This is a genomic window from Reinekea marinisedimentorum (assembly GCF_004341165.1).
GTDB lineage: Bacteria > Pseudomonadota > Gammaproteobacteria > Pseudomonadales > Natronospirillaceae > Reinekea > Reinekea marinisedimentorum.
Window position 1 is genome coordinate 399693 of the sequence record NZ_SLZR01000001.1, and the last position, 82037, is coordinate 481729.

General features: G+C 50.6%; 75 protein-coding genes (1 of these 75 only partly in view). 50 read left to right on the forward strand and 25 right to left on the reverse strand.

What is annotated here, in order from left to right; genetic code table 11:
* Positions 1–261: the 3' portion of a thymidylate synthase gene (locus tag BCF53_RS01940; RefSeq protein ID WP_132699315.1), read on the forward strand. 591 nt of this gene lie to the left of the window's left edge; only the last 261 of its 852 coding nucleotides appear in the window; its start codon lies off the left edge, out of view; its stop codon occupies positions 259–261.
* A gap of 12 nt (positions 262–273) precedes the next feature.
* Here BCF53_RS01940 and BCF53_RS01945 read toward each other — a convergent pair whose 3' ends face one another.
* Complete coding sequence (locus BCF53_RS01945) at positions 274–2343, reverse strand: HD domain-containing phosphohydrolase (protein ID WP_132699317.1); 2070 nt, start codon at positions 2341–2343, stop codon at positions 274–276.
* Positions 2344–2507: 164 nt separating this feature from the next.
* On the opposite strand from BCF53_RS01945, the gene BCF53_RS01950 reads away from it, so the two are divergent.
* The 17 genes from BCF53_RS01950 to fbp all read left to right on the forward strand — a co-directional run bounded on the left by BCF53_RS01950 (position 2508) and on the right by fbp (position 19679).
* The gene (locus BCF53_RS01950; protein ID WP_207902617.1) at positions 2508–3437 is read left to right on the forward strand and encodes a DMT family transporter; all 930 of its coding nucleotides are present in this window, start codon (positions 2508–2510) and stop codon (positions 3435–3437) included.
* A gap of 68 nt (positions 3438–3505) precedes the next feature.
* Entirely contained in the window at positions 3506–5896 is a 2391-nt protein-coding gene (locus BCF53_RS01955; RefSeq protein WP_132699319.1) for a Lon protease family protein, read from the forward strand.
* A complete protein-coding gene (locus tag BCF53_RS01960) occupies positions 5896–6432 on the forward strand; it encodes a prepilin-type N-terminal cleavage/methylation domain-containing protein (RefSeq protein ID WP_132699321.1) in 537 nt (178 codons plus the stop codon). Before BCF53_RS01955 ends, BCF53_RS01960 begins: the two co-directional genes overlap by 1 nt.
* A 162-nt stretch (positions 6433–6594) precedes the next feature.
* The gene (mnmG, locus tag BCF53_RS01965; RefSeq protein ID WP_132699323.1) at positions 6595–8481 is read left to right on the forward strand and encodes a tRNA uridine-5-carboxymethylaminomethyl(34) synthesis enzyme MnmG; all 1887 of its coding nucleotides are present in this window, start codon (positions 6595–6597) and stop codon (positions 8479–8481) included.
* On the forward strand, positions 8481–9110 hold the full coding sequence (gene rsmG, locus BCF53_RS01970) for a 16S rRNA (guanine(527)-N(7))-methyltransferase RsmG (RefSeq protein WP_132699325.1): 630 nt from the start codon (positions 8481–8483) through the stop codon (positions 9108–9110). Before mnmG ends, rsmG begins: the two co-directional genes overlap by 1 nt.
* A 32-nt stretch (positions 9111–9142) precedes the next feature.
* Positions 9143–9964: a ParA family protein gene (locus BCF53_RS01975; protein WP_132699327.1), complete on the forward strand. Its 822-nt coding sequence runs from the start codon at positions 9143–9145 to the stop codon at positions 9962–9964.
* Between the two features lie 20 nt (positions 9965–9984).
* On the forward strand, positions 9985–10869 hold the full coding sequence (locus BCF53_RS01980) for a ParB/RepB/Spo0J family partition protein (RefSeq protein ID WP_132699329.1): 885 nt from the start codon (positions 9985–9987) through the stop codon (positions 10867–10869).
* A 352-nt stretch (positions 10870–11221) separates the two neighbouring features.
* Positions 11222–11623 carry an ATP synthase subunit I gene (locus BCF53_RS01985; RefSeq protein ID WP_132699331.1) on the forward strand — a complete coding sequence of 134 codons (402 nt, stop codon included), beginning with the start codon at positions 11222–11224 and terminating at the stop codon, positions 11621–11623.
* 34 nt (positions 11624–11657) lie between these two features.
* A complete protein-coding gene (gene atpB, locus BCF53_RS01990) occupies positions 11658–12542 on the forward strand; it encodes a F0F1 ATP synthase subunit A (RefSeq protein ID WP_132699333.1) in 885 nt (294 codons plus the stop codon).
* Positions 12543–12644: 102 nt separating this feature from the next.
* A complete protein-coding gene (gene atpE, locus BCF53_RS01995) occupies positions 12645–12878 on the forward strand; it encodes a F0F1 ATP synthase subunit C (protein WP_132699335.1) in 234 nt (77 codons plus the stop codon).
* Between the two features lie 49 nt (positions 12879–12927).
* Complete coding sequence (locus BCF53_RS02000; protein WP_132699337.1) at positions 12928–13398, forward strand: F0F1 ATP synthase subunit B; 471 nt, start codon at positions 12928–12930, stop codon at positions 13396–13398.
* Between the two features lie 9 nt (positions 13399–13407).
* Positions 13408–13944 carry a F0F1 ATP synthase subunit delta gene (locus BCF53_RS02005; RefSeq protein WP_132699339.1) on the forward strand — a complete coding sequence of 179 codons (537 nt, stop codon included), beginning with the start codon at positions 13408–13410 and terminating at the stop codon, positions 13942–13944.
* Positions 13945–13957: 13 nt separating this feature from the next.
* The gene (atpA, locus tag BCF53_RS02010; RefSeq protein WP_132699341.1) at positions 13958–15502 is read left to right on the forward strand and encodes a F0F1 ATP synthase subunit alpha; all 1545 of its coding nucleotides are present in this window, start codon (positions 13958–13960) and stop codon (positions 15500–15502) included.
* A 44-nt stretch (positions 15503–15546) separates the two neighbouring features.
* A complete protein-coding gene (atpG, locus tag BCF53_RS02015; protein WP_132699343.1) occupies positions 15547–16413 on the forward strand; it encodes a F0F1 ATP synthase subunit gamma in 867 nt (288 codons plus the stop codon).
* Positions 16414–16434: 21 nt separating this feature from the next.
* A complete protein-coding gene (atpD, locus tag BCF53_RS02020; protein ID WP_132699345.1) occupies positions 16435–17835 on the forward strand; it encodes a F0F1 ATP synthase subunit beta in 1401 nt (466 codons plus the stop codon).
* A 22-nt stretch (positions 17836–17857) separates the two neighbouring features.
* The gene (locus tag BCF53_RS02025; protein ID WP_132699347.1) at positions 17858–18283 is read left to right on the forward strand and encodes a F0F1 ATP synthase subunit epsilon; all 426 of its coding nucleotides are present in this window, start codon (positions 17858–17860) and stop codon (positions 18281–18283) included.
* 385 nt (positions 18284–18668) lie between these two features.
* Positions 18669–19679: a class 1 fructose-bisphosphatase gene (fbp, locus tag BCF53_RS02030; RefSeq protein ID WP_132699349.1), complete on the forward strand. Its 1011-nt coding sequence runs from the start codon at positions 18669–18671 to the stop codon at positions 19677–19679.
* 202 nt (positions 19680–19881) lie between these two features.
* Here fbp and BCF53_RS02035 read toward each other — a convergent pair whose 3' ends face one another.
* Together BCF53_RS02035 and BCF53_RS02040 are read right to left on the reverse strand one after the other, a co-directional pair.
* On the reverse strand, positions 19882–21684 hold the full coding sequence (locus BCF53_RS02035; RefSeq protein ID WP_132699351.1) for a monovalent cation:proton antiporter-2 (CPA2) family protein: 1803 nt from the start codon (positions 21682–21684) through the stop codon (positions 19882–19884).
* A complete protein-coding gene (locus BCF53_RS02040; RefSeq protein ID WP_132699353.1) occupies positions 21684–22217 on the reverse strand; it encodes an NAD(P)H-dependent oxidoreductase in 534 nt (177 codons plus the stop codon). Before BCF53_RS02040 ends, BCF53_RS02035 begins: the two co-directional genes overlap by 1 nt.
* A 211-nt stretch (positions 22218–22428) precedes the next feature.
* On the opposite strand from BCF53_RS02040, the gene BCF53_RS02045 reads away from it, so the two are divergent.
* The gene (locus tag BCF53_RS02045) at positions 22429–22740 is read left to right on the forward strand and encodes a PilZ domain-containing protein (protein WP_132699355.1); all 312 of its coding nucleotides are present in this window, start codon (positions 22429–22431) and stop codon (positions 22738–22740) included.
* Here BCF53_RS02045 and BCF53_RS02050 read toward each other — a convergent pair.
* Positions 22720–23712 (reverse strand): ROK family protein, encoded by a 993-nt coding sequence (locus BCF53_RS02050; protein WP_132699357.1) that lies wholly within the window; start codon positions 23710–23712, stop codon positions 22720–22722. The two genes, BCF53_RS02045 and BCF53_RS02050, sit on opposite strands and share 21 nt — an antisense overlap.
* A 56-nt stretch (positions 23713–23768) precedes the next feature.
* Between BCF53_RS02050 and BCF53_RS02055 the strand changes: the two genes are divergently transcribed.
* The 4 genes from BCF53_RS02055 (at position 23769) to BCF53_RS02070 (ending at position 27515) form a co-directional block, all read left to right on the forward strand.
* A complete protein-coding gene (locus tag BCF53_RS02055; protein ID WP_165901777.1) occupies positions 23769–24176 on the forward strand; it encodes an SRPBCC domain-containing protein in 408 nt (135 codons plus the stop codon).
* A gap of 7 nt (positions 24177–24183) precedes the next feature.
* On the forward strand, positions 24184–24828 hold the full coding sequence (locus tag BCF53_RS02060; RefSeq protein ID WP_132699361.1) for a pseudouridine synthase: 645 nt from the start codon (positions 24184–24186) through the stop codon (positions 24826–24828).
* Between the two features lie 23 nt (positions 24829–24851).
* Positions 24852–26336, forward strand: coding sequence for a DNA recombination protein RmuC (locus BCF53_RS02065; RefSeq protein WP_165901778.1), 1485 nt, complete (start codon positions 24852–24854; stop codon positions 26334–26336).
* 96 nt (positions 26337–26432) lie between these two features.
* Positions 26433–27515, forward strand: a complete 1083-nt coding sequence (locus tag BCF53_RS02070; RefSeq protein WP_132699365.1) for a GGDEF domain-containing protein — start codon at positions 26433–26435, stop codon at positions 27513–27515.
* Here the strand turns inward: BCF53_RS02070 and BCF53_RS02075 are convergent.
* Entirely contained in the window at positions 27512–27766 is a 255-nt protein-coding gene (locus BCF53_RS02075; RefSeq protein WP_132699367.1) for a DUF4404 family protein, read from the reverse strand. The two genes, BCF53_RS02070 and BCF53_RS02075, sit on opposite strands and share 4 nt — an antisense overlap.
* 146 nt (positions 27767–27912) lie before the next feature.
* Here BCF53_RS02075 and BCF53_RS02080 point away from each other — a divergent pair, with 146 nt between their 5' ends.
* On the forward strand, positions 27913–30126 hold the full coding sequence (locus tag BCF53_RS02080; RefSeq protein ID WP_132699369.1) for an ATP-dependent helicase: 2214 nt from the start codon (positions 27913–27915) through the stop codon (positions 30124–30126).
* A 51-nt stretch (positions 30127–30177) separates the two neighbouring features.
* Here the strand turns inward: BCF53_RS02080 and BCF53_RS19515 are convergent, their stop codons facing one another.
* Both BCF53_RS19515 and aguB read right to left on the reverse strand, forming a co-directional pair.
* The gene (locus tag BCF53_RS19515) at positions 30178–30306 is read right to left on the reverse strand and encodes a hypothetical protein (protein ID WP_279389122.1); all 129 of its coding nucleotides are present in this window, start codon (positions 30304–30306) and stop codon (positions 30178–30180) included.
* 308 nt (positions 30307–30614) lie between these two features.
* Positions 30615–31487 (reverse strand): N-carbamoylputrescine amidase, encoded by an 873-nt coding sequence (aguB, locus tag BCF53_RS02085; RefSeq protein WP_132699371.1) that lies wholly within the window; start codon positions 31485–31487, stop codon positions 30615–30617.
* Positions 31488–31679: 192 nt separating this feature from the next.
* Between aguB and BCF53_RS02090 the strand changes: the two genes are divergently transcribed.
* The 5 genes from BCF53_RS02090 to ppk1 all read left to right on the forward strand — a co-directional run bounded on the left by BCF53_RS02090 (position 31680) and on the right by ppk1 (position 36668).
* Complete coding sequence (locus BCF53_RS02090; protein WP_132699373.1) at positions 31680–32096, forward strand: c-type cytochrome; 417 nt, start codon at positions 31680–31682, stop codon at positions 32094–32096.
* Positions 32097–32285: 189 nt separating this feature from the next.
* On the forward strand, positions 32286–33515 hold the full coding sequence (gene serA / locus BCF53_RS02095; RefSeq protein ID WP_132699375.1) for a phosphoglycerate dehydrogenase: 1230 nt from the start codon (positions 32286–32288) through the stop codon (positions 33513–33515).
* A gap of 26 nt (positions 33516–33541) precedes the next feature.
* Positions 33542–33997 (forward strand): hypothetical protein, encoded by a 456-nt coding sequence (locus BCF53_RS02100; protein ID WP_132699377.1) that lies wholly within the window; start codon positions 33542–33544, stop codon positions 33995–33997.
* A 212-nt stretch (positions 33998–34209) separates the two neighbouring features.
* A complete protein-coding gene (locus tag BCF53_RS19180) occupies positions 34210–34386 on the forward strand; it encodes a hypothetical protein (protein WP_165901779.1) in 177 nt (58 codons plus the stop codon).
* Between the two features lie 173 nt (positions 34387–34559).
* Positions 34560–36668: a polyphosphate kinase 1 gene (ppk1, locus tag BCF53_RS02105; protein WP_132699379.1), complete on the forward strand. Its 2109-nt coding sequence runs from the start codon at positions 34560–34562 to the stop codon at positions 36666–36668.
* Positions 36669–36900: 232 nt separating this feature from the next.
* On the opposite strand, the gene ppx is transcribed toward ppk1, so the two are convergent.
* Positions 36901–38427 carry an exopolyphosphatase gene (gene ppx, locus BCF53_RS02110; RefSeq protein ID WP_165901780.1) on the reverse strand — a complete coding sequence of 509 codons (1527 nt, stop codon included), beginning with the start codon at positions 38425–38427 and terminating at the stop codon, positions 36901–36903.
* 66 nt (positions 38428–38493) lie between these two features.
* Here ppx and BCF53_RS02115 point away from each other — a divergent pair, with 66 nt between their 5' ends.
* On the forward strand, positions 38494–39039 hold the full coding sequence (locus tag BCF53_RS02115; protein ID WP_132699383.1) for a gamma carbonic anhydrase family protein: 546 nt from the start codon (positions 38494–38496) through the stop codon (positions 39037–39039).
* A 178-nt stretch (positions 39040–39217) separates the two neighbouring features.
* Positions 39218–40129: a TRAP transporter substrate-binding protein DctP gene (dctP, locus tag BCF53_RS02120; RefSeq protein ID WP_132699385.1), complete on the forward strand. Its 912-nt coding sequence runs from the start codon at positions 39218–39220 to the stop codon at positions 40127–40129.
* 115 nt (positions 40130–40244) lie between these two features.
* On the opposite strand, the gene BCF53_RS02125 is transcribed toward dctP, so the two are convergent.
* Both BCF53_RS02125 and BCF53_RS02130 read right to left on the reverse strand, forming a co-directional pair.
* Positions 40245–40439, reverse strand: a complete 195-nt coding sequence (locus tag BCF53_RS02125; RefSeq protein ID WP_132699387.1) for a PA3496 family putative envelope integrity protein — start codon at positions 40437–40439, stop codon at positions 40245–40247.
* Between the two features lie 233 nt (positions 40440–40672).
* Positions 40673–43417 (reverse strand): putative bifunctional diguanylate cyclase/phosphodiesterase, encoded by a 2745-nt coding sequence (locus tag BCF53_RS02130; RefSeq protein ID WP_132699389.1) that lies wholly within the window; start codon positions 43415–43417, stop codon positions 40673–40675.
* A 294-nt stretch (positions 43418–43711) separates the two neighbouring features.
* On the opposite strand from BCF53_RS02130, the gene uvrD reads away from it, so the two are divergent.
* Complete coding sequence (gene uvrD / locus BCF53_RS02135) at positions 43712–45874, forward strand: DNA helicase II (RefSeq protein ID WP_132699391.1); 2163 nt, start codon at positions 43712–43714, stop codon at positions 45872–45874.
* 15 nt (positions 45875–45889) lie between these two features.
* Positions 45890–46396: a DNA-deoxyinosine glycosylase gene (locus tag BCF53_RS02140; protein WP_132699393.1), complete on the forward strand. Its 507-nt coding sequence runs from the start codon at positions 45890–45892 to the stop codon at positions 46394–46396.
* Here BCF53_RS02140 and BCF53_RS02145 read toward each other — a convergent pair.
* From BCF53_RS02145 to BCF53_RS02175, 7 genes are all read right to left on the reverse strand, one after another.
* A complete protein-coding gene (locus BCF53_RS02145) occupies positions 46393–46752 on the reverse strand; it encodes a Na+/H+ antiporter subunit G (RefSeq protein WP_132699395.1) in 360 nt (119 codons plus the stop codon). The genes BCF53_RS02140 and BCF53_RS02145 overlap by 4 nt on opposite strands.
* Positions 46753–46779: 27 nt before the next feature.
* Positions 46780–47049: a K+/H+ antiporter subunit F gene (locus BCF53_RS02150; RefSeq protein WP_132699397.1), complete on the reverse strand. Its 270-nt coding sequence runs from the start codon at positions 47047–47049 to the stop codon at positions 46780–46782.
* On the reverse strand, positions 47043–47546 hold the full coding sequence (locus BCF53_RS02155; protein WP_132699399.1) for a Na+/H+ antiporter subunit E: 504 nt from the start codon (positions 47544–47546) through the stop codon (positions 47043–47045). The genes BCF53_RS02150 and BCF53_RS02155 overlap by 7 nt, the downstream gene beginning before the upstream one ends.
* Positions 47533–49056, reverse strand: a complete 1524-nt coding sequence (locus BCF53_RS02160; protein ID WP_132699401.1) for a monovalent cation/H+ antiporter subunit D — start codon at positions 49054–49056, stop codon at positions 47533–47535. Before BCF53_RS02160 ends, BCF53_RS02155 begins: the two co-directional genes overlap by 14 nt.
* Positions 49053–49415: a Na+/H+ antiporter subunit C gene (locus BCF53_RS02165; RefSeq protein WP_132699403.1), complete on the reverse strand. Its 363-nt coding sequence runs from the start codon at positions 49413–49415 to the stop codon at positions 49053–49055. Before BCF53_RS02165 ends, BCF53_RS02160 begins: the two co-directional genes overlap by 4 nt.
* Complete coding sequence (locus BCF53_RS02170) at positions 49415–52216, reverse strand: monovalent cation/H+ antiporter subunit A (RefSeq protein ID WP_132699405.1); 2802 nt, start codon at positions 52214–52216, stop codon at positions 49415–49417. Before BCF53_RS02170 ends, BCF53_RS02165 begins: the two co-directional genes overlap by 1 nt.
* Positions 52217–52334: 118 nt before the next feature.
* On the reverse strand, positions 52335–52619 hold the full coding sequence (locus BCF53_RS02175; protein ID WP_132699407.1) for a hypothetical protein: 285 nt from the start codon (positions 52617–52619) through the stop codon (positions 52335–52337).
* A 269-nt stretch (positions 52620–52888) separates the two neighbouring features.
* Between BCF53_RS02175 and BCF53_RS02180 the strand changes: the two genes are divergently transcribed.
* Together BCF53_RS02180 and BCF53_RS02185 are read left to right on the forward strand one after the other, a co-directional pair.
* Positions 52889–53266, forward strand: a complete 378-nt coding sequence (locus tag BCF53_RS02180) for a DUF3461 family protein (RefSeq protein WP_132699409.1) — start codon at positions 52889–52891, stop codon at positions 53264–53266.
* Between the two features lie 148 nt (positions 53267–53414).
* Entirely contained in the window at positions 53415–54365 is a 951-nt protein-coding gene (locus BCF53_RS02185; RefSeq protein ID WP_132699411.1) for an AEC family transporter, read from the forward strand.
* Between the two features lie 72 nt (positions 54366–54437).
* On the opposite strand, the gene BCF53_RS19270 is transcribed toward BCF53_RS02185, so the two are convergent.
* From BCF53_RS19270 to BCF53_RS02205, 4 genes are all read right to left on the reverse strand, one after another.
* Entirely contained in the window at positions 54438–55214 is a 777-nt protein-coding gene (locus tag BCF53_RS19270) for a PEP-CTERM sorting domain-containing protein (protein WP_207902618.1), read from the reverse strand.
* 262 nt (positions 55215–55476) lie between these two features.
* Entirely contained in the window at positions 55477–56493 is a 1017-nt protein-coding gene (locus BCF53_RS02195) for an ExeA family protein (protein WP_132699413.1), read from the reverse strand.
* A gap of 27 nt (positions 56494–56520) precedes the next feature.
* Positions 56521–57813 (reverse strand): nucleotide sugar dehydrogenase, encoded by a 1293-nt coding sequence (locus BCF53_RS02200; RefSeq protein WP_132699488.1) that lies wholly within the window; start codon positions 57811–57813, stop codon positions 56521–56523.
* Positions 57814–57842: 29 nt separating this feature from the next.
* A complete protein-coding gene (locus tag BCF53_RS02205) occupies positions 57843–58760 on the reverse strand; it encodes an XrtA system polysaccharide deacetylase (protein ID WP_243645750.1) in 918 nt (305 codons plus the stop codon).
* Positions 58761–58981: 221 nt separating this feature from the next.
* Here BCF53_RS02205 and BCF53_RS02210 point away from each other — a divergent pair, with 221 nt between their 5' ends.
* The 6 genes from BCF53_RS02210 to BCF53_RS02235 are packed head-to-tail and all read left to right on the forward strand — an operon-like array spanning position 58982 to position 65774.
* Positions 58982–60388 carry a TIGR03013 family XrtA/PEP-CTERM system glycosyltransferase gene (locus tag BCF53_RS02210; RefSeq protein WP_132699415.1) on the forward strand — a complete coding sequence of 469 codons (1407 nt, stop codon included), beginning with the start codon at positions 58982–58984 and terminating at the stop codon, positions 60386–60388.
* Positions 60389–60390: 2 nt separating this feature from the next.
* The gene (locus tag BCF53_RS02215) at positions 60391–61023 is read left to right on the forward strand and encodes an XrtA/PEP-CTERM system exopolysaccharide export protein (RefSeq protein ID WP_207902619.1); all 633 of its coding nucleotides are present in this window, start codon (positions 60391–60393) and stop codon (positions 61021–61023) included.
* Positions 61023–62537, forward strand: a complete 1515-nt coding sequence (locus tag BCF53_RS02220; protein ID WP_132699417.1) for a chain length-determining protein — start codon at positions 61023–61025, stop codon at positions 62535–62537. The genes BCF53_RS02215 and BCF53_RS02220 overlap by 1 nt, the downstream gene beginning before the upstream one ends.
* 17 nt (positions 62538–62554) lie before the next feature.
* Entirely contained in the window at positions 62555–63418 is an 864-nt protein-coding gene (locus tag BCF53_RS02225; protein WP_132699419.1) for a P-loop NTPase family protein, read from the forward strand.
* Positions 63390–64610, forward strand: a complete 1221-nt coding sequence (locus BCF53_RS02230; protein ID WP_132699421.1) for a hypothetical protein — start codon at positions 63390–63392, stop codon at positions 64608–64610. The genes BCF53_RS02225 and BCF53_RS02230 overlap by 29 nt, the downstream gene beginning before the upstream one ends.
* A 30-nt stretch (positions 64611–64640) precedes the next feature.
* On the forward strand, positions 64641–65774 hold the full coding sequence (locus BCF53_RS02235) for a GNAT family N-acetyltransferase (RefSeq protein ID WP_132699422.1): 1134 nt from the start codon (positions 64641–64643) through the stop codon (positions 65772–65774).
* A 22-nt stretch (positions 65775–65796) separates the two neighbouring features.
* Here the strand turns inward: BCF53_RS02235 and BCF53_RS02240 are convergent, their stop codons facing one another.
* Entirely contained in the window at positions 65797–66897 is a 1101-nt protein-coding gene (locus BCF53_RS02240) for a GNAT family N-acetyltransferase (RefSeq protein WP_132699424.1), read from the reverse strand.
* 100 nt (positions 66898–66997) lie between these two features.
* A complete protein-coding gene (locus BCF53_RS02245; protein ID WP_132699426.1) occupies positions 66998–68398 on the reverse strand; it encodes a FemAB family XrtA/PEP-CTERM system-associated protein in 1401 nt (466 codons plus the stop codon).
* Positions 68399–68557: 159 nt separating this feature from the next.
* On the opposite strand from BCF53_RS02245, the gene xrt reads away from it, so the two are divergent.
* Positions 68558–70036 (forward strand): exosortase, encoded by a 1479-nt coding sequence (gene xrt / locus BCF53_RS02250; protein WP_132699428.1) that lies wholly within the window; start codon positions 68558–68560, stop codon positions 70034–70036.
* Positions 70037–70040: 4 nt separating this feature from the next.
* On the opposite strand, the gene BCF53_RS02255 is transcribed toward xrt, so the two are convergent.
* Entirely contained in the window at positions 70041–71033 is a 993-nt protein-coding gene (locus BCF53_RS02255) for a polysaccharide deacetylase family protein (RefSeq protein WP_132699430.1), read from the reverse strand.
* A gap of 4 nt (positions 71034–71037) precedes the next feature.
* Positions 71038–72192: a carboxylate--amine ligase gene (locus BCF53_RS02260; RefSeq protein WP_243645751.1), complete on the reverse strand. Its 1155-nt coding sequence runs from the start codon at positions 72190–72192 to the stop codon at positions 71038–71040.
* A 273-nt stretch (positions 72193–72465) separates the two neighbouring features.
* On the opposite strand from BCF53_RS02260, the gene BCF53_RS02265 reads away from it, so the two are divergent.
* The 8 genes from BCF53_RS02265 to BCF53_RS02300 all read left to right on the forward strand — a co-directional run bounded on the left by BCF53_RS02265 (position 72466) and on the right by BCF53_RS02300 (position 81862).
* Complete coding sequence (locus BCF53_RS02265) at positions 72466–73458, forward strand: acyltransferase family protein (RefSeq protein WP_132699434.1); 993 nt, start codon at positions 72466–72468, stop codon at positions 73456–73458.
* A 42-nt stretch (positions 73459–73500) separates the two neighbouring features.
* Complete coding sequence (locus BCF53_RS02270) at positions 73501–74616, forward strand: glycosyltransferase (RefSeq protein ID WP_132699436.1); 1116 nt, start codon at positions 73501–73503, stop codon at positions 74614–74616.
* Positions 74617–74618: 2 nt separating this feature from the next.
* Entirely contained in the window at positions 74619–75173 is a 555-nt protein-coding gene (locus tag BCF53_RS02275) for an arsenate-mycothiol transferase ArsC (protein WP_132699438.1), read from the forward strand.
* Entirely contained in the window at positions 75166–76482 is a 1317-nt protein-coding gene (locus BCF53_RS02280) for an O-antigen ligase family protein (RefSeq protein WP_132699440.1), read from the forward strand. The genes BCF53_RS02275 and BCF53_RS02280 overlap by 8 nt, the downstream gene beginning before the upstream one ends.
* Positions 76479–77723, forward strand: a complete 1245-nt coding sequence (locus BCF53_RS02285) for a glycosyltransferase family 4 protein (protein ID WP_132699442.1) — start codon at positions 76479–76481, stop codon at positions 77721–77723. Before BCF53_RS02280 ends, BCF53_RS02285 begins: the two co-directional genes overlap by 4 nt.
* A gap of 21 nt (positions 77724–77744) precedes the next feature.
* The gene (locus BCF53_RS02290; RefSeq protein WP_132699444.1) at positions 77745–78719 is read left to right on the forward strand and encodes a glycosyltransferase family 2 protein; all 975 of its coding nucleotides are present in this window, start codon (positions 77745–77747) and stop codon (positions 78717–78719) included.
* A 12-nt stretch (positions 78720–78731) separates the two neighbouring features.
* Positions 78732–80051, forward strand: a complete 1320-nt coding sequence (locus BCF53_RS02295) for a phenylacetate--CoA ligase family protein (protein WP_132699446.1) — start codon at positions 78732–78734, stop codon at positions 80049–80051.
* A 191-nt stretch (positions 80052–80242) separates the two neighbouring features.
* The gene (locus BCF53_RS02300; RefSeq protein ID WP_132699448.1) at positions 80243–81862 is read left to right on the forward strand and encodes an Ig domain-containing protein; all 1620 of its coding nucleotides are present in this window, start codon (positions 80243–80245) and stop codon (positions 81860–81862) included.
* Positions 81863–82037 lie beyond the last annotated feature (175 nt).

Here is an 82037-nt window from a genome sequence, read left to right on the forward strand (position 1 = left end):
TTCCTGGCGATTATGGCGCAGATTACCGGCAACAAGCCGGGTAAGGCCTATCACAAGATCGTCAATGCACACATCTATGAAGACCAGCTGCCGCTGATGCGTGATGTGCAGCTCAAGCGCGAGCCGTTCCCGTCACCGAAGCTGATCATTAACCCGGCGATTAAATCGCTGGAAGATCTGGAAACCTGGGTCACCATGGATGACTTTCAGGTGGAAGGCTATCAGCACCACGAGCCGATCGCCTACCCGTTCTCGGTTTAGTGTTCTGCGGCTTCAACTGTCGAGCGATTGATACATGAAGATTTCGATGGCATGGGTAATGTCATCGATGCTCGGATTGTTCAGTGTGCTCAGATTCATATGAAACAGCCTTAACTGCAGTCCGGATTTGGCCAGATTCAATTGCTCAAACAGCTCGTCTTTGCTGGTTTCACAGTGCTCGGCGTGAACCACCAGAAAGTCGCTGCCAAACACCCGGAACAGGGTGCCGTAAGGGAAAATCGTTTTCAGCCGGTGGCTCAGCTCCAGCAGCTTTTTATCGCCGCCATGCCAGCCGTGGCGCTTGTTGAAATCACTGAAGCCGGTGATGTTCAGGAAGTAACAGCAGGTGGCGTTGTTATTTTGCGCCAGCACATGGCCAAGAAAGCTCTGGTTGTACAGGCCGGTCAGTGAATCCTGAAAATAATAGGCCATGCGCACCTTATCCAGGCTGTCCTGCATCTGATCGGTCTGTGTTTCGATTACCCCATGCTGCTTCAGCACCGGCACCGCCGCCTGCACCACCTGGGGTGAAAACTGGGCACCGCTGAGCATAATGAGTTCATTGATGGCGTCTTTCAGGCTCATGTTCTGCTGATACAGCCGTGACGAGGTCATGGCATCGAAGGCATCGACGACGATGAGGATCTGCGACAGCAGCGGTATCTCGTCGCCCGCAAGTCCGGCCGGGTAGCCCTGGCCGTCATGCCGTTCATGGTGGTGGCGGACGATTTCAGCATGCGCTCTAAAGGCTGAGATGCGCTTCAGAAAATCGTAGCTGTACTGCACATGATTCCGGATGATGGTGTATTCATCGTTGTTGAGCCGGCCCGGCTTCAGCAGAATAGTATCGGGTGTAGAGACTTTGCCAATATCGTGCAGGATGGCGGCCTCGTAAAGAACATTCAGCTCAGGTTGCTGCACCTTCATGGCTTTGGCGACCAGAGCCGCATAGGCGGCAACCCTGCGGGTATGGCCGGCGGTGTAGCTGTCGCGCTTTTCAACGATATCCAGCATGGCAAACAATACCTGCCGGTAGTTCTCAACATCTTCCTTCTGGTGCAGCAGCTCAATGGTCTGTTTGTCGCGTTGCAGACTGGCCCTGCTGAGCCGGCTGATCAGCACCGTGACCGCGATGGCCAGCAGCGCGATGAGTACAAACAGGGTGACCAGCACGGCGATGAACTCGTTGTGGATGGTGGCGGTTTCAATGGCGACAAGCTCCTCAACATCATCCACATAGATACCGGAGGCAATGACCCAGTTGTAAGGCTCGAACAGCTTGGCGAAGGAGACCTTCTGACTGAAGGTATCTTCCGAGCGCTTCTTGAAATAGTACTGAATGAAGGTTTCACCGCTTTGGTTGATGCCGTTCAGTTCCTCCAGATAGGGTTTGTTGCCGATGATGTCGGTTAACTCGGTAGAAAGCTTCTGGCCGACGGATTCCGGCAGGTTCTGGTGATAAACACGGATCGCGTAGTCTTCACCGCCGGCAAAGTCTTCGATCTGGTTTATCCACAGGTAAACGTCTTCATTGGCGAAGGCATAGGTATCGAACAGCCTGAAGATGGTCGTCTGCGTGATTGAATCTATGGTTTCAGCCGAATACAGCACCGTCAGTTTGGTTTGTTCATCAATCATGACCTCCCGGCTGATGCTCTGCGGGTTATTCAGGTCGCGCGCCAGGTCGGTCAGCCAGGCGGATTGCTGCTGGCAGAGGATTTGTTCACCCTGCTGCAGCAACAGGGTGAGCCGCAGGTTGCTCCTGCCGTAGGCATTGATCAGCCGGCATTGGCTGGATACCGGCAAGCCTTGCAGCAGCGCAGTCAGGGTTTCTGTATGGTCGGCGATGCGCTCGCTGTAATCGCTGCGGACATGTTCAAAGGTATAGCGGGCGGTTGCGTAGGCGTTGTTGACGATGTCGGCGATGTGCTCGCGCTTTATCGACTCTGCGTTCTGCTGCGAGACGTCGTAATAGCGCTGTTCCAGCACCACCACGGCATAGGCAATGACAGCGATTACAATCGCAGTAAAGGCCAGAATCGTCAGTCTGGTTGTTTTGAGCGTCGAAACCGAGTGTTTCATGGCAGCCTGTTTATCAGTTTGGGCAGTTCTGAAAGGTCAATCGCTTCAGTTAGTGAAATAAAGCGTAGTTGAGTTTTTATCGGCCGATGGTTATTCAAAGCAGAGAATGCGTGGTTAAATAGTCTTGTGTATTGCCGCTGCCTTGCCCGGAGTTTTGCTTTTTTATGACACCTATTAATACGACCATGAACCTTAGAGACTGGCTTTTGCTGCTGATACTGTCATTGCTTTGGGGTGGTTCGTTCTTTTTTATCGAGGTTGCCCTGCAAAGTTTTGCACCCTTTACGCTGGTGGCGGTGCGCGTGGCACTGGCGGCGCTGGCTCTTTGGCTGGTGGTTTCGCTGACCGGCCTGGCCGTGCCGAAATCCGCAGAGGTGTGGCTGGCCTTCCTGATTATGGGGCTTCTGAATAATGCCGTTCCCTTTGGTCTGATTGTTTGGGGGCAGACCCACATTGCCTCCGGCGTTGCCTCTATTCTGAACGCGACCACGCCGCTGTTTGCTGTGGTTGTCGCGGGCTTCTTTCTGCCGGATGAGCAGGCAACGCCATTGAAGTTTGCCGGTGTCTTTATTGGCCTGTTCGGCGTGGCGCTGATGATCGGCTTGTCATCGTTCGGTGGCGATCAGCACTTGCTGGCGCAGCTGGCGATACTGGGCGCCGCCTGCTCTTATGCCGTTGCCGGGGTTTATGGCCGTCGCTTTCGTCGCCTTGGGGTTAGCTCCATCGTCACCGCTGCCGGCCAGGTGACCGGTTCGGCGCTGATTATGCTGCCGCTTGCGCTGTTCATTGATGGGGCCGGGGTTTATGTATCCGCCTCGCTGACTTCCTGGCTGGCGCTGGTCTCACTGGCGTTGGTCTGTACGGCGCTGGCCTATGTTATTTATTTCCGGCTGCTGGCCAGCGCCGGTGCCACCAATCTGTTGTTGGTCACCTTGCTGGTGCCGATCTCGGCCATTCTGCTTGGCTGGCTGTTCCTGAACGAAAGCCTCGGCTGGAATCATGCGCTTGGCATCGGTTGTATCGCTATCGGTTTGAGCTGCATTGATGGCCGGCTGTGGCGAAGGCGCAATGCGGTTGGCTTACAGCCAAGGTAACGGCCGGCGTTTCTTTCTGTTTCCGGCACTGACATACTTTCCATACTTTTCATCAGGGTTATATTTACATGTCTAAATTGGTATCCGAACTGAGCGCAAATGAATTGCGTGCTCATATCGATCTTAGCTATCACAACATTGAATCCACCGAAGATCTGGAAGGCGTTTCCAGCTTCCTCGGGCAACCGCGCGCCAAGAAATCGCTGGAGTTCGGCATTGCCATGCGTGGCGGTGGCTACAACCTGTATGTGATGGGCGATGCCGGTACCGGCCGACAATCGCTGATCTCCAAGTATGTGAAGGAGCTGGCGGAATCGCAGCAGGCACCGAGTGAATGGGCCTACATCAACAACTTCGATAATGCCCGCGAGCCCTATTCGCTGGAACTGCCGGCCACCCGTGGTGAAGAGCTGAAAGCGCAGATCAATCAGTTCATCAGCGATCTGATGGATACCTTTCCGGCGGCCTTCGAAAACCCGACCTACCAGCGCAAGCGCTCGGCGATTGACCGCGACTTTAACCAGTTTTACGACGCAGCCCTGAAGGTTGTTGAACGCTTCGCCAACGAAAAAGAAGTGGCGGTGGTCGCCGATGGCGGCTCAGTGATGCTGCTGCCGGTGGTCGATGGCAAAGCGCTGGACGATACCGAGTTTGCCCAGCTGCCGGAAGAGCTGCGCAGCGAATTCCAGCGCCGCATCAACGAGATTGAAGAGTACCTGAACGAGCAGGTGCTGGAGCTGCCCACCTGGCGCCGTAAGGCTTCGGAAAAGATGCGTCAGCTGAACCTGGAAACCGTGCAACAGGCGATTCGTCCGCTGATGAAGGATCTGGAAGTGAAGAACCAGAGCCTGCTGTCGGTGTTGCGTTATCTGCGCTCCATCAAAAACCAGTTGCCGCAGTTGCTGGTCGATCTGTTCGCAGAGGAATCCCTGTTGGATACCCGCAGCGATCAGGATCGCCGTCAAACCCTGGAAAACTGGCTGCGCCCTAACCTGATGGTTGCGCACGAACTGCACAGCGGTGCGCCGGTGGTGTACGAAATGCTGCCCACTTACCAGAACCTGTTTGGCCGCATTGAATACGCCACTCAACAGGGTGTGCCGACCACCAACTATCAGCTGATTCGCCCCGGCAGCCTGCTCAAGGCCAACGGGGGTTATTTGATTTTGGATGCTGAAAAGCTGCTGCTCGAGCCCTTCGCCTGGGATGCTCTGAAGCTGGCGCTGAAAACCAAAGAGCTGAAGATGGAATCGCCCTTTGTAGAGGCCAGCCTGATGCATACGGTGACGCTGAGCCCGGAATCGATCAAGCTGAACGTGAAGGTTATCCTGCTGGGCTCGCGCGACATCTACTACCAGCTGCAGGAATGGGATCCGGAATTCATGGAGCTGTTCCGTGTGCCGGTTGATTTCGACAGCTTTATCCCACGCTCGCGCGACAACATCGATAACCTCATTCTGCGCATTAAAGATTACGGAGAAGAAAAGGGCTTCAAGCCGCTGACCCGCGGTGCCCTGGAAAAACTGATCGAGTTTTCACTGCGTGAAGCCGAGCACCAGAACCGGCTCTCGGCGCAGGTGGTGAAGGTGTTTAAGGTGTTTGCCGAAGCCGATTTCATCAGCCGTCATCAGGAGTCGCGCTGCATCGATGCTATGCACGTCACTCAGGCGCTGGAGGCGGCTGAATACCGCAATGGCCGCATCGCTGACCAGATGCTGATGGAAATAGAAGAAGGCACCATCCTGATTGACACCGAAGGCGAACGCGTCGGTTGCGTGAATGGCCTGACGGTGATGGAAATTGGTGAAAGCCGTTTCGGTTCGCCGGCGCGTATTACCGCCACGGTGCATGTCGGCGGTAAGGGCGTGGTGGATATTGAGCGTGAAGTCGAGCTGGGCCAGTCCATTCACAGTAAGGGTGTGATGATTCTTTCCGGCTTTTTAGGCCATGAATTCGGCCGCACCTTCCCGCTCACCCTTTCTTCCCATATCGCCATGGAACAGAGTTATGGTTACATCGATGGCGACAGCGCTACCGTGGCTGAGTATTGCTCGCTGATGTCTGCCATTACCCAGCAGCCGATCAATCAGGGCTTCGCCATTACCGGTTCCATGAACCAGCTCGGCGAGGTTCAGGCCATTGGCGGTGTGAATGAAAAGATTGAGGGCTTTTTCAAGCTCTGCCAGCTGCGCGGTTTAACCGGCAAGCAGGGCGTGATCGTGCCGAAAGATAACGTTAAGCATCTGATGCTGCATCAGGATGTGATCGAGGCGGTAAAAGCCGGCAAGTTCCACATCTACGGCGTTAAGCATGTCTATGAGGCGCTGCACCTGCTCACCGGGCTGGAGCCGGGGCAAACCGATGCTAAGGGTGTGTTCCCGGAAGACTCACTGAATGGCAAGGCACAGCTGGCATTGAAAACCCTGTTTGAGCTGTACCAGGAGACGGAGGAAGAGTAATGAAAAGAGCAGTACGCGGATTCACGCTGATCGAGTTAGTGATCGTCTTTGTTGTCATTTCTATCCTCGCGGCGATCGCAATCGCGCGTTTTGCTGACCTTCGCTCCAACGCAAGAACGGCCGTCATCGAGCAGGTTGCCGGTGGCATGCGCAGCCTTTCCGGGCTGGTGCATGCTCAGGCGCTGGTCAATGGCACCGATACCAGTGACAGCTTTGAATACGCGGGTGAAACGATTCACCTGCGTGGCGGCTACATCCGCGGTCACTGGAACAGCGCCTGGCGTTATGCCATGGATGTTGGTCAGGACATCTCTTTCACCGCTGTGAGTGCTGAATGCGTGAAGAACGACCTCTGCGGGGTGGGTAACCAGCGGCCTTCTGCGGTGGGTTTGAGCTCGGTGACCAGCGGCAATGAACAGGCAACCGTGATTATCTGGCTAATGGGCGACACCATTTCGGATGATTGCTTTGCCTACTACTATAACCGTGGAACCGGCATTGAGCCGTCCATTGGCAGTATTACAACGGGCTGCTAGCGCCGCGATAGCCGGTTGATCGCTAAAATTACCTGTGCTTTTCAGAATTGATCGAAATTTGAGCTGTAAAGCGCCGCGCTTTTTCCTATAATCCGCTCCCATTTTTATTTGTGCCCCGAATGGCGTTGCTGTTCGGGCTTTCTGCTTGGTTTGAGGTGTAACGTGGATTTTCCAAAGCAATACGATGTCATTGTGATCGGTGGCGGTCATGCAGGTACCGAGGCTGCGCTCGCCGCAGCGCGCACGGGCAGTGCCACCCTGCTGCTGACGCACAATATCGATACCATCGGCGTTATGTCCTGTAACCCGGCGATTGGCGGTATTGGCAAGAGCCATCTGGTCAAAGAGATTGACGCGTTGGGCGGCGGTATGGCGCGGGCAACCGACAAGGCCGGTATTCAGTGGCGTACGCTGAACAGCCGTAAGGGCCCAGCCGTGCGGGCGACCCGTGCGCAGGCCGACCGGGCGCTGTTCCGTGCGGCGACCCGGCATATTGTTGAGCATCAGCCGAACCTCGAAATCTTCGCACAGGGTGCGGCCGACCTGATCATGCAGGGCGATGCCGTGGTGGGTGCCATTACCGAAACCGGTATCCGCATCCGTGCCAAAGCCATTGTGCTCACCGCCGGTACCTTCCTGAACGGTAAGATCCATGTTGGCACCGAAAACTATGCCGGTGGCCGTATGGGCGATATGCCCAGTATTTCGCTGGCAGACCGTCTGCGCGAATTGCCGATCCGCACCGGGCGTTTAAAGACCGGTACGCCGGCGCGCGTTGATGCCCGCTCGGTGGATTTCTCCAAAATGGTCGAACAGCCCGGCGATACCCCGCTACCGGTTATGTCTTATATGGGCTCGGTTGAGGATCATCCGCGTCAGGTGAGCTGCTATATCACCAATACCACCGAACAGACCCACGATATTATCCGTAACAATATCCACCGCTCTGCGATGTATTCCGGCAACATTGAAGGCACCGGGCCGCGCTACTGCCCGTCTATTGAAGACAAGATCACCCGCTTTGCCGATAAAAGCAGTCACCAGATCTTTGTCGAGCCCGAAGGTTTGACCACCTACGAGCTTTACCCGAACGGCATTTCCACCAGTCTGCCGTTTGATGTGCAGGTTGATTTTATCCGCACCATGGCCGGTTTTGAAAACGCACACCTGACCCGCCCGGGCTATGCCATCGAATACGATTTCTATAACCCGCAGGATCTGAAGCACTCGCTGGAAAGCAAATACGTTGAAAACCTGTTCTTTGCCGGTCAGGTCAACGGCACCACCGGCTACGAAGAAGCCGGAGCCCAGGGCCTGTTGGCCGGTTTGAATGCCGCGCGTAAAGCGAACGATCAGGAAATCTGGTACCCGCGTCGTGATGAGGCCTATATTGGCGTACTGGTCGATGACCTCATTACCATGGGGACCAAAGAGCCGTACCGCATGTTTACCAGCCGTGCCGAATACCGCCTGCTGCTGCGCGAAGACAACGCCGATACCCGTCTGACAGAGAAGGGCCGTGAGCTCGGCCTGATCGATGATGATCGCTGGCGCGCCTTCTGCGAAAAGCAGGAAGGCATTGCCCGTGAGCAGGAGCGCCTGCGCACCAGCTACGTGCAGCCAAATACGGCCGCTGCCAGGGCGCTGGAAGCCAAGCTGCCGCAACCCCTGGCGCGCGAGTTCAGCCTGAAGGATCTGCTCAAGCGTCCGGAGCTGAAGTACGCTGATATCAATGCGGCGATGCCGGCTGAGCAGTCTGTGGCCGTTGACGTGCAGGAACAGGTGGAAATTTCCGCCAAATACGATGGCTACATTCAGCGCCAGCAGGAAGAGATTGAAACCCTGCGCCGGCATGAAAACATGCGCCTGCCGGAAACGCTGGATATCGACGCCATTGGCGGGCTTTCCAACGAGGTGAAACAGAAGCTTAAGGAAGTGCGGCCGGAAACACTGGCGCAGGCGTCGCGCATCTCCGGGGTCACCCCGGCGGCGGTATCGATGCTGATGATTCACATTAAAAAACACAACGCAGCACGGAAGAGCGCCTGATGAACGAATTTGAAAAGCGCCTGCGCTGGGGTATTAACGAGCTGGATTTATCCCTGAGTGATGAGGCTGTGGCACGTGTACTGGCCTATCATGAGCTGCTGGTGAAGTGGAATAAGGCCTATAACCTCACGTCTGTGCGCGATGCCCTGCAGATGGTAGACCGCCACCTGATCGACAGCCTGAGCATCATGCCCTTTATTGGCGAAGGTGATCTGATCGATGTCGGCACCGGGCCGGGCTTGCCGGGCATGATTGCCGCGCTGGTGCGGCCCGACCTCAACGTCTGGCTGCTCGACAGCAACGGTAAGAAGTGCCGCTTCCTGAATCAGGTGAAAATGACCCTGAAAGTCGAAAACTGTACGGTTGTTCACCACCGTCTGGAGAGTTGGCAGCCGGAACGGCAATTTGCCCAGATCACATCTAGGGCCTTTGCGACACTTTCTGATATGGTAGCCTTTTCCCGTCATCTGCTGGCGGAGAATGGACGCTTTATCGCCATGAAGGGTTTATACCCGCACGAAGAGATTGCCGAGTTACCGGCCGATATCGAAGTACAGAAAGTGACGCCGTTAACCGTGCCCGGAACCGATGGCGAACGCCATCTGGTAGAGCTGGGTTTTAAATCCTAAGCTTGGTTCATACAACAATTAAGGAAATCAGCTTGAGTCAGATTTTTGCGATCACCAATCAGAAGGGTGGCGTGGGTAAAACAACCACAGCCGTAAACCTGCCTGCTTCATTGGTTGCCATGAAGCGTAAGGTACTGGTGGTGGATCTGGATCCGCAGGGCAATGCCACCATGGGCAGTGGTATCGATAAAAACGATCTGGCGCTTTCGGCCTATGATGTTCTGACCGGCAAATGCGACTGCGAAGAAGCCATTGTAAAAACCGAACACTCCGGTTACGACCTGTTGCCGGCCAACGGCGACCTGACAGCCGCCGAAGTCGAGTTGCTGGAAATGAAAATGAAAGAGCATCGACTGCAGTATGCTCTGGCAGAGGTAAAGCAGCGTTACGATTATATCTTTATTGACTGCCCGCCTTCGCTCAACATGCTCACGGTTAATGCCCTAACCGCAGCAAACTTTACCTTTATTCCTATGCAGTGCGAATACTACGCACTGGAAGGGCTGGCGGCGCTGCTTGAAACCATCGGTCAGATTCAGAAGGTGGTTAACCCGAATTTAAAGATTGGCGGCTTGTTGCGCACCATGTATGACCCACGCAACACTCTGACCAACGATGTCTCCGATCAGCTGAAAGCACACTTTGGCGATCAGCTCTATTCGGCGGTCATTCCGCGTAATGTCCGCCTGGCGGAAGCGCCCAGTTTTGGTCTGCCGGCGTTGCAGTTCGATAAATCCTCCCGCGGAGCCATGGCTTATCTGGCGCTGGCGGGTGAGTTTATTCGCCGCAACGAAGGCGAACTGGCAGATACCTCGCTGATCAAAGAGCACGAAAAAATTAAAATTATTGGATAATACGCACAGGTTAAAGATTGATGTCGCCTAAAAAGAAAGGATTGGGTCGCAATTTCGGCTCTTTAATAACTACTCAGGCAGAGGTGAAAGAAATTACCGAGCAGCCTGTTGAAAAGGTTAAAGATGCCACGCTCAAAGAGCTGCCCATCGAATGGCTGCAACGCGGGGTGTTTCAGCCGCGACGGGATATGTCGGAAGAGGGGCTTAAAGAGCTGGCCGATTCCATCCGTGCGCAGGGCGTTATGCAGCCGGTGGTTGTTCGGCCTTTGGGGCCACAGTCTTATGAACTAATTGCCGGTGAGCGCCGTTGGCGCGCGGCGCAACTGGCTGGCCTGGAAACCATTCCGGCGGTTATTCGCGATGTGGCGGATGAAGACGCCATTGCCATGGCGCTGATTGAAAACATCCAGCGTGAAAACCTCAATCCCATCGAAGAAGCCATCGCCCTGCAGCGATTGCAGAAAGAATTCGAGCTGACGCAGGCTCAGGTTGCCGAGGCCGTGGGCAAGTCGCGCACGGCAGTCACCAACCTGCTGCGCCTGATTGGGCTGGAGTCGGAAGTGAAAACCATGCTCGAGCACGGCGATCTGGAAATGGGCCATGCCCGGGCGTTACTGGGGCTGAATGGCCGCAACCAGATTGATGCCGCACGACAGGTGGTTGCCAAGGGCATGAACGTTCGCCAGACCGAAGCGCTGGTGCGTTCACTGAGTCAGCCGGATAAGGTCAACCTGCCCAAGAACGACGCCAGCAACGATGTGAATATTCAACGCCTGGAGCAGATGTTGTCTTCGCGCCTTGGTGCGGCAGTGCAAATTAAGCACGGAGCCGGAGGCAAGGGCTCTCTGACCATTAAATACACCAGCCTCGATGAGCTCGATGGCATTCTGGCCCACGTTAAGTAGTGACTTTTCGCACTGAATTCAGGTGTGACTAACCTGTATTTATCTTGATGTGAATCATCCTAATGGCTAACCAAAGAGGCTAGCCATTCTGTTGATGCGCTTGACCATAGCCCCTATACTCTCAGCGCTTTTTGATTGTCCTGGCTATGAGTTTTACCATTCATAGGCATAAAAAAACCATTCGGTTTACGTTCTGAACCGTTTACAAAAAATTCAATTCAGCTTTATGAATCAATAAATTCATAATGAGAATGGCAATCTTGGAAAAGGTATCTAGCATTAATGCTTGGAAAATCATTGGCTTAGAGCGCAGGTTATTTGCAGAACCTGAGTATTTAATCAGGAGCCTTGGGTGAATATTTTTAAACCCTATTCTGTAAAATTATTGAAACGACCTGTCGTTTACAGGGTTTTGGTGGTTCAATTGCTCGCGACTTTTTGTGCGACTTTAGTCGGAGTTCTGCTACAACCGATGATCGGGTTGGCGGTTTTGCTGGGTGGACTGATCTGTATTCTTGCTCAGGCCTTTTACAACTACCGTGCCCTGCGCAGTTTCGGCGACCTGAATACCTCAAACGTCATCGCTGCAACTTACAATGCAATGTGGGGTAAGTGGGCGATCGTACTAACACTCAGCTTATTGATTGTTATTTTATACAAGGAATTAAACGCAGCAGTTCTATATACGAGTTTGTTTTCTATACATACTCTCGGAGCGCTGATGCTACCGGTTTTGGTTAAAAGGGCAGCTTAACGGCTGTCTCAAAAAGAAAAGGGGTGATTGTTTTATGGCAAGTAGTGAAGGCGGGTACCATAATTCCGCTGAGTATATCCAGCACCATTTGACCAATCTGACGTACGGTAAGATTGAAGAAGGTGTGACGCTTTGTGATGGTTCAATTGCAGAGCATGCTCACTGGGGTTTTGCTCACTGCGCATCTGAAGCTGCGGCAATGGGTTTCAACGCAATTCATGTCGACAGTATGCTCTGGTCAATTGGCCTCGGCGCTATCTTCCTGTTGTTCTTCTGGCGAGTCGGTAAAAAAGCCACCAGCGGTGTGCCTTCCGGTGCACAAAACCTGGTCGAAACCCTGGTTGAGTTTGTTGACGGGAACGTCCGCGATATCTTCCATGGCCGTAACCCGCTGATTGCACCACTTGCTTTAACAGTTTTCTGTTGGGTGCTGCTGTCTAACCTGATGGATATTCTGCCGGTAGACCTTGTTCCTTATCTGCTGCAGCTGGCAGGGGTTCACTTCCAGAAAATCGTACCTTCCACGGACCCGAACATCACGCTCGGCACCGCAGTCTTCGTATTTATTCTGATGATCTACTACTCCATTAAGGTGAAAGGCTGGGGCTTCCTGAAAGAGCTGTCGTTCACACCGTTTAACCATTGGGCATTCATCCCGTTCAACCTGTTCATGGAGCTGGTTGGCCTGTTCGCGAAGCCTTTCTCATTGGGCCTGCGATTGTTCGGTAACCTCTACGCGGCAGAAATCATCTTTATTCTGATCGCATTGATGTTCGGTGGCGGTTTCGTCATGGCCATTCTGGGCGGTGTGCTGCAGCTGAGCTGGGCAGCCTTCCACATTCTGGTTATTCCGCTGCAGGCGTTCATCTTTATGGTACTGACCATTGTTTATCTGAGTCAGGCACACGAAGACCACTAATTAACGATTTCGCCCGGCAAGGCATGCGCTCTTGTCGGGTAAACTGGGTTCTAACCCGAACTTTCAACACAACTACTTGGTAATTAACTCTAGGAGATACACATGGAATTTATCTTTCTTGCCGCTGGCTTAATGATGGGTCTGGGTGCGATTGGTGCTGCAATTGGTGTAGGTATTTTGGGCAGCAAGCTGCTTGAATCTACAGCGCGTCAGCCTGAATTAGGCCCTATGCTGCAAACAAAATTCTTTATTGTTGCTGGCTTGATCGACGCACTTCCAATTATCGGTGTTGGTATCGCTATGTACCTGATCTTCGTTGTTGGTGCGGGTGCATAATTCACTTGTTAAGTGAACTAAATCCACTAACTAATAACGAGGTGAAGGCGTGAACTTTAACGCAACATTTATTGGCCAAATCGTCGTCTTCGCTATTTTTGTTTGGCTTTGTGCCAAGTATGTATGGCCGCCAATCCTGGCAGCCATGGAAGAGCGACAGAAAAAGATCGCTGAAGGTCTGGATGCCTCCAACCGTGCTTCAAAGAATTTAGAGGTTGCGCAAAACAAAGCAGCCAAAAAAATGACTGAAGCCAAGGCAGAAGCCGCTGAGCTGATCGAGCAGGCGAATCGTCGTGCCGCCGCCATTATTGATGAAGCAAAAGCGGAGGCGGAAGCCGAAGCTGCGCGTATTGTCAGCGCTGCCGCATCAGATGTGGACAAAGAGCGTAACCTGGCGCGCGAAGAGCTTCGCACTAAGGTTGCAGCGTTAACACTTGCCGGCGCAGAGAAAATTCTGCAGGCAGAAGTTGATGCTAAAAAGCATAGCGAGTTGTTGGATAAGCTGGCAGCAGAGCTGTAAGGAGGCGAAATGGCAGAACTAAGTACGCTGGCCCGTCCTTACGCAAAGGCTGCGTTTTCAGCCGCAGTTGAGTCCGGTGCTATCGCCGGCTGGTCAACCGCGCTCCAAACGCTAGATGCAATTACACAGACCGCCGAGGTTGCCGAGTTAATCGCCAGCCCATCGGTAAGCGCATTGGATAAAGCGAAAACTATTACCGCCATTGCCGGTGATCAATGTATCGAAGGTGCTGCCAATCTGTTGGTAGTGCTGGCCGAAAACGGCCGCTTCGCATTGTTACCGGAAATCAGTTATCAGTTCGAGACTCTTCGTTCTGAGCATGAAAAAACGGCGGACGTAATCGTAACCAGTGCATTCGAACTCAGCGACGCACAGCAGAAGTCACTCACTGAAAAACTGAAGGTCAAATTAGACCGTGACGTTAGCCTTTCAGTGAATGTAGATAAGGCACTCATTGGCGGTGTCATTATTAAGACTGGCGATCTAGTTATCGATGATTCCGTTCGCGGAAAGCTGTCGAAACTCGCTGAAGCAATGAATTCCTAATGAGGGAAAACGCATGCAGCACCTGAATCCTTCAGAAATCAGTGACATTATCAAAGAGCGTATCGCTAAACTCGATACCAGCTCTAAAGCACAGAATGAAGGTACTATCGTTGGTGTATCCGACGGTATTGTACGTATTCATGGTCTTGCCGATGTAATGTACGGCGAGATGATTGAATTTGAAGGTGGCGTCTTTGGTATGGCGCTTAACCTTGAGCAAGACTCTGTTGGTGCCGTTGTACTCGGCGAATACAAAGAGCTGGCCGAAGGTCAGTCCTGTAAATGTACAGGTCGTATTCTTGAAGTACCTATTGGCCCTGAACTACTGGGTCGTGTCGTTGACGCACTGGGTAACCCGATTGACGGCAAAGGCGAAATTAAAGCCAAACTGTCTGATCCAATCGAAAAGGTTGCACCGGGCGTAATTGCACGTCAGTCAGTCGACCAGCCGGTACAGACCGGTTATAAGGCCGTTGACTCCATGGTTCCAATCGGTCGTGGTCAGCGTGAGCTGATCATTGGAGACCGTCAGACCGGTAAAACAGCACTGGCTGTTGACGCCATCCTGGCTCAGAAAGCCGCAGGCATTAAGTGTGTCTACGTGGCGATTGGCCAGAAACGCTCAACCATTGCTAACGTTGTACGTAAGCTGGAAGAGCACGGCGCGATGGAATACACCACCATCGTTGTCGCTTCGGCTTCTGAACCGGCATCTATGCAGTTCATTGCACCTTACTCCGGATGTTCCATGGGTGAATACTTCCGTGACCGTGGTGAAGATGCACTGATCATCTACGATGACCTGTCCAAGCAAGCGGTTGCCTACCGTCAGATCTCCCTGTTGCTTCGCCGTCCACCGGGCCGTGAAGCTTATCCGGGTGACGTTTTCTACCTTCACTCCCGTCTTCTGGAGCGTGCATCGCGTGTTAACGCTGAGTACGTTGAAGAGTTCACCAAGGGTGAAGTCAAAGGCCAGACCGGTTCTTTAACGGCGCTGCCGATTATTGAAACCCAGGGTGGTGACGTTTCTGCATTCGTACCAACCAACGTAATTTCCATTACCGACGGTCAGATCTTCCTGGAGTCTGATTTGTTCAACTCCGGTATTCGCCCTGCGATGAACGCCGGTATTTCGGTATCGCGTGTGGGTGGTTCTGCACAGACGAAGATTATGAAGAAGCTGTCCGGTGGTATTCGTACTGCCCTGGCTCAGTATCGTGAATTGGCGGCGTTCTCTCAGTTCGCTTCCGACCTTGACGATGCAACCAAAGCTCAGTTGGATCACGGTGCCCGTGTAACCGAATTGATGAAGCAGAATCAGTACGCACCTTTGAGTGTTGCTGAAATGGCTGTTTCTGTCTTTGCGGCGAACGAAGGCTACCTGAACAAGCTGGCAGTTTCTCAGGTGCTGACCTATGAAGCAGCAGCCCACAGTTACATGAACTCCGAACACGGCGATCTGATGACTCGTATTAACGAGACAGGCGCGTGGGACGATGAAATCGCCGGCACTTTCAAGAGCGCGTTGGAGAAATTTGACGCTTCTCAGAGCTGGTAAATTGAATTTGGCCGTGAAAGCGGCCTGTAACTGAGGCTAATGCTATGGCAGTCGGAAAAGAGATACGTACGCAGATAAATAGCATTAAAAATACGCAGAAAATTACGTCGGCAATGCAGTTGGTTGCCGCCAGTAAAATGCGTAAAGCTCAGGATCGTATGCTGGTCAGTCAGCCATACGCCCAGAAAGCCCGGGCGGTGATTGGTCATCTGGCGAATGCGAACACTGAGATTAAGCACCCTTATCTGCAGGAACGTGAAATTAAAAAAGTTGGCTATATCGTTGTTTCCACAGACCGTGGTCTTTGTGGTGGATTAAACGCCAACCTGTTTAAAGCCGTTGCAAAAGACGCAGCCGAGTTAGAAGCAAAAGGCATTGAAGTCGCAGTATGTGCCGTGGGCAGTAAAGGCACAGGCTTTTTTAAAGGCCGTGGATTTAATGTCGTTGCATCTATTACAAACGTAGGTGAAAAGCCATCTATTGCAGACCTGATCGGTGGTGTCAAAGTGATGATTGATCACTTTGAGTCCGGTGAAATCGATCAGCTGTACGTTGTTTACAACCAGTTTGTGAACACCATGGTTCAGAAGCCAACGATTGATCAGCTCTTGCCGTTGAAGGCTGAAGATGGCGATACCCACCGTGCTTACGCTTGGGACTATCTGTACGAGCCTGACGCGGAATCTTTGTTGAATGGCTTATTGACTCGTTATATTGAGTCACAGGTGTATCAGAGCGTTGTCGAAAACGGTGCTTGCGAGCAGTCATCGCGCATGATGGCGATGAAGGCAGCAACTGATAACGCAGGCGATATGATCGATAGTTTGAACCTTGAGTACAACAAGGCGCGTCAGGCGGCTATTACTCAGGAAATTTCAGAGATTGTTGGCGGCGCTGCGGCGGTGCAATAACGGTTTGAAGAGGATACAAACATGAGTAGCGGACGTATTACGCAAATCATTGGCGCCGTTGTCGACGTGGAATTCCCACGTGACAGTGTGCCGAAGGTTTACGACGCAATTATTATTGAAGAAGCGAACATTACCCTCGAAGTTCAGCAGCAGCTGGGCGACGGTATTGTTCGTACCATTGCCATGGGCCAGACCGAAGGTCTGAAACGTGGTTTGAGCGTAGTGAATACTGGCAAAGGTATTTCGGTTCCTGTGGGTACCGGCACTCTGGGCCGTATTATGGACGTTCTGGGTAACCCAATTGACGAGCGCGGACCGATCGAAGTTGAAGAAACTTCGGTTATTCACCGTGAAGCACCTTCTTATGCAGATCAGGCGCACTCGCAGGAAATCCTGGAAACAGGCATTAAGGTTATCGACCTTGTTTGTCCGTTTGCCAAGGGTGGTAAAGTGGGTCTGTTCGGTGGTGCCGGTGTAGGTAAAACGGTAAACATGCTTGAGCTGATCAACAACATCGCAACAGAGCACTCCGGTCTTTCTGTATTCGCAGGTGTTGGTGAGCGTACCCGTGAAGGTAACGACTTCTACCACGAAATGTCAGAAGCCGGCGTTATTCAGCTGGATAACATGACTGAGTCTAAAGTGGCGATGGTTTACGGTCAGATGAACGAGCCACCGGGTAACCGTCTGCGTGTTGCACTGACAGGTTTGACCATGGCGGAGAAATTCCGTGATGAAGGCCGTGATGTACTGTTCTTCGTCGATAACATCTACCGTTATACCCTGGCCGGTACGGAAGTATCCGCACTGCTGGGTCGTATGCCTTCTGCGGTAGGTTATCAGCCTACGCTGGCGGAAGAGATGGGTGTACTTCAGGAACGTATTACCTCAACGAAGGAAGGTTCCATTACTTCTGTTCAGGCGGTTTATGTACCTGCGGATGACTTGACTGACCCATCACCGGCAACCACCTTTGCTCACTTGGATGCAACGGTTGTACTTTCGCGTGATATTGCTGCACTGGGTATTTACCCGGCGGTTGACCCACTGGATTCCACGTCACGTCAGTTGGACCCACTGGTAATCGGTAACGAGCACTACGATTGTGCCCGTGGTGTGCAGGGTGTACTTCAGGGCTATAAAGAGCTGAAAGACATCATCGCGATTCTGGGTATGGACGAACTGTCTGATGAAGACAAAATGACCGTTGCCCGTGCGCGTAAGATTGAGAAATTCCTGTCTCAGCCTTTCCACGTAGCGGAAGTTTTCACCGGTTCTCCGGGTAAGTATGTACCACTGAAAGAAACCATTCGTGGATTCAAAGGCATTCTGGATGGCGAGTACGACCACATCGCCGAGCAGGATTTCTACATGAAAGGTTCAATCGAAGAAGTTGTGGAAGCGCATAACGCACGCAGCTAACACAACCGGGAGGTAAGCTATTATGGCAATGACCGTACATTGCGATATCGTCAGCGCAGAAGAGAAGATTTTCTCTGGCCTCGTTGAGCTTCTGGTTTGTACTGGTGAAGTCGGCGAGTTGGGTATTAAGCCCGGTCACGCCCCTTTACTGACTCGTTTGAGCCCCGGCCCGGTTCATCTGGTAAAACAGAATGGCAGCCGTGAGTTCATCTACGTCGATGGTGGCTATCTGGAAGTGCAGCCTCACCTGGTGACTGTACTGGCCGATACCGCAGTTCGCGCTGCCGATATCGACGAAGCGGCAGCCACCAAAGCGAAAGTTGCTGCCGAGAAGCAGATTGCCGATAAGATGGCGAGCAAAGAGTTTGCCGAGGTTGCTGTTCAGCTTTCTAAAGCGATCGGTAAACTTCGTACAATTCGAGAAGCAAGAAAAGCCTTGGGTAAGTAATTTAACCGTTCCCAATGCTTATTGAAGAAGCGACCGCAGGGTCGCTTTTTTATGCCTGCTGTAAATCGCCTGCCAGACATGATCAGTGTTGATCTGTAATGAATAGCCACTGAGGACTGCTGAATATTAAAAAATTTGTTTGAGCACTTTCTGCTTTTTAATTTCTTTTCCGGCCTATCTCATTTATCGTTCGCTCAGGTACCCCATAGCGTCAGTGAATATTCACTATTTAACGCGTTTTGTTCAGTACTCATCTACACTTGTACAGATAATAAAGTGCAGCAGCGATTAAATAGACTGCACATTACAGAATGACCGAGTTCCGTAGCTAACTAAGACTATCAATCCATGATTGTGAATTTATTTCCTGGCAGCTGGAGAGAATATGGAAATTACAAAAACCCTCGGTGAATTTATTATTGAAAAGCAGGCTCAATACCCGGAGGCAACCGGTGAATTGAGTTCAATTTTTGCCTCACTGCGTCTGGCATCAAAAGTTGTTCACCGCGACATCAACAAGGCAGGCCTGGCAGACATTAACGGTGCTATTGGCTCTGAAAACATACAGGGTGAACAGCAGCAAAAGCTGGATGTGTACGCTAATGAAAAGTTTAAGGCAGCACTGGCGGCTCGCGGTGTGGTCTGTGGTCTGGCATCGGAAGAGGAAGATAATTACGTTCGCTTCGATGACCAGCTTAATAAGAAAAGTAAGTATGTGGTGCTGATTGACCCGGTGGATGGTTCATCCAATATCGAGGTGAACGTTTCGGTAGGAACCATCTTCTCGGTGTATAAGCGGGTTTCGCCGGTCGGTACTCCGGTTACCGATGCCGACTTCCTGCAGAAAGGCCGCAAGCAGGTTGCCGCGGGCTACGTTATTTATGGTTCATCAACGATGCTGGTTTACAGCACCGGTTGTGGCGTACATGGCTTCACCTATGACCCTAGCCTGGGTATTTTCTGTTTGTCCCACCCGGATATGAAATTCCCGGAAGATGGCAATATCTACTCCGTGAACGAAGGCCGCTATATTCACTTCCCGACGGGCGTGAAAAAGTACATCAAGTACTGCCAGGAAGAGGATCTCGAAACCAACCGGCCATACACCAGTCGTTATATCGGTTCTCTGGTTTCAGATATTCACCGCAATATCCTCAAGGGCGGTATTTTCCTGTATCCGTCTTCTTCCAGTTACCCGGACGGCAAGTTGCGACTGCTCTATGAAGGCAACCCGATGGCGTTCCTGACGGAACAGGCCGGTGGCCGGGCGATCTCCTATGCCGGTCAGTCGATTCTGGATATGGAACCGACCGAACTGCACCAGCGCACACCGTTCTTTGCCGGTTCAAAGAATATGATCGATAAGCTGGAAGAGTTTTTAGCGAACCACGAGTAACCTGCAGCAGGTTGGTTTGGTCAGCACCCGGAGCTGGCCTAAAGGCCAACCTACAGAGAATCTGAATATGTAGGTCGGGCTTCAGCCCGACAAGGCGCAAAGGAACGTCCGCAACCCCCGTTGGCCTAAAGGCCAACCTACAGAGAATCTGAATATGTAGGTCGGGCTTCAGCCCGAACCTCGCTCGCCTGATTCGCCACGCTCAGGTCCATTCGTTGTCGTTTTCCTCCAGAATACTCTGATCCTGACGATAGATTTCTTCCAGATCGCGTCGTGAACGGTGTGAAAGCTGAATCAGCGTATCTTCATCACCCTCCATTTCAAATTGTGCCGCCAGCAGTTTTTCATCGTAGTGGCGAAACTTCTGCGCCGCGCGCCAGGCATTGTGCTTCGACATACCCAGGAAGTTCAGTGCCGAGCTGCCCAGCTCCAGCGCACTGCTGAAGGTTTCCCGGCTGATGTCATTGGCACCGGCCTTGTACAGGTCTACCGCGTGCTGACGGTTACGGGCGCGCGCCAGAATAACAATGGAAGGCCAGTTCTTGCGGATTAAGCCGGTCAGGTGGGTCACCAGCTGCTGATCATCCATGGTCAGAATGACTGCTCTGGCGTTGCCGATGCCGGCGGCTTCGAGCAGGTCGAGCCGTGTGGCGTCACCAAAAAATACCTTGAAGCCAAACTTACGCACCAGCTCAATCTGGTTGGGGTCGGAATCCAGCAGTGTCGTGGAATGGCCAAGGCCGTGTAGCATACGGCCAATGACCTGACCATAGCGGCCATAACCACAAATCAGAATATGGCCGTTATTCTCTTCAATTTCATCCTGCGGCTGAGGCGTATTCTGATGCTGCTTCACAATGATGTATTCCACCAGATTCACCAGCAGCGGTGTGCATATCATTGAAATAACCACGGCCAATACCAGCAGCGACTGATCGTCCAGGCTGATGATGTTGGTGCTGGTCGCCAGGCTGAAGAGCACAAAGGCAAACTCACCCCCCTGTGCCAGTACCGCGGTAAAGCGCAGCCGGTCGCTGTTGCTCATCTTCAGATACCAGGCCAGCGCATAGAGCACCAGTGCCTTCACGGCAATGAGGATAACGGCCAGCAGCACAACCGGGCCGAGCTGGTTAACCAGCAGGTTGAAATCAATCGACATACCCACCGCCATAAAGAACAGGCCCATCAACAACCCCTTAAACGGCTCGATGTCGATCTCAAGCTCATGCCGGTATTCGGAATCGGCTAAGAGCACGCCGGCCAGGAAGGTGCCGAGCGCCATCGACAGGCCAACATAGTCCATCAGTTGGGCAATCCCGATGACCAGCGCCAGCGAAAAGGCGGTAAACATCTCACGCATGTGCAGGCTGGCAATGCGTTTGAGGATGGGGGTTAGCGCGAAGTGACCACCGAGAATAATCACCGCAATGGCCGCTACGGCTTTCAGCACCTGCAGCCAGGGCGTTGTGGTTGCTTCGGCGTGCGTGGTGGCCAGCAGTGGCAACAGTGCGATCATCGGAATGACGGCAATATCCTGAAACAGCAGAACCGCGAAGCCGTTCTGACCGGCACCGGTGGCCATCAGTTTGCGCTCCTCCAGCGTCTGTAGGGCAATGGCTGTAGAGGACAGCGCCAACCCGAAGGCGGCCACCAGGCTCAGTCGCCAGTCAAAATTAAACAGCAGCGCGATGGCTGCCAGTAGCGCCGCCGAGGCCATCACCTGAGTGCCGCCAAGGCCAAAAATTTGCCGGCGCATGCCCCATAGTCTTCCGGGGTTCAGTTCCAGACCTATCAAAAACAGCAGCAACACCACGCCAAACTCCGAGAAGTGCAGAATGGATTCGCTGTCTTCAATCAGGCCCAGCAGGTAAGGGCCAATGGCAATACCGCCGACCAGATAACCCAGTACAGAACCGAGTCCGGCGCGCTTGGCGACCGGCACAAAAACAACCGCGGCACCGAGAAACACCAGTGCGTCCATGAAATAATTGTGTTCGGTTGTCATTAGCGGGTCTCCAGAAGGTCAGTCAGGGTATTCACCACCTGATCATTGAACGCGTTGAGTTGCTCACCGCGCGCATGCTTGGCACTGAAGTGAATCAGCGGCTCGTGCCATTCACAGCGGCAAAGGCCGGCGGTCGATTCCAGAGGTCTGAGCAGCTCTTCCATGCTGTACTGGTTGTAGCCTTCGCTGCGGTAAGCGTTGGCGTTGCCTCCGGTCGAGATAATGTGTTGCCAGCGCTTGCCAGCCAGGGCAGTGCCTTCTTTGCCGTAGGCATAGCCCGGCGTCAGCACTATTTCGAACCATTGCTTAAGCAACGCCGGCACGCTGTACCAGTACAGCGGGTGCTGGAAAAACAATGCATCCGCCCAGTCGATCAACTCCTTTTCTGCTACTGCGTTGACGCTGAAGCTCGGGTACCTGTCGTACAGATCGATCACCTTCAGCTGCGGATGCAGCGGTAACTTTCTCAGCAGAGAGCGGTTTGCATTCGAGTGGTCCAAATCGGGGTGCACTACATAGTAAAGAATATTCATAGACGTCCTGGTGGGCTGGAAGCGATGGCTAACAGAAAAGGTGGGCAGCGGTTTATTTTGGGCGAGCCGGTTTATGAAAATCAAGCCCTAATCTGCCGCGAAAAGCAGCATTTACCGTTAAAGCCAGGGCTGTATGTGCGGAACAGGTGACTTGCACAGCATGTTCAGTATCATGCCTTGACCATTGAAAATATAAAAACAAGAGACTTTAATGGGAATAGGTTCTTACATGGTTTCTACTGACAGCAGGCCCATGGTTCAGCGCGCACCCCGGTTCGAAAATTTACAGATCCCCCTGACCCTGTTGATGGACAGCGGTGAGTCGTTTCATTGTGCCTGTAAGAATATTTCCAGCTCGGGTGCCTTATTAGCACCGCTGGATAACCCGTTCAGCGTCGAGGAAGGTCAGCTGTTTCGCTGCAAAATGCTGCAGAAGGGTGAGTTGATGGAAATCTGGATGCAGGTTGAACGCATAGGCCCGGAAGGCTTTGGTGTGCGCTTTTTATCCGCTTCGCCCGGGTAGCGGAACATAGGGGCAGGGGGCCGAACCCAGGCCGGTGCCCAGTGTGACCATCATCGCCGGGGTGCGGAACTGAAACGCCAATGCGGCGGCGGTGCTGTCGTGCTCCAGTGCCTTTAACTCGCCAAGGTCGACGGCAGGCAGCCATTCATCGTTGAGCGTGATGGCCAGATTGTCTGAGCAGGCGCCCAGGCGGTGGTAAATACCGCTCTTGTAATCAAACACCACACCGGAATCCATATAGCAGGCCAGGCTGATGGCCACCGGCAGTGCGCAGCCGACCCGCTCGCGAATCTGCACCAGCAGCTCCCTGAAATGATCCGCGTACACCAGCCCCTGATGCAGGTAGGGCGCGACTTCCATCTCAAACAGATGATCAATGCGGTTGCCGTAGTTATGAGCAATGCCGCATTTCACCCCGGTGCCGCCAAAATCCAGCACCAGCAGCAGCTCACGCTGGGCAACCGCCTGTGCCAAGCCAAACAACGCGGTTTGGCCGGCCCAGGGCGATGCCAGTATATCCAGGTTGGTAAAGGCTTCTTCCACCCGTGAAGCCAGGTGAATGCCAAACTGCGCGGAGGTAATGCCGCCGGCAATGACGACCGTTTCACTGGCCTGCCAGAAATCGAGCAGCTTCTTCTGAAAGTGGTTGCCGTGCGCCCATTGTTCACAACTGCGAGCCGTTCGGATGATTAGAATAAAACGCTCGGCGTAACAGTCGAGAACCCTGCGGTCGGCAGGCTCAGCGATATTAAAGTGAGTGAGAAAGGCGCGTAAATCGTCCTGCTGCGGGTGATCTTGCTGGCACAGAATAGCCATCAGAGCCTTGCGCGAAACCAGATCTTTGCCGGCCAGCGCTGCCGAATGCCGCAGCGGGTCGTCACCTGGCAGCTGCAACGGATCCACCGGCATATGATTCAGCGACCCTTCCGGGCGCATTGCAAATGCCGCCTTGTGTGAAACGTTGTTAAGCATCGGTGCTGTCTCTGCTAAAATAGCTGGGCCAATACATGCGCATAGCCGGAATGATTATGACGACTCTTTATCACGAAATAGTAGTACAGGCTGAGCCAGACCGCATCTGGTCCTTGTTGACCACGCGTACCGGTCTGGAGCAGTGGTGGCCGGGGAGCATCTCCACCCACGGGGCAGATAGCTGGCAGTTTCAGGCGCAGCAGCAGGAAGTGTCCATGGTGTTCCGGGTTGTCGAGGAAGAAACCGAAAGCGTACTGGAGTGGCTTTGCACCCAGGGCGAAGACTACTGGCACAACACGCTGGTGCACTGGCGCATTGAAAAAGCCGAAGGCGAAAACCGACTGATTCTGGAGCATCGCGACTTACGCGAAACCCCTTCTGAACTGGCCTCACTGAATACCCGCTGGGGCGTGCTGATGAACCGTATTGCGCTGCAGCTGCAGGAAGAGCGGCGCAAGGGCTGATGATTTAATGCCCGAAATATATCCTGACATCATTGCCGAAACGGACGGCTTCTGGGTTATAAACAAGCCCATTGGCTGGACGGTTCAGCGCGATACCGACGCACCCTCTGTATTGCAGTGGCTGCAGCGTGAGACCGCTATAAAGCCGCTCCCTGTGCACCGGCTCGATAAGCCAACCTCCGGCCTGTTGCTGGTGGCCAAGACCGAGCAGGCCAACCGCGAGTTGAGTTTGGCCTTTGCCGAGCGCACGGTGCGCAAAACCTATCTGGCCGTTTCAGATTGCAAACCGAAAAAGAAGCAGGGTTGGGTCAAGGGCGATATGGCACCGGCGCGGCGCGGTCAGTGGAAGCTGCTGCGCACCACTGAAAACCCGGCGCTGACGCAGTTTTCCAGCTACCTGCTGAGCCCATCGTTACGCGGCTTTGTACTGCAACCGAAAACCGGCAAAACCCATCAGCTACGGGTGGCGATGAAATCGCTGGGCGCGCCGATCTTGGGTGACATCCGTTACGGTGGCTCCGCCGCTGATCGGGTTTTTCTTCATGCCTGGCGTCTCGAATTTAGTTACCATGGCGCGCAATACTCGTATCAGCAAGATCCTAATCCCGGCGATCACACCGCCTGGCCATTCAGCTTGCCAGACATCAGTTAATCTATCTTCTTCAGGGGCCCACTTTGATTCTTTGGATGACCACTCATTACCTTCCCTTAGCCGCCGGTGTTGCAGTCGGCATTGTGCCGCTGGCACTGCTGACTGCCTACCTGTTGCGCAATGCCGATAAGCGGAGGCAGGCGCTGCAGCAGCAACTGGAGCTGGCGACCCAGTCGCTGAACTTTGAAATTGAGCGCACGGCGCTGACCAATCATGAACTGACCGATGTGAAACAGGCCGGGGAAGCATTAAGCGAAAGCCTTTCGGAAGCCAAAGCGAAAATTGCCAGCCTGACCGCGCAACTGGAACAGCTGCCGGTTGTGCATGAACGCCTGCGTGAAAAGGAACGCGAGTGCCATGCGCTGCAGCAGAGCTTTCAGCAGCAGGACACCAAAATGGCCGAACTGGCGGTGCAGATGCAGGCGCAGAGTGAGCATCATGCCGAGCAGGTGAAGATGCTCACCGAAAATAAAGCCCAGCTGAAGCAGGAGTTTTCACACCTGGCGAATGAAATATTCGAGCAGAGCAATCAGAAGTTCCAGCAGCAGTCACGTCAGTCGATGTCGGCACTGCTGGATCCGTTTCAGAAGAATATTGAGCAGTTCCGCCAGCGTGTCGATGATATCCACAGCAAGGAAATTGAAGGCCGCGGCCAGCTGGTGGCGCAGTTGAACATGCTGCGGGAAATGAACAATCAGCTGAATCAGCAGGCCAGCGATCTGACCAAAGCCCTGAAGGGTGATAAAAAGCTGCAGGGTAACTGGGGTGAGCTGCAGATTGAGCGCATTCTGGAATCGTCCGGCCTGCGCAAGGGGCGTGAGTACGAGCGCGAAGCGAACTTTAAAAGTGAAGACGGCAAGAACTACCGCCCCGATTTCGTTATTCATTTGCCGGAAGGCAAGCACATTATCATCGACAGCAAGGTCAGCCTGGTGGCCTACCAGAACGCCTTGATCAGCGAAGACGACACACTGCGGCAGAAGGCGATGCAGGAACACATCGCCGCAACGCGCAACCACATCCGCTCGCTTAGCGAAAAGAATTACCCCAGTCTGAATGGTATGAACGCACCGGATTTTGTATTGATGTTCATGCCCATTGAAAGCGCCTTTATTGCCGCCTTCGAAGCCGATCAGCAGCTGTTTAATGAGGCCTTTGAACGGCACATCGTGGTGGTTACGCCGACCACGCTGCTGGCCACTCTGAAAACCGTTGCCAACCTTTGGGTGTTGGAGCGGCAGAATGAAAATGCCAAAGAGCTATTCAAGCTGGCCGGAAAGATCTACGACAAGCTGGCAATCTTCGGTGAAAAGATGGACAAGCTGGGAGCACAGCTGAAAACCGCCGACTCCACCTTTCACGATGCCATGGGCAGCCTGCGGGACGGGCGCGGCTCAATGGCCAGCTATGTTCAGCGACTGCAGAAACTCGGTGCACCATCGAACAAAAAACTGCCGGCCTCAATGGCGACCTTGTCAGAAGACGACGGCGATCAAGAAGACGCATAGTTTTTTCAGTAATGGCTTATATTGTGAACTGCGTCTAAAAAATATTCTGGTTTTCTTTAAAATGCAGAACGTTCAGATGCAGTTACGGAGCCACGCTTGATCCATTCCGAACTTTCCTCAAGGCGGTTGCAGCTATTGGTTGTATGCTCAATCCTGTTAGCGCTCGCCTTTATGCCCATCGATATGTCGGCGATGCCCACAGAGCTTCATGGCAGCTACATCTTTTCGCGGGTCGCACTGCAATTGCCGGCCGGTTTGTTTTTTCTCTATTACACCACCCGGCCCAATTACCGGGCGCACAAAGATTTGGTGCTGTTTCTGGTGGTCAGCTATGTCAATGGCGTTAACTACTGGGTGATTTATAAATGCTGGGTGGTTGCGCAACACCCGTTTCAGTATGAAGGTACGGTGCTCTATACCCTGGCCGCATTTTTCCTGTTGCGGATGTCCTTTCGCTATGCGGTCTATCTGGTTTTGCTCAGTAACTTCAGCTTTTTATTGATGGTTTCTTTTTTGCCTATTTATGGCTCATTTGGCTTCACCAAGTATGGTTTGATGTCGGCCGCCCAGTTCATCAGCTTGCTGGGCTTGTTCTCGCTGGAGCAAAGCTTTTTGCGTTCAAAAGAATTGTCGGAAAAGCTGCATGATCTCAGCCGTACCGATCAGCTGACCGGGCTGAACAACCGTCGGGCTTATGAGCTGGACGGCCAGGCATTATTAGACCGGGCCTGCGATACGCAACAATTGTTAACCGTGTTTCTGATCGATATCGACCATTTCAAACCCTATAACGACTTTTATGGCCACGTCCAGGGCGACGAAATTATTCGCTTGCAGGCCGATTTGTTGCGACAGGTATTTAATGGCGACGATGAAGTGCTTGGCCGGTATGGCGGTGAAGAGTTTATTGTGATTGCGCTGGGAATGGATGTTACCGAAGCGCATCGCAAAGCCAGCCGGCTGAATGAACTTTGGCACCAGCAGGCGGTAGAGAACCCGCAGGCTCTGCGCAAGTATCTGACCTGTTCGGTGGGTGTTCATAGCCAGGTTCCGGCCCGGGGTCAGACGTTTGCGGCGCTAATTCGCGCGGCAGACCAAGCGTTGTATCGGGCCAAACACCTGGGGCGTGATTGCTATGTGTTTAGCCAGGGTGGGGATGGCAGCGAGCCGCCGGCTTAAATGCCGATGGCCGCCAGCGTTTCCAAAATATTACGGGCAATGGCCGCACTCTTCGGATGATCCGATTCGATATCGGCAATCAGCGATTCCAGCGATTCACGGAAGGTCGGGTCTTCCGGGTCGGGCTGATCAATGTTGTGTACATGGTACTGAATCTGATCGAGCAGTGCCTTCTGTTGCGCACTGGCTTCGCCCTCTGGCAGGTGTTCACGTAAGCGTTGAAACAGGCTTTTAATCTCTTGTTTAGGCATGCGGCTACTCCGTTTGGCTGCTTCGACCGCTACTGAGCCCGGTCGTTGAGAGCTCAGTAACTTTTGTTATTAAGACCACAGTAACTATAGCAAAGTGCGGCTGGTATGATGTCATACTTTCTTTGGCGTTAATCTGAAAATCTTCTGTGCAATATACTTCTGAACAACAGGCTGTGATTCAGCATGCCGGTGGCCATGCCCGCATTATTGCGGTTGCCGGTTCCGGGAAAACCCAAACGCTCACGGCCTATGTGCATAACCGCCTGCAATCCGGTGCCGACCCGCGCCGCATGCTGGTGCTGATGTACAATAAGGCGGCGCAGCTCGATTTTGAACGGCGACTGAAACAGGTTGCCGGGCGCGGCGCGGTGCTGCCGGATGTGCGCACCTTTCATTCGCTGGGCTACCGTATTTGCCAGACGCTGGTGCAGCGCGATTATATGGCGGCGTTCGATAAAGACATCCTGCAGGATTCCGACATCGAGCCGGTGATCTGGCGTATTCTGCGTAACCTGGCCGATGCCGACATCGCCGATGACATTCTCACCCGCAAAAAGAAGTGGGTGGAGCCGGCGGTTGCCTATCTGGAATTGGTGAAGAGCTCCTTGGCGACACCGGAGCAGGTGTTTGAATCCACCGGCCTGCCAGCCAGCTGCAAGCTGTTTATTCAGGCCTTTTATGAGTTTGAGGACTGGCGCAGCCAGCACCATAAGATGACCTTTTCCGATCTGCTCTACGAGCCGGTGCTGCGCTTTAAAAACGAGCCGGATATCGCCGCCCAGTTTGCCGGCCATATGGCGGAATATCTGGTCGATGAGTTTCAGGACATCAACCCCGTGCAAGAGTATTTGCTGAAAACGCTGCACGGCGGCAAGAGTGATATTCTGGTGGTGGGCGACCCGGACCAGACCATCTATGAATTCCGCGGCTCCGACCCGGCGCTGCTGACTACCGGCTTCAGCAACAGCTATCAGGGCACCAGCGATTATCAGCTCAGCCACACCTTCCGCTTTGGTGACACGCTGAGCCTGCTCGCCAATCAGGTGATTGCCGGTAACTATGCCGCTGACAGTCCGCGTATCCAGTGTGTTTCGCACCAGAGTGCAGGTACCACCCGAGTGCAGCGTGAAGCCTGTGGCGACAGTGCTCAGGCCGCACTGACCTGCATACGCAACTGGCAGGCCAGCCGCCCGCTTAAGGACATTGCCGTCATCAACCGGCTGTGGGCCAACAGTGCCCGGCTGGAGCTGCTGTTGCTGGCCAATGCCATCCCTTACCACATGGATAACCAGCAGACGGTGCTGGAGCGCTACGAATTGCGCCCGTTCCGCGTACTGCTGCAAATTGCCGCCGGTGAAACCGCGCAGTGGGATGCCCGAGCCCGCAAACAGGCCTGGCAGGTATTGCTCACTCAACCCTATCTGAAGATTAAGAAATCGATCGTCGACGAGTTGATTAGCCGGCTGGCCGGTGTCAGCCGTGAATGGGGCCAGGCGCTGCGCAATGCCATCCCCAACACGGTGTCCAAGTATCAGTCGGAGCAGCTGTTTGAGCGCGCCCGCTGGATCGAAAAGGCCGAACGGGCGCAGGGTGAGGCCAGTCTGGTGCTGTATGGCTGGCTGCAGGGCACCGATTACCTCGCCTCATTGAAAGACAATGCCTTTTCCGTCGCGCAGGTGGAAGATCAGGTGGCAACCGTCAAAGCCTTTGTCTCCTTTGTACGCCAAAGCCGCTGGCCACTGGCCCAGGGTGCAGCGCAACTGACGGAGCTGATGAACCGGAAGACGCCGGCCAATGCCGATGCGCTGCTGATTACCTCTATTCATAAATCGAAGGGGCGGCAGTGGCCCTGTGTGATTATTCCGGAGCTCAACAGCCAGTTTTTCCCTTACCAGCCAGAGGGTGAAATGATGATTGCCACCAGCGTTGCCAGTGAGCGACGCCTGCTCTATGTAGCCATGACCCGCGCCGCCGAAGAGCTGGTGCTGTTGACGCCGGCCGATGACAGCACGCTGATGCCATCACGCTTTATTCCCGATGCCTATGTTGATGGTCTGGCAGCCTTTGAAGCGGCCCTTGGCAACGGCTCGGCTGCGCCGGAATTACCCGGTGACATGCACCGTCCCAGTGTCGAGTTTTACGCCCGGTTGAAAGGGCTGCCGGTGCCTGCATGGCAGCAGCGCTCGCTGAAAAAGGGGGAGGAACTGGTGAATCAGGTGGTTTCACACCCCAAGCTGGGGGTCGGGCAGATTATCGCCGAATCCAAAAACCGGATTACGATCCAGTTTATGCGTCATGGTGAGCGCGAGTTCGATAAGCAGATTGTGTTGCCGCTGTTGCAGCGGCTCAATGAAGACTGACCGGCCACCTGCATACAGCCGCATTGCAGGTGATGGGTAAAGCAGAAGCGCTCAGTACAGCATGAAGATTGCGGCGGTCAGTACCACCAGTAATGCGGCTACAGAGCCCAGCAGGGCCGTTAGACCGGCCACTTTTCGTCCGGCGCGGCGCTTTTCATTGTCATAGAAGTTATCGCTCATTGTGATTTCCTTATTGTTATTGTCGTTCCCTGGGGCGTTAGCCTGCCCTCCATTTTCAGGCTAGTAGAACAATGTTCTGAAAAATTGGCGGTCGATCACAATTGATACATATTGGAATAGGAAAGCGCAGAAATTGGGACCGGTTACAGGTCGTTCTTTGACTCAGGTCGCAATCTGCAAGAGGGGCCTGTGTGGGCGCTGAAAATCAGCTGGGCAGAGCAGAGCGCTCAGGCATGGACCGCAAACCGGCTCTTGGAAAGGCCAGATGTGTTTGCGCTGTTTGCCTGAGCGATTTTGATGGCGGGGCGTTAGCGGGTAATACCATCTTTGGTCGACAGCGCCTGGTACTGGCTGGGTCGACGGTCGCGGAACAGACCCCATTCCTGACGCTGATAAGCCAGCGCCTGCAAATCAAAGGACTGGCAAACAAAGCCGGTTTCGGTTTTGTTCATTTCGCTCAGCAGTTCGCCGGTGGCGTCGGTAATAAACGATGAGCCATAGAAGGTAATGGATGAATCATCGATCACTTCCTCACCCACCCGGTTGCTGGTAATCACCGGAATGACGTTGGCGGCCGAGTGCCCCTGCTGGGTGCGCTGCCAATGCTTGCTGGAATCGATGCTGGCGTCGTAAGGCTCCGAGCCGATGGCCGTTGGGTAGAACAGAATGTCTGCACCCATCAGCGCCATGGAACGGGCGCATTCGGGGAACCACTGATCCCAGCAGATGCCCACGCCAATAGTGCCGAAGCGGGTTTTCCACACCTTAAAGCCGGTATCGCCGGGGCAGAAATAGAATTTCTCGTTATAGCCCGGGCCATCCGGAATATGGGTTTTACGGTAGATGCCCAGGTTTTCGCCATCGGCATCGATAATCGCAATGGAGTTATAGGCGACAGGCCCGGCCTGCTCAAAAAAGCTGATCGGTAGCACCACGCCAAGCTCTTTGGCGATCGCTTTAAAGTGGTTGATGGCCGGGTTGTCTTCCACGCCGGTGGCGAAGCGGCGATAGTCCTCTTTCTGCTGCTGGCAAAAATAAACCCGTTCGAACAGCTCGGGCAGCAATATAATGTTGGCACCCGCCGCCGCGGCCTGACGCACCAGCTTTTCCGCTGTGGCGATATTTTCTTCTACATTCCAGCTGCAGCTCATTTGCGTTGCAGCAACAGTTACCTGATTCACTTTTGGCGAGCTCCCGGTTAATTGTCTAACATCAAGGGTGGTATGGATGGCAAATTCAGATTGTTTCAGCGTTAGCCGCGCGGTATATCCACCGATAGTCGTAGGTTTGGTGCCTGTTGTTTCACCGACCCGGTATAGCCGCTATAATCGCCGCCTCATAAGAATAACGATGTTAACGGAACGGACTACGATATGAAAAAGTTTCTCGTTTTATTGGTCACTTTTGCTTTTGGCGCTGCGATTGCTGCAACTCAAGGCAGTGAAGAATCGCTGGCAGAGCGCCTGAAACCGGCCGGTAACGTTTGTATTCAGGGGCAGGAGTGCGCAACCGCTAAAGTAGCGGCGAGCAGTGCCGCAGCGGACGGGCCGAGAAGTGGTGAAGATGTTTATTCTGCATCCTGTGCTGCCTGTCATGCGACCGGCCTGTTAAGTTCGCCAAGGTTCGGCAATGCCGACGACTGGGCGCCGCGTGAAGTGCAGGGGCTCGAAACGCTCTATAGCCATGCCTTGAATGGCCTGAACAACATGCCCGCGAAGGGCGGTAATACGGCACTGAGTGACGACGAAGTGAAGGCGGCGGTTGATCACATGCTGGCATCTACCCGCTAACAGATTTGCACTGCTGCAGGGTGCCCTCGGCACTCTGCTTTCAACCTTGCCGGCGGCTCTATCTGACCATTCGGTCTGATTAATCTTTATTCTGTTTTTAAAACAACAGCATTGCGAAAATGGCTAAGGCGCAGGTTTTAAGCTGTGTTATCATCCGCGCGCTTTAACCATTGCCTCAGAGTTTTCAAGATGACCCAGACTTCCCTCGATAAAAGCAAAATCCGAATTCTTCTTTTAGAAGGTGTACACCAGAGCGCATTGGATACGTTCCAGAAAGCCGGTTACACCAATATTGATTACGTAAAAGGCTCGCTGCCGGAAAGCGAACTGCTGGAAAGAATTTCCGAGGCGCATTTCGTGGGTATTCGTTCGCGTACACAGTTGACCGAAGACGTCTTTGCTGCGGCGAAGAAACTGGTTGCGGTTGGCTGTTTCTGCATTGGTACCAACCAGGTGGATTTAACCGCCGCGGCCAAGCGCGGTGTTCCGGTATTTAATGCACCCTACTCCAATACCCGCTCCGTAGCCGAGCTGGTCATTGCTGAAATTATTATGCTGATGCGCGGTATCCCGGAGAAAAACGCAGCCTGTCACCGCGGTGGCTGGCTGAAATCTGCCAACGACAGCTACGAAATTCGTGGTAAGAAGCTGGGTATTGTTGGCTACGGCAACATCGGTACTCAGTTGGGCGTGATGGCCGAAAGCATGGGCATGGAAGTGATGTTCTATGACATCGTCACCAAGCTGCCACTGGGTAATGCCCGTCAGGTTGGCTCTCTGAACGAGCTGCTGAGCACGGCGGATGTGGTTTCTTTGCACGTACCGGAAACGGCTTCCACCAAGATGATGATGGGTGAAGCCCAGTTCAGCCAGATGAAACAAGGCAGCTTCTTCCTCAATGCTGCACGCGGTACCACGGTTGAAATTGACGCACTGGCTGAAGTGATCCGCAGCAAAAAACTGCTCGGTGCGGCGGTCGATGTATTCCCGGTTGAGCCTCGCTCTAACGACGACGAATTTGTTTCGCCGCTGCGTGAGTTCGATAACGTACTGCTGACCCCTCACGTGGGTGGTTCAACGCAGGAAGCGCAATTCAATATCGGCATTGAAGTGGCTGAAAAACTGGCGACTTATTCCGACATCGGTACCTCGCTGTCTGCGGTTAACTTCCCTGAGGTTGCTCTGCCGGCGCATCCGAATGCGCACCGTATTCTGCACATTCACGAAAACATTCCTGGTGTTCTGTCTGAAATTAACCAGGTGTTCTCTGAAAACGACATCAACATCATGGGTCAGTTCCTGCAAACGTCCGATAAGATCGGTTACGTGGTGATTGATGTCGCTCAGGAAGCGTCCGAAAAAGCTCTGGAAAAAGTACTGCAGGTTAAAGGCACACTGCGCGCCCGCGTACTGTTTTAACCGCTGAAATTTCCGGGCCCGAGACCATGCGCAGAACCATTCAAACAACCTCATTGCTTGCTTTGGTTCTGCTGCTGTTTTCCTGCAGCAGCCGTGGTCTGAATACCGAACTCACCAGCTGTGTCTATCCGGACAGCAACCGCACGGCCGCACCCTCCTTTATTTGTGATCAACAACTCGATGGTTATCCCATTACCGCTCTGCGCAGTCTGCCTGAAAATGATCAGTCGGCCAGCGAAGCCTCTGCCACACTGCTGAACGAGCAGATTGCCGAGTGGTCAGCGCTGTGGTCCGGTGACTGGTTTACGGATGCTCTGCAACGACAACAGGCCGTGCTGTTCCTGCACAACTACCTGCACGAGCATGCGCGCGTTATTCGCAGCCGCACCAGCCCAAAGAATACCCTTTGGCTGTTGATCGGTGTTGATGCCAGCCTGGACGAGGTTAGGGCACTGACCGAGGCTGCGCTGTCGGCCGGGTGATTCTTCCCTCCGCATACATCTCATCTCCGTTTTTTTGGCACCGAACCCTAAGCGCGCCAGAGGCGTCTGTTTGCCCGCTGTTTCAGACAGTCAACTTTTTGCCACTCGGTAGAGAATTGTTATAAGCCGGGTGCTTCCGCAATCTGCGGCTATAATTCGGTTATCGAGGATTGCAGTCAGTTGATTGGCAATGCGCCGATAGGAGTAAAAACGTGAAGTATTTGTACATTCCTGTAGTGGTCTTAACCTGCGCGATGCTGGGCGCCAGCCTGGTATTGATGGATTCCGGTGCGACCCAAAATGCCCTCATCTGCGTCACACTGGCGATGGTCGGCTTTGTAACAGCCTACCGCCTGCAAGCCCGTTATTTGTTGTTGGATGAAGTTTAACCTCTGTTCATAGTGTTGATCTGTCAAACCCTGCGTTGCACCGCCCCGGCGGTGTTTTTTTTGCCTGTAACCTATAAGCTGTGGTCACCACAAAATCTCACATGACTTATACTTGTCATAATGGTGTCGCCAGCAGGAATTAAAATTAGCGGCAATGACAAACAGGAGTAGGTATGACCAACGCGAACGGCGCGAATGCCGCCGAAGTTAGTGAAAACACCCCGGTTGAAATCGGGTCGGAGCATTTTTTAAATCGTGAATTATCTCTGCTGGAGTTTCATCAACGGGTCATGCTTCAGGCGGAAGATGCCTCCATCCCGCTGTTGGAGCGACTGCGATTCCTGTGTATTTCCAGCACTAACCTCGATGAGTTCTTTGAGGTTCGTGTCGGTGGCCTGAAAGAACTGCACGAAGCCGGGTCTTCTCTGGCCGGGCCGGACGGTCGTGGCCCGGAAACTCAGCTGTCTACCATTGCCGTGCGCGCGCACGAGCTGGTGAATCGACAATACCAGATCCTCAATGAGCAGATTCTGCCCAAGCTGGCGGAAGAGAATATTGAGCTGATCAAACGTAAAGATTGGACTAAGGCGGAAATTGAATGGCTGAAAAACTACTTCCATCAGGAGGTGCTGCCACTGCTCAGCCCCATCGGTCTCGACCCGGCGCACCCGTTCCCGCGTATTCTCAATAAGTCGCTGAACTTCTTTGTCTTCCTGCACGGCAAAGATGCCTTCGGCCGTAACAGCGGCCGCGCCATTGTGCAGTGTCCGCGTTCACTGCCGAATGTTGTGCGTCTGGACTTGCCGGATCAGAACAACGCCAACCGCTTCGTCTTTATGTCGTCGATCATTCACTATTTTATGGATGAGATCTTTTACGGCATGACGGTCAAAGGCAGCTATCAGTTCCGGGTGACCCGAAACTCCGACCTGTTTGTCGACGAAGAAGAAACCGAAGATTTGCGCCGCGCCATTGAAGGTGAGCTGGTCTATCGCCAGTACGGCGATGAGGTTCGCCTGGAAGTGGCCGAAAACAGCCCGGACGAAATGACTTCATTCCTGATGGGGCAGTTTGAGATCAGCGAGCCCGATGTTTATCAGGTGGATGGCCCGGTCAACCTGAACCGCCTGTCAGACCTGATTGATATGGCCGGACGGCCTGATCTGACGTACACCCCCTTTGAGCCCTGTATGCCCAAGGCGTTGCGCCGCAAGAAGAATGCCTTCGAGGCCATCGCCCGTGCCGATATTCTGTTGCACCACCCGTTTGATTCCTTTGTTCCGGTGGTAGAGCTGATCCGTCAGGCCGCCAAAGACCCGAACGTGGTCACCATCAAGCAGACGCTGTACCGGACGGGTGTTAAGTCCGTCATTGTCGATGCGCTGGTGTCTGCGGCTAAGGCCGGCAAAGAGGTGACGGTGGTGATTGAACTGTTGGCGCGCTTCGATGAAGAGGCCAACGTTGCGCTGGCGATGCGCCTGCAGGAATACGGCATTCACGTGGTGTACGGCGTATTTGGCTATAAGACCCACGCCAAGCTGCTGATGATTGCCCGCAAGGAAGGCAATAAGCTGCGTCACTATGTGCATCTGGGAACCGGTAACTATCACCCGAAAACTGTGAATATCTATACCGACTACGGCTTGCTCACCTGCAATAAACAGATTGGTGACGACGTTAACCGCATCTTCCTGCAGTTGACCAGCCTCGGCCGGGTATCCAAGCTCGATAAGGTGCTGCAGGCGCCCTTTACGCTGCACAAAACCATGATGAAGTATATTGAGCGGGAGATCGAACACGCCAAAGCCGGCCGGCCGGCGCGTATCACTGCGAAGATGAACTCGCTTTCAGAAGAGAACCTGGTGCGCAAGCTTTATGAAGCCAGCCAGGCTGGGGTGAAGATTGATCTGATCGTGCGCGGTATCTGTCAGGTGAAGCCGGGGGTTCCGGGCGTGTCTGAGAACATTCATGTGCGCTCTATCGTTGGCCGCTTCCTGGAGCACACCCGTGTTTTCCGGTTTGAAAACGGAGGTGAGCCAGACTTGATTGCCGCCAGTGCCGACTGGATGACCCGCAACATGTTCCACCGCGTGGAGACCGGCTTCCCGATTCTGGTGAAGCGCATTCGCGACAAGATTACCGCAGACCTTGAGCTGTACCTTGCCGACAACACTCAGGCGTGGGTGTTGAACACCGATGGCAGCTACACCCATCTGCAACCGAAGGAGGGCGAAGCGCCGGTTTCAGCTCAGATGACGCTGTTGCAGGAAGCTATTTCCTGATGCGGGGCGGCCAGTTGCCCGCCCCAGACTGATGACAAAGCTACCACAGCCTTCGAGACGATGAAAAGGTAGCTCCTAAATAGACGTCGAAAACATGGCGGTCCGACGATTCGATGTTTTCGTCGAGCGTATCAGGACGATACTTGCAGCGGTCTATTTAGGAGCTACCTTTTTGTCGGCGGGGTTTATCGACAACCTGAGGCGGGCAATTGCCCGCCCTTGCCTGAGCGGCCTACTCCGCTTCTTCCGGCCGGTTCAGCGAAAGCGGTACCGGGCTCTTCTTCATGTATTTCACTTCCGACTCCAGATCAGCGGCGGCCAGCGTTTGCTCGTTCCACCAGGCTGGCGGCGCACAAAAGCGCAACTGCTTGCCGTTGAAGCTGATTGACCAGCTGATGTCCTGCAGATCACTGCGGGCACGGGTCAGAATGCAGGCCAGACGGAAGATCTGCAACACCACATAAAACTCGTTCAGTTGCTCCGCCGGCAGCTGTTCTATCTTTGCCCAGTCGGGCTTTTTGCGATGGAACTGCACCAGACAGGCGAGGATGCTCTGCTCATCAAAGCCAAAGCCGGCCATGTGGCAGTTTTCAACAATGTAGCCGCCGTGCCGGTGGTAGCCGTCGTGGTTAATATCCAGCCCGACCTCGTGCAGCATGCTCGCCCAGGCCAGGTTGCGCTGCCAGTTGTCATCGAATTTATGCTCATCCTGAATGTTGTCGAACAGTTGCAGCGCTACCCGGCTGGTGCGTTCGGCGTGCAGCACGTCGGCATGGAAGCGCTTGCCCAGCTCGGTAACTGAGCGCTCTTTCATATCGGATATGCTGTCGTGACCGAGCAGGTCGAACAGCAGGCCCTCGCGCAGAGCCCAGGGTGAGGCTTCCAGCGAGGCAATCTTCAGTGCCTTCATGGTGGCATTGAGCACAATCAGGCCACCAATGAATACCGGCATACGGTCGCTGCCGACGCCGGCGATCTTCAGGCTGTCGATCGATTTCGCCTCAATGCACTGGGCGATGAGTTTTTCCATGCCTTCCAGGGTGACCGCCGGGTGACCGTTGAGTTGCTCCAGCGCACCGGAAACCGCCTTGATTGAGCCAGAGCACCCGATCGCCCGTTGCCAGGATTGCTGCCGAAAGCGCTGCTGGAAGGGCTCCAGTTTTTGCCGGCAAAATACATCGGCGCGCTTCACCAGAGCGGGCGTGATATCGCCAGCCTCAAAGAACTTGCGGGTAATGGAAACACAGCCCATGCCCAGCGATTCCATGGACAGCGGGTTATAATCCTGGCCGATAATAATCTCGGTACTGCCGCCGCCGATGTCGATCACCAACCGCTTCTGGTTATCGTCTTCCAGGCCGAAGGCGACGCCGTGATACACCAGGCGAGCCTCCTCGACACCGGAGATGACATGAATCTTGTTGCCCAGTGCCTTTTCGGCCCGCAGCAGAAACTCCTCCGCATTTTTTGCCTGACGCAGCGTGCGGGTACCGACAGCGCGCACGCGGTTGGCGGGAATGTATTGAATGCGCTGCTGGAAGCGGGTCAGGCAATCGAGCGCCCGCTTCTGTGACAGATCGTCAAGGCGACCATCGGTATCTAAACCATAACCCAGCCGAACCGGCTCTCGCAGGCGATCGATAATGCTCAGCTGACCGTTGGAAATCTTGGCTATGATCATATGGAATGAGTTGGAACCAAGGTCGATTGCGGCTATTTCTTCTGTACGGTTCCGCCAGAAACTGGAAAGTTTTAACATGGTGCGGCTCTGCATTGAAAAACACCATGTTACCCTGAGACTCCCACTAAGAAAAAGGACTCCGATTTGGCGATTTATGAATTCAACGGACACCAGCCGCGCCTGGCCGAGCGGGTGCTGGTTAGCAAAGAAAGCTGCGTGATTGGCGATGTCGAAATTGGCAGCGACAGCTCTGTCTGGCCCGGAGCCGTCATCCGCGGTGATATGCACAGTATCCGCATTGGCGAGCGAACCTCGGTGCAGGATGGCTGTGTGCTGCACATCACCCATGCCTCGGCCTATAACCCGGGCGGTTATCCGCTGCTGATCGGAGATGACGTGATCATTGGCCACAAAGTCTGCCTGCATGGCTGTACCATTGGTAACGAGGTGCTGATCGGTATTGGCGCCATCGTGCTGGATGGTGCAACGGTTGAAGATCAGGTGATCATCGCCGCCGGAGCACTGGTGCCGCCGGGCAAACGGTTGCGGTCCGGCTATATGTACAAGGGCAGCCCGGTGGTTGAAGCCCGGCCATTAACGGAAAAAGAAAAAAGTTACTTTAAGTACTCGGCAGGCAACTATGTAAAGTTGAAAGATGAGTACTGCAGTCAGGGCTTCAGTGTCTGCTGATGGCCGGCAGATTGCTTTAAACAACTCTGCAGGCCGGAACTTGTTGCGCCCGGTCATGGTCGAACGGGTGAAGACATCTGTTGGTCATATTCGCTGGGTAAACTCGCGCGTTTATCCGAAGCCGCTGCAATGCGCACGGCGGGCTGACCGCTGATATCCAAATTAAACGAGGTTTGACATGCGAACATTCGCGCTACTTTTGCTCTCACTGCTGGTGTCCGTTGCTGCCAGTGCACGAACGGAAATTAAAATCTCCACGCTCTATCCGCCGGGCTCCGATGCGGCAAAGTCGCTGATTGAGCTGTCGGATAAGCTGAAGGAAAAAACCAATGGCGAGGTGCTGATCAAGCTATACCCCGGCGGCGTCATGGGTGACGACAACACCGTGATGCGCAAGATGCGCATTGGTCAGTTGCAGGGCGCACTGGTCAGCTCCGGAACGCTGGATATCATCAAGGCCGACGTTAAAGGCCTGAGCCGGCCGTTTGCCTTTGACAGCATTGACGAGGTCTATGCCAAGCGCGAAAGCTACGATCAGGTGATTCGTGATGAACTGTTGGAGCTGAACTGGCTTGCCTATGGCCCCTTTGATGGTGGTTTTTCTTACCTGATGTCGAAAAAACCGGTCACCAGCATGGATGAGATCCGCCAGTCCAAACTCTGGCTGCCCAATACCACCGATATTCAACAGGTCAGCGCCGAGCTTAACGTCGATTACCTGGTGATGAATATTGGCGATGTGCTGACCGGGCTGGATACCGGCGCTATCGATACCCTGGTATCGCCACCGTCGGCGGCGCTGGCGCTGAACTGGTACAGCCGCTTCAACTACGTGGTGGATACGCCGGTGTTGTACACCTGGGGTATTTTGATCCTGCCGGAAAAAACACTGGCACGCATGGATGAAAAAACACGCGCCCTGGTCACCAGTGAATTTGAAAGCTGGGCGGCCTCTCTGGAAGCGCGCCTGCGGGTGGGCAATGCCAATGCCAACGATGCCATTCGGCAGTTGCTGAAGCCTATTGCGTTCAGTGCCCGGGATATCGAAATGCTGCGGGCTGCCGAGCAAAGCCATTCCAGCGCATATTGAGCCGGCGATGAGGCAGCCAGCTTAACGCTGTTAGTTGTGCATGCCGTCCACGGACGGCACAAAAAAAGGGCACTCAAGGTGCCCTTTCTGATAACCGCTCGGGTTCGTTAAATTCTTATTGGTACACCTCTAAATCCAGATCCTGGTATTCATTTCTTAACCGCTGCTGTTCCAGATGATCTTCGATCGCTCGCCGTGCCGCCAGTTTACGGTGGTTTTCCGTGCGCTTGGAATCGCTGCCTTCTCCAGGTTTGTGCAGTATTGAGTCTTCCAGGTTGGAAAGTTCCAGTTCATACAGGTTCGTAGACATTTAGCTAATCTCCTTCGAGGTGACTGTTTTTGTTGTTGTTAATTCAGTTCAATTCGCTATTCAAATGTATCGAAAACATTATCAGTTGAACGAGTCTATGGATTTTTCGTTTCATTTCTGTGAAGCCGATCCTATGGCGTCATCAGACAGGAATCTATTCTAGCTCAAGAATTAACCTGTATGTAAAAGCAATTTAAGTGCCTGCTTTTCTCCGTCAATGGTTATAGAGCCGGCTAGTGCACCGACTCGCTGGTTTGAGAGAGCGTTTGCAGGTTGGAATGGCGTATCAGCGGCAGAATTTCCGAGGACGGCAGTGCCCGGCTGATAATAAAGCCCTGAGCGTAATCGCAGCCCAGGCCCTTCAGGTATTCCAGCTGTTCTTTGGTTTCCACACCTTCGGCCACCACGGACAGGCGCAGGCTTTCAGACATGGCCATGATCGCTTCGACAATCGGGCTGGTTTCACCGTCGCGCGCTTCGTTGACGAAGGAGCGGTCGATCTTCAGTGTGTCGATCGGCAGTCGCTTCAGGTAGCTGAGCGATGAATAGCCGGTGCCGAAGTCATCCAGCGCCAGGCGCACGCCCAGAGAACGCAGCTGGTTGAGAAAATCCTGTGCGTGGCTGATGTCTTCCATCAGCATGCTTTCGGTCAGCTCCAGTTCCAGGTATTCCGCCGGCAGTGACGAGGTGATCAGCGCATTTTGAACCACTTCGTAGAGGTCATCGCGGCGGATCTGGTGGCTCGACAGGTTCACCGACACCGAAATGTCGCCGAATCCACGCTCACGCCAGGTGGCTGCTTCCATACAGGCTTTATTCAGCACCTGTTCGCCAATGGCAGAGATCAGGCCGGTCTCTTCGGCCAGCGGAATAAATTCTTCCGGATCGATCACGCCCTTCTGCGGATGCATCCAGCGCACCAGCGCCTCGACCGAATCAATAATGCCAGTGAGCAGGTTCAGCTTGGGCTGATAGTCGACCGAGAATTCATGGTTGACGATGGCCTTGCGCATCGACTTTTCAAGCTGCAGCCGTTCCAGCGGTGAGGTTGCCAGCTTCTGATGGTAAAACTGGTAGTTGTTGCCACCCTTGTAGCGCGCCTGATTCATCGCTGCGATGGCCTGATTGAGCAATTGGCTGAGGTTGCCCTTCTGTACAAAGCAGACCCCGATACTGGCGGTGACGATCAGCTCATGGTCGCCCACCAGGAATGGCCGGCTGATTTCCGCCAGCAGGTTAGACAGCGTGACGTTGAGCCTGTCCTGATCCTTTTCATATTCGATGATCATCGCGAACTCATCACTCGACATACGCGCTACCTGGCGTACCGGGTCGGAGAAGTTGCTCAGCCGGGCAGAAAGGTCTTTCAGCAGCTGATCGCCAACATCGATGCCCAGGCTTTCATTGACTGACTTAAAGCGGTCGAGGTTGAGTACACACACCGCATAGTTATTGACCGACAGCGGCTGATGCTCCTGAAACTGGTTCAGCAGCTGGTGGAAGTAGGAGCGGTTGAACAGGCCGGTTAGCTTGTCGTAGTTGTTCAGGTATTTGATCTCGCGTTCGTTCTGATCCGACTCGGACTGATCGCGGCAAATGCCCAGATAATGCGAGATGCTGTCGTCATCACGGCGAATGGCGGTTAACGTCAGGTGCAGCGGGAAGCGTTCTTCGCCATGGCGGGCAGCGACGATATCGCCGTACCACTTATCGTTGTTGCCAACACTGTGCAGAATGCGGTCGGATTGATCGGTCTGGATCACCTGAAACAGCGACCGGTCGATCAGCTCGCCCTTCTGACGCGCGAAAATCTGGCAAAACGCGCGGTTGCAGGTGCGGAACTGCTGCTTGTCGTCGAGTACAAATACGCCTTCGGAGCTGTTGTTGAACAGGCTGGAAGACAGACTGAGCTCTTCCTGCAGCTGCATATCTTTGGTGATGTCGCGGCGGGTGCCGATCATGCGCAGGGCACGGCCGCTGTCGTCACGCTCGGTGACCTTGCCGCTGTCTTCCAGCCAGCGCATCTTGTCAGAGCCGGGCAGGGTGATGCGGTAGCGAGCCTGATAGAAGGTCGATTTATCTTTCAGGTGGCGCACCAGCAGCCGGCGGATGGCCGGCAGGTCATCTTTGCAGACGCTGTCGAGCAGAGAAAATTCGCCCGACTGCAGAGATTCTTCGCGGCCAAAAAAGCGTTCGGTATCGGAGTGGTAAACCTTGCGGTTGGGCACGTCCCAATCCCAGAAGCCGATGCCGGAAGCGGTCATCGCCAGGTTCAGGTGCTCTTCACTGAGGATCAGCGCCTGATTGACCTCTTTTCGCAGCTCCACCTCTTTAATTAGCCGTTGATTGGCCATTTCCAGCTGGTGGGTGCGTTTTTTGATCTTTTTCTGCAGTTCAGACTGGTTTTGGGTCAGCAGTGAGGTCAGCCGTTCAGATTCCAGCTCGTTGCGCAGCGTACGCACCATCATGCGATGGCCGTGGTAGCTGATAAAGGCGATCAGCAACATCAGCGGCAGGAAGATGTGAAACAGGATCGGGTTGCCATTCAGGTACAGGAACGGCGTCGGTATTAAGGCGGTCAGGGTAATGCTGAGGAAACTCAACCGGTTGTGCGAAGCGAGAAACAGCCCGGCCAGTGCCGCCTGGGCGATGGCCAGGGTCAGATAGATACCATCATTGCGGCCGGCAATACCCCAGAGTACGCCGTTTGCGGCAACCAGGCAGGCAAACCACAGCTCAGGGCTCCACAACGGTACCTTCTTCAGCTGTTTTTGGCTGAAGTGAACGGAGTACAGGCCGATCAGACCAAGAACGGTAATGTAGAGCGCATTGGCCACGCTGTTCAGACTATGACTTAACAGGCTAGTCGAAATGAGGCAAAGCAATGCTAAAACGATTGAGGATAACCAGTAATACTTTGAGTTATCCAGAAGAACCCTGATGCGGCGGTTGCGCAGGGTTTCGCTGTCCGGGTACATATAACTACTTACGATGCTGTTTCCTGCATTATAGGCCGGTGATAGCAATAAAGCGTGATAAAGGTGGCTAAATTTATACCCTAAGACGTGGCAGTGAGCTCTTTTCCGATGTTTAAGGTTCAAGCGTTTGTTGTGTTCCGACACCCTCCACACGAAAAGTGGATACAGCACTGCCTTTGAAGTTGCCAGCCGCGGTTCCTGACCTTGTTCATTACTTAACAGCCCCCGAGTGCATCTGATAAACTGGGCCCTGTTTTTTTATACAGTCTAAGCAACCGGTAATTTGGCGCCCCTATGAACAGTCTTCAGCTTGAAAAACTCAACCCTCAACAGCATACGGCGGTGACCAGTGAGGCACAGCACCTGCTGGTGCTGGCTGGCGCCGGTTCCGGTAAAACCCGGGTGCTGACCCATCGTATTGGTTGGCTGATAGCCGCCGGCCTGGCCTCGCCATACAGCGTACTTGCGGTGACCTTTACCAATAAGGCCGCGCGCGAGATGAAAGGGCGCATCGAAGAGCTGCTGGAGGCACCCTCGCAGGGCTTGTGGATTGGTACCTTTCACGGCCTGGCGCACCGGCTGCTGAAGGCGCACTGGCAGCAGGCCAAGCTGCCGCAGAATTTTCAGGTGATGGACAGCGACGATCAGCTGCGGCTGGTGAAGCGTATCATTGCCGAGATGAACATCACCGACGACCGCATACAGGCCAAGCAGGTGCAGTGGTTTATCGGCGCACAGAAGGATGAAGGCCGCCGCGCCCAGTATGTGGTGGCCTCCGGTGACTGGTATCAGGATACGCTCAAGGCGATTTACACCCGTTATGAAGAGATCTGCCAGCAGAGCGGTTTGGTTGACTTTGGCGAACTGCTGCTGCGCGCGCACGAGCTGTGGCTGAATAACCCGGAATTGCTGGCGCACTATAAACAGCGCTTTACCCATGTGCTGGTGGACGAATTTCAGGACATCAACGACATCCAGTACGCCTGGTTGCGCGTACTGGTGGGCAATGAGCTCAGCCTGACCATCGTGGGTGATGATGACCAGTCCATTTACGGCTGGCGTGGTGCCAAGGTGGAGAACATTCAGGGCTTTGAGCTGGATTTCTCCGGTGCGCAAACGGTGCGTCTGGAGCAGAACTACCGCTCTACGGCGAACATCCTCAACGCCGCCAACGCGGTGATCGCCAACAACAATGGCCGCCTTGGTAAAGACCTGTGGACCGATGACGACGAGGGCGCACCATTGCGCCTGTATGCCGGCTTCAACGAGCAGGATGAGGCGCGCTACATTGCTGATGAAATGAAGCGACTGATCGCTGCCGGCACCAGCCCGACAGAGATAGCGTTGCTGTATCGCTCCAACGCCCAGTCGCGCGTGCTTGAAGAAGCGCTCATTCACTTGCAGGTGCCGTACCGTATTTATGGTGGCGTACGCTTCTATGAACGCATGGAAATCCGCAACGCCGTGGCCTATCTGCGCCTGGTGCTGAACCGCCAGGACGATGCCTCGATGGAGCGCATTATGAACGTGCCACCGCGCGGCATCGGCAATAAAACCTTTGAATCGCTGCGAGTGATGGCGCGTGATCAGGGCTGCTCCCTATGGCAGGCGGCGCAGTTGGCACTGGCTAACAATGCCCTGGCCAAGCGGGCGGCCAATGCACTGCAGGCCTTTGTTGAGCTGATTGAGCAGATGGACAGCAAGGTGATGGGCCTGGATGACCTCGGCGAGATGATCGATTACGTCAACAAGCACTCCGGCATGATCGAATACCACGAAAAGGAAAAGGGCGAAAAGGGCCGTGCCCGTGTGGAAAACCTGAATGAGCTGATCACCGCCGCGCAAAGCTACAACAGCGAGCTGGATTATGACTCCTCCGCCGAGCTGCTGGCGTTGTTTATCAGCGAAGCCTCACTCGATGCCGGTGATGCGCAGGCCGAAGAGCACGAGCCAAGCGTAAACCTGATGACGCTGCACAGCGCCAAGGGTTTGGAGTTTGAATACGTCTTTCTGGCCGGCATGGAAGAGAACCTGTTCCCGCACAAGATGTCGATCGCCGACCCGGGCGGCATTCAGGAAGAGCGCCGGCTGGCCTACGTGGGGATTACCCGAGCCCGCAAAGAGTTAACACTGACTTACGCGGAAAGCCGCCGCCTGTATGGCAGCGAAACCTTTAACAGCCTGTCCCGCTTTGTGCGTGAAATTCCCGATGGCTTGGTCAATGAGGTGCGTCTGCGCTCCACTGTTTCGCGCCCGGCAAACTTTGGTTTGCAGCAGCAGATGGCGGTGGAGGATTCCGGCCTGTCCATTGGTCAGCGCGTTGCCCATGCCATGTTTGGCGAGGGCACCATCACCAATGCCGAGGGCGGCGGAGCGCAAACCCGTGTGCATGTCGCCTTTGATGACGGCACCGAGCGGGTATTGATGCTGCAGTACGCTAACCTGCAACCCGTTTAAGCCAAGGAGCGGGCCTTGAGTGAGATTGAATCCTTCAATATTGCCGCCGGCGAAGCGCCGTCGGTACTGATTCTGGGCTCTATTCCCGGTGTCGCCTCATTGCAGGCGGTGCAGTATTACGCCCACCCGCGTAACGCCTTCTGGCCGATTGTCTGCGATTTCTATCAACTGGATGCAGAGGCACCCTACGAGCAGCGCCTGGCGGGGCTGAACAGTAAGGGGGTTGCGTTGTGGGATGTTCTGCATCGCGCCCGGCGCAAGGGCAGCCTGGATAGCGCGATTGAAAAGGCGAGTATGGAGCCGAATGCCATCGACCGCTGGCTGGCGCAAACCCCGTCTATTTCCAGAATTCTGCTCAACGGCGGTACCGCCGCTAAAGAGTTTGGCCGTTACTTCAAGCCATTGCTGAGCGAGCCGTCACTGCAGGTCATTGCCTGCCCTTCCACCAGTCCGGCCTATGCAGCGATGCGTTTTGAAGAGAAAAAGCGCCTCTGGCATGAGGCGCTGAAGGGTGATGTCTAGTCCTTAGGCTCTGCCTGACGGGTGCGAATCTGTTCGACCTTATCGCGGTTCAGGGTGTGCGGTTCGGTCGGTAAGCGAACGTGCAACGCCGCCTTGGAAAGCATGTGCGCGGTAATGGGCGCGGTCAGGAAGATAAACAGCGTGATGAGCATTTCCTGAATATTGATGCCCTCTTCCTTGAACGAAAAGAAGATGATCGAGGCCACCAGAATGGCGCCAATACCCAGTGTAGAAGCCTTGGTCGGTGCATGCAGACGCATGTAGAAATCGGGCAGGCGAAACAGGCCGACAGAGCCAACCAGCAGAAATACCCCCCCGATAATCAGAAAAATGGAGCTGATCAGTTCAACTATCATGGTGTGTTCCTTTAATCCGTCCGCCGCTTACTCGATGATGTCGCCGCGTAAAATGAATTTACAGACCGCCGAGGTGCTGACAAAACCGAGCATGGCGATCAACAGCGCGCCTTCATAATAGAGCGTGGTTTCCAGAAAGATGCCCAGCAGAATAATGAGCGCGATGGCGTTGATGTACATGGTATCGAGCGCAATGATGCGGTCGAGCATGTGCGGGCCCTTTATAAACCGCCACAGGTTAAGCAGCAGCGAAAAGCCGATCAGTGTACTTACGAAGATGGCGGCGTAACTCAGCATCCAAAAATCTCCTTCAGCGGTGTTTCGTAGCGCTGCTTAATCTGTTGAATCAGGGCTTGTTCATCGGGCACATTAAGCGCGTGAACGTAGAGCGTGCTGTAGTCCTCGGAAACCTCGGTGCTGACTGTGCCCGGTGTCAGCGAGATGGTGCTGGCCAGCAGGGTAATCGGCAGCGGCTCACGCATATCGAGCGGCACGGCAACAAAGCCCGGCCTGAGGTTTTCTTTGGCACCCAGCACCTGCTGGGCTACGATGACGTTAGAAACGATGATGTCCCAGAGTAACATCAGAATGTAGCCAGGGGTTTTCAGCGGCTTGGCCACTCGCAGCGTATTGGAGCGGATATCGCGCACCAGCCAGGGCAGGGCAATGGATAAAAACAGCGCCAGAAGCAGGTTGCCAAGGCCATAGGAATTGGTCAGCAGCAGCCAGACGATAAACAGCAGCAGGAAGGTAAAGGGGCTGGGCACGATGGCGTTTTCTTTAATGCGCTTCATAGTTGACCTCCGGCGGATGGGCAATGATGTCCTGAACAAGGTGCATGCTGTCAGCAATGTCATTGGCGGCCTGCTGGGCAAATTCAGTCACCGGGTGCGCGAAGACGGTAATCACCGGTGTGACCAGCAACAACAGGGCAATGGCGGCGATCTGTGCCGGCTGTGCCTTGGTTTCGCCGGCCTTTTTACCGGAAAGGTGCCAGAACAGCGAGGTACCCGCGCGGCTGAATACCACCAGTGCGATCAGGCTGCTGAGCAAAATACTGCTCCACACCCAGGTACGTTCCAGGGGCTCGCTGATGGAGTTTAGAATCAGTGCCTTGCCGACAAAGCCGGACAGTGGCGGTAGGCCAACGGCGCAGATGGCGGCGGTGAAAAACATCGCCCCGAGCAGCCCAGGTTGTGCCATGGCGCGGGCGATAACAAACCTGTCCTGGGCACTGCCGCGCTGCACCTTGATCAGGTCTGCAATAAGGAACAACGCACCGCCCACCAGCGTGGAGTGCACCAGATAATACAGCCCGGCACTGAGCGATTGGCCATCGGAAACCACAAAGCTGAGCAGCAGGGTGCCCACGGAAACGATAATGACGTTTGCAGCCAGCAGGCGCAGCGATGGCGACGCCAGTACCCCCAGCGAGCCGATCACAATGGTGGCCAGCCCCAGCGGCCAAATCCAGGCATCGGCCATGTTGGCCAGGGCGCCGGCATCGGCGCCGAAAATGCCGCCAAAGACCCGGAAGATAGAATAGAGACCAACTTTGGTCATGATGGCAAACAGTGCCGCCACAGGCGGAGGCGCGGCAGAATAGGTTTTCGCCAGCCAGAAGTGCAGCGGCAGCATGGCCGATTTCAGGCCAAACACCAACAGCAGCAATAAGGCGCCGGCCTTGGTAATGGCCTGCTCTTCCGGTGGCAGAGTGGCTACTTTTGCCGCCATATCGGCCATGTTCAGTGTACCCAGGGTGCCATACAGCGTACCCAGTGCAATTAGGAAGAACGCTGAGCCGAGCAGGTTCAGGGTAATGTAATGGAAGGCGGCGCCGGTCTTCTCTTTGCCACCGCCATGAATCAGCAGGGCATAGGAGGCAATCAGCAGCACCTCGAAGAACACGAACAGGTTGAAGATGTCGCCGGTCAGGAATGCACCGTTAATCCCCATCAGCTGGAACATGAACAGAGGGTAAAAGAAGCGGCCGGTCAGCTCTTCGCCGGCAGAGCCGTACAGGCAGGCGCAGAACGCCAAAAAGGTGGTTAACACCACCAGCATCACCGAGAGATGATCGACCAGCAGCATGATGCCAAACGGCGGCTGCCAGCCACCGAGCACATAGATGGTGGTGCCGTGGCTGACGCTGGCGACCAACTGCCAGCAGACAACCGCCATGATGGCGAATGCCAGCCAGGCGATAGTGCGCTGACGGCTAACGCTCTTAGCCAGCGGTGGCAACAGCATGATAATGGCCGCCAGAGACGGAACTAAAACGGGAAGTATGGGTAGGTGACTCATGAGCGGTTGTCACCTCCGCGCTTGGCTTTGGGGAAATCCGGCGGATCGCCATCGACATGATCGTTACCCAAATCGGCACGTGCGCGCATGGCCAGAATGACAATAAAGGCGGTCATGGCGAAGCCGATCACAATGGCGGTCAGCACCAGTGCCTGCGGCAGCGGGTCGGTAATTTGTTCACCGGTTTTCAGTATGGGGGCGGCATTTACCATCAACCGGCCGCCGGCAAACAGGAACAGGTTAACCGCGTAAGAAAGCAGGGTAAGCCCCAGTACAACGCTGAAGGTTGAACCGCGCAGCGCCAGATAAACGCCGCAGCTGGTCATGGTGCCCACGCAGAAAGCGAACAGCAGCTCCATTATTTCGCCTCCCTGTTTTGAGGTCTTAACCGGTCGGCGGTGGTCAGACCACCGAGGTTTGCAAGTATCATCATTGAAGATCCAATCACTGTCAGATAAACACCGAGATCAAAGCCCATGGCGCTGGCCAGCTCGATTTCACCAATAAACGGGATGTCGACGTAGTCGTGCCAGCTTTTCAGGAACGGCTGTTGCCAAATAAAGCCACCGACGCCGGTAATAAAGGCAATCAATAAACCGCTGCTGAGCAGGGTGAGGTAGTTCAGCTTGATGCGCGGCACCAGCCAGTCGTTACCGTGGGCAATATACTGCTGAATGATCGCCACCGAGGTGATCAGGCCGGCAATAAAGCCGCCGCCGGGCAGGTTATGGCCGCGCAGGAAGATATAGCAGGAAACCATCAGTGCCAGCGGCAGCAGTGCCTGAGAGATTATCTCGAACATAAAGGGATGCTTGTCTTTGGCCCAGGGGATGCCCTCGATATTGGCCGATGGCTGGAACAGGCGCATACGCGCGATCAGCTTGTAGATGCCGATGGCGGCGATGGCCAGTACCGTGATTTCACCAAAGGTATCGAAGCCGCGGAAGTCGACCAGGATCACGTTAACAATATTGGTACCACCGCCCAGCAGCTTGGCGTTGGCGGTGTAGAACTCGGCAATGCTGTCGAGCGGGCGCGTCATCATGGCGTAGGTCAGCGTGCCGACAACACCGCCGATCAGCACCGACACCGACAGATCGCGCACGATCAGCCCCGGTGAGGAGTGGTTGCGCACATACTGGGGCAAAAAGTACAACGCCAGCAGCAGCAGAATAATGGTTACCACCTCGACTGAGAGTTGAGTCAGGGCCAGATCCGGGGCTGAGAACAGCGCGAACGAAATGGACACGATCAGCCCGACGACAGACAGCAGCAGCAGCGACAACAGCCGGTTATTGTGCCAGATGACCGTAGCCACTGAGCACACACACAGCAGCGTGGCACCGGCGATCATCACCGGGTCGAGCGGCAGTTGCGGGCGCAGCCCAGCGGTTGAATTCAGCCCCATCAGCGGTGGCAGTGTGAACGCCAGCGCCAGGAACAGCAGCCAGAACACTGAGCGCTGCGTAGCACCGGTATCGATTCCATCCATCAGCCAGCGGCTGGCATCGCGCAGCTTTTTAACCGCGTTATCAAAGATGACGCTTTCGTTCTTCTCGGCGAAATTAGCCTGAATACGGAACAGAACGTGGCGGTTGAAGTAAATGGCGGCACCGCCGGCCATGGCGAGAATGCTCATCACCAGAGGCAGATTAAAGCCGTGCCATATGTGCAGATGGTAGTAAGGTAAATCGCCACCGAGCACCGCGATCGAAGCCGAAGCCAGCAGCTTGCCAACGGTTGCCTCCGGGAAAATACCGACAATCAGACACAGCGCCACCAGCACTTCGACCGGAACGCGCATGTAGCGGGGCGGCTCGTGCGGGGTTTTCGGCAGATCGCCCGGCGTGCCATTGAAGAAGACATCGTGAATAAAGCGCAGCGAATAGGCGACAGAAAAGGCTGCGCCGATGGTGGCGAACACCGGAATCATCCACGAAATAGAGCCCAGCGTGCTCTGCTGCAGCGTTTCGGTAAAGAACATCTCCTTGGAAAGGAAGCCATTGAGCAGCGGCACACCGGCCATCGCTGCCGAAGCGACCATCGCCAGCGTGGCGGTGATCGGCATGTACTTGAACAGGCCGTTCAGCTTGCGCATATCCCGCGAGCCCGATTCATGGTCGATAATGCCCGCCGCCATGAACAGCGAGGCCTTGAATGTGGCGTGGTTGATGATGTGGAAAACCGCCGCCACTGCCGCCAGATCGGTACCTAAGCCGAGCAACAGGGTGATCAGACCCAGGTGGCTGACCGTGGAATAGGCCAGCAGGCCCTTCAGATCGTGCTTGAACAGCGCCACATAGGCGCCGATCAGCAGGGTCAGCAAGCCAGTGACGCTGACCAGCAGGAACCAGGCTTCGGTACCGGCCAGTACCGGGAACATCCGTGCCATCAGGAAAATACCGGCCTTGACCATCGTCGCCGAGTGCAGGTAAGCACTGACTGGCGTTGGTGCGGCCATGGCATGTGGCAGCCAGAAGAAAAACGGGAACTGCGCCGATTTGGTAAAGGCGCCGATCAGCACCAGGATTAACATGATCAGGTAGCTTTCAGAGCTCTGAATCAGCTCTCTGCTGTTCAGAATGACGTCCAGATCGTATGAACCGACCACTTGACCCATCAGCAGCAGGCCGGCTAACAGTGCGAGGCCGCCGGCACCGGTAATCGCCAGCGCCATGCGTGCACCCTTGCGGGCATCGCTGCGGTGATTCCAGAAACTGATCAGCAGGAAGGAGGTTAGGCTGGTGAGCTCCCAGAAGAACCACATCTGCAGCACATTGTTGGAAAGCACAATGCCCACCATGGCGGTCATGAACAGCAGCAGGTAGGCATAGAACCTGCCCGCGGCTTCATGCGCCGACAGGTAATAGCGGGCATAGAGCATAACCAGCAGGCCAATGGCCAGAATCAGAATGGCAAACAGGAATGAAAGGCCATCGAGCCGGAATGACAGATCGAGCCCCAGAGCGGGGATCCAGCTGGCGGTGAAGCGGATTTGCTCAAGGTCAAACACCTGCTTGGTATGCATCAGGATGATGGCAAGCGCCATCGCCGGGAACAGTGCGCTGATAGCAACGCAGGCACTGCGGCCAAGCCGTTGCGTAAACAGTGCCGCCAGGCTACCAGAGCATGTAAGCAGAGGAACCCAAAAAAGCGCCATGAGGTGTGTTGCTCCTTTAAAATCGGTATTGGTTCGGGTGGATTGAGCGTCGGCAGGTCGCCATTATTACTGAACTCAGCTTAGAACAAAAAAATACAAAGCATTAATTTCTGGCCACTTACAGCCAGGCGACGTTAGAGGCCAGACTCTGGCCGGTGATATTGGCTTCCAGCCAGCTCATCATGTGCTCGCTTTCCTGCTCAACGGCGCGCTTATCGGTGCCGGTGATGACCAGTGAAAAGCAGCCGCGGTCGGCATCTTTAAAAGGTTCAACCGCCAGTGCAATGTTGTGCTGGTTTTTACAGAACCGCTTCAGCGGACCAAGCGCCTTCTGCAGATCTGAACTGGTCGCTACATGTGGCAGGTACATTTCCAGTTGCAATAGTCGTACGTGAACGCTCACGTTTCATCTCCATAAACTTCTTACTAAAAATGGCAGAATGTCTCCCGCTGTTCAAATCATTTTCACATGAACAGTACAGATAAAAATAGGCTAAAGGTATCAGAATTCAGGGGTTTTTATCCCAAAGCACCGGTTAGACAGTGCGCCGGTCTGCAGAGTTTCAAATACAAACAGATTTCTTACAGTGTTGGGACTTGAATCTTTTAAAAGCGCCGGAACTTGGCTAATCTTCAGGCTATACCGCCCTAACCGACTGAGAGAATTTAAAGATGTACCCATACCTCAATGCAATCGGAATAACAGACACAGATCTGATCGAAAAATATACCGTACGAACCGAAGGCAATGCTGACGTGCTTAAGGTTTACTACGCCAAGAATAAGGGTGAACTGTTTGCTCGCAGCGAAAAGTTCAAATACCCGCGTCAGAAGAAACGCATCATGGTAGACAGTGGCACCCATACATACAGCGACACCACTGAGGTGGCACCGGCACTGCGCTTTGTTGTTGAAGAGCTGGATAAGATCGTTCAGCGCGAAGTGGAAGAAGTGGATGTGAAGGAGAAAATCCTCACCGATCTGCGCCACCTGGAAAAGGTTGTTGCCAACAAGATTGCCGAGATCGAAGAAGATCTGAAAAAACTGTAGGCCATTTAGATTCGTCTGAATCAATAAAACCCTTTAAAGTTGCTGCCCTTGGGCAGCAGCTTGTTCGAGATTAACCGTCTCTCTGCTACACTGCCCGCCGCTCTTCCCGCACGCCTTCTTCATTAACTGCTTAATTCGGGAGCCCTAAGTGCTGTCCATCATACTGTTCTCTTTGCAGATCACTCTGCCGATCGCCATCGTTGTTATTCTGGGTATTTACTTTAAAAAACTGGGCTGGATAACCGAAGCCTTTAACCAGTCGGCTTCCAAGCTGGTCTTTAATGTTGGCCTGCCATCGCTGCTGTTTATTAACATCGTCAATGCCGATACCAGTACCAGCATCGATTGGACAATCATCATCTACGGCATCTGCTTTACGCTGGTCTCGTTTTTTGCGCTGTCTTTTATGAGCCCGTGGGTAACCAGCTTTCGTGAAGAGCGTGGCGTGTTTGTACAGGGTGCGTTCCGCGGCAATATGGGCATTATCGGCATCGCTTTCTGTATCAGTGCCTTTGGCAGTGCCGGAGCAACGCTCGCCGCCATCTATACCGGCGTGCTTTCGCTGCTCTATAACGTGCTGGCGGTGGTGACGCTGAACCGCTGGTCTGCGCAGGAGCAGAGCGGTAACCCGGTGGTTTCCTCCATTGTCTCACTGGCGAAAAACCCGTTAATAATCTCTATTATCCTGGCCGGCGTTTGGCGTGCTTCTGGTATACCGGTGCCGGTCTATCTGCTGGGTGCTGCCAAGTACATGGCGCAAATGACCCTGCCCGTTGCCCTGTTGAGCATCGGCGCTACGCTTTCCTGGGCCGGGCTGGTGTCGGCAGGCAAGGTCACCGCCTGGGCGACACTCGCCAAGCTGGTGGTATTGCCTTATCTGGCTGCGGTCATCGCTTATTTGTTGGGCTTCCGGGGCGTTGAGCTGGGTGTTATGTACCTGCTGATGGCCACGCCAACTGCCGCAGCCAGCTACATGATGGTTCGCGCGATGGGCGGTAATGCCAGCCTGGCGGCCAGTATAATTGCGGTGACGACCGTGTTTAGCCTGGTTTCGACCAGTGTGGGGCTATCGCTGTTGAAGGCGCTGCAGTGGATTTAGGCCGGCGAAAGACAGGCACAAAAAAAGCAGGCTAATGCCTGCTTTTTAAATGGGTAGTGCTCTAACGAAGTATTAAGCAGCCATTCCTGACTGTTTACGACGAGAGTAGAACAGGCCAGCTAAGCCTAAGCCCATCAGAGCTAAGGTGGCTGGTTCTGGGACTCGGAATTCACCCATGATCACGTCGTTACCGCAATACATTGTGAAGTGAGAGTAGAAAACGTCGTCAGCTTCGAATGTGCTGTACAACCATGAGGCTAGATCGATTACCGCAGTAGTGCCTCCATCTGAGTAGCTCACTGTACCTGAATATAAAATGTCATCACCAGAAGCGACACTATCAGCACTTACTGCAAATGGGTTAGCTTCATAGGTCAAACCGTTATAATAAACGTTTTGAATGGATGTGCTGGCATCAATGGCGTAAACCATAAAATCACCAGTAGTCCAGTCAACGTCGACAACGTAGTCGTAACCGTAGTAGTTGGATCCTGTGTAGACTACGGAATCACCATAAATCGGGGCATCGTTCAGTGCTAAAAATAAATCGCCACCAATCCAAGTGTCATAACCATCTAAGTTGCCGCTACCATAGGTGGATGCATCAAAATTGTAGCCGCCAGAAATAGTTAGCACTCCAGAAGTGTAATCTACAGTCTCCAAGTCATAAGCGTCGCTGTAAGTGGTTTGCGCTTCATTTTCATCGATTTCGCACACAGCATCGACACAGCTACCGTACTTAAGGTTATTTGAAATCATATCGTTGATTGTCACATCCAAAGCACTGGCTTGAGCTGCAAAGCCCAGTGCTGCTGCTGCAACAACGCCTTGTAAGAGTTTTGCGTTCATCTTTATATTCCTTAAATCTGTGTGGTCCAAATTGAGCGCCTTACTACGGGCTCACATAGAGGTGATAAAGCAAGGTATAGGCCATGTTCTGCTAGCCCTTTTATGACGGGGGGGCAGCTGTAAGGAAATATCCTAATGATAAAAATATCGACAAAATCGATAAGTACTGCCGTTCGATATGTAAATAAAACCGACAGGCGTTTTGTGGGCGTTGGCAGAGGGCTGGCCAAAGAGCGAAGCCATCTTTCTGAGGGTTGATAGGCTATTTAAGACCGTCTTTTATTCTTCGACGCGCATCTTCAAATAGCCGTACCTTCGGGTTGCTTTCTCCGTCACTCAGGAACGAAAGTTTTTCATCAATGGATTCCAAGGCTGATGCGATGCGGCTTAGGGCGTCCAGGTTGTCTGACGACATTGCGGTATTGCCGGCTGAAGAGGGCTTTTTTAGGGTAGATTTGCGCGCTTCCAGAATGTCTTCATTAGAAACCATCAGTTCCTGTTTGATTTCTTCTATATCGGAAGCGTTCAGGTACTTGCGGTCTTCTGCAAACGCACACAGCAGTAGCCCATCGCTGATTTTGTTGATCAGGCGCGGAATACCGGAAGAGAATTCATGAATAGACTTGATGATCTCTTCACTGAACAGCCCTGTATCTGTGAAGCCTGCAACCGTCAGGCGGTGATAGATATAGTGTTTGGTGTCTTCCAACGACAGCCCTTCCAGGTGGAAGAACAGCTTTATTCGCTGAGTTAACTGAGGAATGTCCCCGATATTCTCTTTCAGTTCCGGCTGACCCATTAATATAACCCGCAGAATAGGTCCGTTTGGTCCTTCCATGCCGGCCAGCATGCGAATGTCTTCCAGGTTTTCGTGAGTCAGATTCTGGGCTTCATCGATGGCCAGCAGCACTGGAACGCCGCGCGCCGCTAGCTGGCAGAGATGGTCGTTAATGGCGAACAGCATGGAAACCTTGTTGGAATCGGTCACACGAATAGCCGCTTGCTGCATGATGATCTGAAACAAGTCATCGCCCTGAAGGTTGGTATACGCGATGTGGAAAAGTTTGACCTCCTCCTTGATCTCGCTGATCATCTTTTTCAGCAGTGTCGTTTTACCTGAGCCAATTTCGCCGCTGATCACCACAAAGCCTTCCGGGCTCCATATGGCGGAATCCATAAAGACAAAGGCGCGAGAATGCTGGCGTGACATGTAAAGAAAATCTTCTTCTGGCGCCATTCTGAAGGGGTGACGAGCAAATCCAAAATGTTCTAGGTACATAGTTCCTTTCTCTTTTAGTGCCGCGGACTAAAGCCGCCACAAGCGAAGGCCTGTTTGCCGGAATTCATCTCTATCCAAAATGCATTTTACATCATATACGCCAGCACCGGAGTTAAGCATCGATTTGAAATGATCGGCACTGTAGCCTCGATACTCTTTATGCGCAACACAGACGATGACTCCATCCAAATTGTTCAGTTCGTGGTCGTCCACCAACCGGATTCCAAATTCTTCCAGGGTGTGCTGTGGTTCAGCCTGGGGATCGTGAACAATGGTGTTAATACCCCAGCTCTTTAGGCCTTTTATTACGTCGATCACTTTTGTATTTCGAATATCCGGGCAGTCTTCTTTAAAGGTTAGCCCCAAAATGGCGACATTCGATCCTTTAACAGGCTGATCATTGGCGATCATTTCTTTTACTATCTGGCCTGCTAAGTATTCACCCATGCCATCATTGATACGGCGCCCGGCAAGGATGACATCCGGGTGATAACCCAGTTTTTCAGCCTTATGAGTTAAATAGTAGGGGTCAACGCCAATACAGTGCCCGCCAACCAAGCCCGGGCGAAACGGAAGGAAGTTCCATTTTGTGCCAGCGGCTTCCAGCACTTCGATGGTATCAATGCCCATATGGTTGAAAATAATGGCCAGTTCATTCATTAGTGCGATATTTAAATCACGCTGGGTGTTTTCTATCACTTTGCAGGCTTCTGCAACCTTAATGCTGCTGGCCCTGTGAACACCGGGTTTGACAACCGATTCATAAACGGCTGCAACAATGTCCAATACTTCAGGTGTTTGACCAGCAACAACTTTCAATATGCTTGTGAAGGTTCTCTGCTTGTCTCCCGGATTGATCCTTTCCGGAGAGTAACCCACAAAGAAGTCTACTCCGCATTTCAGGCCGGATGTCCGCTCTAGTACTGGAACACAGTCTTCTTCTGTTGTGCCGGGGTATACAGTGGATTCATATACAACGATATCCCCTTTTTTTAGCTGGGGACCAATGGTCTCGGATGCCTTGATAAGGGGGCTTAAATCTGGCTGTTTGGCATCATTAACGGGCGTTGGCACACCAATAATATGAAAGTCGGCTTTTTTTAAATCTGACGCATCGTCGGTATAAATGACGTTGGCTTTGCTGAGTTCTTCCGGAGAGACCTCTAGGGTGTGATCAGAGCCGTTTCTTAGCTCTTCAATGCGATGAGGGTTTATATCGAAGCCGATACACTGTTTTTGCATCCCAAAGGCGACTGCGACGGGCAAGCCTACATAACCCAGGCCAATGACTGATACGGTTCGGTTGTGAGTGGTTTTCATATATTTGGGGTTATCCACTTATTATTCTGTTAAGCGAGTTTGACCAGCTCGCGTTCGGTACAGGTGTAAACTTCGCTCGAATTATAGGAGAGGATGCTGTCACTTAGCGTGCCAAAATCGAAATCTTTCATTAAGGCTGCCAGACGCGCTTCGCATCTGTCCAGGTTTGTGTAATGGCGAAACCTGGAGAACCAGCTTGCGTTGGTGAATCGTGGTTGGTCTGGGTCAACCTCCCATGGGTGCAGATAGAACACCTTTGGAACGGTGTTCTTCTTGCTGGCGGAATTGAATAGGTAGCGGAAAACTGGGTAAGGAAACTGTCTGAAATAGCCACCTCCAGCTGCAGGGATGGACATTCCGAACTTATTGGCAGAGGTGATTGGGAATTCGATCAGTGTTTTTCCGGACTTAGTCTGAATTTTATAGGGCTCGCTCGGGGTATCCGGGATGCCATAGTTGTCGTGGTAAATCGGAAATATGCTGGAATCCCACTTGAAGCCAAGCTCACCGAGGATATCCAGCGCCCATAACGATTTTTTGGTAATGGAGTAGCTTGCTGCCCGGTAGCCGTCGCATGGTTTCTGAGTAATCGATTCCAGCAGGTCTTTTGACTTGCGGGTTTCCTCGCGAAACACTTTCGGTGATTGACTGTAAATGAGCTGGTGGCTGTAGCCGTGAGATGCAATTTCGTGGCCGGCGGCGTCAATTGCTTTTACAAGTTCCGGAAACCGGTCTGCAACCCAGCCGAGAATAAAGAAAGTACCCTTAATGTCTTGAGATTCAAATAAATTAAGGATTTTATGAGTATTCATCACAACCCTTGATGGTTGCTGATCCCATTGATGCGGCCGAATGACGTCTTTAAATGCAGCGACGTGAAAGTAGTCTTCTACATCGATGGTCATCGCATGCACAGTTGCTGTAGTCTGGTTGTTATCCGCTTTCACGGTCGTTACTTCCTGTATTGGTGACGTCTCAGCTTTATGTTTCTAAATGTTCCAAAGCAGCTGTGTATATTACAGCCAAAGTAAGTCGGTGCAAAACATCTACCCTACTGTAACTATACTAGATGAACGAATTGTTGTGGTTCTTTCATGAAAAGGTCAAAATTGATAGCCTACAATTTCATCAATTGTTTAACATCTGGATTGCTAGCAAGGAAGCCTAAGTGTCTTATATCCGCATCCGCAAACATTATCTTCATGTACCCTACCTTCTGTTAGGGGTTTTAGAGTTCCTGCTTTTATTTGCGAGCTTCTTTGTTGTAGAGAATATTCAGCTGCAGTTAGGCGTTATCCCTGAAGCCAGAATTTCTATTGACCCGGTGCTGTCGCTTGTTTATGCATTGTTGTTAAGTTGCTGTTCACTGGCGATGGGTGTGTATCTGGCGTTGATGCGTGAAGGCTTTCTGGCGATGTTCTTCAGAACATTGGTAGCCTACTGCTTTCTTGGTGCTCTGAGTATCTCTCTGTTGGCCGTCGTTTGGCCCAGCATTAATCTGGGCAGTACAAACCTGTTCTGGGCCATTATGGCCTCGACCGGCATGGCGCTGGTTGTACGTAGGCTTTTTAGTGGAATTATCGACTCTGATCAGTTGGCCAGGCGCGTGCTGGTGTTGGGTACCGGGCCTTCCGCGTTACAGCTGAAATCTGATTATGAAAACAACAAACGCAGCCTGAGCATACGTGTAATGGGCTATGTTGGCCCGAGCGATGGCGCTATCGATGGCAGGTTTTGTTTGGAAAAACCTTCAGACTGGGTGGCTTTCTGTAAAGCAAACGGAATCTCAGAAATTATTGTCGCTCAACAGGAGCGCCGCCAATCGGATGCCGGCATCTTTCCATTAGACGACTTAATTAAATGTAAGATGGCCGGTATTGATGTCGTAAACGCTGTTAGTTTTTATGAGCGGGAACTGAATAAAGTGAAACTCAGCCTGCTTCAACCCTCGTGGATTATTTTTTCTGATGGTTTCAGTGTCTCCCGCTCCAGAGACTTCGCAAAGCGCGCATTTGACCTGCTTGTTAGTCTCCTGTTAGCCATCATTCTTGCTTTGCCAGTTCTGTTCGCTGCGCTGTTGGTGCTGCTAGAAACAGGGCGTCCAATACTCTATTCACAAATTCGGGTAGGGAAGGATGGCCAGCCTTTCAAAATATACAAGATTCGCTCAATGACTAAGGATGCCGAAAAAGGCGGTAAAGCCGTTTGGGCGAAAGCTAATGACTCGCGCATCACGAAAGTTGGCGCATTTATTCGCAACACCCGTTTAGATGAGATTCCACAATTGTGGAACGTGGTAAAAGGCGATATGAGCTTTGTGGGGCCTCGACCGGAGCGGCCAGAGTTTGTATCTGATTTAAACGAACAAATTCCATTTTATTCGTATCGGCATGTTGTGAAGCCCGGGTTAATGGGCTGGGCTCAATTGAACTATCCTTATGGGGCGTCGGTCGAAGATGCTCAGGGTAAGTTAGAGTACGACCTTTATTACACAAAGAATCACAGTATCGTAATGGATCTGCTAATAATGATTCAGACAGTTGAAGTTGTCCTTTTGGGCAAGGGAGTGCATTAGTTATGAAATTCTTTACTCAGGCTATTTTGACAATGATTTTTCTGGCGCTGCTTGGCGGTTGTGCCTCTGGTGGTGCAAAAGGCATATCAGGGCCAGAAATGAGCTATGTTAAGCAGCCATATGTCATTGGTATATCGGATCAGTTACAGATAGACGTTTGGAGAAATTCTGACCTTACCCGGTCAGTGTTAGTTCGGCCAGACGGCTTTATCACTATGCCATTGATGGGAGACGTGTTATCGGCTGGCCGCACACCTGAAGAGCTGGCTGAGGTTATTTCAGAAGCCTTAAAGTCTGTAATTAAAACACCCGAAGTAACGGTTACCGTTGTAAACCCAGTGAGTCAGGCTTATCAATATCGAGTCCGAGTAATGGGTCAGGTCAATCAGCCAACGTCAATTACCTTTGTTGACGGAATGACGGTAATGGATTTGGTATTGGCCGGTGGTGGTGTCAGTGACTTTGGCGCTGGGAACCGGTCTGTTTTGAACCGTCTGGTTGACGGTGAATATAAAGAGTACCCAGTGCGTCTGGACGATATTTTAGACCGCGGTGATATTTCTACAAACTATGAATTGCAGCCTGCAGATGTACTCACAGTGCCCGGAAAAAGTATCTGGAGAGGTGAATTTTAATGGACCCTACCAATATCCGAGAGTTATTGCATGCGCTGAAGGTTGAAGTGCTGCGATACCGTTACGCCATTGTCATTTGTTTTGTCAGTATATCGGCTGCAGTGCTGGCTGCTGGGTATCTGATGCCAAAAAACTACTCATCCCGAGTCGTTCTTTATGCTGATGTGACTAACATTATAGGCTCGCTGCTAGAAGGAAAGGCAGAAATCACAAAAATTGACAGGGCTAAAGAAGCCAGAGATATCATCTTTACTGACAGAATTCTAAGGTCTGTTGCGGTGAAATCTGGATTCAGTGACCCTGATAGTGCAATTGGTGGAATCCGAAGCAGAATGAGAATTTCAGCAAATGGCGATTACGTCAGTATTCAGTATTCATCCTCCTCCCGGGAAAGCTCATTTAATGTTATTGATGCGGTCACTCAGGCATTCCTGGGAGAAACTGCTCGTAAAAAGCGTGAAGAGTCGCAAAGCGCTTATGAGTTTATCGATGCGCAGGTGACTAGTTACAAAAGCCAACTGGAAGCAGCGGAAGCCCGCCTAAAAGAGTTTTCTGCTCAAAACATCGATGTAACTGAACAAAGCGTTTCAAGTCGGGTGATTAGGTATAAAGATCAGATTCAGTTGCTGAATCTGGAAATTCAAGACGGTGAATCCCGTTTGGCAAGCTATGAGGCTCAGTTAAAAAGTGAGCCAGAGTTTATAGAAATAGAAACGGAGCGAACGCCAACGTTTGAGGAACGCCAACTAGAGAATTTTGAGCTGCGCTTGGCAGACTTAAGGCTAAGTTACCTCGATACCCACCCTGATATCGTAAGTCTGAAAGACCAAATAGATGCACTGCGGGAAAAAGTAAACGATCAGAAAGCAGAGGCTGCGTCTACTCGCGCAGTGAGTCAAACGGAAAATACTGCCTATACCGCATTGCGTGAGCTGATAAACAATGAGCGGGCGGACCTTCTGGCTAAGAAGAACCGTTTGGCAAATACCGAATCATTGCTTGAGTCTGAGTTTTCAAATGCAGAAACAGTGGCCGCTAAGCAGGCAACATATAAAGAACTGACGCGCGATTACGCTGTAACAAAAGATGTGTACGAAGACATGTTGAAACGTCGTGAAAGTGCCCGCCTTTCTATGACACTGGATGTAGAAGGTCAGGGTGTTTCATACAAGATCCATGAGCCTGCATCTTACCCAATTCGTTCGGATGGCTTGCAATTATACCACTTTGCCCTTGCAGGGCCGATTCTTGGTATCGCTGTTCCGTTCGGGTTGCTAGCCGTGCTGGTACTTGTTGACCCACGAATAAGGTCTGCCAGTTATATGTCAGATAACCTTCCCGCTCACGTGAACTTAATAACAACTATTCCAATGTATGATGGCGGTGTAGCGGAATTGGCCAGTAAAAGAAGCTTAATATTACTCAGCTTCATCTCATTAGTTTATTTAGGTATCTACGTTATGTTCAGCAGCGGCTCGGCAATGTTGGGCGTGCTGGGTATTACCTTGCAGTGATCTAAAGGAGCGCAAGCGTGGATCAAGACAAACTATTTAAAGCATTTGAGCGCAATAAAGCTCAACGCTTAAAGCAAGAGCAAGTAAAGCAGGAGCCCAAGACTTTGACGGAGACTCTGTTAAAGGAGGTGGAGACAGCCCCAGCCGTTCAATTGAGAACAGTGACTGAAGGAGTTGTTGCTACTGAAACCTTCACCAAGAGCGCTTCAAATCTCTCGCAGATGCGCAATCCAAACCCGATGTCGGTAGTAGAAATGAAAAAGAACAAATTGGTTTACTCAGGCATGAAAAATAGAGCGGTTCTAAATGCGTATCGGGAACTGCGGATTAAGCTAATGGACGAAAGCGAGTCTGGCAACATCGTAGTAATGCTTAGCTCAGTAGACTCATCAGATAATTCGATTACTACTGCAATGAACTTGGCGATATCGTTTTCGCTGGATGTCAGCTCATCTGCTTTGCTGGTAGACTGTAATCCATACGGAACAGAGTTGCAGCACATAGTAACTGCGAAGTTTGATACCGGTATTACCGACTACTTTCTAGAAGATGATATTTCACTGGAAAGCATTATATACCCCAGTGGTATTGAGCGGGTTTCAGTAATCCCTGCAGGAAACAACCCTTCTTCTGCGGTTGAGTATTTTTCATCTCAGGCAATGGAAAACCTGATTTACGAATTAAGAAACCGCTACAGTGATCGCTTCATTGTGATTAACTCTCCGCCGGTCTTGGCTAGTAGTGAAGCAAGGGTATTAACTCGTTACTGTGATCATACAGTACTAACAGTTCCATATGGACGTGCGAATATGGATGCGATTGAAGATTCAGTTAGCGCATTGGGAGCAGCTAATGTATCGGGTGTTGTTTACCAACAGTAAAAGAAGCCAGAGTGTTATAAATCTAACCTTTTTTAGTGTTTTAATTACCAGTATTGCCAATAATGCATTGGCACAGGGTGAATGGAATGCTGGAAGCCGCTTTAAAATAGGCGGTGATAATAGTGAAGAGTATAGCGAGGTATCACCGTACATTATCTACGAATACCGGACTCTTAACACGTCCTTTTCTACATTGTTTTCTTCGCCTCTTGCTTCATATTATGAAAACTATTGGTCTGAAGGTTGGGAGAGTAAAAATGACATCTCCTGGAGCAGTGAAACTCGCCTTGTTTCGATAACCGGTGGGTATGATCATGACTATGATTACGACTCTGATGATGACACCAAGGAAATTACCAACGATTTCAATCTCGCTCTAGGAGTGAATGTTCCGCAGTCAGCCCGTTTAGTACATCAGTTTTCACTACAGGCAATATACCAGTCTGAAAAAACTGAAAGTGATGACAAAGAGAGTACGATCGATGAAACAACGGGGGTTGCCAGCTATGATTTGGTGTTTCGTCAAACAAGGCAAGTAACCTGGTCCGCTGGTATTGAGCAGGAAGTTACAGATAACGATACCAGTACAGCAACAGGCAGTATAGGCTGGAATTACACTACCACTCGTTTCGATACGGCAGCAAATGGGTACATAGTATTCTCTGATTACGATGGCAGTGAACGGGAGAGCTATGGTTGGGATGCCAGCATTGCGTATAAATCTCAGGTTTATACGCTAACCTTGAGCGCAGAACGCTCTATTACTGATAACCTAAGCTTTACTCTAGCTAGCGATCTGGATATAGAACTCGAACAGCAATACCTTTCGACCGTAACTGAAGCGTCAATCGCTATGTCTGGCTATCAACTTACCAAAGCCCTTGCCTTTTCAGCCAGTGCTAAAGTAGGGAAAAATGAAAGCCTGTATGATGTTCCAGAAGCTGGAATCAGTAGCTCTGATGAATATGACTACTATCAGGTAACCGGAGAACTTCAATGGCGTTTATCTGGTCGCTCAGCATTAACGGTATCTGTTGAACAGAGTGAAGTAGATGGTGAAAGAGAGCGCACCATTGGTATGCTTTATACAAAAAATATTTCAGAGAGCTGGAACGCATCCGCCTATATCGCAAAGGAAATAACGTATAGTGATGACTTTTCCTGGTATGTCTCTGCAGACTATCAATTCTGAGCTCTGTAACAATAGTTGAGTAGTTTTTTCATGGAAATTGAAACACCTGCTAGCGTTTCTGGTCACGACATCGTGGTAAAACAATGGAGTGAAGAAGAGTTTGCAAACGCTCAAAGTGAATGGGCAAGTTTGCTTGCCCACTCAGATGCGAACCCGTTATTTATGTCTTGGGAGTGGCACTTTAATTGGTGGGAATCTTACAGTGATGACTTGTGCAAGTTGAGCATTTGTGCAGCTTACGAGGGTCACCAGTTGGTTGGCATAGCGCCTCTTTATGTTGAGAGAGATTTCTATCTTAAAGGTGTAATCCCTGTTAAAAGGTTGCAGTTTATTGGTAAGCGACTTGGAGGTAGCGGCGGTATTCGCACTGAATACTTGAGTCTTATCGCTTCAAAGCATATCGAAAAGTTAGTTATTGAAAGGTTAATTGAGTTTGTTGTTCAGCTACGAACATGGAATGAGCTTAGTTTTGCAGATTGCCAAGCTCAAACTCCATGCCATTCATTAACTGTAAGTAGCTTAGAAAAATACAAGTTTTACTCACGCCAAGAGGGTGAAGGGAGTTCGTATCTGATTGACTCGACAGCAAGCTTTAAAGCTTATCTTGAGTCACTTGGTAAAAATACTCGTCTGAAGCTATATAACCGAAGAACGCTTTTAGAAAAGCTAGGTGATGCAGAACTTATCCCGTTGTCCAATGAAAACTCAGACTTCTTTGTCAAGGAGTTAAACCACTACCTCAGTGATCGGTGGCAACGGGTTATCCTATCGGATCGAAATTGGGGTTTCATTACGGCCCTTTGCTCATCCAGTAGTGGAAAAATTTCATATTTAGACTCAAGCATTCTCTGTCTCAATAGAGAGCCAATTTCCGTTATGCTGAATATTCGTGTGGCAAGTACGGTATATACTATTTTGCTTGGCTACAAGCAGAATTTTGATAAGAAATTTAGTCTGGGATTGCTACATTGCGGATACTTATTCGAGATGTGCTTCAACGATAGCCAGGTCGAGTTTATAGATATGCTTGAGGGTGATGGCAAGAATAATAACTACAAAACTCGAATTGCGGGCATCACTGTAAATGTTAAATCTATTCGATGGTTCCGCTCACCGCTTCTGAAAGTGATGTTTAAGTTCTATGACAGATTTTTAAGAAAATAATCTGCCTGATTTTTAATATACACTAGACGATTTTTTCCCATTCCTTTTTCCAGATGGAAATCATTTTAGATGCAACTCGTGCCCAAAAAGCTATAGGGAATAATCTGATTTCACTATAGGGTTCAGCCCTCGGGGACCACCTTTCAACCCAAGAGAAATTGGTTACCATATCAATTGCATCTACACTTTTGTCGCTGTAATAGTGTTCTATTAGCCTTGTCAAGATAAGGCCGCCAGGTGAGTAGCTTTGAAGTTTTTCATCATAAGTAGTTTTATAAACCCATACAGTGCTTCCTTTTTTGAAAAGTAGAAGCATTGCTATAGTGTTGTTGGCCGAAACCAGTTTGCACCATCTGATGTGACCGATCTGAAAGGTGTCTTTTACTATGTTTTTGTAAAGTGAATAATCACTTTTTAATTTTAATAGTGAAGAGTTATTTCTACCTTTCCAGCCACTATCTTCTAGGTCTGCGTACTCATTAAATAGAGAAAGATTCTCTGTACTACTTGTCGGGTTTACTATCTGAAATGAAAGGTCTCCACTGAGGCGTTCTAACTGACGAGTTTTTTTCCTTAAGTATTGGCGTGAATTTCTTGATAGGCTAGACATGTAAGTTTCGAAGTTTCCATTGCCAACATCAAACCTCCATGTATGAGAGGATGTCGTGCTCAATGCAGATGCAGTACCTAAAGATTTTAGTCCAGATATCAATAGTTTGGCATGAGTTTTACTAGCGCGCTCAGTTCGAAGCCATAGAAAAAATCCATATTTCTTCTTAGCATGTTTCAATAGGCTGCTTATGATATCAACTACATCGCTTTCAATAAAAAAACCATCAGTTGGGTATATGTTACATAGCTCTAACTCGACTAATGAAAGCGGGCCGAATCGCCTATTGTTCTTTGATAGAATGCACGCTCCTACAAAGCGATCCAATCTGTGAAAGATAATTAAGGTTATTTCGGGTTTGCATGAATTTTTCCAGTAGTTTGCCAATAAGCTATAGGATGAAGAGATGTCAGCTGAGTGATTCTTAAATTCCATTTCCCATTGCGATTGCCAATGCTTTAGGTCGGATTCAGTTTCAATTTCGGAGACTTGAACACTTGATGAATTGTTCATAGGTATGCAGCGCCTATTGTAAGAGTCTTAATTGACGATGGACGTCGTTGCTCTATTTAAGATTGTAGCTGTTGACGTGAATATACAATAGGCACTGGCACTATGGTATAGATTTAACAATAGGCGGGCCGATCAGTTTCGTGATCCAGACAGGCAGCAACTTCCACGTGCTAATTAGCAATTTATATTTTGGATTGTCTGGGTTGGCTGTAGATATTGGTTCGTCATTACTTGTTAGGTAATACCAATAATGAGGAACTTCTTCAGCACCCCATTGCTTTTTAAAGCGATAGGTGCCGGCACCAATTGTGGATCGGCCAAAATCGAAGTGGCTATAGTGCTGTTGAATGGCTCTGCCCAATATTTGCCGATACATCCACATATTCATATTCATGCCATTGGCAGATTTGATTGTAGAGGCCCAAGGGATTTCCATTAGTTTTCCTGAGCCTAGAATGAAGCCTGCTGATACGGCATTTTCCTTCACGTAGCATACGACAAGTTGTGGCTTCAATTCCTGTTGATTTAACAGGGTTGTAAACCAGTCTTTTGAATATACAGGTGTACCTAAGTCTCTCATGTTGATAGAAAATACATGATAGAAGTCATCAAGTAATTCTAAGCCTCCGATTTTTACTGAAGGCTGGTATTCCAGTGCGCGATTAATTTGTGCCCTCACCTTGCTGCCAAGTTGCTTTTCCAGCTCTGATTCACTCTTTGGCAGGCTGAGTACCATACTTACTTTCTTTTCTATTGACTGAAAGGGCAGGTTAGGCATGGTGGTCCTTATTTCTACTTGATCGCACCCTTCGGAGCTGAGTAGTTGTTTTGCTTCTGTTATCAGCTTAATTGCCACATTGGTGTAGGAGGTTAACGGACCTCCATAGTTAAAGAAGGGCGTCGATACACAGTTGTTACCAAAAATTCTACTGCAGACTGTTGTAACGACCATACCTCCGACAACCGTTCCGTTAGATCTGGCAAGCAAAAGTTTGGACTTATGGCCAAACGCCTTTTCAATGGCGTTAGCTGTTGCTGGTAAATGATAGTTGCTGGCCTGGTTGTGGTTGCGCACAAAATACACCCATTCCGGCTGATTGATGGAGTTTGTAATATCTACGCTAAAGGTTTCTTTTAGCTCAGCCTCTAAATGCTGAAACTGTGCTGGTGAGGGGTTGGTGTTGTTTGTATGTTCAATTTTTTCGATCAGTTCTCTTGCCGCCTTTGTTGTAGCTTTAATTTCAGCTTCAATGGCTTTTACCTCTGTACTGATCTCTTTTACGTCACTCTTTAGCTGCTCCAGATTATCGGGTTTTTTATCTATTTGTTTGAATTGGCTGCTGATGGATTTTTTTTTGTTCTGTGCAGCTTTTAGGGCTTTTGTATATGCCTTATAGGCTGATTGGAGTGACTGAAGGTCCTGCAAATACTGGCTATCTAGTGGACGGCCAAAAGAAGCAATGAAAGCTTCTGGCTCCTTTAGTATTTTTTTCACATCCATTGAGTTGTTCCGTATATTAAGGATTCAGTTTTTAACTGTTCACTCGAACAAAATAGTTTAGAATTACCGGTAATTGTACTGAATAACCCTTTTTAGGGTAACCAGCGCATATGAAATAGTCCGTAGGGCGCAGATGTAAAAAGGTAAAGGAGTACCAGGTTGCGGTTGCACGAAACTACAGGAGGCTCTGGGCAAGCTAAGGGAGTTTTTTTTGTCTTTTTCCCGCTAGCTCTTAGCTATGGTCTAGTCCTCTGGTTAATGCGCAGTAGTCTGTTTCAGCTGCATGACAAGTGGACCCAATGGGATCAGGCCTACTCCCACGGCTACTTATTGGTTGTTGTTTGTCTTTACTACATATTTAAGAACCTGCCAGAGAAGCTGCGTCCGCTACGTTATGGCTGGATCTACTCTTTACTTGCCATTGTGCCATCGCTGGTATGGTTATTTGGCTATGCCACGCAGATAGGGGCTATTGAACAAATTGCTCTGCCAGTTTTCCTTGCGTGCCTCGTATTACCGGTTGTTGGGCTTCGTCAATTCACTCCTCTGATTTTTCCGTTCGCACTGTTGTTTTTAGCCATTCCTTTGTGGGAGGTTTTAATCCCTATTCTGCAGGCCTTTACCGTATCGGTTTCAACCATAGGTGTGCGGCTGCTGGGTATACCTGCCTATATTAATGGCACTTCATTTAGCCTGCCCTATGGTAATGTGCTGGTAGCCGGCAGCTGCGCTGGCTTGAGCTACTTTTTAATGGCTATCGTGCTAAGCAGTATTAACAGCATTCATAGAAACTACAGTATTAAACAAACGGTATTAACCGTCCTTCTGATGACGGGCTTGGCCATTGTAGGCAACTGGTTTCGGGTTTATACGCTTATTCTTATTGCTTACTACTCAAAAATGACCAGTTCATTGGTTTATGAGCATGGCATGTATGGTTGGTGGATTTTTGCGGGTACGTTCTTTCTTTATCTTTGGCTTATTCGCAACATTCCAGAGCGGCGTAAGGCGTCTAATGCGGCTCAAAACCCCCGCTCATACAAGTTGTTGTACCTCAATCTGGTATTGGCTCTGGTATGTGCAGTTGCCGTACCAGTTTGGTTTATGAGTGGCAAACTGCAAAGCAGTTATCAACATAGGCCATTAGCTGTTTCAGGCTTTGAGCAGGTAAGCCCGGCCTATGCCAATGCTCGGTTGCGAGTGCACTTCCGTGGTTATGACATAGAAGAGTTTGTCCGGGCAAGAGTTGACGAGCGCTTGTGGTTGATAGGGCGTAAAACCTATGTTGATCAAACTCAGGGTAAAGAGCTGATTACCGAAATTAACTATATAGCGGAACACTACACTAAGCGGTTGACACATAAGCTGGCATCGGGGCAAGCGCTAAACGTAGATGTTGTTGAGATTCGTGGGCCTAAACTGGTAGTAAGTACTTATTTGATTGGTTCTAAGTCGATAGCACAAAATTGGCAGGGGAAGCTCACTCAGTTTAAAGAGCTGCTTGCCGGACGCAGCAGCAATGCGCTTTGGTATGCCACCATCGCCTGCGATTCATATCAATGCAATGACGAGTTGGCCAGCCTTGAAGGTTTGCTGGCACCCGTAGATCAATGGTTGTCTGATTCGGCTCTATATTAAGCTGTTACCAGCCTGCCAGCCTGGCTCGGAACTTACTGGGTGTATCGCTGATGTCATTGTGCAGGGCGGTTCTGTGAATTTCGTGTGTTTTTAGTCTTTGTGCGCTGTTTATGCCGCGTTGGGTTGTAACAGCAGCAAGGTAGTTTTGTTTTGTAAGGTTTATTGCCTGCTCGTTGTAATCGCCATTAGGGAAGCAGAATAGATTAATCTCCGTACCTAGCTTTTGTTGCAGAATGCGCCTGCTCTCAACAACTTCTTGCTGTAATGCAGATTCAGATAGCTCTTTGTTCAGCCTTCGATGGCTGCAGGTGTGAGAGCCAGTGTTTACAAGCCCAGATGCTTGCATTTCGTTTAGTTGCTGCCAATCCATTAACGCCGGGCGAGATTGGTTGAATGACTCTTGCCATTCAATACTGTTGAGCGCGGTATATATTTCATCTTCAGAGTATTTTTTTAGTTGTTTGATGCACTCGGCAGCGCTTTCTGCTGAAAATGCGTGTTTGGCCAGTTGAGTGGCCTGTTCAAACATTGGGTGTAGTCTGAGCTGATTGTGAGCACCCATAGCGATGAGCTCGATAACGATGTTTGGCCAAAATCTAAAGCAGGTACCTATTTTATTGGCAACGGCAAACAAGGTTGCTGGTGCCTGGTGTGCCTTTAATATTGGTAATGCGTATTCGTAGTTATCTAGCCAGCCATCATCAAAGGTGATGGCACAGGCTTTTGGAGGGAGTTTTTCACCCAGTTTAAAGCGATTTAGCCAATCTTCTAAATCGACAATTTCAAACAGTTTTTTAAGCTCTGTTATGTGCATGTTCAGTGTATCTGGGGTTACGATCATGCCTGGTTCTTCAAGTGAGGCTCGAGGGTCATCTTTTGGCAAAATTCGGTGGTACATCAACACCCAGAGTTTATTTTTGGTAGTGGGTAAAGAGTGCTGGCCGAAATTACTTTTAGTAACCGTTATTGCGCCTTTTACCAGTGTTTTAATGTTCATTGGTTTACCCCTTCAAGGAGCTGATGTATTGCTCCAGCTCGGTAAAAAACGGTTTTATATCGTTTAATCGGTTTACTTCATGCCGCTGGTTGCGAAAGCGCGGGGTTAAAAAGGCCGCAATTCTAAGCAGCTTTTGTTTATTGGAATAGTTACCTTTCATATAAATATACAGGCTGTCTAAATCGCCTAGTAACCAGCGTAAACGTTGGTCTTTGTTGTATTCGTTGGTTGGAGCGACCTTTTCGCCTAAGTGTATGGCTGCTAGTTGGGCAGGGAAATCTACGCCGCTATCTATCGCCAGCTGTAAAGAGCCCCAAAAGCGGGTATTAATTTCCATGAGGTAGGCTGTGCCATCTTCGGCAATGCGAAATTCCACCATGGCCGCGCCATGCCAATTGACTGCCTTGAGCAGTCTGACTGTGAGTGCCTGAAGCTTTTTATCAATTGGTGCCGCCTGGCTAAGGACGCTAACACCCCCTTGAGGAGGCTTTTCGCGCAGGCGCGTATGTGCAAAAAACTGAACGGGTTTGCCTTTGTTGAACAGGCAGAACAGCCCGGCACCATGGCCCGGTATAAACTCTTGCAGCATAAATGAGTGTTGCTTCAGGTAAGTATCTGTCCTTAGGGTTGCCTTAAGGTCTTCCTGATTATTAATGATGCGAACAGTGGTAGTAATCCAGCCAGATTGGGTTGGAATTTTAGAAAGGCTTGGCTTTAAAACAATTGGGTATGCAAACTGTTCAATAGGTGGCAACTGGCTGCTGTTCTCAAAGAATGCGCTTACAGGAACCGGTAGGCCTGCGGCTTCTGCTGCTTGCACCAACTTACTCTTGTCGGCTAATTGCATTACGGTTTTGTGGTCTGCGAAGGGTAGAGGCAGGTTAGGTAGCTGCTGTGTTGCAGCCAGCAGGCATTGACTGGTAATTTCAGTAGTAGGAATGATCAGGTCGTAGTAGCTATCTTTGCAATGTTCTGCCACCCAGTGAACAAAGTCCTGGGGTTTAGTAGATGGATCAGGGTAGGTTATGTATTTATCAGAGTATTTGGAGGCGCCGGCTAAAGCGCGGGGCATCGTATCTGCGGTAATAATGCTGGCCTCTGAGTATTGCCTGCCAAGTGAGCGGGTAACGGCTAGAGCGCTGCGCTGGTTGGCATCCATAACTAAAAACGATTTGGGTAGTGATTCCATTCGGCCTATCTCTGAAAAACTGCTAGCCAGTTTACATCATCGGATTCGCCAATAGGAGGCAAAACGTAGCTTGGCAGCTGATGAAATGCAGGTGTTGGTATCGAAGTGTGCAATAAAAAAGCCATTAGATTTTGGCTTAGGCTGAATGTTAAACTCTTGCTTTGAATTTGTACTGGACAACGGAATGACCAGACCGCGGCGTTTATCTCCTATCTTCCTCTTAATTTCATATCCAGGTGGCTTGTGAGGCTATACTATCTCGATCAGGTTCGAGCGATCGCTATTGTTATGGTTGTGATGATTCATGCCATTAGCTATACGAATGGTATCAGTGAAGCCCTGTTTACAGTAGTGCAGCAGCTTACTTTATCGGTAGCAGTGCCTATTTTTTTCTTGGTCGATGGTTACCTGTTTTGTTTGGGGAAAAGCCCCGATCAGAGAACAGAACGAAGCTTTAAACTGAAGGCCAATTTTAAGCGACTCGTCATACCTTGGATAAGTTTCACAGTCATATACACCTTCTGCAGATATATATTTGAAGTTCTTGGTGTTGTTGAGGCTAATGTAATAAATGTTGCTGGGCTTTATGAGCTTTTCATGAAAATGCTCGGTGGTGTTTATTCGTCTCAGCTTTACTTCCTGCTGTCTTTGTTTATCGTCCGTCTTGCAGTTACTTCAATAGAGAGGTTGTACAATTTCTCCTCTGGGTTGTTGCTGTTATTCGCCGTTTCTTTAGCCATTGCCTATTCAGTGTTTAACACCGAGCTAAGCGTTATTAGGCTAACGCCGTTTGGCATTGATGCGCTTCAGAATTCTCTTTGGGGTGTTAGTTTTTTCATGCTGGGGATGTTTCTGGGGCTAGCAACTTTCGAGATCAAGCGCCTGATGCCCGTAGTTACCGCTGTTTTTTTGTGCTCTGCTTATGGTGTTTACCAATGGAATACAGATTTCATTGGCCTGATGTTTCAATACAGCTACATGCTGTTCCTATTTATTGGGTTTATGCATATTCCAAAAATTAATTGGTTAGCGAGCCTAGGTAAAAATACGATGGGTATCTATTTGCTGCATAGCCCAGTTCTGTTAAAACTGCTTGCCGTTGTTTTTGGTGCACTTGGGTTAAAAGGTATTTCAGGCTTTGCCGCACTTAGCCTGCTCACTTTGGCTACATCATGGATTGCAGCGGGTATTCTGGTTCGGCTCCCTCAGGGAAAAGCTATTTTGGGTAGTCGATAACGGGGTTTCTTGCCTCATTGTTATATAAATGTTGTGGAAGACATGGCGAATAAGAAACCAACAGTTTTGCATGTAATAGATACTACAGGGCCGGGAGGAGCTGAAACGGTTTTTCTTGACCTGGCAGAAAATATGGATCTGCAGGGGTACAATAAGCTTGCTTTAATTAAGGGCAGTGGCTGGGTGGAGCAGCAGCTTAAAAAAAGACAGATTCCTTATCTGGTTTTGAAGCCTTACGGTTTCTTATCGCTTCCCTATTATTTGCAGCTTTTTAGAATTATCAAAAAATACAACGTTCAATACATTCAAGCGCACTTACTGGGTTCGGCTCTTAGCTGTTCTATTCTGCGTTTTCTATACAGGGTTCCAGTAGTAGCAACCTTACATGGCCAAGTTGATGTAAACCCTAACGAGCGCTTTGTAGCAGTAAAGCGGTGGATACTGAAGGTAGGGCTAAGTAAAGTGGTGGCCGTTAGTGGCCAGCTAGCGAGCTATCTGGAGAGTCGAGGGCTGTTCAATGCTAGCCAATTGGAGGTTATCCACAACGGCATAAGCACTGATAGGTATACACGTGCCGCGGTTCGAAGCTTTCGCCTTGATCTAGGATTAAATGAAAGCACTAAGCTTATTGGAAGCGTCGGAAATATTCGCCCGGCAAAAGACTATAAAAATTTGATCGAAGCTGCTGCACTGGTGATTGAGCAAGAACCGGGTGTGCACTTTTTGATTGCAGGGCACTCAAAACAGCCATTGCAGGGCGAGCTGGATGCATTAGTTGCAAAATTACAACTCGGTAACAATGTTCACTTTTTAGGTTTCGTAGATGACACCCCGTCTTTTCTGGCCCAACTAGATGTTTTTGCTCTTTCCAGCAGTGCTGAGGGTTTTTCTATTGCGACACTGGAGGCCATGGCGGCAAATGTACCGGTAGTGGTTACAAAATGTGGTGGCCCTGAAGAAATTATCACCCCGGGAGTAGATGGCATTATGGTGCCTGTTGGTAACCCCCGGGCATTATCCGAAGCTATAATTAGTGCACTGGCAGCACCTAATGAATTTGTAACCAGCGCCCATGAAAAAGTAGTACGGCAGTTCAGCATGCAGGCGATGGTAAGTAAGTATCTTGCTATTGCAGAAAAAGAGTTGGAGCAAATATAACTATGTGGTGCCCGGCTTTTTTAGAACGGTATATTAATAACAATTATGGATCAAAGCGTGGTTTACTGAAGGCTTTCAAGCATAACCTTCTGTTCCGCTTAGGCTTTTATAAGCGATATTCCATTCAGAGCCTTAATTTTAAACCTCGTCGTTATGTGTTTGTTTGTGCCGGTAATATTTGCCGTAGCCCGTTAGCTGAGGGTGTGGCAAAAAAGCTAGGGGTAAATACCGCGTCTTTTGGCCTGGATACGCGTGGAGGGGACCCGGCAGATCCGCGAGCCATTGCATATGCAGAGACTATCGGTATAAATCTGAAGACACACGTTACAACAAGAATGGGCGAATTTAAGCCAGAGCGTGGCGATGTCATTATCGTTATGGAGCCAAAGCACATAGAAATGTATCAGGCCTTACAGCCTGATGCTCCAATTGTATTGCTCGGGTTGATCGGCAGTAAGCCTTACATTCAAGACCCTTATTCCTGCAACCCGCTGTTCTTTGAAAAATGCGAACAGCAAGTAGCAGCTTTTACAAGTAAAGTGGTGAATCGTGGCTAAGGTGAAACCAGAAGATTTTAAAGTAGAAGATTTCTATTTCTTTAAAATTAAGAAAATGTGGGCGTTCTTCTGGAGTGAGCACCCCGCCTTTTGGGCAATTTGCGGCTTTCTTTTCTTTGAATACTTCCGCCCACAGGCCATTTATACAGCGATAGATTTTATACCCTGGTCTCAGTTGTTCTTGGCATTATCGCTTGGCTTTAGCTTTGTGGATAAAAAGAGTAAGCTCAGGTGGAGCCTTACTCATACTCTAATTGTTCTATTTACCATTCAAATATATATATCTTTCATCTTTGCATATAACCCTGATGTTTCTTGGTCCAAGAATATTCAGTTCCTTCAATGGGTAGTTGTATTCTTTTTAGTTACAACCATTGTGCAAACGCGAGAGCGTTTTTACGTGTTTTTAATGATTCTGTTCATTTGTTCTCTGAAGATATCTATAGGAACCAGTAGAACGTATGCCATGAGAGGATTTAGTTTTACAAAATGGGGCTTAATGGGGCCTTCAGGTTACTTTCAGAATTCTGGCGAACTATCTATTCAAATGCTGGTGCTTGTTGCATTGGGCATCTGTTTAATTATGCGAATGTGGCCGTATTCGGGTCGACTGGAAAAGCTGTTGCTTGTACTAGGTGTAGTAACCCCAGTTTTAACCATTATTGGGGCCAGTAGTCGTGGAAGTCAGCTAGCTTTGGCATTACTGTTAGCTGTCTTTTTTTATAAAAAGGTATTTCGCCCTAAGGTTCTTGTAGCCGCTATTTTGGTTGTGGTGGCAATTAATTACGTTCTTCCGGAAGAGCAGAAAGATCGATTCAGGTCTATGGGTGATGATACTACCTCTACACAGCGTATTCTGTACTGGAAAAATGGCTGGGAAATGATGAAAGACTATCCATTTACGGGCGTCGGTTTTTTCAATTTTCCGGTCTATTTCACTGATTTTTACCCTCAGGATATTCTTTTCAGAAACCATCAAGGTAGGCTGCGGGCAGAGCTACCCCATAACATCTTTATTCAGGTGGGTACGGATGCTGGTTTTCCTGCTCTGCTCTGGTTCATTCTATTGCCATTGAGTGTATTGAGGTTTAGGGGTAAAAGTGAGATAGATCACAGTATACATCGTGGGCTTCTCATGGGGATTTTGGGGTTTTGCGTAGCCGGGCAGTTTGTAAGCGTTGCCTATTACCCCTTTATGTGGGTTTCGGTTTCCATGCTGGCTGCCTTGAGAACTACGCATAAAATTAGCAAGTCACAGCCTGCTTTAGAGTCAAATACGGTAGAAGATGCTCAAGGAAGAAATATATGAAGGTGCTCTGGTTAAGCCACTTCTCACCTTTCCCTCCTAAAGGGGGAGCGCAACAGCGTGCCTACAATATGCTTGTGCAAGCTGCTAGTGAACACAATATAGACTTTATATCTTTAGCCTCCCATGCACTTCTTGAAGAGAAATTCCAAACAGTTAAGCAGGGCCTAAAAGTAACCAATGAAGCACTGTCTAAGCATGTAAATGTTAAGGCACTCGTTGTATTTGGCGGCGCAGATTATGCCAAAAATAAAATTAGGTGCGCACTGCAGGCATTGTTTTCTGCTAAAACTTACGATGAAGTCTATTACAACCATCCTGAATTTGTACGCGCAATAGAGAGCGCCATTGAATTAGAAAAATACGATGCAGTGTATGTAGATACTATTAGCTTAATGCCATTGCTAAAAGGCATTACTACACCGGTCATTTTGAACCACCATAATATTGAATCTTTAATGTTAGTACGCAGGGCAGAACAGGAAGGCAATATACTGAAGAAGTTTTTGTTCCGCTGGGAAGCAATAAAGATGAAATGGCTGGAAAAGAGATACGCCGACAAAGTCACAGTCAATGTTACTTGCTCCAAGCTGGATTCCGAAAGGTTGAATAGTATTGTGCCATGCAATACTCATTGTATACCTAATGGTGTAGATACTAATTATTTTAAGCGTAAACAGGAATATAAGCCTGAGAATACAAGTGGCTTAGTGTTTATAGGCGACCTCACCTGGTACCCCAATGTAGATGCGGTTAGTTGGCTTGCAACAGATATCTACCCTGCAATTGAGCAGGCACTAGGGGGCGTTGATCTTAACGTTATTGGCAAAGGTAGTGTGCCGGCTTTAGATGAGTTGGCAGGTAAAAGAGCTAATGTGACTGCACATGGCTTTGTAGATGATATTTTCCCGTTCATGGAAAACGCAGCGGCCTACGTTTGCCCAATACGAGATGGTGGCGGTACTAAGTTGAAAGTGCTGGATGCTCTGGCAATGGGAATTCCTTTAATTGCACACCCTATTGCTTGTGAAGGTATTGATGTGGAAGACGGTGTTAATGTTTTGTTTGCACGCACGCCAATGGAGTTTGCGACTAAGTTAAAGTTATTGTTAGCGGATAAGAATTTGAGCGAATCTCTTTCTGTAGAGGGTCAAAAACTTATTGAATACAAATACAGTTACAGCAAAATTGGAAAGGTGTTTAACCTGGTTATAGCATCAACACAGAGTACGAATTTTAACTAACTTCAGCGCGGTAATATCGTAATGCATAGCTATTCTGTTTCAGTCGTCATCCCCGCATACAATGAAGAGCGTTATCTTTCTAGTTGCCTGGATTCAATTACGCAACAAAAGCTGAGTAGTCAAATAGCAAATTATGAAGTTGTTGTTGTAGATAATGGGTCAACTGACAAAACCTTGCAGATTGCGAAGCAATACCCGGTGAAGGTTCTTAGCAGCAAAGCAAAATATGTAGGCGGAGTAAGAAACGATGGTGTTAAAGCGACTAGCGGCGATGTCTTGGTGTTTCTAGACTCTGACTGTGTTGCAGATGAGGGCTGGGTGAGCCGTTGCTTGGAATTACTCGTTAAAAAAAACTTATCAGCGATCGGTGGCTACTATAATTTACGTCAAAACCCATCTTTTTTTGAACGGTACTGGATACTTAATGATGGGAATAGTGGAGAGAATGAATCTTTGCTGGTTGGTGGCTGTATAGTTACCTGGCGCAAAGAGTTCAATCAGGTCGGAGGATTCCCAGATTACTTAACTGCTGGAGAAGATAGCGCATATACTAAGCTGATGCAGGGTAGGAATGGCTGTAAGGTTGATCCATCCTTGAATGTTGTGCATTTAGGCTACCCTGATACCTTTAGGAGCTTTGCGTCTAGGCAGGTTTGGCAGAGTTCAAGCTATATTCAGAACTTAAGGTCGTCCATTAGAGAAACAGTGTTTTTGCTTCTACTCGCGCACATCTTTATAGGCATTGCCTTCATTGTTTTATTACTAGTTACTTCCTGGCTTTCTGTTCTTGCTATTATTGCTTGGCTAACATTACCTGTTGTATTTTCGTTTAAGCGGATTTATAGGGCATCCTATAGAGCAAGTAGTCATATAGAATATATTAAAATCTACTGTGTTGATCTTCTGTATATTGTATCTCGTGATATAGGCGTTATTAAGTCATCGTTTATGATGATTTTTAATCAAGGCATAAGTAAGTCCAGGGTCAAAGACTAGAGGTTGGTCTAAATGAGTAATTTCTATAAAAGCCTTCCGTATTGGCTGCAGAATGTTTTAGTGACTGGCTATGGCTACAAGCAGTCAAGAATTAGATATCACACTCGCCTACCTAGTGACTACTTTGCAAGCCAGAAAGAGCTCTCATCAACAGAAAGTAATGAATGTCGAAATGAGGCTTTAAAGAGCCTTTTAACATATGCGGTAAGGCACGTTCCTTTCTACCGAAAACTATATCAAGGAAATAAGTTCTCCATTGACAAGATTGTTGCCAGTGACTTGCCAAATATCCTGCCCGTAATAAACAAAAAAATAGTCCGTGACAATTTGGAAAGCTTCATTTCTGACGAATATCGCAAAAAGGATCTACTTGCCCACCATACTAGCGGTACAACAGGGTCACCTGGAACCTACTTTTGTACCAAACAGGAACGTGCCGTAAATTTCGATCAGTTCCGGAGTATCTTGCTAAAAAACGGATGTGACTATCGAGACAAAAGCGCTACGTTTGCAGGTAGAATGGTTGGTGGCAATAAACAGCATCAAATTGGTAATATAGACTGTTATAATAAGACACTCTATCTTTCCAGCTATGGGATAAATTCTAGAACGGTAGCTCATTATATCAATTGGCTAAATAGGTATCAGCCAAAGTATATTGATAGTTACCCATCTTCTTTATATTCATTGGTCGTTTTGGCCAAAGAAGCCGGTGTGAAACTCAATTTTAGCCCTCAATTTATTGTTACTTCTTCAGAAACACTTAGTCCAGAACATCGACTAGTAATAGCTGATTTCTTTGACACAAAATTAATTGACCATTATGGAAGTACTGAAATGGTTTTCAATTGCTGGTCAGATGGAAGTGATTATTACCATTTCGATGAAACTTATGTTCCAGAATTCTTGAATCGGACCGGTGATGTTGCAGAGCTAGTTGCCACGCCGTTATTTTTAAAGGCAATGCCGCTAATTCGATACACCACGGGCGACAAGGTTGTAGTGAGCCGTGATGGGCACATAACTGAGTTCATAGGCCGAATGGATGATGTCTTAATTACGCCGTCAGGAAATCGCATAGGGCGGTTAGATCCCATTTTCAAAGGATTAGCGGGTATCCGAGAGGCTCAGATTGAACAGGTAGCTAAAGACTCGGTCGTAATACGTGTGGTTAAGGGTGTTGGCTTTAATCTGGCTGAAGAGTTGCGATTAATAGAGAACTTGTCTGCGCGTTTGAATAATGAAATGGCAGTCAATGTCGAATATATAGAAAGTATCAAGCGCACATCGAATGGGAAATTTAAGGCTGTGATTGGCCTAAAGCCTAGCTAGCCGAGTAGAGACAAAATATTGTCAGAACGTTATCCGGCTGATGTGTAGTCGTCAATAGTTAGCGTTGATAAGCTGCTACCGTTAAGGTTGTCACATCTTTTGAAATAGATCAGTGTTTGTAGTGGTAATGAGAGAAAACTGAAATATAGTAGTTTCTATGTTTTAGGCCATAAGGCTAGCGGAGTAGTAATATGAAGTTGTTGTTTAATAGTACTGTACTTGCAATAGTAGCAATGTTTTTTAGTAGTTTTGGTTATAGTGCAGATTTTCCTTTGGATGAGGGTGAATTCATAAGCGCTAAGATGCCTATGCATTTGGTCTACCCTCGTCCTAATATAGAAAGCAATGCAGATTCCCGTCACCGATGGGCTCACAGTGAAATGGAGTATCAAATACCTATCGGCGTTCAAGGAGGTGCATGGCCGTTTAAGTATGAATTAGTCGAAGCACCAGCTGGTGCGGAAATAGGTGAATACTTTGATGGTGCTGGATACGGTGTGATTAGTTGGACACCCTCTTCTAACAGTGGCACCTATAGTTTCGAAGTATTAGTTACTGACCAGGATGGTAGTACAGTAACAGCGGAGTGGACGGTTGATGTTGACAATGAAAAGTTCGTCTTTATAGAAGATGAATATAATGGTGTCCAAAGTGGAACTTTTAATGAGCCATTAGAAGATTTTTCAGACTGGTATCTAGGTGATGCAGCAGATACTACCTATGCAGGAAAAATCGTAGTATTTCGTGGTGGTAACTATTCAATGGTTGGTGATGCTGATAACAACTATAACGTTAATTTCACACCGGCGGATAAAACACTGGCTTTTGTTGGTTATCCCGGTGAGAAGGTGGTAGTTGACAGCTCTAAAGCACAAGTTATTTTTTCAAATGACGAGGCAAATGATTTCTACGTAAGTGGTATAAACTGGGACAATGCTCGTGTTGATGTTGGAAACCCTAAGTTCTTTTGGTTTGGTCCAGATGCATCTAGAACGACGTTTTGGAAGAACACCTTTAGCAATATTACTGCAGGAACATCTGGAACAGACAACGCCGGACCAATATTTTATGGCCATAGTAATGCTTTGCGTGAAAATATTTTTATTAAATCAAATACATTTAACTACGTAACTAATAGTGACGGTGGTAATGGGCACTATGTAGACCTGTACCGAGCTAACTATGTTTTGGTAGAAAGTAACGAAGCTAAAAATTCCAAAACCAATTATGGCTTTTGGATGAAGGCAACAAATGCATACGTTACCGTTAGAGATAATGTGGCTGTAGAGGATGTATATGGTAGGCAAATTGCGATTCACTATGGAGACGCCTCAGAAACAATTCCGCATGACCATGAGGTTTGTTGGAACCGCATACGTACTAATGAAGAGTACGCTGCCTACCGCCCGTCATTAGCATTTGCCGTGATTTTTGGTGAGAATTTTGACTGGCGAGAAGAGCACTATAATAGTTTTTTGTATAGAAACACAGTAATCACTGGTTTTATTGAACTTAGGAATCAAGGGGCCAGTGCTTATCAAGCAGAAGATAATCTGGCTGTTGCGAATATTGTATCGGATGTGACTAATAATGATACGAGTTTGATCTACGCGACAGGAAATATTGCTCTGGATACTTCCGAATACAGTGTAGATGAAATCGTTGATGATCAAGGTTATTTGATTAGTGGAAGTACATACCGATCTAGCTACTTAGGAGTCAAGGGCGCAGAGTTAGCCGGACGATACTCTGAAAGCGCAATAGCTCCTGTATACGAAGAGGGCTCAGCTACCAAAGTGTTTACGGACTAATTAGCTTTGAAACCCAAAAATTAAGCCGCTTTATGCGGCTTAATTAATTTAGATGAACACTTAATTCATTAAGTTAAAGCGAGCCTGTAGATAAATTTGTGTAACTGCTTATCATCATTGCCTGCAAAGGCTAAGGATAAGCACTATGAACAAAGAGCAACTTGAAGCCCTGGCT

Bases quoted from the DNA above. Each gene is read 5' to 3' on its own strand.
- BCF53_RS01945 (WP_132699317.1), bottom strand. From the start codon at position 2,343: ATGAAACACTCGGTTTCGACGCTCAAAACAACCAGACTGACGATTCTG.
- BCF53_RS01950 (WP_207902617.1), top strand. From the start codon at position 2,508: ATGACACCTATTAATACGACCATGAACCTTAGAGACTGGCTTTTGCTG.
- BCF53_RS01955 (WP_132699319.1), top strand. From the start codon at position 3,506: ATGTCTAAATTGGTATCCGAACTGAGCGCAAATGAATTGCGTGCTCAT.
- BCF53_RS01960 (WP_132699321.1), top strand. From the start codon at position 5,896: ATGAAAAGAGCAGTACGCGGATTCACGCTGATCGAGTTAGTGATCGTC.
- rsmG (WP_132699325.1), top strand. From the start codon at position 8,481: ATGAACGAATTTGAAAAGCGCCTGCGCTGGGGTATTAACGAGCTGGAT.
- BCF53_RS01980 (WP_132699329.1), top strand. From the start codon at position 9,985: ATGTCGCCTAAAAAGAAAGGATTGGGTCGCAATTTCGGCTCTTTAATA.
- atpB (WP_132699333.1), top strand. From the start codon at position 11,658: ATGGCAAGTAGTGAAGGCGGGTACCATAATTCCGCTGAGTATATCCAG.
- atpE (WP_132699335.1), top strand. From the start codon at position 12,645: ATGGAATTTATCTTTCTTGCCGCTGGCTTAATGATGGGTCTGGGTGCG.
- BCF53_RS02005 (WP_132699339.1), top strand. From the start codon at position 13,408: ATGGCAGAACTAAGTACGCTGGCCCGTCCTTACGCAAAGGCTGCGTTT.
- atpA (WP_132699341.1), top strand. From the start codon at position 13,958: ATGCAGCACCTGAATCCTTCAGAAATCAGTGACATTATCAAAGAGCGT.
- atpG (WP_132699343.1), top strand. From the start codon at position 15,547: ATGGCAGTCGGAAAAGAGATACGTACGCAGATAAATAGCATTAAAAAT.
- atpD (WP_132699345.1), top strand. From the start codon at position 16,435: ATGAGTAGCGGACGTATTACGCAAATCATTGGCGCCGTTGTCGACGTG.
- BCF53_RS02025 (WP_132699347.1), top strand. From the start codon at position 17,858: ATGGCAATGACCGTACATTGCGATATCGTCAGCGCAGAAGAGAAGATT.
- fbp (WP_132699349.1), top strand. From the start codon at position 18,669: ATGGAAATTACAAAAACCCTCGGTGAATTTATTATTGAAAAGCAGGCT.
- BCF53_RS02035 (WP_132699351.1), bottom strand. From the start codon at position 21,684: ATGACAACCGAACACAATTATTTCATGGACGCACTGGTGTTTCTCGGT.
- BCF53_RS02040 (WP_132699353.1), bottom strand. From the start codon at position 22,217: ATGAATATTCTTTACTATGTAGTGCACCCCGATTTGGACCACTCGAAT.
- BCF53_RS02045 (WP_132699355.1), top strand. From the start codon at position 22,429: ATGGGAATAGGTTCTTACATGGTTTCTACTGACAGCAGGCCCATGGTT.
- BCF53_RS02050 (WP_132699357.1), bottom strand. From the start codon at position 23,712: ATGCTTAACAACGTTTCACACAAGGCGGCATTTGCAATGCGCCCGGAA.
- BCF53_RS02055 (WP_165901777.1), top strand. From the start codon at position 23,769: ATGACGACTCTTTATCACGAAATAGTAGTACAGGCTGAGCCAGACCGC.
- BCF53_RS02060 (WP_132699361.1), top strand. From the start codon at position 24,184: ATGCCCGAAATATATCCTGACATCATTGCCGAAACGGACGGCTTCTGG.
- BCF53_RS02075 (WP_132699367.1), bottom strand. From the start codon at position 27,766: ATGCCTAAACAAGAGATTAAAAGCCTGTTTCAACGCTTACGTGAACAC.
- BCF53_RS19515 (WP_279389122.1), bottom strand. From the start codon at position 30,306: ATGAGCGATAACTTCTATGACAATGAAAAGCGCCGCGCCGGACGAAAA.
- BCF53_RS02090 (WP_132699373.1), top strand. From the start codon at position 31,680: ATGAAAAAGTTTCTCGTTTTATTGGTCACTTTTGCTTTTGGCGCTGCG.
- serA (WP_132699375.1), top strand. From the start codon at position 32,286: ATGACCCAGACTTCCCTCGATAAAAGCAAAATCCGAATTCTTCTTTTA.
- BCF53_RS02100 (WP_132699377.1), top strand. From the start codon at position 33,542: ATGCGCAGAACCATTCAAACAACCTCATTGCTTGCTTTGGTTCTGCTG.
- ppk1 (WP_132699379.1), top strand. From the start codon at position 34,560: ATGACCAACGCGAACGGCGCGAATGCCGCCGAAGTTAGTGAAAACACC.
- ppx (WP_165901780.1), bottom strand. From the start codon at position 38,427: ATGTTAAAACTTTCCAGTTTCTGGCGGAACCGTACAGAAGAAATAGCC.
- dctP (WP_132699385.1), top strand. From the start codon at position 39,218: ATGCGAACATTCGCGCTACTTTTGCTCTCACTGCTGGTGTCCGTTGCT.
- BCF53_RS02125 (WP_132699387.1), bottom strand. From the start codon at position 40,439: ATGTCTACGAACCTGTATGAACTGGAACTTTCCAACCTGGAAGACTCA.
- BCF53_RS02130 (WP_132699389.1), bottom strand. From the start codon at position 43,417: ATGTACCCGGACAGCGAAACCCTGCGCAACCGCCGCATCAGGGTTCTT.
- uvrD (WP_132699391.1), top strand. From the start codon at position 43,712: ATGAACAGTCTTCAGCTTGAAAAACTCAACCCTCAACAGCATACGGCG.
- BCF53_RS02145 (WP_132699395.1), bottom strand. From the start codon at position 46,752: ATGATAGTTGAACTGATCAGCTCCATTTTTCTGATTATCGGGGGGGTA.
- BCF53_RS02150 (WP_132699397.1), bottom strand. From the start codon at position 47,049: ATGCTGAGTTACGCCGCCATCTTCGTAAGTACACTGATCGGCTTTTCG.
- BCF53_RS02155 (WP_132699399.1), bottom strand. From the start codon at position 47,546: ATGAAGCGCATTAAAGAAAACGCCATCGTGCCCAGCCCCTTTACCTTC.
- BCF53_RS02160 (WP_132699401.1), bottom strand. From the start codon at position 49,056: ATGAGTCACCTACCCATACTTCCCGTTTTAGTTCCGTCTCTGGCGGCC.
- BCF53_RS02165 (WP_132699403.1), bottom strand. From the start codon at position 49,415: ATGGAGCTGCTGTTCGCTTTCTGCGTGGGCACCATGACCAGCTGCGGC.
- BCF53_RS02170 (WP_132699405.1), bottom strand. From the start codon at position 52,216: ATGGCGCTTTTTTGGGTTCCTCTGCTTACATGCTCTGGTAGCCTGGCG.
- BCF53_RS02180 (WP_132699409.1), top strand. From the start codon at position 52,889: ATGTACCCATACCTCAATGCAATCGGAATAACAGACACAGATCTGATC.
- BCF53_RS19270 (WP_207902618.1), bottom strand. From the start codon at position 55,214: ATGAACGCAAAACTCTTACAAGGCGTTGTTGCAGCAGCAGCACTGGGC.
- BCF53_RS02195 (WP_132699413.1), bottom strand. From the start codon at position 56,493: ATGTACCTAGAACATTTTGGATTTGCTCGTCACCCCTTCAGAATGGCG.
- BCF53_RS02200 (WP_132699488.1), bottom strand. From the start codon at position 57,813: ATGAAAACCACTCACAACCGAACCGTATCAGTCATTGGCCTGGGTTAT.
- BCF53_RS02215 (WP_207902619.1), top strand. From the start codon at position 60,391: ATGAAATTCTTTACTCAGGCTATTTTGACAATGATTTTTCTGGCGCTG.
- BCF53_RS02220 (WP_132699417.1), top strand. From the start codon at position 61,023: ATGGACCCTACCAATATCCGAGAGTTATTGCATGCGCTGAAGGTTGAA.
- BCF53_RS02230 (WP_132699421.1), top strand. From the start codon at position 63,390: ATGTATCGGGTGTTGTTTACCAACAGTAAAAGAAGCCAGAGTGTTATA.
- BCF53_RS02235 (WP_132699422.1), top strand. From the start codon at position 64,641: ATGGAAATTGAAACACCTGCTAGCGTTTCTGGTCACGACATCGTGGTA.
- BCF53_RS02240 (WP_132699424.1), bottom strand. From the start codon at position 66,897: ATGAACAATTCATCAAGTGTTCAAGTCTCCGAAATTGAAACTGAATCC.
- BCF53_RS02245 (WP_132699426.1), bottom strand. From the start codon at position 68,398: ATGGATGTGAAAAAAATACTAAAGGAGCCAGAAGCTTTCATTGCTTCT.
- BCF53_RS02255 (WP_132699430.1), bottom strand. From the start codon at position 71,033: ATGAACATTAAAACACTGGTAAAAGGCGCAATAACGGTTACTAAAAGT.
- BCF53_RS02260 (WP_243645751.1), bottom strand. From the start codon at position 72,192: ATGGATGCCAACCAGCGCAGCGCTCTAGCCGTTACCCGCTCACTTGGC.
- BCF53_RS02270 (WP_132699436.1), top strand. From the start codon at position 73,501: ATGGCGAATAAGAAACCAACAGTTTTGCATGTAATAGATACTACAGGG.
- BCF53_RS02275 (WP_132699438.1), top strand. From the start codon at position 74,619: ATGTGGTGCCCGGCTTTTTTAGAACGGTATATTAATAACAATTATGGA.
- BCF53_RS02285 (WP_132699442.1), top strand. From the start codon at position 76,479: ATGAAGGTGCTCTGGTTAAGCCACTTCTCACCTTTCCCTCCTAAAGGG.
- BCF53_RS02290 (WP_132699444.1), top strand. From the start codon at position 77,745: ATGCATAGCTATTCTGTTTCAGTCGTCATCCCCGCATACAATGAAGAG.
- BCF53_RS02295 (WP_132699446.1), top strand. From the start codon at position 78,732: ATGAGTAATTTCTATAAAAGCCTTCCGTATTGGCTGCAGAATGTTTTA.
- BCF53_RS02300 (WP_132699448.1), top strand. From the start codon at position 80,243: ATGAAGTTGTTGTTTAATAGTACTGTACTTGCAATAGTAGCAATGTTT.